97 protein-coding genes, 3 tRNA genes, 2 pseudogenes and 1 riboswitch are annotated in these 98,947 nt (G+C 58.5%); of the genes and pseudogenes, 41 read left to right on the top strand and 61 right to left on the bottom strand.

Annotated elements, in window-relative coordinates:
• From H8S45_RS16600 to H8S45_RS11480, 8 genes are all read left to right on the top strand, one after another.
• A partial coding sequence (locus H8S45_RS16600) for a 4-hydroxyphenylacetate 3-hydroxylase C-terminal domain-containing protein (RefSeq protein ID WP_186950113.1) occupies window positions 1-117 on the top strand: 117 nt, incomplete at its 5' end.
• 29 nt (window positions 118-146) lie between these two features.
• Window positions 147-1,463 carry an acetyl-CoA hydrolase/transferase family protein gene (locus tag H8S45_RS11510; protein ID WP_054328597.1) on the top strand — a complete coding sequence of 439 codons (1,317 nt, stop codon included), beginning with the start codon at window positions 147-149 and terminating at the stop codon, window positions 1,461-1,463.
• Between the two features lie 667 nt (window positions 1,464-2,130).
• A complete protein-coding gene (locus tag H8S45_RS11505; RefSeq protein WP_054328171.1) occupies window positions 2,131-2,508 on the top strand; it encodes a helix-turn-helix domain-containing protein in 378 nt (125 codons plus the stop codon).
• Between the two features lie 10 nt (window positions 2,509-2,518).
• Entirely contained in the window at window positions 2,519-3,070 is a 552-nt protein-coding gene (locus H8S45_RS11500; RefSeq protein WP_054328170.1) for an RNA polymerase sigma factor, read from the top strand.
• Entirely contained in the window at window positions 3,063-3,800 is a 738-nt protein-coding gene (locus H8S45_RS11495) for a DUF4367 domain-containing protein (protein WP_186950111.1), read from the top strand. The genes H8S45_RS11500 and H8S45_RS11495 overlap by 8 nt, the downstream gene beginning before the upstream one ends.
• A 55-nt stretch (window positions 3,801-3,855) precedes the next feature.
• Window positions 3,856-4,281, top strand: coding sequence for a hypothetical protein (locus H8S45_RS11490; RefSeq protein WP_147574274.1), 426 nt, complete (start codon window positions 3,856-3,858; stop codon window positions 4,279-4,281).
• A gap of 302 nt (window positions 4,282-4,583) precedes the next feature.
• Window positions 4,584-4,826, top strand: coding sequence for a helix-turn-helix transcriptional regulator (locus tag H8S45_RS16880; RefSeq protein ID WP_082397365.1), 243 nt, complete (start codon window positions 4,584-4,586; stop codon window positions 4,824-4,826).
• Complete coding sequence (locus tag H8S45_RS11480) at window positions 4,798-5,034, top strand: DUF6514 family protein (RefSeq protein ID WP_054328168.1); 237 nt, start codon at window positions 4,798-4,800, stop codon at window positions 5,032-5,034. Before H8S45_RS16880 ends, H8S45_RS11480 begins: the two co-directional genes overlap by 29 nt.
• A gap of 60 nt (window positions 5,035-5,094) precedes the next feature.
• On the opposite strand, the gene H8S45_RS11475 is transcribed toward H8S45_RS11480, so the two are convergent.
• The 4 genes from H8S45_RS11475 to H8S45_RS11460 form a co-directional block, all read right to left on the bottom strand.
• Window positions 5,095-6,723, bottom strand: coding sequence for an FAD-dependent oxidoreductase (locus H8S45_RS11475; RefSeq protein ID WP_054328167.1), 1,629 nt, complete (start codon window positions 6,721-6,723; stop codon window positions 5,095-5,097).
• Window positions 6,724-6,756: 33 nt separating this feature from the next.
• Window positions 6,757-7,320 (bottom strand): alkyl hydroperoxide reductase subunit C, encoded by a 564-nt coding sequence (gene ahpC / locus H8S45_RS11470; protein ID WP_054328166.1) that lies wholly within the window; start codon window positions 7,318-7,320, stop codon window positions 6,757-6,759.
• Window positions 7,321-7,400: 80 nt separating this feature from the next.
• Window positions 7,401-7,592, bottom strand: coding sequence for a hypothetical protein (locus tag H8S45_RS11465; RefSeq protein WP_186950109.1), 192 nt, complete (start codon window positions 7,590-7,592; stop codon window positions 7,401-7,403).
• A 6-nt stretch (window positions 7,593-7,598) separates the two neighbouring features.
• The gene (locus H8S45_RS11460) at window positions 7,599-8,672 is read right to left on the bottom strand and encodes a 6-phosphofructokinase (RefSeq protein WP_054328165.1); all 1,074 of its coding nucleotides are present in this window, start codon (window positions 8,670-8,672) and stop codon (window positions 7,599-7,601) included.
• A gap of 203 nt (window positions 8,673-8,875) precedes the next feature.
• Window positions 8,876-8,965, top strand: a riboswitch (ZMP/ZTP riboswitch).
• A gap of 73 nt (window positions 8,966-9,038) precedes the next feature.
• On the opposite strand from H8S45_RS11460, the gene pflB reads away from it, so the two are divergent.
• Window positions 9,039-11,267, top strand: a complete 2,229-nt coding sequence (pflB, locus tag H8S45_RS11455; protein ID WP_107631262.1) for a formate C-acetyltransferase — start codon at window positions 9,039-9,041, stop codon at window positions 11,265-11,267.
• Between the two features lie 123 nt (window positions 11,268-11,390).
• Window positions 11,391-12,089, top strand: a complete 699-nt coding sequence (pflA, locus tag H8S45_RS11450) for a pyruvate formate-lyase-activating protein (RefSeq protein ID WP_054328164.1) — start codon at window positions 11,391-11,393, stop codon at window positions 12,087-12,089.
• A 49-nt stretch (window positions 12,090-12,138) separates the two neighbouring features.
• On the opposite strand, the gene H8S45_RS11445 is transcribed toward pflA, so the two are convergent.
• Window positions 12,139-12,696: an inorganic diphosphatase gene (locus tag H8S45_RS11445; RefSeq protein ID WP_054328163.1), complete on the bottom strand. Its 558-nt coding sequence runs from the start codon at window positions 12,694-12,696 to the stop codon at window positions 12,139-12,141.
• Window positions 12,697-12,908: 212 nt separating this feature from the next.
• Between H8S45_RS11445 and ppk1 the strand changes: the two genes are divergently transcribed.
• The gene (ppk1, locus tag H8S45_RS11440; protein ID WP_159068123.1) at window positions 12,909-15,044 is read left to right on the top strand and encodes a polyphosphate kinase 1; all 2,136 of its coding nucleotides are present in this window, start codon (window positions 12,909-12,911) and stop codon (window positions 15,042-15,044) included.
• A gap of 86 nt (window positions 15,045-15,130) precedes the next feature.
• Here the strand turns inward: ppk1 and cysS are convergent, their stop codons facing one another.
• On the bottom strand, window positions 15,131-16,549 hold the full coding sequence (gene cysS / locus H8S45_RS11435) for a cysteine--tRNA ligase (RefSeq protein WP_107631265.1): 1,419 nt from the start codon (window positions 16,547-16,549) through the stop codon (window positions 15,131-15,133).
• Between the two features lie 628 nt (window positions 16,550-17,177).
• Window positions 17,178-20,636 carry a transcription-repair coupling factor gene (mfd, locus tag H8S45_RS11430; protein ID WP_186950107.1) on the bottom strand — a complete coding sequence of 1,153 codons (3,459 nt, stop codon included), beginning with the start codon at window positions 20,634-20,636 and terminating at the stop codon, window positions 17,178-17,180.
• A gap of 102 nt (window positions 20,637-20,738) precedes the next feature.
• On the opposite strand from mfd, the gene H8S45_RS11425 reads away from it, so the two are divergent.
• Window positions 20,739-21,329: a hypothetical protein gene (locus H8S45_RS11425; protein ID WP_147574272.1), complete on the top strand. Its 591-nt coding sequence runs from the start codon at window positions 20,739-20,741 to the stop codon at window positions 21,327-21,329.
• A 110-nt stretch (window positions 21,330-21,439) separates the two neighbouring features.
• Here H8S45_RS11425 and nifU read toward each other — a convergent pair whose 3' ends face one another.
• The 3 genes from nifU to H8S45_RS11410 form a co-directional block, all read right to left on the bottom strand.
• A complete protein-coding gene (gene nifU / locus H8S45_RS11420) occupies window positions 21,440-21,889 on the bottom strand; it encodes a Fe-S cluster assembly scaffold protein NifU (protein ID WP_054328161.1) in 450 nt (149 codons plus the stop codon).
• A 60-nt stretch (window positions 21,890-21,949) separates the two neighbouring features.
• Entirely contained in the window at window positions 21,950-23,182 is a 1,233-nt protein-coding gene (locus H8S45_RS11415; RefSeq protein WP_054328160.1) for a cysteine desulfurase family protein, read from the bottom strand.
• Between the two features lie 183 nt (window positions 23,183-23,365).
• Window positions 23,366-24,262 carry a putative ABC transporter permease gene (locus H8S45_RS11410; RefSeq protein ID WP_054328159.1) on the bottom strand — a complete coding sequence of 299 codons (897 nt, stop codon included), beginning with the start codon at window positions 24,260-24,262 and terminating at the stop codon, window positions 23,366-23,368.
• A gap of 130 nt (window positions 24,263-24,392) precedes the next feature.
• Here H8S45_RS11410 and H8S45_RS11405 point away from each other — a divergent pair, with 130 nt between their 5' ends.
• The 4 genes from H8S45_RS11405 (at window position 24,393) to H8S45_RS11390 (ending at window position 26,514) form a co-directional block, all read left to right on the top strand.
• Window positions 24,393-25,568, top strand: a complete 1,176-nt coding sequence (locus tag H8S45_RS11405) for an iron-containing alcohol dehydrogenase (RefSeq protein WP_054328158.1) — start codon at window positions 24,393-24,395, stop codon at window positions 25,566-25,568.
• A gap of 711 nt (window positions 25,569-26,279) precedes the next feature.
• Window positions 26,280-26,355, top strand: a tRNA-Asn gene (locus tag H8S45_RS11400).
• A 3-nt stretch (window positions 26,356-26,358) separates the two neighbouring features.
• Window positions 26,359-26,434: transfer RNA gene (locus H8S45_RS11395), tRNA-Trp, on the top strand.
• A 4-nt stretch (window positions 26,435-26,438) separates the two neighbouring features.
• Window positions 26,439-26,514: transfer RNA gene (locus H8S45_RS11390), tRNA-Thr, on the top strand.
• A 22-nt stretch (window positions 26,515-26,536) separates the two neighbouring features.
• Here the strand turns inward: H8S45_RS11390 and H8S45_RS11385 are convergent.
• Entirely contained in the window at window positions 26,537-26,818 is a 282-nt protein-coding gene (locus H8S45_RS11385; protein ID WP_054328156.1) for a hypothetical protein, read from the bottom strand.
• A 121-nt stretch (window positions 26,819-26,939) separates the two neighbouring features.
• On the opposite strand from H8S45_RS11385, the gene H8S45_RS11380 reads away from it, so the two are divergent.
• Both H8S45_RS11380 and H8S45_RS11375 read left to right on the top strand, forming a co-directional pair.
• Window positions 26,940-27,143, top strand: coding sequence for a type II toxin -antitoxin system TacA 1-like antitoxin (locus H8S45_RS11380; protein ID WP_054328155.1), 204 nt, complete (start codon window positions 26,940-26,942; stop codon window positions 27,141-27,143).
• Between the two features lie 37 nt (window positions 27,144-27,180).
• Entirely contained in the window at window positions 27,181-28,089 is a 909-nt protein-coding gene (locus H8S45_RS11375) for a DMT family transporter (RefSeq protein WP_054328154.1), read from the top strand.
• A gap of 93 nt (window positions 28,090-28,182) precedes the next feature.
• On the opposite strand, the gene H8S45_RS11370 is transcribed toward H8S45_RS11375, so the two are convergent.
• Window positions 28,183-28,404: a DUF4368 domain-containing protein gene (locus H8S45_RS11370; protein WP_243182446.1), complete on the bottom strand. Its 222-nt coding sequence runs from the start codon at window positions 28,402-28,404 to the stop codon at window positions 28,183-28,185.
• A 380-nt stretch (window positions 28,405-28,784) separates the two neighbouring features.
• On the opposite strand from H8S45_RS11370, the gene H8S45_RS11365 reads away from it, so the two are divergent.
• Window positions 28,785-29,300, top strand: coding sequence for an IS110 family transposase (locus H8S45_RS11365; RefSeq protein ID WP_107631271.1), 516 nt, complete (start codon window positions 28,785-28,787; stop codon window positions 29,298-29,300).
• Window positions 29,301-29,305: 5 nt separating this feature from the next.
• On the opposite strand, the gene H8S45_RS11360 is transcribed toward H8S45_RS11365, so the two are convergent.
• The 7 genes from H8S45_RS11360 to H8S45_RS11330 all read right to left on the bottom strand — a co-directional run bounded on the left by H8S45_RS11360 (window position 29,306) and on the right by H8S45_RS11330 (window position 34,188).
• Window positions 29,306-29,716: an eL24 family ribosomal protein gene (locus H8S45_RS11360; protein ID WP_054328151.1), complete on the bottom strand. Its 411-nt coding sequence runs from the start codon at window positions 29,714-29,716 to the stop codon at window positions 29,306-29,308.
• 41 nt (window positions 29,717-29,757) lie between these two features.
• Window positions 29,758-30,402 (bottom strand): L-fuculose-phosphate aldolase, encoded by a 645-nt coding sequence (locus H8S45_RS11355; RefSeq protein ID WP_054328150.1) that lies wholly within the window; start codon window positions 30,400-30,402, stop codon window positions 29,758-29,760.
• An 18-nt stretch (window positions 30,403-30,420) separates the two neighbouring features.
• Window positions 30,421-31,506, bottom strand: coding sequence for a 2-hydroxyacid dehydrogenase (locus H8S45_RS11350; RefSeq protein ID WP_107631272.1), 1,086 nt, complete (start codon window positions 31,504-31,506; stop codon window positions 30,421-30,423).
• A gap of 101 nt (window positions 31,507-31,607) precedes the next feature.
• Window positions 31,608-33,020, bottom strand: a complete 1,413-nt coding sequence (locus tag H8S45_RS11345; RefSeq protein ID WP_107631273.1) for a PTS galactitol transporter subunit IIC — start codon at window positions 33,018-33,020, stop codon at window positions 31,608-31,610.
• A gap of 88 nt (window positions 33,021-33,108) precedes the next feature.
• Window positions 33,109-33,405, bottom strand: coding sequence for a PTS sugar transporter subunit IIB (locus H8S45_RS11340; RefSeq protein ID WP_054328148.1), 297 nt, complete (start codon window positions 33,403-33,405; stop codon window positions 33,109-33,111).
• Between the two features lie 45 nt (window positions 33,406-33,450).
• Window positions 33,451-33,909: a PTS sugar transporter subunit IIA gene (locus H8S45_RS11335; protein WP_054328147.1), complete on the bottom strand. Its 459-nt coding sequence runs from the start codon at window positions 33,907-33,909 to the stop codon at window positions 33,451-33,453.
• A gap of 18 nt (window positions 33,910-33,927) precedes the next feature.
• Window positions 33,928-34,188 (bottom strand): HPr family phosphocarrier protein, encoded by a 261-nt coding sequence (locus H8S45_RS11330; protein WP_054328146.1) that lies wholly within the window; start codon window positions 34,186-34,188, stop codon window positions 33,928-33,930.
• 172 nt (window positions 34,189-34,360) lie between these two features.
• Here H8S45_RS11330 and H8S45_RS11325 point away from each other — a divergent pair, with 172 nt between their 5' ends.
• Window positions 34,361-35,317, top strand: a complete 957-nt coding sequence (locus H8S45_RS11325; protein ID WP_107631274.1) for a sugar-binding transcriptional regulator — start codon at window positions 34,361-34,363, stop codon at window positions 35,315-35,317.
• A gap of 63 nt (window positions 35,318-35,380) precedes the next feature.
• Here the strand turns inward: H8S45_RS11325 and H8S45_RS16875 are convergent.
• Both H8S45_RS16875 and H8S45_RS11320 read right to left on the bottom strand, forming a co-directional pair.
• Window positions 35,381-35,503, bottom strand: a pseudogene (locus H8S45_RS16875) (sorbitol dehydrogenase); the annotation flags it as partial.
• A 9-nt stretch (window positions 35,504-35,512) separates the two neighbouring features.
• Window positions 35,513-36,343: pseudogene (locus H8S45_RS11320) on the bottom strand (zinc-binding dehydrogenase); the annotation flags it as partial.
• A 400-nt stretch (window positions 36,344-36,743) separates the two neighbouring features.
• Between H8S45_RS11320 and H8S45_RS11315 the strand changes: the two are divergent.
• The 5 genes from H8S45_RS11315 (at window position 36,744) to H8S45_RS11295 (ending at window position 42,893) form a co-directional block, all read left to right on the top strand.
• Entirely contained in the window at window positions 36,744-37,646 is a 903-nt protein-coding gene (locus H8S45_RS11315) for a 1-deoxy-D-xylulose-5-phosphate synthase N-terminal domain-containing protein (protein WP_147574268.1), read from the top strand.
• 15 nt (window positions 37,647-37,661) lie between these two features.
• On the top strand, window positions 37,662-38,648 hold the full coding sequence (locus H8S45_RS11310) for a transketolase family protein (protein ID WP_054328143.1): 987 nt from the start codon (window positions 37,662-37,664) through the stop codon (window positions 38,646-38,648).
• A gap of 1 nt (window position 38,649) precedes the next feature.
• Window positions 38,650-39,315: an HAD family hydrolase gene (locus H8S45_RS11305; RefSeq protein ID WP_107631276.1), complete on the top strand. Its 666-nt coding sequence runs from the start codon at window positions 38,650-38,652 to the stop codon at window positions 39,313-39,315.
• 5 nt (window positions 39,316-39,320) lie between these two features.
• A complete protein-coding gene (locus H8S45_RS11300; protein WP_147574266.1) occupies window positions 39,321-40,013 on the top strand; it encodes a class II aldolase/adducin family protein in 693 nt (230 codons plus the stop codon).
• 387 nt (window positions 40,014-40,400) lie between these two features.
• Window positions 40,401-42,893, top strand: a complete 2,493-nt coding sequence (locus H8S45_RS11295) for a heavy metal translocating P-type ATPase (protein ID WP_186950105.1) — start codon at window positions 40,401-40,403, stop codon at window positions 42,891-42,893.
• A gap of 49 nt (window positions 42,894-42,942) precedes the next feature.
• On the opposite strand, the gene H8S45_RS11290 is transcribed toward H8S45_RS11295, so the two are convergent.
• From H8S45_RS11290 to H8S45_RS11275, 4 genes are all read right to left on the bottom strand, one after another.
• Complete coding sequence (locus H8S45_RS11290; RefSeq protein ID WP_186950116.1) at window positions 42,943-44,670, bottom strand: ABC transporter ATP-binding protein; 1,728 nt, start codon at window positions 44,668-44,670, stop codon at window positions 42,943-42,945.
• Between the two features lie 114 nt (window positions 44,671-44,784).
• Window positions 44,785-45,765 carry a diaminopimelate dehydrogenase gene (locus H8S45_RS11285; RefSeq protein ID WP_054327990.1) on the bottom strand — a complete coding sequence of 327 codons (981 nt, stop codon included), beginning with the start codon at window positions 45,763-45,765 and terminating at the stop codon, window positions 44,785-44,787.
• Window positions 45,766-45,885: 120 nt separating this feature from the next.
• On the bottom strand, window positions 45,886-46,683 hold the full coding sequence (locus tag H8S45_RS11280) for a tRNA 2-thiocytidine biosynthesis TtcA family protein (RefSeq protein WP_054327991.1): 798 nt from the start codon (window positions 46,681-46,683) through the stop codon (window positions 45,886-45,888).
• Entirely contained in the window at window positions 46,680-47,435 is a 756-nt protein-coding gene (locus H8S45_RS11275) for an SDR family NAD(P)-dependent oxidoreductase (RefSeq protein WP_054327992.1), read from the bottom strand. The genes H8S45_RS11280 and H8S45_RS11275 overlap by 4 nt, the downstream gene beginning before the upstream one ends.
• Window positions 47,436-47,592: 157 nt before the next feature.
• On the opposite strand from H8S45_RS11275, the gene rnr reads away from it, so the two are divergent.
• The 3 genes from rnr (at window position 47,593) to uraA (ending at window position 52,097) form a co-directional block, all read left to right on the top strand.
• The gene (gene rnr, locus H8S45_RS11270; protein WP_054327993.1) at window positions 47,593-49,836 is read left to right on the top strand and encodes a ribonuclease R; all 2,244 of its coding nucleotides are present in this window, start codon (window positions 47,593-47,595) and stop codon (window positions 49,834-49,836) included.
• A gap of 60 nt (window positions 49,837-49,896) precedes the next feature.
• The gene (locus H8S45_RS11265; protein WP_054327994.1) at window positions 49,897-50,739 is read left to right on the top strand and encodes a patatin-like phospholipase family protein; all 843 of its coding nucleotides are present in this window, start codon (window positions 49,897-49,899) and stop codon (window positions 50,737-50,739) included.
• A gap of 74 nt (window positions 50,740-50,813) precedes the next feature.
• The gene (gene uraA / locus H8S45_RS11260) at window positions 50,814-52,097 is read left to right on the top strand and encodes a uracil permease (protein WP_054327995.1); all 1,284 of its coding nucleotides are present in this window, start codon (window positions 50,814-50,816) and stop codon (window positions 52,095-52,097) included.
• A gap of 53 nt (window positions 52,098-52,150) precedes the next feature.
• Here uraA and H8S45_RS11255 read toward each other — a convergent pair whose 3' ends face one another.
• From H8S45_RS11255 to H8S45_RS11220, 8 genes are all read right to left on the bottom strand, one after another.
• Window positions 52,151-53,122 carry a transketolase family protein gene (locus H8S45_RS11255; RefSeq protein WP_054327996.1) on the bottom strand — a complete coding sequence of 324 codons (972 nt, stop codon included), beginning with the start codon at window positions 53,120-53,122 and terminating at the stop codon, window positions 52,151-52,153.
• A 12-nt stretch (window positions 53,123-53,134) separates the two neighbouring features.
• Window positions 53,135-54,052 (bottom strand): transketolase, encoded by a 918-nt coding sequence (locus H8S45_RS11250; RefSeq protein ID WP_242977873.1) that lies wholly within the window; start codon window positions 54,050-54,052, stop codon window positions 53,135-53,137.
• The gene (locus tag H8S45_RS11245; RefSeq protein WP_054327998.1) at window positions 54,006-54,908 is read right to left on the bottom strand and encodes a sugar phosphate isomerase/epimerase family protein; all 903 of its coding nucleotides are present in this window, start codon (window positions 54,906-54,908) and stop codon (window positions 54,006-54,008) included. The genes H8S45_RS11250 and H8S45_RS11245 overlap by 47 nt, the downstream gene beginning before the upstream one ends.
• Before the next feature lie 21 nt (window positions 54,909-54,929).
• On the bottom strand, window positions 54,930-56,231 hold the full coding sequence (locus H8S45_RS11240) for a TRAP transporter large permease (RefSeq protein ID WP_054327999.1): 1,302 nt from the start codon (window positions 56,229-56,231) through the stop codon (window positions 54,930-54,932).
• A gap of 16 nt (window positions 56,232-56,247) precedes the next feature.
• A complete protein-coding gene (locus H8S45_RS11235) occupies window positions 56,248-56,757 on the bottom strand; it encodes a TRAP transporter small permease (RefSeq protein ID WP_107631281.1) in 510 nt (169 codons plus the stop codon).
• Window positions 56,758-56,845: 88 nt separating this feature from the next.
• Window positions 56,846-57,895 (bottom strand): TRAP transporter substrate-binding protein DctP, encoded by a 1,050-nt coding sequence (dctP, locus tag H8S45_RS11230; RefSeq protein WP_054328001.1) that lies wholly within the window; start codon window positions 57,893-57,895, stop codon window positions 56,846-56,848.
• 45 nt (window positions 57,896-57,940) lie between these two features.
• Window positions 57,941-58,873: a ketose-bisphosphate aldolase gene (locus H8S45_RS11225; protein ID WP_256435209.1), complete on the bottom strand. Its 933-nt coding sequence runs from the start codon at window positions 58,871-58,873 to the stop codon at window positions 57,941-57,943.
• 18 nt (window positions 58,874-58,891) lie between these two features.
• Complete coding sequence (locus tag H8S45_RS11220) at window positions 58,892-59,860, bottom strand: carbohydrate kinase family protein (protein WP_054328002.1); 969 nt, start codon at window positions 59,858-59,860, stop codon at window positions 58,892-58,894.
• 337 nt (window positions 59,861-60,197) lie between these two features.
• On the opposite strand from H8S45_RS11220, the gene H8S45_RS11215 reads away from it, so the two are divergent.
• Window positions 60,198-60,959, top strand: a complete 762-nt coding sequence (locus H8S45_RS11215) for a DeoR/GlpR family DNA-binding transcription regulator (protein WP_054328003.1) — start codon at window positions 60,198-60,200, stop codon at window positions 60,957-60,959.
• Between the two features lie 57 nt (window positions 60,960-61,016).
• Here the strand turns inward: H8S45_RS11215 and H8S45_RS11210 are convergent, their stop codons facing one another.
• The gene (locus tag H8S45_RS11210) at window positions 61,017-61,928 is read right to left on the bottom strand and encodes a DMT family transporter (RefSeq protein WP_054328004.1); all 912 of its coding nucleotides are present in this window, start codon (window positions 61,926-61,928) and stop codon (window positions 61,017-61,019) included.
• 61 nt (window positions 61,929-61,989) lie between these two features.
• Window positions 61,990-63,018 carry a type I glyceraldehyde-3-phosphate dehydrogenase gene (gap, locus tag H8S45_RS11205; protein ID WP_054328005.1) on the bottom strand — a complete coding sequence of 343 codons (1,029 nt, stop codon included), beginning with the start codon at window positions 63,016-63,018 and terminating at the stop codon, window positions 61,990-61,992.
• A 255-nt stretch (window positions 63,019-63,273) separates the two neighbouring features.
• Here gap and H8S45_RS11200 point away from each other — a divergent pair, with 255 nt between their 5' ends.
• Window positions 63,274-64,356, top strand: coding sequence for an ATP-binding protein (locus H8S45_RS11200; protein ID WP_054328006.1), 1,083 nt, complete (start codon window positions 63,274-63,276; stop codon window positions 64,354-64,356).
• A gap of 67 nt (window positions 64,357-64,423) precedes the next feature.
• Here the strand turns inward: H8S45_RS11200 and H8S45_RS11195 are convergent, their stop codons facing one another.
• From H8S45_RS11195 to H8S45_RS11155, 9 genes are all read right to left on the bottom strand, one after another.
• Entirely contained in the window at window positions 64,424-65,167 is a 744-nt protein-coding gene (locus H8S45_RS11195; protein ID WP_147574263.1) for an S-layer homology domain-containing protein, read from the bottom strand.
• A 146-nt stretch (window positions 65,168-65,313) separates the two neighbouring features.
• Window positions 65,314-66,708: an aminopeptidase gene (locus H8S45_RS11190; RefSeq protein ID WP_147574262.1), complete on the bottom strand. Its 1,395-nt coding sequence runs from the start codon at window positions 66,706-66,708 to the stop codon at window positions 65,314-65,316.
• Window positions 66,705-67,301 (bottom strand): dephospho-CoA kinase, encoded by a 597-nt coding sequence (coaE, locus tag H8S45_RS11185; protein ID WP_054328008.1) that lies wholly within the window; start codon window positions 67,299-67,301, stop codon window positions 66,705-66,707. Before coaE ends, H8S45_RS11190 begins: the two co-directional genes overlap by 4 nt.
• 34 nt (window positions 67,302-67,335) lie before the next feature.
• A complete protein-coding gene (locus H8S45_RS11180; protein ID WP_054328009.1) occupies window positions 67,336-68,361 on the bottom strand; it encodes an L-threonylcarbamoyladenylate synthase in 1,026 nt (341 codons plus the stop codon).
• A 26-nt stretch (window positions 68,362-68,387) separates the two neighbouring features.
• Entirely contained in the window at window positions 68,388-68,696 is a 309-nt protein-coding gene (locus H8S45_RS11175) for a hypothetical protein (protein ID WP_054328010.1), read from the bottom strand.
• A gap of 65 nt (window positions 68,697-68,761) precedes the next feature.
• Window positions 68,762-68,971: a hypothetical protein gene (locus tag H8S45_RS11170; RefSeq protein WP_054328011.1), complete on the bottom strand. Its 210-nt coding sequence runs from the start codon at window positions 68,969-68,971 to the stop codon at window positions 68,762-68,764.
• 21 nt (window positions 68,972-68,992) lie between these two features.
• Window positions 68,993-70,057 carry a peptide chain release factor 1 gene (gene prfA / locus H8S45_RS11165; protein ID WP_186950103.1) on the bottom strand — a complete coding sequence of 355 codons (1,065 nt, stop codon included), beginning with the start codon at window positions 70,055-70,057 and terminating at the stop codon, window positions 68,993-68,995.
• 27 nt (window positions 70,058-70,084) lie between these two features.
• Window positions 70,085-70,864 (bottom strand): YdcF family protein, encoded by a 780-nt coding sequence (locus H8S45_RS11160; protein WP_186950100.1) that lies wholly within the window; start codon window positions 70,862-70,864, stop codon window positions 70,085-70,087.
• Window positions 70,861-72,789, bottom strand: coding sequence for an ABC-F family ATP-binding cassette domain-containing protein (locus tag H8S45_RS11155; RefSeq protein WP_186950098.1), 1,929 nt, complete (start codon window positions 72,787-72,789; stop codon window positions 70,861-70,863). The genes H8S45_RS11160 and H8S45_RS11155 overlap by 4 nt, the downstream gene beginning before the upstream one ends.
• Window positions 72,790-73,000: 211 nt before the next feature.
• On the opposite strand from H8S45_RS11155, the gene H8S45_RS11150 reads away from it, so the two are divergent.
• Window positions 73,001-73,498, top strand: a complete 498-nt coding sequence (locus H8S45_RS11150; RefSeq protein ID WP_107631291.1) for a helix-turn-helix domain-containing protein — start codon at window positions 73,001-73,003, stop codon at window positions 73,496-73,498.
• A gap of 58 nt (window positions 73,499-73,556) precedes the next feature.
• On the opposite strand, the gene H8S45_RS11145 is transcribed toward H8S45_RS11150, so the two are convergent.
• A complete protein-coding gene (locus H8S45_RS11145) occupies window positions 73,557-74,300 on the bottom strand; it encodes a hypothetical protein (protein ID WP_107631292.1) in 744 nt (247 codons plus the stop codon).
• 15 nt (window positions 74,301-74,315) lie between these two features.
• A complete protein-coding gene (locus H8S45_RS11140) occupies window positions 74,316-74,834 on the bottom strand; it encodes a peptidylprolyl isomerase (protein ID WP_054328039.1) in 519 nt (172 codons plus the stop codon).
• Between the two features lie 349 nt (window positions 74,835-75,183).
• Here H8S45_RS11140 and H8S45_RS11135 point away from each other — a divergent pair, with 349 nt between their 5' ends.
• The 5 genes from H8S45_RS11135 to H8S45_RS16595 all read left to right on the top strand — a co-directional run bounded on the left by H8S45_RS11135 (window position 75,184) and on the right by H8S45_RS16595 (window position 79,605).
• Window positions 75,184-75,873, top strand: a complete 690-nt coding sequence (locus tag H8S45_RS11135; RefSeq protein ID WP_054328017.1) for a ClpP family protease — start codon at window positions 75,184-75,186, stop codon at window positions 75,871-75,873.
• Window positions 75,874-76,980: 1,107 nt separating this feature from the next.
• A complete protein-coding gene (locus H8S45_RS11130) occupies window positions 76,981-78,117 on the top strand; it encodes an iron-containing alcohol dehydrogenase (protein WP_186950115.1) in 1,137 nt (378 codons plus the stop codon).
• A 25-nt stretch (window positions 78,118-78,142) separates the two neighbouring features.
• The gene (locus H8S45_RS11125) at window positions 78,143-79,051 is read left to right on the top strand and encodes an asparaginase (protein ID WP_186950096.1); all 909 of its coding nucleotides are present in this window, start codon (window positions 78,143-78,145) and stop codon (window positions 79,049-79,051) included.
• 110 nt (window positions 79,052-79,161) lie between these two features.
• Complete coding sequence (locus tag H8S45_RS11120; protein ID WP_054328020.1) at window positions 79,162-79,353, top strand: ferredoxin; 192 nt, start codon at window positions 79,162-79,164, stop codon at window positions 79,351-79,353.
• 123 nt (window positions 79,354-79,476) lie between these two features.
• On the top strand, window positions 79,477-79,605 hold the full coding sequence (locus tag H8S45_RS16595) for a hypothetical protein (RefSeq protein ID WP_256435208.1): 129 nt from the start codon (window positions 79,477-79,479) through the stop codon (window positions 79,603-79,605).
• Window positions 79,606-79,671: 66 nt separating this feature from the next.
• On the opposite strand, the gene H8S45_RS11115 is transcribed toward H8S45_RS16595, so the two are convergent.
• From H8S45_RS11115 to proC, 6 genes are all read right to left on the bottom strand, one after another.
• Window positions 79,672-80,325 carry a hypothetical protein gene (locus tag H8S45_RS11115; RefSeq protein WP_107631296.1) on the bottom strand — a complete coding sequence of 218 codons (654 nt, stop codon included), beginning with the start codon at window positions 80,323-80,325 and terminating at the stop codon, window positions 79,672-79,674.
• A 15-nt stretch (window positions 80,326-80,340) separates the two neighbouring features.
• Window positions 80,341-80,778 (bottom strand): ribonuclease HI, encoded by a 438-nt coding sequence (gene rnhA, locus H8S45_RS11110; RefSeq protein WP_054328040.1) that lies wholly within the window; start codon window positions 80,776-80,778, stop codon window positions 80,341-80,343.
• A 138-nt stretch (window positions 80,779-80,916) separates the two neighbouring features.
• Complete coding sequence (locus H8S45_RS11105) at window positions 80,917-81,516, bottom strand: zinc dependent phospholipase C family protein (RefSeq protein WP_054328022.1); 600 nt, start codon at window positions 81,514-81,516, stop codon at window positions 80,917-80,919.
• Window positions 81,517-81,717: 201 nt separating this feature from the next.
• Window positions 81,718-82,590, bottom strand: coding sequence for a radical SAM protein (locus H8S45_RS11100; protein WP_147574259.1), 873 nt, complete (start codon window positions 82,588-82,590; stop codon window positions 81,718-81,720).
• Between the two features lie 62 nt (window positions 82,591-82,652).
• On the bottom strand, window positions 82,653-82,982 hold the full coding sequence (locus H8S45_RS11095) for a hypothetical protein (RefSeq protein WP_054328024.1): 330 nt from the start codon (window positions 82,980-82,982) through the stop codon (window positions 82,653-82,655).
• Between the two features lie 84 nt (window positions 82,983-83,066).
• A complete protein-coding gene (proC, locus tag H8S45_RS11090) occupies window positions 83,067-83,876 on the bottom strand; it encodes a pyrroline-5-carboxylate reductase (RefSeq protein WP_107631299.1) in 810 nt (269 codons plus the stop codon).
• 136 nt (window positions 83,877-84,012) lie between these two features.
• Between proC and H8S45_RS11085 the strand changes: the two genes are divergently transcribed.
• Complete coding sequence (locus H8S45_RS11085) at window positions 84,013-84,906, top strand: FUSC family protein (RefSeq protein ID WP_159068127.1); 894 nt, start codon at window positions 84,013-84,015, stop codon at window positions 84,904-84,906.
• Between the two features lie 72 nt (window positions 84,907-84,978).
• Window positions 84,979-86,352, top strand: coding sequence for a sodium-dependent transporter (locus tag H8S45_RS11080; RefSeq protein ID WP_107631301.1), 1,374 nt, complete (start codon window positions 84,979-84,981; stop codon window positions 86,350-86,352).
• A 46-nt stretch (window positions 86,353-86,398) separates the two neighbouring features.
• Here the strand turns inward: H8S45_RS11080 and H8S45_RS11075 are convergent, their stop codons facing one another.
• From H8S45_RS11075 to H8S45_RS11040, 8 genes are all read right to left on the bottom strand, one after another.
• Window positions 86,399-87,037 (bottom strand): CatA-like O-acetyltransferase, encoded by a 639-nt coding sequence (locus H8S45_RS11075; RefSeq protein WP_054328028.1) that lies wholly within the window; start codon window positions 87,035-87,037, stop codon window positions 86,399-86,401.
• A gap of 115 nt (window positions 87,038-87,152) precedes the next feature.
• Window positions 87,153-88,262: an N-acetylglucosamine-6-phosphate deacetylase gene (gene nagA, locus H8S45_RS11070; RefSeq protein ID WP_054328029.1), complete on the bottom strand. Its 1,110-nt coding sequence runs from the start codon at window positions 88,260-88,262 to the stop codon at window positions 87,153-87,155.
• 18 nt (window positions 88,263-88,280) lie between these two features.
• Window positions 88,281-89,018 carry a glucosamine-6-phosphate deaminase gene (gene nagB / locus H8S45_RS11065; protein WP_107631303.1) on the bottom strand — a complete coding sequence of 246 codons (738 nt, stop codon included), beginning with the start codon at window positions 89,016-89,018 and terminating at the stop codon, window positions 88,281-88,283.
• 253 nt (window positions 89,019-89,271) lie between these two features.
• On the bottom strand, window positions 89,272-90,783 hold the full coding sequence (gene nagE / locus H8S45_RS11060; protein ID WP_054328030.1) for an N-acetylglucosamine-specific PTS transporter subunit IIBC: 1,512 nt from the start codon (window positions 90,781-90,783) through the stop codon (window positions 89,272-89,274).
• 128 nt (window positions 90,784-90,911) lie between these two features.
• On the bottom strand, window positions 90,912-91,169 hold the full coding sequence (locus H8S45_RS11055; protein WP_054328031.1) for an HPr family phosphocarrier protein: 258 nt from the start codon (window positions 91,167-91,169) through the stop codon (window positions 90,912-90,914).
• A gap of 52 nt (window positions 91,170-91,221) precedes the next feature.
• Window positions 91,222-91,716: a PTS sugar transporter subunit IIA gene (locus H8S45_RS11050; protein ID WP_054328032.1), complete on the bottom strand. Its 495-nt coding sequence runs from the start codon at window positions 91,714-91,716 to the stop codon at window positions 91,222-91,224.
• A 328-nt stretch (window positions 91,717-92,044) separates the two neighbouring features.
• Window positions 92,045-92,884 (bottom strand): BglG family transcription antiterminator LicT, encoded by an 840-nt coding sequence (gene licT / locus H8S45_RS11045; protein ID WP_054328033.1) that lies wholly within the window; start codon window positions 92,882-92,884, stop codon window positions 92,045-92,047.
• A gap of 10 nt (window positions 92,885-92,894) precedes the next feature.
• The gene (locus H8S45_RS11040) at window positions 92,895-93,650 is read right to left on the bottom strand and encodes a copper homeostasis protein CutC (protein ID WP_054328034.1); all 756 of its coding nucleotides are present in this window, start codon (window positions 93,648-93,650) and stop codon (window positions 92,895-92,897) included.
• A 214-nt stretch (window positions 93,651-93,864) separates the two neighbouring features.
• On the opposite strand from H8S45_RS11040, the gene trkA reads away from it, so the two are divergent.
• A complete protein-coding gene (gene trkA / locus H8S45_RS11035) occupies window positions 93,865-95,238 on the top strand; it encodes a Trk system potassium transporter TrkA (RefSeq protein ID WP_054328035.1) in 1,374 nt (457 codons plus the stop codon).
• A complete protein-coding gene (locus H8S45_RS11030; RefSeq protein WP_054328036.1) occupies window positions 95,235-96,680 on the top strand; it encodes a TrkH family potassium uptake protein in 1,446 nt (481 codons plus the stop codon). The genes trkA and H8S45_RS11030 overlap by 4 nt, the downstream gene beginning before the upstream one ends.
• A 68-nt stretch (window positions 96,681-96,748) precedes the next feature.
• On the opposite strand, the gene H8S45_RS11025 is transcribed toward H8S45_RS11030, so the two are convergent.
• Window positions 96,749-98,476, bottom strand: a complete 1,728-nt coding sequence (locus tag H8S45_RS11025) for a phospho-sugar mutase (RefSeq protein ID WP_107631305.1) — start codon at window positions 98,474-98,476, stop codon at window positions 96,749-96,751.
• Window positions 98,477-98,753: 277 nt separating this feature from the next.
• Here H8S45_RS11025 and H8S45_RS16040 point away from each other — a divergent pair.
• Window positions 98,754-98,947 (top strand): hypothetical protein (locus tag H8S45_RS16040; protein WP_207724494.1); only part of this gene is annotated, 194 nt, incomplete at its 3' end.

The raw sequence follows: 98,947 nt of genomic DNA, 5'->3' as shown, positions 1-98,947 counted from the left end.
CTGCCCGAGTCCATGCACGGCGCAGGCTCCCCGCAGGCCCAGCGCATCATGATCGCACGACAGTCCAACCTCGAAATGAAAAAAGAACTCGCCAAGAAGATTGCCCGTATCAAGTAATCGCAGGCATTGGAAAGGCGGAAAGATCAATGGATTGGAGAACCTATTATAAGGAGCATACGATGACGCCGGAGCAGGCAGTTTCGGTCATCAAGGATGGCGATCGGGTGGTGTTCGGCCACGCGGTCGGCGAACCGATCATTTTCCAGCGGACAATGGCGCGCTTGGCGGAACAGTTCCACCAGGTTGAGGTCGCGCATATGGTTTATCTCGGCTCGGGCGAGTACCTGCAGCCCGGCATGGAGCCGCATTTCCGCCACAACGCACTGTTTGTCGGCGGGCTGGCACGCAAGCCGATCGCGGAGCACCGCGCGGATTATACCCCTGTGTTCTTTTCCGATGTGCCGCGTCTGTTCCGCGACGGCACGCTGCCTGTCGATGTGTTCGCGTTTACCTGTTCCCCGCCGGATGAACGGGGCTATGTCAGCCTCGGTCTGTCCTGCGATTATGGCGCGCAGACGGTCAAATCCGCCAAAACCGTGATCGCAGAGGTCAACCCGAACATGCCGCGCACCTATGGCGAAACCTTTGTGCATGTGTCCGAAATCGATGGTTTCCTGTGCTCTTGGGAGCCGCTTCCCGAATCCAGGCCGGCGAAAATCAGCGACGCCGACCGGCAGATCGGCAAATATATCGCCGGCCTGGTGCAGGACGGGGACTGCCTGCAGCTTGGCATCGGCGCGCTGCCCGACGCTGTCTGCTCTTTTCTGGGGGAAAAGCACGACCTCGGCCTACACAGCGAAATGATCTCGGACGGCATCCTGCCGCTGCTGGAAAGCGGCGTGATCACCGGCAGACGCAAGCAGCGCGATACCGGCAAGATCACGGTGACATTCCTGATGGGGACGCGCCGGCTGTATGATTATGTGGATAACAACCCGCTTATACGGATGCTTCCGGTGGATATTTGCAATGATCCCGCGGTTATTTCACAAAACGACAACGTGGTTTCGATCAACTCCTGCGTGGAGGTAGACCTGCAGGGACAGGTCTGCGCCGAGGCCATCGGCCTGCGGCAGATCTCGGGCATCGGCGGACAGATGGACTTTGTGCGTGGCGCGAACCTTTCCAGAGGCGGACGGTCGATCATCGCCCTGCATTCCACAACCAACGACGGTTCAGCCTCCAAAATCGTACCCACGCTGACGACCGGCGCGCCGGTCACGACCAGCCGGTGCGATGTCAACTATATCGTGACGGAATACGGCGTGGCGCAGCTTCGCGGCCAGACGCTGCGGGAACGCGCCCGCCGTCTGATCACCATCGCACATCCCAGCTTCCGCGAACAGCTCGCCGCGGAATATGAGCAGCGCTTCGGGGAAAAGCTCCCGCTTTCTCCCGTCTGACTGTGCGCTTTCTCTTTTACGATACACTTCTTCACTTCTCTTTCTTCTCCGTCCAGACGGGGTATCCCTCCGTCTGGACAAACCACAGGCGCCCGCAGCGTTTTGCTGCGGGCGCCTGTGGTTATTTTTACCGTCTGGACACTTTCGGGTGGCCGCCCGAATAGTTGTCGGCACCGCAATCGGGAGAAGCGGCGGAATAGTGACCTCCTCATACGGCCTGGTTTCCAGCGCCGCGTAATCCCAGCTCGAGCGGCCGTTGGTCGCCACCGCAGCAACCGCCTTGCCTATGTCGATGCCACCGCCGCAGTCTGTTTTTCTTTTGCGCCGGCCGCGTTTTGCCGTATTGTCCCGTGCATGCCGGATGTGTAATTGCATTTATTGATTACCTATTAAAAATATGATATAATTGGACGAAAAAGCATGAATTATTCACTTAATTTACCAGAATAATACTATTTTATACAATTTCTTCATTTTCTTTTTTGTCATCCTAGAGGAAATTCCTCATATTTCCAATGCTACCACTTAAATTTGTATAAAATCCGTTTTTTTACAAGTCACACCATTAAATTACCGCTTATAATTGGACTATTTCCATAAAACGACTTCTATTATCAGAGTCTTTGGGGAATCTATGTTGTATCATCAATGCAAGAGGTGATTCTCCATGTACTCTCATTTTATCGGCCAGCGCATTACGCAGCTTCGGCTTGAGAAGGATATATCCGAATACCAGCTCTCTTTGGAGTTAGGCTTAAGCAAAAGCTATATTCAGGGGATCACTTCGGGTAAATCGCAGCCTTCGGTCAAGCAGCTGCTCAATATATGCGACTATTTCGGTATCACACCCGCTCAGTTTTTTGACACCGATCCGGCGGCCACCCTGCTGTTCCATGAAACAGTTAATACATTAAAAGGACTCAACGACAGCGATATCAAACTGATTTTAAATTTTGCCCAGCGCATACAGGAGCTTACCTCGGAAAAACTGCCCAGCCCCCCATCCGTGCCGGCTTCTAACTGCCCTATCATCCCACAGAAATGAGTATGCTGACATGATATCTTTTCTTTTCGCCAAAACCGAAGAAAATGACCCCGCATCACAAGCCTTGCTCATCCATCTTTATGCGGATCACTACGGTCTATGGGTGAGCAAACTCAATTCGTTTTCCGGCATTGACGATGCCAACGATATCATTCAGGATACCTTTGTAGCAATGCTTTCCAAAACTGAACTGCTGAAAACGCTTCCCGAAGCAAAGCAGATCGCTTACATAACCAAGTCACTTCTCAACCGTGCGCGGCGGGTATACTCCAACCGAAGCCGCTACAAGGTAACGGATGAAATCGAAACCGGTCTGGCGGACCGGTCGATCGATCCTGCGCTGCTGTTTGATAAAAAGGCAACCGCCGAAGCGTTCCGGCGCGCGTTGGAGCGCTTGAGCGACCGAGACCGCGAGCTGCTGCTCGATAAATACTTTGAGGACCTGCCCGACGCCGCGATTGCGGATCTGGTCGGGCTCAAGCCGGCGTCTATCAGAAGCGCTCTGACCAGAGCGCGCCGGGCTTTGAAAAAGGAACTGGAAAAGGAGCTCGAAGATGCGTAACGACTCTTTTGAATATAAAGGGACCGACAAGGAAGCAGAACTCCAGAACCATCTGGAGGAGGCTTATCTGCGTCTGATGATGCAAAAATATATGGAGCAGTATGGGGAAGAACTGCTTGAAGAAGAGAAAAACCTGCCGGACGGCGTACCCAAGCAGCCGACCGAGGCGCAGATTCAGCAGTTGAAGGACAAGCTGGCGCAGGCTGCCCAAAAGTCCGCGCCCCCGAAGCGGCGCCGTATTGCAAAGCGGCTCATTCCGGTGGCGGCGGTGCTGATCGCGCTGTTTTTGGCCACCTTGGCGAACGCCGGAGCGAGGTCGAAATTTTTTAATTTCTTTAATATTCATGGTAACGTTTCAACCGAGTATCGTTCACTAGAAGAAGATGAGCAAGAATATCTGTTTGAGTATCTTCCAAACGGCTTTAGTCAATGTCTTTATGAAGTATCTGATGATACTATTCGTATTTACTATATAAATATGTATGACAAAGAAGAGTATATTCTTCTTAATATTTCTCAAAATGGGCAGCTTATCTTATCTGATGCAGAAGAAGAGAGCCAAAGCTCTATAGCCGTCAAAATCAATAACCAAACTGGAGAGTTAAGTGAGAAAGACGGGTTATATAGTTTAGTATGGGTCGATCCATCTACTGCATCAACTTATTTATTGCAATCTGGAATTAGTAAAGATGAGCTGATTAAGGTTGCTCAGGGAATTTCAAAAAAATAGGTGCATTTTTTACTTTCCTGTATTTAATAATTGGAGGATAAATCAGGAGGGTAAAATGAAAAAGAAATTTCTATGTTTAATGGTAATCTTTTGCCTAATGTTCAGTTCAAATATTGCTTTTGCAGGTGATTTGTCATCTAAAGAAGATAGCGATGTTGAGTTACTGTATGAACAAGTAATGAATATGTCTGCAAAACTTAATATTTCTTCCCTTGGGCAAGCAACCTGCACCGGAACTGTCAGCGTCCGTCCAGGTTATAACGTTAGTCTTACTATCAATCTTCTAAAGTTTGAGAATAATTCTTGGACGACGATTAAATCATGGATACATACTGGTTCTGGAGTTGTTGGTGTCAACGAAAGTGAAACTTATTGGGTCGATCATGGTACATATATGACAGAGATTGTCGCTTATGTTACCGATTCCAGTGGCAAGTACATTGAATCTCCATCCGCAACATCTCTCATCCGAGAATACTAAAATATAAAAATAAAAAAACATCCTCCACCCATCCTGAAAGGCTTGCCTCCGCGCAAGCCTTTCTTTTTCCATAAATTGTATTAATTTAAAAATATTTGTATATTTTTCCTGCAACCGCATATAAATTCAATCGACAAATATCGCGCTTTAATTCAGGATTTCCGACACTATTTCCCTTTATTTTTCCGCTAATTATTGGATTAAAAGGAAATTTTCGTCATTTTCCACAACCTGAACTATAAGTTCGTTTCTGTTTCATTTTTCGTGGTTTATGTTTCCTCTAAAGAAGGAGGTAATAAACCATGTCTCTAAATTCTACAATTTCTCGCGAACTCTTCAAAGCGCGCACCCAGCACGGCTGGACGCAACAACAGGTCGCTGAGGCGGCCTCGATCTCGGTACGCTGGTACCAGCATATTGAAAAAGGGACGCATCTTCCCAGTACGCCTGTTATGCTCCGGCTGATCATCCTACTCGAAATTGATGTCACGTCATTTACTCAGGAGGTCGGTCTCAATGCCACAGCTTCAGTATTATCCTGTTAGAGAAACGCTCTTTTCCGCGGAGGCCGGAACACGGTATGTCTCCTTCGGCCTGCGCTGCTGCGCGCCGGAACAGGGCGTTCCGCAGCTTGCTTTTATCCCTGATGTCTCTTGCGACGAGATTTTTGTCCGCGGCCTGGCGGACAGGTTCACCAGGCATCAGCTATCACCCTGTCATTTTCTCGACGCGGTGCTGGATTCCCTTTGCTGAATCCAGACCAGCCGCATAAAACAGCGCCGAAGCGGCTCTACAGCCGTTCCGGCGCTTTGTTTATCCTTTTTGTTCGTTCCGTATTAGGTCCATCACCTGCGCCATGTTCTTTTTGCCGAATGAAACCTTGCCGTCATTGACGACCAGACACGGTACGCTCATTACATGGTATTGCTCCCGCAGCATGGGGAAATGGTTCAGGTCATATACCTCCGCGGAAACCAGCGGACTTTCCGCCGCAATGCGCTGCGCCGCCGTGACCAACTCCGGACACATCGTGCAGGACAGGGAAACCAGTATCTTCAACTCGACCGGCTTGTCCAGCGCTTCCACCGCCGCCTTTACCGCAGGCTCGATGGCCTGCCCCGGCCCTGCCGCGTTGTACAGCCCCAGAACGAACGAGGTAAACTCATGCCCGCCCGGCACGCCATGGAACGCAAGGCCGGTCGGCGCGCCGTCCGCGCGGCAGATGCGGACAAACGGCTGGTCCGCCGCTTCGGACTGTACCACTTCGACCGACAGCTTATCGGTCAGGCCGGCCAGTTCCTCCATATAGGCTTTCAGTTCCGCCGAAACCGGACGGTCGTCCAGATACAGACACAGCCGCAGCGGGGACGCCATCTTGTCAAACACCGTATGAAGCTGCGCCAGCATATCGGCTGAGAACAAGCCGTCCTCCGCCGCTTGCGTTGCCTGCACGGGCGATTCCGGCTCCATCTGCGGCTTTTGCGGGATCAGCCCTGTTTTTCGCTGCAGCTCGGCCGCGCAGCGCTCTATCTCGGTCGCCGCGAGCGCACCGTCACCGACCGCGGTCACAACCTGACGCAGGCTTTTCACGCAGACATCGCCCGCCGCATACACCCCGGGAAGCGTGGTGCGCTGGCACGCATCGGTCACAACATAGCCCTGTGCGTTCAGCTCCGCCTTGCCTTGCAGCAGCGCGGTATCCGGCTGGTAGCCCGCAAACACAAACACGCCGAACGTATCCCCCTCGGGCGGACGGTACTCGGTGACCTCGCCGGTCTGGCTGTTGCGGTAGCGTAGGTAACGCAACGCCGTATCGCCCGACACCTCCTCCACCTGGGTATGCGTCCGTACGGTGATCTTCTCGTGGCTGCGCGCCGCAGCCGCCGCAGACGGCGCGCACTTGAAATCGTCGCCCCGTATCAGGATGGTGACATGCCTGGCATACTTGGTCAGGAACACGCCCTCCTCCGCGGCCGCGAAGCCGCCGCCGACCACAAAAACATCCTTGCCGGTGAAAAACTCGCCGTCGCAGGTAGCGCAGTACGCCACGCCATGCCCGCGGAACGCCTCCTCGCCCTTAAAACCGACCATCCGCGGGTGCGCGCCGGTCGCCAGCAGGACACAGAAGCACCGCAGGTCGCCCCGGCTGGTGCGGACCGTTTTGATATCCCCGTCCAGTTTAAGCTCCGTGACCTCGGCCAGCAGGAATTCCGCGCCGAAGCGCTGCGCCTGCCTGCGCATTGTTTCGGTCAGGTCCGCGCCGCTGGCGCGCTCCACCCCGGGATAGTTGACCACCTCGGCCGTAATCGTGATCTGCCCGCCGAACCGTGCTTTCTCCACAACCAGTACACGGTAACGCGCACGCGCCAGATATAATGCCGCCGTCAATCCAGCCGGACCGCCGCCGACAACAACAGCGTCATACAAAACATCTTGGTTCATCCTATGCTCTCCCCGCTGTTTTCCGCGACGCCCTTACAACTGGCCGACCAGATCCAGGCTGGGTTTGAGCGTTTCCGCGCCCGGCTGCCACTTGGCCGGACACACCTCGTCGCCATGCTCGGCAACAAACTGGCTCGCCTGTACGCGGCGGAACAGCTCGTCTGCGTTACGGCCCACATTCCCCGCCGTTACCTCGTAAGCAACGATCCGGCCCTCCGGATTGACGATGAAGCTGCCGCGCTCCGCCAGGCCGTCCTTCTTGATATACACCTTAAAGTCCTTTGCCAGCGCGTGCGTCGGGTCCGCCAGCATCGGGTATTCGATCTTCTTGATACGGTCGGAGGTGTCGTGCCATGCCTTGTGGACAAAATGCGTGTCACAGGACACCGCATAGATCTCGCATCCGACGGCCTTGAACTCCGCGTACTTGTTGGCCAGGTCCTCCAGCTCGGTCGGACACACAAAGGTGAAGTCCGCGGGGTAGAAGAAAAACACGCTCCACTTGCCGAGGATATCCTTCTTGGTGACGGTATGAAACGCATTATTCTGATAGGACTGCACGGAAAAATCGCTGATTTCCTTATGAATCAAAGACATAAACAAAACTCCTTTTTATTTTTAGTTAGCAATAGCTAACTTATTTTTGATTATATATTTCATTTGATAGTTTGTCAAGTTTAGACAGGGATATCCTTATCATTCTGGAAAAATTCCAGCATTGGCCCTGTTTTACCTCGCGGAAGCTGTGAATTCTGTCCAAAAACGGATATTTTCCGCCGCTCCGCCCTGTTAGCATGTCCGGACGCTTTTGTTTTATCCGTTTTCGGCAAAAAAGCACCGGAGCTATGCTCCGGTGCTTTTTCATCCATTTCGGGTCAGTCCCCCATGGACAGCCCCAGATCGCGCGCCGCCTGCACGATATCGCTGTCCGGCGGGACGGTCTTGAGCTTGCCCGCCACCTCGGACAACGGCACGGGGACGATCTTATCGTCCTGCACCGCAACCATGTTGCCGAACTTCCCGTCGCGGATTAACTGGGCCGCCGCCACGCCCAGGCGGCTGGTCAGCAGGCGGTCCGCCGGACAGGGCGCGCCGCCGCGCTGGTAATGGCCGGGGATGGTCACACGGATCTCCTGGCCGGTCAGCTCCTTCAATTCCTCCGCGATCCGGTAGGAGATCGAGGGGTACGGCATGGCTTCCCGAGCGGCCTTGAACTCCTTTTTGCTCATTTTCGCCTCCTCCTGGCTGATCGCGCCCTCGGCGACCGCGAGGATGGAGAAACGCTTGCCGCTTTTTTCTCGCTTCTGGATGGCCTTGGCGATGGCCTTGGCGCTATACGGGATTTCCGGAATAATGATTACATCCGCGCCGGACGCAATTCCCGCGTACAGCGTCAGCCAGCCTGCCTTATGCCCCATGACCTCCACAATGAACACACGCGAATGCGAGAACGCGGTCGAATGGATGGAATCGATGACCGTTGTCGCGATATCGACCGCGGACTGGAAGCCAAACGTCATCTCCGTCCCCCACAGGTCATTATCGATCGTCTTGGGCAGCGTCACCACATGAACGCCATGCTCGGACAGCAGATTCGCGGTCTTGTGCGTGCCGTTGCCGCCCAGAATCACCAAACAGTCGAATTTGGCCTCCTTAATGGTTTTGAGCATTTTCTCGAGCTTGGTTTCCTCGTTCTCCTCCGCCTTGAGCATGGATTTGAACGGCTGGCGCGAGGTGCCAAGAATGGTGCCGCCCACCGTCAGGATATCCGAAAAATCGGATTCCTTCATCTCATGGTAATCTCCCTCGATCAGCCCGCGGTAGCCGTCCCGAATCCCGTACAGGGTCAGCTTGTCCCCAAATTCGTTATACAGCGTCTTCGCCACGCCGCGCAGCGCGGCGTTCAAGCCCTGGCAGTCGCCGCCGCTTGTCAGCATTCCGATTCTCATGGCAGTTCTTCCTCCCATTCGTTTTTATATCCTTATCATACGCCATTTTCCCCCGCTTGTGAAGAGCTTACCCAAGGTTTTACACAGTTTTACATTTGTTCGCTTTTTGACGGGACAGGCAGACTATGCTGTTTTTTTCACAAAATTTTTGTCAGTTTCGGCAGTTGCCTTTCCCTGCCCGCTATGATATCCTAAAGCCATGACAGATTCCCTGCGACTGACGGGCAAGGTGGAGCGTAAACCACCGGGAAGCAGGGGTTCCGCAATAAATGCCGACCGTCTGGGCAGTGTCGCAAGCAACAAGCGATGCTGCCCTTTTTTGCATGCAGAAAAGGGCAGCCGGACCAGGAAAAGGAGAAGCGATCAATGAACGCATGGCACAACTTCACCGGCGGCGATTGGCAGAAAGAGATCAACGTCCGCGACTTTATTCAGAAAAACTACACCCCCTATGACGGCGACGGCGCCTTCCTCGCACCCGCGACCGAACGCACCGTGCGGATGCGCGAAAAATTCGCGGCCCTGCTCGCGGCGGAACGCGAAAAGGGCGGCGTGCTGGATATCGATACCGAAACCGTTATCACGATTGACGCGTTCGGCCCGGGCTATCTGGATCGGGAAAACGAGGTCATCGTCGGCCTGCAGACCGACGAGCCGCTCAAGCGCGCCTGCAACCCGTTCGGCGGGATGCGCATGGTGCGCGACGCCTGCAAGGCCTATGGCTATGAGGTCTCCCCCAGGATTGAGGAAGAATTCAGGCATCACAAAACGCATAACGACGGCGTGTTCTCCGCCTATACGCGGGATGTGCGCGAGGCGCGGCACGTCGGCCTGCTGACCGGCCTGCCGGATGCGTACGGCCGCGGGCGCATCATCGGAGACTACCGCCGCGCCGCGCTGTACGGCGTGGACCGCCTGATCGTGGAAAAGCAGAAGGACAGGGACGCGCTGGGCGGGATCCCGACCACCGAACAGGAGATCCGCTGCGCAGAGGAGCTGTCCGACCAGATCAGGGCGCTCAAGGACATAGTCAAAATGGCCGCGTCCTACGGCTTTGATATCGCCCGTCCCGCCGAAAACGCGCGGGAGGCGGTTCAGTGGCTGTACTTCGCTTACTTGGCGGGCATCAAGGAGCAGAACGGCGCGGCGATGAGCCTGGGCCGCACCTCCACCTTTCTGGATATCTACTTCGAGCGCGACCTGCGCGCAGGCGTGCTGACCGAAGCCCAAGCGCAGGAGATCATGGACGATTTCGTACTGCACCTGCGCATGGCACGCCACCTGCGCACGCCGGAATACAACGAGCTGTTCGGCGGCGACCCGATGTGGATCACCGAGGCGGTCGGCGGCGTGGGTGAGGACGGCCGCCATATGGTCACCAAAAACAGCTACCGCATGCTGAACACGCTGTATAACCTCAACCCCGCGGCCGAGCCCAACCTGACCGTGCTGTGGAGCGAGCGGCTGCCCGAAAACTGGAAGCGGTTTACCGCCAAGGTGTCGATCGATACGGACGCGCTGCAGTACGAAAACGACGATGTGATGCGCCCCTTCTACGGCGACGACTACGCGATCGCCTGCTGTGTTTCCGCGATGCGCGTGGGCAAGGACATGCAGTTCTTCGGCGCGCGCGCCAATATCGCTAAGCTGATGCTGCTGGCGATCAATGGCGGTCGGGACGAAAATAAATTTGAGCAGGTCGGTCCGGAAATGCCGGTTTACGAGGGCGAATATCTGGATTATAATGAAGTTATGAGGCGGATGGATTTTTACCGCCCCTGGCTGGCCAAAACCTATGTTTCGGCCATGAACACCATCCACTATATGCACGACAAGTATGCCTATGAAAAAAGCCAGATGGCGCTGCACGACACCGAGGTGCGCCGCCTGATGGCGTTCGGCATCGCGGGCATGAGCTGCATGGCGGACTCCCTCTCGGCGATTCGCTATGCCAAGGTGCGCCCGATCCGCCATCCAGAGAACGGCGTCATCGTCGATTTTGAGATCGAGGGCGATTTTCCCCGCTTCGGCAACGACGACGATCGGGCCGACCAGATCGCGTGCGAGCAGGTGCGCAAATTCTACGAAGCCCTCTGCGCGTTCCCGCTGTATCGCGGCGCGGTGCATACGCTGTCCATTTTGACCATCACCTCCAACGTGATGTATGGCAAAAAAACCGGCAACACGCCGGACGGGCGCCGCAAGGGCGAGCCGCTGGCACCCGGCGCGAACCCGATGAGCGGGCGCGACGCCTCCGGCGCGCTGGCGTCGCTCAATTCGGTCGCCAAGCTCAGCTATGAATACTGCCGCGACGGAATCTCCAACACGTTTTCAATCACGCCGGACGCGCTCGGTAAGACCGAGGACACACGCATCGGCAACCTGGTCTCCATCCTGTCCGGCTACTTTGCGCAGAAGGCCCACCATCTCAATGTGAACGTCCTCCATCGGGAAACACTGCTGGCGGCCTACGAGCATCCGGAGCAGTACCCCAACCTGACCATCCGCGTTTCCGGCTATGCGGTCAATTTCTACAAGCTCAGCCGCGAGCAGCAGCGCGAGGTCATTTCCCGCACCTTCCACGAGGCGGTATAACGGCCGCGAACGGGCAGCTCATTCCGCCTGGATTCAGAGAATTCCCGCAGCGGCTTTCGCCGGTACTCCCCGCTTTTGCGGCGGGGCCATCCGTTCCTATCCCACCAGAAAGGTTGTGCAACGATGACCGGACGCATCCACTCCATCCAGTCGCTCGGCGCGGTAGACGGGCCGGGTATACGGTATGTCGTATTCCTGCAGGGCTGCCCGCTGCGCTGCGTCTACTGCCACAATCCGGATACCTGGGCGGCAGAAGGCGGCGACACGGTTGAAGCAGACGCGCTGGTTCAAAAGGCGTTGCGCTGCCGCGCTTACTGGGGCGATTCCGGCGGCGTGACGGTATCGGGCGGCGAGCCGTTGCTGCAGGCACCGTTTGTGGAAGAATTTTTCGCAAAGCTTCAGGCGCAGGGCGTACATACCGCGCTCGACACCTCCGGCGTCGGCAATCTTGCCGGGGCTGAACGTGTGTTGCGCCATACCGATCTGGTGCTGTGCGACCTGAAATTCCTCACCCAGGCGGACTATCTCCAATACTGCCGCGCCGACCTCACGCAGGTGGAACGCTTTTTGCAGCTCACCGCCATGAAGGGCGTCCCGCTCTGGATCCGGCATGTGGTCGTCCCCGGCCTGACGGACAGCCTGGAGCATCTGCGGCTGGTCAAGGCAAAGGCGGAAAGCTACCCCAATCTGGAAAAGCTGGAGTTCCTGCCGTTCCACAAACTCTGCCTGGAAAAATACGACCGGCTGGGGCTGGAATTCCCCTTGCGCGACACCCCCGCCATGAACGACGCCTGGCTCAAGCTGCTGCTTGACAAGCTGTAATAATAAAAGAGAGGGAACGGGCGTTCCCTCTCTTTTTTACACCGCGCTGTCAGCGCTCCTCTTTTTCCGGCCGGCGGCCGCAGAAATGCACCTCGTACCGGTCCATGCAGGCTTGGATCACCTCTATCGCGGTCTCCCGATTGAGCGCGTCCGACGTGGCCGTATGCTTATGCTCCAGGCCTTTATACACCTCAAAAAAGTGCGATATCTCGCTGCCGTAGTGCGGGGGAAGCTGGTCGATATCGTGATAAAAATTCCAGGTCGGGTCCTCATACGGGATCGCAATGATCTTATCGTCGATCTCGTCGTCGTCAATCATGCGGATCACGCCGATCGGATAGCATTCCACCTCAACCAGCGGGTCGAGCGATTCCGTACACAGCACCAGTACGTCGAGCGGATCCCCGTCGTCTGCATAGGTGCGCGGGATAAAGCCGTAGTTGGCCGGATAATGCGTGGAGGTATACAGGATGCGGTCGAGCCGCAGCAGACCGGTCTCCTTATCCAACTCATACTTTTTCTTGCTGCCGGCCGGAATCTCGATCACAGCCGTAAAGCGCCCCGGCGATATGTAGCGCTGGTTAATGTCGTGCCAAATATTTCTCATGCCACGTCTTCCTTTCTCTTTTTTTCAGTGTATCAAATCCTCTCCCTTTCCGCAAGTCTTACGCTGCCGAAAAACGCGCATTATTTTACGCGGTTTTTACAAAATACGCATTGTATGGGCGCGGAAATACGGTATAATAATAGTAAGATATTATAATGCAAGCCGTGTGCGCATTCCGCCGCGGCCCTGTGTGGGGAAAAGAGGGGTACAGCATGACACAGGCGATTTGGGAACAGGGTTATACACAAAACCGCGAGCTGTCGTGGCTGCAGTTCAACGCACGCGTGCTGGCCGAGGCGGAGGATGAGAGCGTCCCCCTGCTCGAACGGCTGAAGTTTCTTTCCATATTCACCAGCAATCTGGACGAATTTTTTATGATCCGCGTCGGCAGCCTGGACGACATGGCGGCAGTCGATAAAAACCACATTGACAACAAATCCGGCATGACCGCCCGCGAGCAGCTGCGCCGCATTTACACGGCGGTGGAGCCGCTGTACGAGCGGCGGGACGCCGCGTTTTCCGACGTTGAACGCCGGCTGCGCGGCGAGAGCCTGTGCCGTCTGCACATCAGCGAGCTGGACGCGGCGGGACAGAAGTACATCAAGCACTATTTCAAAAATGTGATGGCGCCCGTGCTGTCGCCGCAGATCGTGGATTCGCACCACCCTTTCCCGCATCTGGAGGGCAAGGTGCTGCACATCGCCGCTCTGTTGGCCCATAAGAAAAACGAGCGCCTCGGCCTGCTGCCCGTACCCGCCTCGCTGCCCGCGCTGGTGTTCCTGCCCGGCCAGCCCGGGCAGTACGTTCCGGTCGAGGATATCCTGCTCGAATACGCGGACCATGTGTTCGAGATGTACGACGTGCTGGAAAAAACCGTGTTCTGCGTCACCCGCAACGCGGACATCAATCCGGACGACGAAACGTTCGGCGCGGAGGAGGGGGACTTCCGCAAACGGATGGAAAAGCTCCTGCGCCAGCGCCGCCGTATGGCCGTGGTGCGCGTTGAACTCAACCGCCCGATCAGCGACCACTTCAAGGAATACTTCCGCACCCGCTTCGAGGTAACCGACGCGCAGATTTTTCTGTCGCGCCGGGCGCCGCTCAAAATGGCGTATGCGTTCAGCCTGGGCGAGCACCTGCCGGAAAAGCAGCGCGCTGCGCTTTCCGACCCGCCGTTCACGCCACAGCAGCCGGGCATGCTGCCCGCTGGGCAAAGCCTGCTCAAGGCGGCGCTCAAAAAGGACATCCTGCTTTCCTATCCTTATGAAACCATGGAGCCGTTCCTGCAGATGATCCGCGAGGCCGCAGGCGACCCGCACGTTGTCTCCATCCGCATCACGATCTACCGTCTCGCGCGCAAGGCCAAGCTGGTTGAATACCTGTGCGCGGCCGCAGAAAACGGCAAGGATGTGACCGTGCTGATCGAGCTGCGCGCCCGTTTCGACGAGCAGAACAACATCGACTGGTCCGAACGGCTGGAGGAGGCCGGCTGCAAGATTATCTACGGCTTTGAGGACTACAAGGTCCACTCCAAAATCTGCCTGATCACCCGCCAGGACCGCGCGGGCCTGCGCTATATCACCCAGGTCGGTACAGGCAATTACAACGAAAAAACCGCCGCGCAGTATACCGACGTGTCGCTCATCACCTCCAACGAGCATATCGGCATGGACGCGGGCGCGTTTTTCAACAACATGGCGCTTGGCAATCTGGAGGGGAAATACGAGCGTCTGCTCGTCGCGCCCAATAGCTTCAAGGACCATATCCTCGCGCTGATGGACGAGCAGATCGCCAAGGGCGGCGAGGGCTACATCCTGCTCAAGTTCAACTCCCTGACCGACATCGATGTGATCGAGAAGCTGCGGCAGGCGTCCTGCGCAGGCGTTCGGGTCGAAATGATCGTGCGGGGCATCTGCTGCCTGCTGCCCGGCGTCAAGGGCCATACGGAAAACGTTTCGGTCACCAGCATCGTCGGCCGTTTTCTCGAGCATTCCCGCATCTTTGTATTCGGCCGCGGCGCGGATGAAAAAATGTATATCTCCTCGGCCGATCTGATGACGCGCAATACCGAGCGCCGCGTCGAGATCGCCTGCCCGATCGACAGTCAGGAGGTCCGCGCGCGCCTGCATGATATCTTATACGCCATGCAGCATGACACCGTTAAGGCTCGCGTCCTGCAGCCGGACGGAACGTACTGCAAAAAGCCGGCCGTTCCCGATCCGGTGTGCGCGCAGGCGCTGCTCATGCAGCAGGCAATTTCCGAAGCGCACCAGCAGTCGGCCAATCCCGCGCCGCCGGCGCCCGGTTGGAAAAAATTCCTCCATCATTTGTTCGGCGGCGAGGACTGACCCCGCGCCCGCTCCCCCAAAGCAGCAAAAAGCGGTTCCTACCGGAACCGCTTTTTGCATTTTTCCCATTTTTCAGCCGTCCGCTCTCACGCGCGGCTCCACTGGGTACCCTGGCGGGTATCCTTGATGGTCACGCCCATAGCGGCCAGCTCGTCGCGGATGCGGTCTGCCTCGGCGAAGTTTTTTTCCTTCTTCGCCGCCGCGCGCTGGGCGATCAGCGTCTCGATCCTGTCCGCGTCCGGATCGGCGGCCGCGTCCTCGCGCTTCTGCACCAGGTTGAGCACGCCGGTCAGCTCCATAAACAGGCTGTGCGCCGCGGTCAGAAACGCCTTTGTCGCGTCCTGGTGCGCGCCCATCCAGGCGTTGATCTCGCGCGTCAGCTCGAACACAGCGGAGAGCGCGTCCGCGGTGTTCAGGTCGTCGTCCATCGCGTCAATGAATTTCTGCTTGTACGCCGCGAGGGTTTCCAGCTTGGCGGACTCCTCCGCGGTCATTGCGTCGCCCTCGGCCTTGCTGATGCGGAACTCCATATTATTGCGGGCTTCGTACAGGCGGGCGAGGGATGCCTTGTTCATCTCGAGCGACTCGGCCGAGTAGTTGAGCGGGGTGCGGTAGTGCGCGGACAGCATGAACATGCGGATAGTCTCATAGCCGAACTCCTTTGCCGCGTCGCGCACCATGAAGAAATTGCCCTTGGATTTGGACATCTTCTCGTTGTCGATGGTCAAAAAGCCGTTGTGCAGCCAGTAATGCGCAAACGCGCAGCCGTTGGCGCACTCAGACTGGGCGATCTCATTCTCGTGGTGCGGGAAGATGAGGTCAAGGCCGCCGGAGTGGATGTCGATGGTCGGGCCGAGGTATTTGTTGACCATAGCCGAGCACTCGATATGCCAGCCGGGACGTCCCTTGCTGCCCCACGGCGTGTCCCACGCCGGCTCGCCGGGCTTGGCGGCCTTCCAGACCGCGAAGTCCATCGGGTCCTCCTTCTGCTCGCCCACTGAGATGCGCGCGCCCGCCTGCAGCTCCTCCATCGGCTGATGGCACAGCTTGCCGTAGTCCGGATCGGATTTGGTGCGGAAGTACACATCGCCGTTCGGGGCAAGGTAGGCGTGGCCGGTATCGAGCAGCTTCTGCACAATGCCGATAATTGCGTCCATGGTTTCGGTCGCGCGGGGATGCACGGTCGCCTTGCCGATGCCGAGGCCCTCCGCGTCCGTGTAGTATTCCTTGATATAGCGGTCGGCAATCACGTCATAGGTCACGCCTTCCTCGTTGGCCTTGTTAATCACCTTGTCGTCGATATCGGTGAAATTCTGCACGAACTGCACCTTATAGCCGCGGTATTCAAAGTAGCGGCGCAGCAGGTCGAACACGATGAACGGGCGCGCGTTGCCGACGTGGAAATAGTTGTACACGGTCGGGCCGCAGGAATACATTTTGACCTCGCCCGGGGTGATCGGGACAAACTCCTCTTTCTGACGGGTCAGGGTGTTGAACAGTTTCATGGCTTTATCTCCTTTTCGGATTTGTTTACAATGGCTGGTTGATCTGTTTGGCGCAGTTCAGATACTCGGATAATCTGGTTTTTACGGACGGCAACAAAAACGCGCCGTCTCGGCGTGAACAGAGGCAGATGCCTGCTTTTGCAGGTGTACCAGCCTGCGGGCCGACATATCAGCGGGCGCAGGCGTACCGTACGGCGCTTTCTGCCAGAAAAGCGGGGCTTTTCCCTTATTTCCAGTACCTCCGCGGCAAAATAATCCTCCGCCTTACTGGTGTCCGGTCAAAAGCCAAGCAGCACCTCGCCCACCGCTGTCAAAAGATCATCCCACATGTGGTCTCCTTCTATCAACAAAGCCGCCCCTTTTATCCAAAGAGGCGGCTTTACGTCGCGGTTCCACTCCTGTTTTTCACTCGAAAGCGCGGTAACGGGCGCATTCCCGCGGGGCGCTTGACCCCGATGCTCGGCGGGCGCACTTCGCCGCGCGGCGCGCAAGACCCTTGCAGCCGGAGGGGCCTCTCTCTTGGGCGCGCCGGAAAACGGTTACTCTTCCCGCGTCGTCGCATACGTTGCGATCTGAATTTGATTTCAGTATACCATATACTGCCCGAAAGTCAAGCCGCCCATGCGCTTTATGCGGTAGCTGCGTATTTCGCCACCAGTGTCTGCGCCATGGCAAGCGGCTCCTCCCCGCGGTTCAGCCGCAGCGACAGGTACGGCGACGAGCCTGCGTTCAGCAGCAGACGGCCCCTGAAGTCGCTGTCCCCGCACAGTACGGACAGGCGCGCAAAGTCGGTTTCCGCAAAGGTGAGCAGCAGACGGCCGTCCTGCTGTTTGATCTCGGCAATACCCTGCCCGCTCGCCTGGCTGCGCAGCAGTGCGATATCAAGCAGCGCCACGGCCTCCGCGGGCGGCTCGCCGAAGCGGTCGATCAGTTCGTCGAGCATGTCGCTCTTCTGCTCCTCCGTGCGGATAAGCGCGATGCGGCGGTACAGGTCCACGCGCTGGCCCGCGTCCGGCACATAGGCGGCGGGCAGGTTCGCGGAGAGCAGCAGCTCGGCCGCACAGTCCACGCGCGGCTTGGGCATTTCGCCCTTTTCCTCCTGCACGGCCTCCTCGAGCAGCTTGAGATACAGGTCGTAGCCCACGCTCATCATATGACCGGACTGTTCGGGGCCGAGCACGTTGCCCGCGCCGCGGATCTCCAGGTCGCGCATGGCGATCTTAAATCCCGAACCGAACGCCGCGTACTCGCGGATGGCGGACAGGCGCTTCTGCGCGATCTCGGAAAGCGCCTTGCCGCGCCGGTAACACAGGTAGGCATAGGCGTGGCGCGACGAGCGGCCCACGCGCCCGCGTATCTGGTGCAGTTGGGCCAGCCCCAGGTTATCCGCGTTCTCGATAATCAGCGTATTTGCGTTTGGAATGTCGATACCGGTTTCGATGATAGTCGTGCAGACTAGGATATCGGTTTCGCCATCCGCCATGGCATTCATGGCAGCGGCGATCTCCTTCTGCGTCATTTTTCCATGCACCACGCCGATGCGCGCTTCCGGCAGGCGCTGCTGGAGCAGGTTCGCGCACCGCGCGATGGATTCCACATGGTTGTGCAGGTAGTATACCTGCCCGCCGCGCGCCAGCTCACGCCGGATCGCGTCGAGCAGCACACCGTCGTTCTGCTCCAAAACATAGGTCTGTACCGGATGGCGGTCGAGCGGCGGCTCCTCTATGGACGACATATCCCGAATGCCGGACAGAGCCATATTGAGCGTGCGCGGGATAGGCGTGGCCGACAGCGTCAGCACGTCCACGGTTTTGGAAAGCTCCTTGAGCGCCTCCTTATGGGAAACGCCGAAGCGCTGCTCCTCGTCCACGACGAGCAGCCCCAGGTCCTTGAATTTGATCCTCTTGTTGAACAGCTTGTGCGTGCCGATCACCACGTCCACCGAGCCGGCCTCCAGTTTTTGCAGCAGACGCGTCTGCTCCGAGCCAGTCTTGTAGCGGGTGAGCAGCTCGATCGTCAGCGGATGCCCCTGGAAGCGCTGCAGCGCGGTCAGGTAATGCTGGCGCGCCAGCACGGTTGTCGGCACAAGGATGGCGGCCTGCTTGCCCGCCAGCACGCACTTCATCACCGCGCGCAGCGCGACCTCGGTCTTGCCGAAGCCCACGTCGCCGCACAGCAGGCGGTCCATCGGCCGATCGGACTGCATATCCTCCTTGATTTCCGCGATACAGCGGAGCTGATCCTCGGTCTCCTCATAGGGAAACGCGTCCTCAAATTCCCGCTGCCATTCGTCGTCCGGCGGGAAAGCGAAGCCGCGGACCTTGGCGCGCTCGGCATAGAGCCGGATCAGCCCCTCGGCCAGCTCCTTGGCCGCGGCCTTGGCGCGCGCCTTGGCCTTGGACCAGTCCGCGCCGCCCAGCTTGTTCAGGCGCACGCGCTCGTTCTCCCCGCCGCCGATGTATTTGGAGATCAGATCGAGCGAGGTCGCCGGCACATACAGGAAATCCGTTCCGGCAAACGCAATCTTGATAAAATCACGCTCCGCGCCGTCCACAGTCATGCGCTCCATGCCGACGAACCGGCCGATGCCGTGGTGCTCATGCACCACCAGGTCGCCCGGCATCAGGTCGGTAAACGACTTGACCCTGTCGCGGTTGGATTTTTTGACCGGCGCCTTTTTGCGGCGCGCAAGCACCTGCCCCTCGGTCATCACGACCAGCCCGAGGTCTGGGTACTCAAAACCCGCGGACAGCGTCCCCTCCAGAACGCTGACGTGTCCCCCCTTGGGCAGCAGGTCGCTGACCGCCGCGCGGATGCCCGCGCCCGTCAGCGCGTCGCACATGTTGCGGCAGCGCAACCCGCTGCCACAGACCACCGCCACCGCGCGTCCCTGCTGGATATAGGCGCGGATATCCGCCGCCGCCATGTCCAGATTGCCGCCGTAGGCGTTCATCTGGTTGGCTACAAAGTTTTCCAGCTGCTGCGGCGCCAGTTCGGGAACGTTGTTCAGGAAGCTGTCCAACCGCAGCACCGTACGCGGCACGCGGCACAGGCTGGCAAAATCGAGCGCATATCCGTCCAGCCCGGGCGGCAGCTCGCCGCGCTCGAGCAGGGCGGTCACATCGTCCGCGATGCGGGCGTGGAAATCGCGCGCCGCGTCCCGCAGGCGCGGCGTGTCCTCAATGAGCACAAGCGCGTTTTCCGGCAGGTAATCGAACGCGGACGCGGGCTCCGGATAGACGAGCGGCAGGTACTTGTCCGCTGCGGGCAGTCCTCCGGTCTCGCGCAGGCGCTCCGCGTCGCGTTCCAGGTTGGCCGCCAGGTCGGGATGCTTTTTGCGGCGGGTGGAGAGCAGACCCAACACAGCCTTTGCCAGCCCCGCCGCGCCGCCCTTGGCCAGCGCGGGCAGTGTCTCCATGCACGGCAGACAGCGCAGAGCCTCCGCCGTGTCCAGCCGCCGTTGGCTACCCACGTCAAAGGTTGCGATTGAATCGACCTCGTCGTCCCAGAATTCCACGCGGTATGGGTGCTCCGCCTGCGGCGGGAATACATCCAGAATGCCGCCGCGCACTGAAAACTGCCCCGCGCCTTCGACCTGCGTACACCGCTCATAGCCCGCGCGGGTCAGCTCCTGCGCCAGACCGTCCAGCGGGGCCTCCTGCCCCGTGCGGATGGTCACCGACGCACTCCCGAGCGCGTCGGGCGGCAGCGTCCGCAGCGCCGCGGCCTGCACCGAGGCGACCGCAAACCGCGCCTCCGGCAGACCGTCCAGCGCCGCCAGCCGCTTCTGCTCATAGCCGCGCGACACGCCCGCCACATCAGCCATGACAAGGTCGCGCGCCGGCAGGACGGTCACCGGCTTTTCCGAAAACGCATGCAGGTCGGAGGCAAAGCGGTTGGCCGCGTTGTCGTCATCGGTCAGTACGAACACCGGCCGGCCGGTCTCCGCTCCCAATGCCGCCGCCAGATGCGCTTTGTGGATCGCCGACAGGCCGACTGCAAGCAGCGGTGTTTTTCCGGCAAGCAGGGCTTCTTTTAACTTTTTGTATTCTTTTAGATATGTTATACTTTTTGTAATTTCCGTCATCGTGTGCCACCCTTGCGGAACGATTTTTGTTTCTATCTGAGTCCCCGTATGCTATACTGAAAGTACCGCAATAAAAAGAAAGAGAATGGGAAAATGTATTTCATGAAGCATTTGCATCGCATCGCAGCGGGCCTCGCCGCCCTGCTGGCCGTTTCCCTGTCCGCCTGCGGCAGCCAGCCGGCAGATAATGCCGGCGCGGATACGGCGGACCACGCCGCCGCTCTGATGCCCTATGACGCGCCGAGCGGACGGTTCACACTGTCCGTACCCGAAATCGAGGGAGGCTGGACCGTAACCGACGGCGGTAACGACGAGCATCTGGTGCTGGACAACAGCGACCAGAGCTTCACCGTGATGGTGCAGGCCCTACCGCTTGACCAGTCGCTCGCGTTCTTTTCCAACCTGGACGAACTGGCCACATACCACCAGCAAACCACGCTCAGCACCTTCGGCGACGCGGCCGAGGCCGAGGTCGCGATCGGCGGCGGGCCGGACGCGCCCGAGATCGAAAACGTCAAATCCGCATCCTACACCGTCGAACTGAGCGGCGTGACCGCCAGGGCGCAGGTCAGCTATTTCCAAACCGACGGCGCCTACTACATCCTGACCATCACAGGGCTTGCGGACGTATACGACGCCAATATCGGCAAAATGCAGAGCGCCCTGTCTTCCTTCCATGAAAACGCGCTTTAACGCTTCCATCCCCTCAAGGCAGGCCTGCAGCCTGCCTTTTTTCTATATATCAAGCATGCCAAAAGGGCAGATTTTGCAATCTGCCCTCATTATATGCGTTTACGCGCGGCTTAATGCGCGTGGTGGTCGTGCTCGTGGTGGCACGCTTCGCAATCCAGGCTGCAGCCGAGGATCTCGGCCGGATCCTTGCCCATGCGCTTGTAATAATCCGCGATGGCCGAGCGAAGCGCCTCCTCCGCCAGCACCGAACAGTGCATCTTGACCGGCGGCAGGCCGTCCAGCGCCTCCGCGACCGCCTTGTTGGTCAGCTTGAGCGCCTCTTCGAGCGTCTTGCCCTTGACCATTTCGGTCGCCATCGAGCTGGTTGCGATCGCCGCGCCGCAGCCGAAGGTTTTGAACTTGACATCCTCGATCACGCCGTCGTCCGACACCTTGAGGTAAATCTTCATGATATCGCCGCACTTGGCGTTGCCGACCTCGCCAACACCGTTCGCATCTGCGATCTCGCCTACGTTGCGCGGGTTGGTGAAGTGGTCGAGTACCTTTTCACTGTACTGCATAATTACGACTCCCTTTATATCTCAAATCTATCAAAATGCTTGGTTTTCATCTTTTGGGGCTTATCCGTGCAGGTTGGAGGCCGCGGTCAGGTTGGGTCTGCCGTCTTCCCACACCGGACTCATGGCGCGCAGCGTGCCTACGACCTGGGTGACAGTCTCGATGATATAATCGACGTCCTCCTCGGTATTCTGCTCGCCCAGCGTCAGGCGCAGGGAACCATGCGCGATCTCATGCGGCAGGCCGATGGCCATAAGCACATGGGAGGGATCGAGCGAGCCGGTCGAGCAGGCCGAGCCGGTCGAGCCGCACACACCCGCAAGATCCAGGCGCAGGATCAGTCCCTCGCCCTCGATGGCCTCGAACACGAACGAAGCTGTGCCAGGCAGCCGGTTCACCGGATCGCCCGTGTAGTGCGTATAGGGAATTTTCATCACGCCCTCGACCAGACGGTCGGTGAGCTTTTTGACATAGCCCATTTTTTCATCCAGGCCCTCGACCGCTTCTTTCATGGCCGCCGCAAGGCCGATGCAGCCCGCGGTGTTCTCCGTGCCGGAAACCAGGCCGCGCTCCTGCCCGCCGCCGTATACCAGCGGCTCCAGCGCCACGCCCTTTTTGACATACAGCACGCCCACGCCGCGCGGGCCGCGGAACTTGTGCGCGGAAAGCGAGAGCATATCGATACCCATTTCCTGCACGTCGATGTGCATGTGGCCGACCGCCTGCACCGCGTCCGTATGGAACTTCGCGCCCGCTGCGTGCGCCAGCTCGGCAATCTCCCGAATGGGCTGGATGGTGCCGATCTCATTGTTCGCCGCCATGATGGTGACGAGCGCGGTATCCTCGCTCAGCTCGCGCTTGAGCTGCTCCAGATCGACGCGCCCCTGCTTGTCCACATCCAGATATGTGACGCGAAAGCCCTCCTTTTCCAGCGCCTCGCAGGTATACAGCACCGCGTGATGCTCGATCTTGGAGGTGACGATATGTTTGCGGCCCTTGGCGCCCGGCCCGTGCATAAAACCGCGGATAGCGAGGTTGTCTGCCTGCGAGCCCCCTGCGGTGAAAATAATCTCGCCCGGCGCATAGTCATTCGCTTCATTGACCGGCATGGCCGCGTTCAGGCACTTGCCGACCGTGGCGCGCGCCTCGTTAAGCGCTTCCTTTGCCGCGCGCCCGATGCGGTACAGCGAGGAAGGGTTGCCGTAATACTCGGTCAGCCACGGCTTCATCGCCTCGAACGCGGTTTCGGACAGCGGCGTGGTCGCCGCATTATCCGCATAGACAAATTTTTTCATCTTATATCAGCCTTTCTCTGCAAAAGGTTCGTTTTGCTGCATGCCCCCATTTGCCAGTAAATCGGTAGGTTCAGGGGGTACTATTAATATACACCTGAAACGCGCATTTTAGCAAGCAAAAAACTGACGAAACCAGACGCACAGCGACAGCGCTTTTGCATCATTTCGTGCATTTTGTGCAGTTTATCCCTTTTTATCCGAATCCAAATGCCGCTTCAGTCGCTGCAGCACGTCGTCGTACTGGGCCGACCGCGCGCTCGGATTGCCGCGCAGCATTCTCTTACGCGTGCGCTTCAGGCTTTCCGCGCGCTCGTTGAAACGCTGCTGGATCGCATCCAGCCGGTCCAATATCTGCTCCTTGGTATCCGACCATTGCTCGCGCGCGTCGTCCATTCTTTCGTTGAGCTGTGCGCGCGCATCGTCCATTTTCTCCGACCACTCGCCGCGCGCCTCGTCCACCCGATAGGATAGATTCGTCAGGCGCACCATCGCGGTCTGCGACAGCTCATGCCGCAGTGCCGCGCCCTGCTCGCGCAGTTCGTCGAGCTCCTCAAGCAGTCTGGCAAGATCGAGCGCCGTGCGGACGGATACCGCCACGTCGCCCGCGAACGCAATGGTCAGCAGCGCCACCAGCACCGCCAGCAGCACGGACGGGAGGCCCACCGCCAACACCTCGACCGGCGGATGGATAACCCGCGCCAGAAGCACCCCAAAAAATCCCCAGCACAAGGACGATTGCAGGCAGATCCGTCCCTGAAACTGGAATCGATGGGAAGAATAGTCCCAGTATTTTACCTTGAACAGTTTTTCCATGACTACGCCGACAATATACTCAAATATTGTTGCTACCAGCATGCTGACAGCAAAAAGCGCCGCCGGATGGTTATACAGCGGCAGCGAAACGTGCAGCAGAAGCGTAGCCCCAAAGCCATAAATCGGCAGCATCGGCCCACGGAGAAAGCCGCGGTTGACAAAGCGCCTTTGCTGCACGGAAACGACCGTGGACTCAAAGCACCAGCCCAAAAAGCAGTAAATATAAAATATCAGCATCCATTGCAGGAACGAATAATCGTAAACCATATTCAGCCTTTCTCCATCCGCCGCAGCCCTCATCCCATATGGTAATTATTCTATCTAACTTTTTGACTTTTGGCAAGCGCACAGGTATAATATAACTATCTTATAATAAGAAGGGCGGGCGAACCCCACTATGCTGAACTTCACCATCCATACCACAACCGAAGTCGTTTTCGGACGCGATATCGAAAAGGATATCGGCCCCAAGCTCAAGGAGATTGGCGCGCACCGCGTGCTCGTGCATTTCGGCGGGTCGAGCGCCCGCTCCTCCGGCCTGCTCGATCGGGTGGAGCACAGCCTTTTTGAAGCGGGCCTGTCGTTTGTCGAGTTGGGCGGCGTGGAGCCAAATCCTAAAATTTCGATGGTGCGCCGCGGTATTGAGCTGTGCCAGCGCGAGGGCATCGACTTCATCCTGGCGGTCGGCGGCGGCTCGGTCCTCGATTCCGCCAAGGGCATTGGCATGGGCGTCGCCACAGGCCGCGACCCCTGGGAGTTCGCTGCGACCGGCACCGCGCCCGATCAAACGCTTCCGGTCGGCTCGGTGCTGACGCTTTCGGCTTCCGGCTCGGAAACCAGCAACTCCTGCGTGCTTACCAACGAGGAGCTCAAGGAAAAGCGCGGCATCACCAGCCAGACCAACCGCCCCCGCATCAGTTTCCTCAATCCGGAAAACACGTTCACTGTATCCAAATTCCAGACCGGCTGCGGCATTGTGGACATCATGATGCACACGCTGGAGCGTTACCTGACCGCTGGCGGCGAAACCGACATCACCGACCGCATCGCCGAGGGGCTGCTCATCGCAACGCGCGACGCGGGCCGGCGCGCCATCGCCGACCCGAACGACTATGAGGCGCGCGCCACGCTCATGTGGGCGGGCAGCATATCGCACAATAACCTGACCGAATGCGGCCGCCTGCGCCTGTTCCCTGTCCACAAGCTCGAGCACGAGCTTTCCGCTTTCCGTGATGAAATCGCGCACGGCGCGGGCCTGTCCGTGCTGTTCCCCGCGTGGGCGCTGTATGTGATGGAGCATGACGTGCCGCGTTTCGCGCAGCTCGCGCACCGTGTCCTCGGGGTGGAAATGGATTTCTCCCATCCGGAACGCACCGCGCGCGACGGAATCCTGACCCTCAAGCGGTTTTTTGAGGAGATCGGCATGCCTGTGCATATGGCGCAGCTCGGCATCAAGCCGGAAAACTACGAAACGCTTGCCGACAACGCGATCAGGACTGCCGGCGGGCCGGTCAAAAGCTATGTGCCGCTGGATAAGCCGGCAATCCTGGAGATTTTCCGGCTGGCGGAATAACCTGTTTGGAAAGACCCCTCGGCAGCGGGGACAGTGCGCCGCCCTGCGCGGGGGTAAAAGGGGAGGACAACCCGCATGGGTTGTCCTCCCCTTTTGAATTCCCTGCTTTCCTTTTTTCACGGCTGCAAGGCTTTGGCGCTTCCACAGGGCCGGTTTACGGCATTTGCTCCCGCGCGCTCCGCGCGCAAGGTAGGTCGTGCGTTCCACCTGCCGCCCATTTGCTGTATCACGGTAAGCGCAATGGCTTCCACCCCAAGGGGGTGGTGGGTGGGGTGGGCGGCGGCTTCTCCCTCCCGCGCACTGTTACGCGCGCATGGACCGTTTCGGACAGGCGGTATCCGTTTTCCCGCTGTCCCGCTCTAACCTCCGCGCGAACAGAGCTCCCGCAACAGCCTCCGTATTTTTTTCGGAGCGGTCCTGGTCAGAAATAGGAACGGCGCAGCCGTTCCGGCCTCCGGCCTGCGCATCAGGGAAAAGGGGTGATTGGCAAGAGGGGAGAAACCGACGGTTTCTCCCCTCTTGTCCGCCCGCGCCGCGCAGGCGCAGCTTCCCCGCTTTCGCCAAAGCGGAAACCCACGCCCTCCCCCTCCGCTCCCCGATCGCTATTTATAAATTTCCTGTTTTTCTTATCTTTACCTATTGACAAACTGAAATAATGCGCGCTATAATATTTAGGCTAACTGTAATAGATGTACCAGCATCTTTGGACATTCCTCAATAGCTCAGTTGGTAGAGCATGCGGCTGTTAACCGCAGGGTCGTTGGTTCGAGTCCAACTTGAGGAGCCATACAGGGGTATAGCTCAGCTGGTAGAGCATCGGTCTCCAAAACCGAGTGCCGTGGGTTCGATCCCTACTGCCCCTGCCATTTTGCTGCTGTAGCTCAGTAGGTAGAGTGCATCCTTGGTAAGGATGAGGTCACCGGTTCAAATCCGGTCAGCAGCTCCAGTAGAGAAGCCCGTCGTTCGCGCTATGCGCCGGATGCCGGGCTTTTTTCGTACACCGTGCGCGGCGGCAGCCGAAAACACGCCAGCTCTTCCCGCAGACCTACCGACCAGACGAACCCCATCTCAAAGGCCTGCTGCTCCAACAGGTCGGCATAGTCCATGCACGCATCCCACAGCCGTTCGCCGCTTTCCCCTGCCTCCGTCATGCTGTGCAGGCGGTCAAAACGGCTCAGGAGCGCCTCCTTGCGGGGCTTTTCGCCCTGCTCGCTCCACAGATAGAAAATCTCTGCAAAGATACTTTTCATTTTCTCACCTCTTTTCCTCTGTATAGATAATACACTGAAATCAGTGTATTATCTATTATTAAATTTCACAAAAATAACACAAAATTTTGTACTGATTTCAGTACAACCATGAGGGATTACTATGCCAATCAGTGAAGCACGCCGCAGGGCAAACGAAAAGTACAACGCCAAAGCCTACGACCAGATCCAGTTCCGCGTCAAAAAAGGGCAGAAGCAGGTCATTCAGGCGCATGCGGAACGCCAGGGCGAAAGCATGGCCGCCTTTATTGCCCGCGCTATCCAGGAAACCATGGAGCGCGACCTGCAAAACAAGGGGAACCCATGACCCTTGTCCTACACCAAATCTCCTGGGAGGAAATCCTGTGAAGCTCCGCAATTCTCTTCTGTTATTCCTTACTGCTACCATCTGGGGCTTTGCGTTCGTTGCGCAACGCGTCGGTATGGATTATGTTGGCCCACTTACATTCCTGTTCGCGCGCAGCCTGATCGGCGGTATCGTGCTGTTGCCAGTGGTCGCCGTGCTGCACCGCTCGGGGCCGGGGCACGCGGGCGAAACGCCTGCCGACCGGTGCAGGGCGCGCAAAACACTGCTGCTCGGCGGTATCTGCTGCGGCACTGTACTTTGTGTGTCTGACCTTGCGCAGCAAGTTGGGTTACTCTATACGACCGTTGGTAAATCCGGCTTCCTTACAGCATGCTATATTCTGATCGTCCCGTTGATTAATCTGCTGTTCTTCCATCGAAGATGCAGGCGGTTAGTTTGGGGCGGGATAGCGCTTGCTATTGTGGGAATGTACTTCCTGTGCATGACCGATGGCTTGACCATCAATTTTGGGGATGCAATCAGCCTTGTCAGCGCGCTCTTGTTTTCCGTTCATATTCTGGTAATCGACTATTTCTCCCCGCGCACGGATGGGGTCAAAATGTCATGTGTCCAGTTTTTTGTATGCGCGGCGATCGCTGCCGTTGGCATGCTGCTGTTTGAACAGCCCAGCCTGGGCGCGCTCCTTGCTGCGTGGAAGCCCGTACTGTACGCGGGCGCGCTGTCCTCCGGCGTGGGCTATACGCTGCAGATCGTCGGACAGAAAGGGATGAACCCCACTGTCGCTTCGCTTATCATGAGCCTGGAATCCGTGATTTCGGTCATTGCCGGCTGGCTGATTCTGGGCCAGTCGCTATCCGGCCGCGAGATATTCGGCTGTGTGCTAATGTTCGCCGCCATCGTGCTGGCACAGCTCCCCAACGCGCCAAAGGAAAACGCCGTCAATTAGATGCTCCCTCATAAGGGTATCTACAATTGCATGGAATCCCTCTGCGGATATCGGTTCACGATGCCCGCAGGGGTGTTTCTATTTCTGTGCCTTTTATAGGTTTTCAGCTTGATCTCGAATAGCAGGGTTGCCAACCATGCCAATATCGGTGTAGTGAATTACTTCGGTTTGGCGTGCATGTATAGAATACTTTACGTCTTTTTCATGCACCACGATTTTCTGGATGAACAGACGCAGCAGCTCCGGCGTCAATTTCTGAATGTCGGTGTAACGCTTGTCCTTGGTGATGATGATTCCGATTTTATCATTTTCCATGTCCGGCATCACGCGCTGGAAATCCGTGCGATTGAAGTTGGCATCGGAATATCCGTCATCTACATAGAATTGCGGGTTTGGGAACAAACCAAGGATGGGGGGGGGGGAGTTTTAAGACCAAGAACAGTTCGGCCAGAAATTGAAATTTGATCTATACGGAAGTTTTTTCCGAAGCTACAATGAAGGGAGAATCGGTCTGACGACGCGATGCTTGCGCTATTCATGCTCATGGCCGCAAACTGTCAACCGTCGCTTTCGTTGCAGCGTTCGATTTTGCAGATCGAGGTAGCGGCGTGGCCGCATGCTCGAATAGCAACGCAAGCTGAATAGGGAACAAATTAGGATTGGTATTGATTTCATGTATTGCTGGAGGGAGCTATATGATGAATCAAACGATCACTACTGTTGGCATTGATGTGTCTAAGGGAAAACGTGCGGTCGCTGTCCGCAGGGCTGATAGGAAAATTGTCCTCCCTCCGGTTCAGATCGACCATACTGCCGATGGAGTCTCTCGACTAGTGGAACAGTTACGAGAAATCGGCGGCGATATGCGAATCGTCATGGAGCATACCAGAATGTATTGGCGACCTATAGCGCACATGCTTAGAGCAGCTGGGTACTTTGTCAGTGTTGTCAACGCGATCCGCATCCATAACTTCAGTGACAATTCCCTCCAAAAGATGAAAACCGATAAAACTGACACCCTTAAGATCGCAAATTATGGTCTTGCATTTTGGACAGATCTACGCAATTTCTCTGATGAAGATGAAACCATACAAATGTTGAAAATGCAATGCCTCCTGTATGAACGAACACAGAAAACCAGTGTTGAACTGCAGAACGGACTGATCTCACTGCTAGATCAGACGTTTCCTCCCCAGCGCTCCGTTGCATAGCGTGATTAAGCCCCCCAGACTGTCAGCACAAGCAGCACCACTGCCGAAACGCTCAGCAACAGGCCGATCAGTCGGGTGATCATCGTCACCCGACTGATGCTCATGCTGTGGAATGTTTCAAACGAACTGATCGGATAGGGGAAAGCCAGAAACGCCAGGCCGGCGACCAACTGGCCGATATACGCGCCGACCATGTGCAGCGGCCCGTCACCGCCAAAGAATGCGCTGATCATAAAGCCCAAACCGCCTGCGAATACCAGCAGGTACAGCGCGGTTTTGAACCGTCGGTCGAGCTGTACATAGCGCTCAGTACGCGCACGGCATTCTTCACAGCATACGCCGAACGACCTGGTATGCACTTTGGCCATCAGTTTGTTTTCCGGCAGGGCTTTACCGCAGTAAACACATTTTTCCATGTGATTTTCCTCCTGAACATGCGCGGCAAAGCCGCACGGCTTTACTTTTTCCGATAGTTCTGGAACGAGTTGAGCACAACGCCTATCTGCTCGTCAGTCAGCAGGTTGGGCTGCTGTCCCGCCGCACGCACGCGGTAATACAGCTCCGCGCAGAATTCAATCTGCTCGGCCACATCCAATGTGTAGCCGATGTTGCTGCCGCAGCACAGCAGGCCGTGGTTGCCGAGGATGCATGCGTAATTGTCGCCCATGGTTTCACAGGCGCACTGCGCCAGCTCATAGGTGCCGAACTGAACATAGGGCGTACACGGCACTTCGCGGCCGGAATAGGCAACCAGGTAGTGCAACGGTGGGATGGACCAACCCATGCAGGACAGCGCGGTGGCAAAGGTCGAATGGGTATGCACCACAGCATGGATGCCCGGACGCTTCTGATAGAAAATGCGGTGCATGTCCACTTCACTCGAGGGCTTGCGGTCGCCGTCTACCTTTTCGCCTTCCGGCGTCAGCACAACCACGTCCTCCGGCGCGGTTTTGAAATAATCCATACCGCTCGGGCTGATGGCAAACAGATTCTCCTTTTCATTATACACGCTCAGGTTGCCGAAAGTACCCACAGTCAATCCTCGCTCGATCATTTGTTTGCCGTATTCTACAACCAGTTCTCTTTCTTCCTTCAGCAGCATAGCATATTCTTCCTTTCATTAGTCCAGAGTGATCGAAGCGGCATTGACCACACGATCGTTGACGCCGCTTTGCAAAAAGCGGTCCGCTTCACGCATCAGCAGAAACGGCGCGCGCGGGATCGCGTCCACCGTCGTTCCCGCGATGTGCGGGGTCAGCAGCACATTGTCCATTTGTAGCAGCGGGGAGTCCGCGTCGAGCGGTTCGCTGTCGTATACGTCCAGTGCCGCACCTGCCATGTAGCCCTGCTGCAGCGCCTCAACCAGCGCGGGCTGATCGACCAGGCCGCCGCGCGCGGTGTTAATGAAGTACGCTGTCTTTTTCATGCGGGAGAAATACTGCATGCCAATCATATGCTCGTTTTCAGGTGTCAGGCGCAGATGCAGCGAAACAATATCGCCCTGCTCGAACAGCGCTTCGAGCGAATCAACCAGCTTGACCGCGCCCAGCCCCACCTGCGTGAGCTTTTCCGGGTTGGTATAAGCATCATAGGCGATGACCGGTACGCCGAGCGCGAGCAGACGGCGCGCTAGCGCCGCGCCCACGTTGCCGATACCGGCCAGCGCGACCGTGTGGCCGGACAGGGTCATAAGGAAATCCGAGTTATAGTAGTTTTTGCACCATTCCCCGCCGCGCATTTTCAGGTGGGATAGTGCGATGTCGCGCGTCAGGCACAGAATCATGCCCAGCGCGAAGTCTGCCACCGGTTCGGCGTTGCGGATGACATTGAGCACCGGGATATTGCGCGCGCTGGCGGCTGCCAAATCGATGTGCTCCAGACCGCCGCGGCAGGTCAGGATCAGCTTAAGGCTTTTGGCCTTTTCCAACAGCGCGGCTGGCACCGGGTTGAAATGCACCAGAAGGACGTCTGCATCCGCGATTGCTTCGTCCAGTCCATCGGCGTAAGGGACGGCCTCTGGGCCGCCGCGCTCAAGCCTGAGTTGCCGGGCGGTGAATTCCTGCTTGTCGGTCGACCCCCAACGCAGCTTCCGGATTTCGCCGCAGCAAAGCGCGCTCGCGCGGACGGCCTGCTCCATGGTTTCGGGCGAAACGAACGCGTCGCCCACAACAACGACCTTTTGCGGCCGCAAGGTGAAATCTTTCATTTGGTCTCCTTTTCCTAAATACGATAGCCGCCGCTGCAAAATGCAGCAGCGGCCGATTAGTTGATTATTGCGTTGCAAACCTTATACCAAAAGCAATGGACTTAATAAGCCGAATACTCTGCGGCAGAGCGCTCCAGATACTCGACAAAACGGGCTTTATTCTTGCGGAACAGGAAGTACATCACGAAGTATACAATTACAACCGCGCCGATGATGATCGGGTTCTTGCTCAGGAAGCAATAGAACAGGCCGGCAATCAGCGGATGGCAAAGGATACCGAAGCTGGTGATGTACACGCCTGCCTGCGGCAGCTGGAAGCCGGCTTCTACAGCTACCTGAGTGAAAGTCGGCGCCAGCTGAGAGGCGATGATCAGGCCCAGCGAGAACCAGATCGCACCGCTGACCACACTCTTGGCAATGTTGCCGTTGGATACGCAGATGAAAATTTCAACCATGTACGGCAGCGCGCACAGGTCGGCCATCGGCAGAATGATGTTGCCCGGCAGCACGAACGAGAGCAACAGCATGATTGGGATCAAGATGATGCCGGTAACCAACGTGTTCGGTTCGCCGTAACCGCAGGCGTCGTTAACGGACAGGTACCACTCGCGGCCCTTGCCGGCCTCGACAGCCTTGGCCTTATAGGCGTCGGACATCGTGGTGAATGCGTTAGCAAAGATACCTGCAACCTTGGGGAATACCGCCATGATCGCCGCAGTCGAAACCGCAGCCGAGCTGACCGTGCCCCAAGCTGCCAGTGCGCCTTCGCCGAACAGCATGTTGTAGTTACCGATCACGCCAATGATGGCGCCGACAATCAGGCCGATGAACATCGGCTCGCCCAGCAGGCCTAGCTTTTTCTGCAGGGTTTCAGCGTTAAGCTTGATCTTGTTGAAGCCGATCTTACCCAGCAGCCAGTTCATGATAACCGCAAACGGCAGGCTTTCCAGATGGTGCGGCGCCGTCATACAGCAGTTGTCATATTCATAATAGGTGGACCAGCGCTTGGCACAGGCTTCAGAGAACAGCAGGATATAGAGCAGCTGCATAATCATGCAGGCCATCGCAAGCATCATGTTCTCCGTCAGGGCATAAATCAGCGAGCCCCAAACCATGAACGAATAGTTGTTCCAAAGGTCGGATGCCATGAAAACGTCCGTCCACTTCGCCAAGAAAAGGACGATCTGCAGTACGATGGCTACACCGATAAACAGAACGCCGACTTTGGTGGAATACGCGATGACCGAAACCGATTGCCAGCCGGTATCCAGGCCGGGCAGGTTAACGCCGGCGTTGGTGACCATTTGATTGACAACCGGCGCGATAATCGCCGAATAGCTGTTAACTACAAAGTTGAAGCCGGTCAGACCGACTGCACACAGCAGCGCGGACTGAAAGGCTTTTTTTGCAGGCGCGCCCATGCACATACCAATGATGAACAGGATGATGGGCACGAACACCGTTGCGCCAAAGGTTGAGAACACATTGCTCAACGTCTGCAGAAATTCTGTCATTTACTTTTCCCCCTTTTTTGTCTGAACGGGACAATCGGAATTGCGGCGGCATAAGGTCTGTATCGGTTTGCTGGATGCAGGCCGGAAATCAGCCCTTGGCTTCCAGAATAGCCAGGCAGTCTTCGACCACCTTGTCTTCTGCCATGCCGGTCAGCATGCCGACAGCCTTCACCTTCGGGATGCCGAAGTCCTGACGGACCGGGCTGACGCAGGCGATCAGGTCAAACTGCTTGCCCGAGATTTCAGAAGCAATGCTGTTGGGGCTGGCTTCGGTCATGGAAGCGTCCCAGCCTTTTTCAGCCAGCTTTTCCTTGAGCTTGCCGGCTACCATTGCCGAGCTAACCGTGCCGGAACCGCACACGCAGAGAATCGTACAGCTTTTCATGATTACATTCCTCCTGTTGTAAACGGAAAATGAGATGGATGGGTTTTAACCGATATATTTCTGCGCGGCTGCAAACAGCTCGTCGTCTGTTTTTGCCGCGCGGAATTCCGCGACTACTTCCGGCTGCTGGAAGACGCCGAGCACTTTCTGCAGCAGCTCAACCTGCTCATCGGGGTCCTGAATGGCCATCATAAACAGCATTTCCGCCTCAACGAGCGTATCAGGATCGCCCATATGGGCGAAGGTGACCGGATGCGCCAGTTGCGCGATGCAGACACCGGGGCGATATACGTGCTGCGGGTCGGTATGCGGCATGGCCACGCCTATTTCCGCCAGCTGCAAGCCGGTGGGATAGGTTACCTCGCGCGCTAACACCGCATCGATATAGGTATCCTTGACAAAGCCTGCGTCAAAAAAGCGCTGACCGACCTGCCGGATCGCGTCCTCGGCATTCTTGGCCTCCACATTGCGCAGGATCAATTCACGAAAGGTTGCCTGTTCCATAGCGCTTGCCTCCCTTGATCATTCGTTCAGTCCGTCGAGAAAAGCGACGATCTTGTTGCCGACTTCCTGTTCGTTTTCGCCCTTTACTTCAATGGTGATGGGCGTGCCTTTTTTCAGTCCAGCGCTCAAAATACCGATAATATTTTTGGGGTTGATCGACCCTTTCTCGGTAATAAGGCGGATTTCTTCCGGAAATCCCTTGCAGAGCGCGGTAAGCTGCGCCGCGGGACGGGCGTGCAGGCCAGTCTGGTTCTTGATTGTAAATTCTTGGCTAAACATGATGCTTTTCCCTCCGATTACTGTCGAATTATATCCGTTTTGCTTGATTATTGTATTTTACTCTGTCTATGCTGTCAACGCAGAATAATTTGACATTTGCGTCAAAATCGCTTATACTATGTTCAAATGGTGAACAAAGTTTCACGTCATTGTTGGTGAGAGGAGCCTTTTTGTGAGCAATCGTGTTGATTTACTGGTGCATATTTCCGAACTTTATTATCAGCAGGAACTGAGCCAGCAGGAGATCAGTCAGATCATGGGAATTTCCCGCCCAACGGTTTCACGCCTGTTGGATGAAGCCAAGGAAACCGGCGTTGTCGAGGTGATTATCCACAGCCCGATCGTCAAGCATCCTAAGCTGTCCTATGCGCTGCGCACGGAGTTCGGTCTGCGTGACGCGATTGTGGTTTCCGGCAACTATGAGTTCGACAAGGCGCTTGCCCGTTGCGCAAAGTGCGCCGCCCATTTTCTCAACACGGTTTTGGAGAACAATATGTCGATCGGCATCTCGTGGGGCCGGGCGCTGGAAGCGCTGTGCAATGCGGTCGAGCCGAGCGAATATTATAATGTTAACGTGGTGCAGATGGTCGGCTGTCTGGGTACCGGTAATCCCCGTGTAGACGGGCTGGAGTTGGCGCTGCGCCTGTCGAAAAAGGTAGGCGGCACATATTCCAACATCTATGCGCCGGTTTATGTGGACAGCGAACTGGTTTATTCCTATCTGGTTGCTGAACCGCAGATCGAAACAACACTGAAAAAGGCGCTCTCGGTTGATATTGTAATCACCGGCATCGGCTCGCTGGACGATCCGAATGCTTCACTGTATCAATCCGGCTGCTATAGCCCGGAGGATCGCGAGGAGCTGATGCGCCGTGGCGCGGTATCCAGCCTGCTTGGCCGTATGTTTGATATCAACGGCAAGGAAGTGCAGCTGGATGGCCGCTTTGTGATTTCCGCCCCGCTGGAAGCGATGTATTATCCGACGTGGTCGATCGGCATCAATGCCGGTGCAGCCAAGGCAGAATGCACGCTGGCAGCGCTGCACGGAAAATATCTCAATACCCTGATCGTGGACGAACCACTTGCCCTCCGCATACTGGAACTGGAGGGCAAGCCGTTCGAAACATGAGGGGTGAAAAAATGCGAAGGCAGGGATGCAGGCATCCCTGCTTTTTTATGCTTATTTCAGCGAGCCGTCCAGCACGATAACGCCCTTGGCGCCTTCGCCGCGGATCATCTTGTCGAAGCCGTCGCGCCAGTTTTCCAGCGGATCGATCGAGGTGACGATCTTCTCCGGTACGACCGTACCGGCTGCGAGCAGTTCGAGCGACTTGACCCAGGAAGAGGGCTTCTGGCTGCGCGAACCGACGTAGGCAATTTCCTTGTGCAGGATCAGGTCGGTCCAGATGCTTTCGTGTGCTTCCGGGAACACGCCCATCTGTACGACCGTGCCCTTGCGGCGGACGATCTCAAGCGCCTTATTGGCCGCAGGTACAGCGCCCGAGCATTCGAAGCACTTGTCTGCGCCGACGCCGTTCGTCATTTCCATGACGATTGCTTTCAGATCCTCGGTCATCTGGTCGACACAGCGGTCCGCACCTGCGCTTTTTGCGATTTCGAAGCGCTCGGCATCGTGTGTCAGGCCGGCGACGATAACGGTTGCGCCCTGGCTCTTGGCGACTTGCATGACCATTTGGCCAATCGCACCCGCGCCAAATACAACGCAGACGTCGTTGGGCTGTACGTTGCCCTTTTCGATCGTCGCATGTACGCCGCAGGCAAGCGGTTCGGTCAGCGAAGCGGAAAGCAGGCTGACATTATCCGGCAGCACATGGACGCTTTCTTCACGGCTGACCAGATATTCCGCCATGGAACCATTGATCTGTGTACCGATGCCCTGCCGGTTGCCGCAAAGATTGTAGTCCTTGCTTGCGCACATCGGGCAGGTGCCGCAGGTTTTATAAGTGGTTTCGCTCGTCACGCGGTCGCCGACCTTGATGTTTTTGACATCGGGGCCGACTGCGGTGACAATACCGGAAAACTCATGCCCTAAAACCACTGGCGGTTTGGTGCTTGCATAAGTGCCTTTAAAGGCATGTAAATCGGTTCCGCAGATGCCGGAATACGCCAGCTTGATTTTGACCAGATCTCCCATCGCCTCCGGTTCCGGGATATCCATATATTGCATATGGTCGTATCCCGCTTCGGTTTTGACAACAGCTTTCATCATCGCATCCCCTCTTGCTTGAAAATATGTTCATATATAGAAATAATGTTCTTTCTTCGTTTGACAAATTATCATATCCAGTTGCATTTATTATAGCGTGATTGGCTGTATTGTCAAGCAAAAACCAGAAAAATATTGTTTAATTTGATCATTTCAACAAAAACCAAATGGGGTTTTTAGTCAATATATCCATTTTAATGCAGTTGACATTTGTTCATATTTATGAAATAATAAAAGCACAATAAACGGTGTATCGCTGCACCCAGCAGCAGTGGGTTGCATAATCCGACATTTGTTTTCACGCGCTTATCAGAAAGGAGTCAATATTATGGCGGAAAAAAAATATTCTACCGAAGAAGTCCAGAAAGTAGCCAACCAGATCCGCAAGCAGATTTTGGGCGTAGCCCTGCAGACCGGCGGCTGCTATCTGGCGCAGGCATGCTCCTCGGCAGAAATCATTGCTTCCCTTTATACTAAGGTGATGAACCTCGGTCCGTCCGTCGGTAACTGGGAGCCAATCCCGTTCCCCGGCGTTCCCGGCCCTGATAACATGGACTATCAGCGCGGTTCTGCGTATAACGGCGCCCCTGCGCCAGACAAGGATCGCTTCTTTGTTTCCTGCTGCCATTACGCATCGGTTATTTACAGTGCGCTGGCGGCGACCGGCCGTATCAGCCCGAACTGCATGGAGAAGTTCAATGTCGACGGCTGGAATATGGAAATGATCGGCGCAGAGCATTCTCCCGGTTTTGAAAACACCGCAGGCTCGCTCGGCCAGACAATTTCGATTGCAGGCGGCACTGCCCATGCCCGCAAGCGCCGCGGCGACACCGGCAAGTGCTATGTGCTGCTGGGTGATGGCGAGCTGCAGGAAGGCCAGACTTGGGAGTGTATCCAAGCGGCTGGTCACTATAAACTGGACAACTTTATCGTTGTTGTCGATGCCAACGACCAGCAGGTTGAAGGCAAGATCGCGGATCAGATGACCGAGGAACCGATCGTTGCTCGTTTCGAGTCCTTTGGCGCGACCTGCGTGGAATGCAACGGCCACGATATTGAAGCGTTCTGCAAGGCGTTTGAAACCCCGCATGAGGGCCGTCCGCTCGTTGTTATTGCACGCACCAGCGGCGCAACCGGCATTAAGCCGCTCGAGAAGCCCCGTTCGATGCATTTTATCCGCATCGGCAAGGACGAGCGCGATGAATTCCAGAAGATCTACGACGCGATGTAAGAGAGGGGTTCAACCATGAAAATTGAAGTCAATACCCACGAAAAAAATATGATCCGCTTTGCCGCGGAGCATTCGGAGGTCGTGGTTATGTCCGCCGACCTCGGTTCGTCCTGCGAGGTCAAGAAGTTCCGCCAGGTTTATCCGGACCGTTATCTGACCATGGGCATCGCCGAGCAGAATATGTGTTCCTGGGCGGCTGGTATGGCGCGAGAGGGCTACCGCCCCTTCCTGCACACCTTTGCCGTATTCCTTTACCGCCGCATTCTGGACCAGCTTGAGATGAGCGTGGCCTATCCGAACCTGCCGGTCGTATTTGTCGGCTTCGTTCCCGGCATCACCACTCCGGGCGGCGTTACCCACCAGTCGATCAATGACGTCGGTGTGCTGCGCACCGTGCCGAACATGACCATTTTCGATATCGGCGACGCAACCGAAATCGAAGGCGTGCTCGATCTGGCATATGAGTGCAACGGCCCTGTTTACATCCGCATGCTCCGCAAGGAAGTGCCGCGTCTGTTCCCTGCCAACGAGCCGATGCAGTTCAACCGTGCCCGCGTGCTGTCCGAAGGCGACGATATCGTGCTGCTGTCCTCGTCGATCTGCACCGAGGAAGCCATGCGCGCCACGGCAGCGCTCAAGGAAAAGGGCGTTTCTGTGCAGCATATGCATGTTTCTACCCTCAAGCCGTTCACCGACCCGACCATCGTCGAGGCGATCAACAAGAGCAAGTACGGCGTTATCACGATCGAAAACCATCTGGACATCGGCGGTCTCGGCACGGCAGTTGCGGACATAATCGCAGAAAACGGCCTGGGTAAACGTCTGGTCAAGATCGGCCTGCCGGGCTATCCGCACGGCGCGTCCAAGATGTACCTAATGAAAAAGTACGGTATCGATGCAATGCATCTGGTCGAAGCCGTCGAGGAGCTGACTGGAAAGAAACTCGGTATTCAGGAAGACGACCTTGAGAAGGTTCGTTTCGTCGATTTCCTGGAGGTATAACGTGCCCTATCGTGCCTGCGTGTGGGATATGGACGGCACACTGCTCAACACCCTGCCGACCATTCTGTATTACTGTAACCAGTCGCTGGCGCATTTCGGGCTGCACAGCATTGCGATGGAGGACTGCCGCGATCTGTGCAGGCTGCCGATCTCGCATTTTTATCATCGTCTGCTCAGATTGAGCGGCTGCCCGGAGCAGGATGTGGAACGGCTACAGCCCGCGATCCGCGATTATGACTGCGCCAGTTACCTGAAGGATTTTTCCCATCTGACCGAACCGTATGAAGGCATACGCGAAACCCTTGAAGCGCTGCGGGATATGGGGATCAAAAACGCCGTGCTGACCAATAAGCCGGATGCACTGGCCCACTCATTGACCAGGCAGTTCTTCGGCGGACTGATGGAAGCTTGCATCGGTCAGACACCGCAAACCATTTCTAAACCTGACCCGCGTTCGATGGACCGGGTGCTGGATACGTTGCATGTGCAGTGCAGTGAGATCCTGTATGTCGGCGATACGGATATAGACATGCAAACAGCGCACAACTCTGGCGCAGCCGCAGCCGCGGCCTGCTGGGGGTATCAGTCCATCGAGCAGCTCATGCCCTATTCGCCCGAGCATGTGATACATGCCCCGGGCGATCTGATCGAAATATTTAGGAGGTAACCGCTATGTTTTCCGAAATGAAAAAAGAAATCATTGATGCCGGCATCATGCTTGACCGCTATGAGTTGGTTTCACTGACCTGCGGCAACCTGAGTGTGCGAATGCCGTCAGGTGAGATCCTTGTCACTCCATCCGGTATGATGTACGAAAAAATGGTTGAGGACGACATGATCGTCATGGATCTCGACGGCAACATCATAGAAGGTACACGCAAGCCGTCATCAGACACACCTGCTATTCTACATATCTTCCGCGAACGCCCGGATATCAACGCTGTTATCCACACTCACCAGCCCTATGCAACTGCGGTTTCTCTTATCCCCGGCCTAACCGAGTTCCGTGTATGCATCACCGCGTTGGCAAACGCTGCGGGCGGTAACGTGCCTATCACCCCGTATTCGGCCGCCGGCTCGATCGATATGGGCATTGACACCGTTAAGTATGTCGGCGACGGTCATGCTGTTATCCTGTCCCAGCATGGCGTTATGACCGTCGGCAAGGATCTTAACCAAGCACTATATGCTGCGGTTTATCTGGAAGAAGCCGCCAAATGCTATCTGGCAGCGCGCGCAGCCTGTGTCAACGGCGAAACCAAGTTAATGAGCGATGCCCAGATTCAGCAGATGGTCGATGTGTTCAAATACTACGGTCAGGGAACAGCCACAATCCCGCAGGAGATGGTTCAGCGTTTGGGCTAAGCAACCGGAAAAAGCCGCCTGCGCGAGCGCTTTCCCCAAGCACACACTGCATGACGTTTATGATGTAACATCTAAAACCCCTTGATTGCATGATCAAGGGGTTTTAGAATAACCTCATTAGGAGAAATGCCCATTTTACACCATCGACTTATACGCATGAAAAGAATAGGCTTGCATCGGATGATTCCCGCAGCAGTCGAGATTGGATCTGCTTTTCAGTCTTATACTCTAAACGGTTTCAGTGTTGTCCCTATGGGACCGCACCTTTGACGGCGTTTTTTGTGCATCTTTTTTTCTTTCCCGCTATTGACAAATCACCGTTCTCGGACTAATATGAATACATGAACATATGAGCAATCATTCATATATAATTCAGGAGGCGAGATTATGGCGAGCGAAAGAACGCGCACTGCCTTACAAGTGCCGGACGAACATACAGCCGAACAGAGTCATCATCCGGAAACGTGCGGCTGCGGCCGCGATCATCAACACGAGCATCACCATCATCACGACGACGGTTGCGCCTGCGGCCACGAGCACGAGCATCACCACCATCACGACGACAGCTGCGCCTGCGGCCACGAGCACGAGCATCACCACCATCACGACGACAGCTGCGCCTGCGGCCACGAGCACGAGCATCACCACCATCACGACGACGGCTGCGCCTGCGGCCACGAGCACGAGCATCACCACCATCACGACGACGGCTGCGCCTGCGGACAGGAGCACAGCCACGGACAGGAGCACCGCCATCGCACGAGCGCGCACGGCATAAAACGGGTATACACCCTGCAAAACCTCGGCTGCGCGCACTGCGCCGCCGAGATGCAGCGCCAGATCAGCCAACTCGACGGCGTGGACGACTGCGTACTGGTCTACGAGACTAAGCAGCTCCGCGTGACCGGCAAAAATCCCGACGCTCTGCTGCCGCGCATCCGCGAAATCTGCCAATCCATCGAAAGCGAGACACAGGTTATCGCTTCAGAGGATGAGGCCGGCACCGGCCGCAGCCATCCGCTTGCCGGTATCCTGATCGGCGCGGGGCTGTTCCTCGCCGGTGAGCTGGCGCTCGGCGGCATGCCAAAAGTACTCGTCATGCTCGCAGCGTACCTGCTGCTCGGCTGGCGCGTGTTGCTGACCGCGGTCCGCAATATCGGCAGGGGCCGCGTGTTTGACGAAAATTTCCTCATGGCGCTTGCCACGGTCGGCGCGTGGGCGATCGGCTCGTTCGACGAGGCGGTCGGCGTTATGCTGTTTTACCGCGTGGGCGAATACTTTGAGGACCGTGCGGTCGAGCGCTCGCGGCGGCAGATCATGGCCGCGGTCGACCTGCGTCCGGAAACGGTCAACCTCGTCGAGGCGGACGGCGGTGTCCGCCCAATCCCTGCGGAGGACGCTGCGGTGGGCGATATCGTGCTGGTCCGCCCGGGCGACCGCGTACCGCTGGACGGAGAGGTCGTGGAGGGCGAGAGCCGCCTGGACACCTCGGCCGTGACCGGCGAGCCGGTGCCGGTGCGCGTCGCGGCTGGCGACCGCGCGATCTCCGGCTGTGTCAATACGGACGGTGCGATCAAGCTGCGCGTCACCCATGTGCTGGCGGAGAGCATGGTCCAGCGCATCCTGGACAGCGTGGAAAACGCGGCCGCGCGCAAGCCCAGGATCGACCGCTTTATCACCCGCTTCTCCCGCGTGTACACCCCGGCTGTCGTCGCCATCGCGCTGCTGACCGCCGTCGTACCCAGTCTGGCCACCGGCGACTGGAGCCAATGGGTGTACACCGCGCTCACCTTCCTTGTCATTTCCTGCCCCTGCGCACTGGTGCTCAGCGTGCCGCTGACCTATTTCGCGGGCATCGGCGCAGGCTCCAGACGCGGTATTCTGTTCAAAGGCGGCGCCTCGCTCGAAGCGCTGAACGATGTGAAGGCCGTTGTCATGGATAAGACCGGTACGATCACCAGGGGCAACTTTGTGGTGCAGCGCGTATGCCCGGCGGAGGGCGCGGACATCGACGAAAACGAGCTGCTTTGGCTCGCCGCTGCGTGCGAGGGCGCGTCCACCCACCCAATCGCAAAATCCATCCTCGCCGCCTATGAGACGTGCAAGGAAACAGCGGAAAGCGCCGGTCGGCCCAGCCTGATCTCGGTCGGCGCACCTGAAGGTATCCGCGAGCAGGCCGGTGAGGGCGTGGAAGCCGTGCTGTGCGGCAAGCCCGTGCTGTGCGGCAATGCCAAGCTACTACGGCGCCACGGCATCGGTCTGTCCGGCTACCACGGTACGCTGGGCAGCACCGAGGTCCTGCTGGCGATGGATGGCCGCTTTATCGGCCATATCGACATCGCGGACACGGTCAAGCCGGACGCGCGGCAGGCGGTCGCCCGCATGAAAGCGCAGGGCCTGACGACCGCGATGCTGACCGGCGACGGGCAGGACAGTGCGGACGCGGTCGCGCAGGCGGTCGGCATCGACGAGGTGCGCGCGCGCTTGCTGCCGGAGGATAAGCTTTCCGCCCTGACCGATATCCGCGAAAAGCGCGGCGCGGTGATGTTTGTGGGCGACGGCATCAACGACGCGCCCGTGCTGGCGGGCGCGGACGTGGGCGCGGCCATGGGCAGCGGCGCGGACGCGGCGATCGAAGCCGCGGACGTGGTGTTTATGAACGCCGACCTGTCCTCCATTCCAACCTCGGTAAAGATCGCGCGGCGGGCAAGCTTGATCTCCAGGGAAAATATCGTGTTTGCGCTGGCGGTCAAGCTGCTGGTCATGATACTCGGCCTGAAGGGAATCGCCTCTATGTGGCTGGCGGTGTTTGCCGACACCGGCGTCGCCATGCTGTGCGTGCTCAATGCCGTGCGCATGCTGTATATGAAAACTGAATAAACGTCTGCGGAACAGAAAAAGAGGAAACCGAGGCCGGTTTCCTCTTTTTTCAGTCTTCTGTGGCGAGTTGATACAGGTGCGCGTACGCGCCGCCCCGCGCGAGCAGCTCGGCATGCGTCCCCTGCTCGGCCACGCCGTCCTCGGTCAGCACGACGATCTTGTCCGCGTTGCGGATGGTGGACAGGCGGTGCGCGATGGTCAGCACCGTGCGCCCCTTGGCCAGCCGTTCGAGCGACTGCTGCACCAAGCGCTCGGATTCATTATCCAGCGCGCTGGTCGCTTCGTCCAGAATCAGGATGGGCGGATTCTTGAGGAACACGCGCGCGATCGAAATGCGCTGCTTCTGCCCGCCGGACAGCCGCACGCCGCGCTCGCCGACAAAGGTATCATAGCCGTCCTGCGTGGCGCTGATGAACTCGTGCGCGCCCGCCTGCTTGGCCGCCTCGACGACCTCCTCGCGCGTCGCGCCCGGCCGCCCGTAGGCGATATTGTCAAAGATCGTGCCTGAAAACAGATACACATCCTGCTGCACCACACCGATCTGTCCGCGCAGCGAATCCAGTTCGACCGTGCGCACGTCATGCCCGTCCACCGTGACGCGGCCGCCGGTCACATCGTAAAACCGCGGGATCAGGTTGCAAATCGTGGTCTTGCCGCCGCCCGACGGGCCGACCAGCGCCACGCTCTGCCCTGCCCGAATGTCCAGCTCCAGATGGTCGAGCACCGGCGTATTCGGGTCGTCCGCATAGGCGAAGCAGACGTCCTCAAAACGGATATTGCCCTGTACGCGCGGCAGCTTTTCCGCGTTTTCCGGACTCTCAATATCCGGCTCCACGTCCATGACCTCGAAAAACCGCTCGATGCCGGTCATGCCGCGCTGGAACTGCTCGGCGAACTCCACGATGCGGCGGATGGTCGCGAGCAGCGTCGCCACATACAGCAGGTAAGCCATAAAGTCCGCGGGGTCGATGCGGCGGTGTACCATGAACAGGCCGCCCGCGATGATGACCGCAATATACATCAATCCGTCAAACGCGCGGGTGGTTGCGGTGAACGCGCCCATCCAGCGGTAATTCTCCTTTTTGATCTCCAGCCAGTCGCGGTTGCCCTGCTCGAATTTCTCGATCTCGCGCGCCTCGCCGGTAAACGACTTGACCACGCGCACCCCCAGCAGGCTGTCCTCGACCTGCGCGTTGACCTCGCCCACCTGTCGGCGGTTTTTCGCAAACGTCCTGCGCATCGCCATATTGAACTTGCCCGCGATGATGGCCATGACCGGCACAATGGCGAAGATGATGATGGTCAGCGGCACGTTGACCGTACACAGGATGACGAACGACACCACGATCTTCAGCCCCGCGATGAAAAATTCCTCCGGACAGTGATGCGAGAACTCAGTCACGTCGAACAGGTCGCCCGTGATGCGCGCCATCAGCTGACCGACCTTGGTGTTTGCAAAATAGCCGAACGACAGCTTCTGCAGGTGGCCGAACAGGGCCGAGCGCATGTCGGTTTCGATGCGTGCGCCCATGACATGCCCGATGTTCGCCATAAAGTAGGAGGCGGCCACGTCGATCAGCCGCAGCACGATATACAGCGCCGCCACGCGCAGCACCAGTCCGCTCGTCAGCAGGGAAACATCGTCCATGCCGACCTGCGCGAGGCGGCGCATCATCATCGGCAGGCCGATCTCGCACAGCGTCGTCAGTGCGGCGCAGAACAGGTCGAGCAGCAGGACGCCCGCGTAGGGCTTGAAATAGGGGGCAAAGCGCCGCATCAGGGCGCCGGTCGATTGCTTCAACAGAGCACCGTTCCTTTCTCTTTTCCGGCGTGCAAAGCAAAAAGGAGCTGCAGGGCTGCAGATCCTTTTTGCCGGTTTGCTTTTTGTTTTTTACAGCATGCGCGCGCGCAGCTCCTCGCCCGTCCGCGCGGACAGGTAGGCGGGCGCAATATCAAACACGGTCTTGGCGCCGCTCATACCCTCCTGCGCCATGCGGTAGGCCGCTCGGGCGTAGGCAGTCAGCACCGCGCCCGTGAACTCCGGATTGGAGTCAAGCTGCAGACGATATTCGATGATATGCCTGTTGCCGGCGCCGGTTTCGCCGCTGCGGATGACGAAGCCTCCGTGCGGCAGGCCCGCATGCTCGCGCGCGAGCGTGTCCGCGTCGATGAAATGCACGGTCGTGTCGTAATCCGAGAAGTAGTTTGGCATCTCCTTGATCTCCCTCTCGATGCGGGCGCGGTCCGCTCCCTCCTCCGTGACGACATATACCTCGCGAGTATGCTTCTCGCGGGTGGTCAGCGCGGGGTTCCGGCCCGCGCGCACGGCCTCGAGCGCCGCCGGCACCGGCACGGTGTACTGGCGCGCGTCCTTTACGCCCGCGATGCGGCGCACCGCGTCCGAATGGCCCTGGCTCACGCCGCGACCCCAGAAGGTATAGTCCTGTCCCTCCGGTAGGATGCAGGAGGCGTACAGGCGGTTCAGCGAAAACATGCCCGGGTCCCAGCCGCAGGAGATAACGCCCACCTTGCCGGCTTTCTTCGCCGCCGCGTCAACGCTGGCGAAATGCTCCGGAATGCGGGCATGGGTGTCAAAGCTGTCGATCACGTTGAACAGGGCCGCGTATTTGGGGGTCTGCTCGGGCAGGTCGGTCGCGCTGCCGCCGCAAAGCACCAGCACGTCGATCTCGTCCTTCATGCCTTCTGCCGCATCCACATGCAGCACCTTTGCGCCCGCGTCCGCGATCCGGAGGGCTTGCGGGTCGCGGCGGGTGAACACCGCTTTCAGCTCCATATCCGGATTCTGGCGAACCGCGGCCTCCACACCGCGGCCCAGATTGCCATACCCCAAAATACCGATACGAATGGTCATAGTTCAGAAGTCTCCTTTACTGTGTGCCGAAAAAGCGTGTTTTTTCTGCTCCTATGATACCATGTCCGCCGGCGTCTGTCCAGTATTCCTATTGGTTTTCCTTGCTTTCCGGCGGGCGGCTCAAAGCCTGTCCAGAAAGCTGTGCCGCCCCGCCCCGTCCCGCCAGCCGAGCAGCTTCGCGGTATCCACGTTTTTGACCGCGTTGAGGATATTCGCCTCGACCTGTGGGTTTTCCGCGGCCAGCGACGCGATCAGCTTTTTGACCGCCGCACGGCGGGTATCGTTTGCGAGCGCTTTCGCCGGACAGTCACACGGGAGGAACGTCAGCCCGCAGTAATCCGCCCAGGCCTGCACGCTGCGCTCGCGCACCAGGCAAAGCGGCCGGATCAACTCCATCCCCGCGTAATTTTTCGCCCGCATGCGCGGCAGCATGGCCTGCACCTGACCGCCGTACAGCAAGCCCATGAGCACGGTTTCGATCGCGTCGTCATAGTGGTGGCCGAGTGCGATCTTGTTGCAGCCGCGCTTCCGCGCCTCGGCGTACAGGTAGCCGCGCCGCATTTTCGCGCACAGAAAGCAGGGATGCGCCGCCGCGTGGCGCGCCGCGACGCGCAGCACATTGGTGTCGAATATCTCAAGCGGAAGAGCAAGGCGCGCGGCGTTCTCCTCCAGCCGCGCGCGGCCGGCGGGCGCGTATCCTGGGTCCATGGCAAGGAACACCAGTTTAAAGTCCACCGTGCGCTGCAGATCCTGCAGCAGCAGGGCGAGCAGCATCGAGTCCTTGCCGCCGGAAATGCATGCCGCGATCCGATCGCCCGGCCGCACCATGCCGTATTCCCGGACCGCGGCCGCAAACGGCCGGCGCAGCAGGCGCACAAATTCGCGCTGCAGCGTCCTTTTGATCTCCTGCGCGGTCATCCGCCGTTTTTCCTGTGCTGGAAATGATAGGTGACGCGCGCGAGCAGGCAGTCGGGCGCGAAGTGGCGCGCCAGGGTCATGGCTTTCATCGCCGCGCCCGGCACAACGACGCCCCTGCCCGCGAACAGCCCGCCGACCGCCTCGCGCGCCACGCGTTGCGCGCTCAGGCCGCCGAGCGAAAACCGCACGCCCGCCACCTTGTTGAATTCGGTATCCACCGGCCCTGGGCAAAGCGCGCAGACCTTGACTGGACTGCCCGCGCGGCGCAGTTCCTCCCGTATGGCCTCGGTCAGCCGCAGGACATAGTTTTTGGTCGCATAGTAGGTCGCCATGAGCGGGCCGGGCAGAAAGCCGGCCGAGGACGCCACATTCAAGACGTACCCGCGCCCGCGCGCAGCAAAATCGCGCACCGCCAGCTTGGTCAGGATATGCACCGCGCGGATGTTCGTGTCGATCATGCGCAGTTCCTCCTCCAGGCTGGTCGAAGCGAATTCACCGAACAGGCCGAAGCCCGCGTTGTTGACGACCACCTCCAGCTCCTCCCCGCGCACCGCCTCGTACAGCAGGCGGCATTCCCTTTCATCCGCGATATCCGCCGCGATCACACGGCACGCGGTGGGCAGTTCGGCAGCGAGCTGCCGCAGGCGCTCCTCGCGCCGCGCGCACAGGATCAGGTCATACCCGCGCGCGGCGAGCAGGCGCGCGATCTCTCTCCCAATGCCGGAGGACGCGCCGGTAACAAGTGCTTTCATCATTTTTTCCTCCTTTGCCGGACTTATTTTCTCCCATCCTTAGTGTATCATGCCGCTGGAGGAACGTCAAACCATGCCTTACGTCAATTTTCCTTTTATTCGGACAGCAAAGATGGTATACTGATACCAGAAGAAAAGAGGAAGAGGAGGGCTATTTATGCAAGATCATGCGCTGGAAAGCAGGCTGCTTTCGCTGCTCACACAGCCCATGCGGTTGGATGAGCTGCGCCGCGCCCTGCCGGAAGCCGGCAAGCAGGAGGTAAAGGACGCGCTCGACCGCCTGACCGCGGACGGTGCGGTCATGAAAAACAAGAAAAACCGCTTCGCTGTTTCCGCGCATTACGGCTGCGTCACCGGCACCTACCTCGCCACCGAGCGTGCGTTCGCGTTCGTCACGCCGGATGTAGCCGAGGGCGAGCCCCGTCCGGACGACCTGTTCATCCCGCCCAACGCCTCGGGCGGCGCGTGGCACGGCGATCGGGTGCTGGTCAAGCTCTCCGAACGGAAAAACGGGCGCGGGCGGCGGGAGGCCGCAGTCGTGCGCGTCCTGCGCCGAGCGGACAGAGAACTGACCGGCGCGCTGGTGCAGCGTGGAAACGCCTTTTTCGTGCAGCCCACCTCAAAAAAATATCCCGAAATCACGATTGACCGGCACGACTTGGGCGACGCGCGGCCCGGCGACCGCGTGGCGGTATCGATCTCTTACTATGGGGACGAAAAATCCGCGCCGCAGGGCGTGGTGCAGGCCGATTTGGGCGAGGACGGGACAATGGAGGCCTCGATCGCGGCCATCCTGCATGAAAACGGCGTATTCAATGCCTTTCCGGACGAGGTGCTACGGCAGGCGGACGCCATCCCGCAGACGGTCGACCTGGCCGCCGCCGGAGAGCGGCTCGACCTGCGGGACAAGCTGATCTTCACCATCGACGGGGACGACGCCAAGGACTTTGACGATGCGGTATCGCTCGAGCCGCTCGAAAACGGGCATTACCTGCTCGGCGTACACATCGCGGATGTGTCGCACTATGTAACGCAGGGCAGCCCGCTCGACCAAGAAGCGTACCGGCGCGGCACCTCGGTCTATTATCCCGGCCATGTCGTACCGATGTTGCCGTTTGCGCTGTCGCACGGCATCTGTTCCCTCAACCCGGGCGTGGACCGGCTGACCTTTTCCGCGCTCCTGGAGGTGGACAGGGACGGACGGCGCTATCGGGCGAGCTTTGCAAAGTCCGTCATCCGCTCCCAAGCGCGCATGACCTATAACAAGGTCAACCGCATCCTCGCGGGCGACGCGGCGCTGCGGGAGGAATATGCGTTCCTCGTCCCCACTGCGGAGAAGATGAACGGCCTTGCACACGCGCTATATCAGCGCCGCATTGAGCGCGGCGCTTTGGAACTGGATATTCCGGAGGCGCAGATCACAGTGGACGAAACGGGCAATCCCGTGGACATCTGCTTCCGCGAACGGGGAGAAAGCGAAAAGCTGATCGAGGAATTCATGCTGCAGGCCAACGAGGCGGTCGCGGAATTCATGTGCAAGCGCGGCCAGCCCACCGTGTACCGCGTACACGAAAATCCGGATCCGGAAAAGCTGCGCGTATTCGCGCAGTTCGCGCGGCCGTTCGGCTACCGCATCGACCCCGGCAAGCCGGAGGATACGTTCCAGTTCCAGGCCGTGCTGCGCGGCGTGAAAAACGACCCCAGGCAGCGTATCCTGCCGACGCTGCTGCTGCGCTCGCTCGCCCGCGCGCGCTATGCGGACGATTGCATCGGCCACTACGGCCTCAAGGCGAAATTCTACCTGCATTTCACCTCGCCCATCCGGCGCTATCCCGACCTCGTCGCGCACCGGATGCTGCAAAAGGCGCTCGCCGGCGAAGCGTTCACCGCCGCCGACCAAAACGCGTGCGAGGAGGCCGCGGCGCAGTCCACCACCCGCGAGCAGGCCGCGGACAACTGCGAGCGCGATATCGACAAGCTGTTCATCGCGGCGTATATGAAGCCTTTCGTCGGCGAGGAATTTGACGCGGAGGTGTCCGGCGTGCAGGCGTTCGGCATCTTTGTCGCGCTGGAAAACGGCTGCGAGGGGCTGATCCGCATCGAACTGCTCACGGGCGATTACTACCAGTATGACGAGCAGCACATGGCACTGCAGGGCCGCCATACCGGCAAGCGCTTTACGATCGGCACGCCCCTGCGCGTGCGGCTGCTCGCCGCGAGCGAGGTGACTGGCCAGATCGACTTCGCGCCCGCCGAGGGGAGCCTCCCGACCGCCGATGTGCCTGCCGTTCCCCCTGCGCGGGAGCGCACGGACGAGCCGCGCGGGAACCGCGCCCAGCGGCGGCGCGGCGCACGCGGGGGCAAAAGCCGGAAAAAGCCACCCACGCGCAAACGCCGGTAGGCTCCGGCGTACCGGACGGGCGCGCCGCGCGCCCCTGTTATCTGAGAAAGGTTTGAAAAAATGCCCGCACTTGTTTTGGAGGGCGGCACGTTCCGCCCCATCTTTTCCTGCGGCGTGATGGACGCGCTGCTGGACCATGATCTTCTGTTCGACTATGTGATCGGCGTTTCCGCCGGCATCACCTACGCGGTTTCCTACCTGTCCCGCCAGCGCGGGCGCAATCTGGAGGTCCTGCGCCGGTACCGGAACGACAAGCGCTATCTGGGCGCGCGCAACCTGCTGCGCGACCATTCGGTATTCGGCGTGGATTTCGTATTCTCCACCATCCCAAACGAGCTGATCCCGTTCGATTGGGAGGCGTTCCACACCTACCGCGGGCGCGCGCTGGTCGGCGTAACCAACGCCCGCACCGGACAGGCGGAATATCTGGACGGGATGCGGCTTGACCGCCCCAGCACCATGCTGCGCGCAACCTGCGCCATCCCGATCTATTTCCCGCCCATATCCATCGGCAGCGAAACCTATTACGACGGCGGCCTGGCCGACCCAATCCCGATCCTGAAAAGCCTGCGCGACGGCAACCACAAAAACCTGATCGTGCTGACACAGCCGGACGCTTACCGCAAGGAGCTGACGTGCGGCACGCGGTTCGCCGCGCGCGCCCTGCACCATCGCTACCCCCGGCTGGCCGCAACCATGCTGTCCCGCCCCAAGCGGTACAATCAAACGGTGTGCTTCTGCCACAGGCTTGCGGCGGCCCAGCCGGAAAACACCGTGCTGCTCCAGCCCGCCGAACGGCTTGAGAGCTTTGAAAAGGATGTAAAAAAGCTTGAATGGGGCTATGAAATGGGGTATAATATGGCCTGCTCGCGCATGGAGGATATCCGGCGCCTGTTTGACTGAGGAACGCCGCCGCGCGTTTTTCATACAGCGCCGCACGACGCGGCGCAAAAGAAATGAGAGGGGATAAAAGAAAAATGCAGACAAACAGAATCATCCAGGTAGAGGACAAGGTGCCGCCCCGTCTGCTGGTGCCGCTGTCCATCCAGCATATGTTCGCCATGTTCGGCGCGTCCGTGCTGGTGCCGTTTATGTTCGACATCAATCCAGCGATCGTACTGTTCATGAACGGTATCGGCACGCTGCTGTTCATCTTCATCACCAAGGGCAAAGCGCCCGCCTACTTAGGCTCGTCGTTCGCGTTCATCGCTCCGGCGACGCTGGTCATCCAGAACTGGGGCTACCCTTATGCGCTCGGCGGCTTCGTGGTGGTCGGCCTGTGCGGCTGCGTCCTGGCGGCAGTCATTTACAAATGCGGCACCAAATGGATAGACGTGGTGCTGCCGCCTGCCGCCATGGGTCCGGTCGTCGCGCTGATCGGCCTCGAGCTGGCCGGAAGCGCCGCCTCCACTGGCGAGATCGTGGGGGACGGCGTGACCACCGCCTCGGTCATTACCTTCTGCGTCACGCTGGGCGTGGCGGTGCTGGGCAGCGTGCTGTTCCGCAAATTCCTGTCCGTTATCCCGATCCTGATCGCGATCCTCTGCGGCTATGCCGCCGGCCTTGTCACCGAGTATTTTGCCGGAGAGCGCGTGATCTTGGACGGCATTATCGCCGCTTTCCACCAGCCGTTATTCCAGCTTCCGAATTTCCAGGCGCCCAAGTTCGACCTGGAAGCTATCCTCATCATCCTGCCGGTGATCTTGGTCATTGCCAACGAGCACATCGGCCATCAGCTCGTCACCAGCAAGGTGGTCGGGCGTGACCTGCTGCGGGACCCCGGCCTGCACCGCTCGCTGTTCGCGGATAACTTCTCGACCATGCTGTCCGGCTTCATCGGCTCGGTGCCGACCACGACCTACGGCGAAAACATTGGCGTAATGGCGATCACCAGGGTCTACTCGGTGCGCGTAATCGGCGGCGCGGCTGTGCTTTCCATCATCTGCTCGTTCGTCGGCCCGCTCGCGGCGCTCATCCAGACCATCCCCGGTCCGGTCATCGGCGGCATCTCATTCCTGCTGTACGGCATGATCGGCACCTCCGGCCTGCGCATCCTGGTGGATAACCATGTGGATTACGGAAAAAACCGCAACATGGTGCTTACCTCGGTCATTTTTGTCACCGGCCTGTCGGGCGTAACGCTGTCGCTTGGCAACGTCGCCCTGTCCGGCATGACGCTGGCCGCCATCGTCGGCATGCTGATGAGCCTGCTGTTCTATGTGTTTGACAAGTGCAGGATCTCCAACGACCTGCAGGAATAATCTATAGTGAAAAAGAGTCCCGCTGCTCCCTGGGGGAGCAGCGGGACTCTTTTTTACTGCCGTTTCCTGCCGACTGCACGCGCCGCTTTTCTGACGATCTCCCGGGCGTTCAGCCGGTATTCCTCCTGCAGAAACCCGATCGCCCCGACTTGTCCAAAACGATCCTGTACGCCGACCATTTCAACTGGTATCGGACAATGCTCTGCAAGCACGCGCGCCACAGCCGCGCCCAGCCCAACCGTACAGTTATGATTTTCCGCTGTTACAATGCATCCGGTTTTCGCAGCCGACTGGAGCAGCAGCTCTACGTCGAGCGGTTTCCAGGTAAACATATCGATCACACGCGCCGATATCCCCCGTTCTGACAGAATCTCCTGCGCTTTAAGGGCCTCGTCCACCAAGAGTCCCGATGCAACAATCGTTACATCGTTTCCCTCGCGCAGAAGCACGCCTTTGCCGATCTCAAAATCCGCGCCATCCTCGTATATGCGCGCGGAATTTTTGCGCACCATGCGCAGATAGCTGACACCATACCACGCATACAGCTTTTTCAGTAGGTTAATAAACATCACATAATCAGACGGATCGAGGACTATTGCATCCGGCACTGCCAGATACAGAGCGCAATCCTCAAACGGCATGTGCGTGCCGCCATTATACGCCGCACAGATACCGGGGTCCGAACCGATCAGCTTGACATTCAGCTTCGCATAGGCCGCGGACAGGAACGCCTGATCAAACGCCCGCCGTGAGATAAAGGGTCCAAAAGAATGCACAAACGGTATCTTCCCTGCCGCCGACAGACCCGCCGCGATGCCGACTGCATTCGCTTCCGCAATTCCAGCGTTAATCACCTGCGCCGGATAAACCTTTGCGATCTCCGACGCTTTGCTGCAGCCAGCAAGATCACAGTCGATATGGACAACGGAGGAATCCTGCGCGATCAGCTCGACCATCGTCTGTGCATATCCGTCCCCGCCCATCCGCTCATCTATTTCATGTTTTCCCGCGATTCGATACTGCATACTGCCTCCTTTTCAAGCCTGCGCTGTCAGACGTTCCAGTTCACGCTGTGCAAATGCAAGCGTCTCATGCCACTGTTCCGCTGAAAAGCTGGAAAAATGCGCGCCAGTCTGCTCCGCCAGGGGCAATCCTTTCCCCTTGACTGTATTCAATATAATGCAGGCTGGCTTTCCGACGTTATGGTACGCGCGGTCTACTGCTTCATACACCTGCTCTACATCGTTTCCATCCCGTACCTCGGCCACATCCCAACCGCAGGCACGAAATTTTGCACCGATGCCTTCCCCATGACTCATTACTTCGCTGCACAGGCCATCCAATTGTCTTTTATTGTTATCCACCAGACATATCAGCCGGTCCAGTCCGTAATGCGCCGCAAATTGCGCACTCTCCCATACCTGGCCCTCGTCACACTCGCCATCTCCCAGTATGACAAACACATGATTGTCCCGTCCGTCAAGCCGGTTCGCGTAAGCAATGCCGACCGCCGCCGAGATACCCTGCCCGAGAGAGCCGGTCGTCATGTCTACCCCTGGGGTCTTGAGGCGGTCTGTGTGAGAGGGGAAATCCGTATGCGGCTGGTTCAATGTGTAGATATTCTCCAGAGGAAAAAAACCTTTCAATCCTAAAGCCGCGTATACTGCCGGCCCCGCATGCCCCTTGGACATAACGCACCAGTCGCGCTCCTCCCATCCCGGGTTCTGGGGATCGATTTTCATGATGCCGCCGTACAGCACAGCCAATGCCTCTGTAACCGACATAGTGCCTCCCGTGTGGCCAAAGCCCAGCGTTGCGAGTGCGCGTATGGTTTCTACCCGTATCTGTTGTGCAAAAACCTGAAGCTCCCTGATCTTATCCTCCTGCTGCATGAAACGCTCCTTTCCGTTATTCTTCCAGTATGCCACGCAGGAACCGACCGCCAGTCTGTGCATCGCACACCAGCTGCTGCAGCGTAGCGCCATGGCTCAAATCACGCCACACGCGGGTGCGTTTGGCATTAAAAGCCGTAGTCAGCACAAACGGCTCCATCACGACCGCACCAGCATAGCCGGCTTGACGCAGCGCCCGCCCAATCGCTCTCCAGTCCAGATTGGACGCGCCGACCCCCGGCACTCGCCGGTTGGATTCCCCCGCATGGAAGTGTCCCAGCCGGCCACTGACACCCGCGAAACAGATCGCGGCACAGGTATTATCCTCCTCAATATTCATGTGGTAAGTATCCAAATGCACCTTGGCGCGCGGGCTTCCCACCGCCTCGGCGAATGCCACTGCCTCCTGTGCCGTATTAAACAGAAATTGCTCGAACCGATTGACCACCTCAAAGCAGTAATCAATCCCTTCCCGCTCAGCGGCACGCAGGATCGGCTGCAGACTTTGGACCGCATATCCGCAGGCGCGCACTTTCTCTTCCTGCGCATCCCCCTCTGGCTGCGGCGCCCGCAGCCAGGCGGAGTAGTTGACCCCCGACCACAGAGTCATTTCCAGCTCGCTCATGCGTTCCAACACCCGGATACAGTATTCAATGCCCTTTCGGCGCGCCGCTTCGTCGCCGGAAGCAATGTCATTCGTTGCATCCAGGCCGCCGTTCAGCGTAAACCGTACGCCGCAGTCCTTGGCACGACGCAACAGCTTCTGACATGCTTCCGGCGTCATCCGCAGCAGACAAGCCGGATTGACTTCCAGTATCTCCAGTTCTGCCTGCGCGGTTAACTCCAGAATACGGTTTAAATCATCGGATGCTTCGGTTCCCCACCAATATCCCATGTGCAGTCCTATCTGATTTTTCATATTGATTCCCTCTTTGCCGCGCTATGAAGCGCCCAGCAGATTCGGCACCAGCATGACAATCCCCGGAATAAAGGTAAGTACCAGCAGTACGCCTACCAACGCCCCCATATAAGGCAGTGACTCCCGAATGTAATCCTCAATGCGACAATTGCAGATGCCGCAAGTTGTAAACATCTGACTGCCGAACGGTGGAGAAAAGCCCGCAATTGTCAGGTTGATACACATAACGATGCCGAAATGGATCAGATTGATACCCATAGACTGTGCGACCGGTACAAGCAGCGGTGCAAGCAGAATCATCGCCGCGCCGCCATCGAAAAAGCATCCAATGGCCAGCAGCAGGATGTTGACAATCAGTAAAAACAGGTATGGCGAATGGATACCATTGATGATCGCCTCAGAGATCATCATAGGGATGCGTTCCCAAGTCAGGTAAGCGGACAGCGCCTGCGCGCCCGCCAGAATGAACATGACACCGGCCGTTGCTGTCAGCGACTCCATGATGATTGCTTTGATATGCGCAAACTTTAGCTCTTTATAGATAAACGCGCCAACCAGGATTGCGTAAAGGATGGAGATAGCGCCCGCCTCGGTCGGCGTAAAAGCGCCAAAACGCAGGCCCATTACGATGCCGAACGGTACCATCAGCGCCCAAACTGCATCCAGCAGTGCGCGGCCAAATTCTCGGGGTGTGACACGCTCCGTACGCGAAGGGCGGTAATTCCGCTTTTTGGAGATTGCATAGTTTAGTATCATCAGCGTCGCCATGATGCAAAGACCCGGCAGGTAGCCCGCATAAAACATGCTTGCAACCGACACGTTGGACGCCGTAGAATACAGGATTAATACAATGCCTGGAGGAATGATCGGCGTAATACAGGCAGACGCCGCGGTAACGACGCAGGAATAGGCCTTTGAATAACCCATGCGTTCCATTTCAGGCACCAGCATCTTGCTTTCCATTGCCGTATCTGCAATTGCCGACCCAGATAGGCCTCCCATCAGAGTGGAAAGCACGATATTGACATGCCCCAGCCCACCAACCAGATGGCCAACCAGCATATCTGCAAGCACCATCAGCCGGTGTGTGATGCCGGAATAGTTAAAGATAACACCCGCACAGGTGAAAAACGGGATAGCGAGAAACACGAATGACGAATTTGCTGCCACCATTTTCTGGCACATCAGTAAAACGTTCATTGCATTTGGGCTGAAAACAAAATACAGGGCGGTAGCAATCAACATCGCAAATGCCACCGGTACGCGCATAAAAAACAGCACAAACAAAATTACAATCGGCAGCCATGTCCACAGTTGTTCCAAAACAGCTCCTCCTTTCCTACGACCGTTCTTCCAGAGCCGCCACTTCGGTTTCCTGCCCCCGAATGGTCTGAACCAGGAATTTCAGCGAATAACCCGCAAGACAAACCGCCGCCAACGGGATCGGAATATCAAAGAAAAAATAAGGGATATGCAGCGAGGGGCTTTTCCGCGTCCATGCAGACATCGCAAACTGCCAGCCCCAGACAACAAGCGCAACACAGATCGCCGTGATCAGCGCATAGTTCAAGATCAGCACCACACGGCGTGCTTTTTCCGGCAGAGCGTTTACCAATACGTCAATTGCCGTCAAACCCTGGTACCGGTAGACCACTACAACACCAAAGAAAACCGCCCAGTTGAACAGCATGTAGGTCACTTCTTCTGCCCAGTTGAATGAGGTGGCAAACAGAAAACGGCTGATAACATTTAAAGAAATCAGAACCACCATGCCCACCAATGAAACACCGCCAATGACCGATGCGACCCAGTTAACGGTATTCTCCAGCTTTGCTCCTTTCCGTTTCATACAATCATTATCCTCCCGTTTCTTTTTGTTGCGCTTTCAGATACGGCAAGGGCAGCGCCGGCTTGACAGCGCTGCCCTGTAACTGCCGTCATTTATTGCCGCGCGCTTCCTCCAGTACAGCTGTCAGTTCATCGTATACCCCCGGCGTCCAATCTGGGAACTTATCCGGAATGCTCTTTGCCGCCTCGATAAACTCAGTCTTGTCAATTGAGGATACCTGCACACCGGCATCGATCAATTTCTGCTTATATTCATCCTGTACGCCGCCAGACAACTCCAAGAATTCCTGCATATATTTCTGAGCGGTTTCATCCATCGCCGCTTTTGCCGCGTCTGACAACGTGCTATAAACTTCACTGGACATGACGATCGCTGTATAGCCCACCAAATGCTCGGTCTCGATGACATGCGACAGTACTTCATTCCACTTATTCGAATACATGACAGAGTACACACCCTCAGCCGCATCCGCCACGCCCTGGCTGAGCGCCTGGTAAGTTTCGCTCATGGCGATATTTGTCGGATTGCCGCCCAGCATTTCTGCCACAGCATTCCACATCGTCGTGGAAGCGCAGCGGATCTTGAGCCCGTTGACATCCGCACGGGAGGTGATATCTTTTTTCGTCAGCAGATTACGAGTCCCCTCATAATTCAGCGCGATCAAATGCAGCCCTTGAGCTTCCAACTCGGTACACATATCCTGGAATACCTCAGAATTCCATATCGCCATAATCTCCTCCGGCTTCTGGATCAGATACGGGGACATAATCGCCGCCATATCCGGTACATAGTTTGCCAGCCATGCCAGGTCGCAGTCCGCAACCACGCGTTCACCCAGCGCAGCCTGTTCGATCACGTCCGCTGTCGGACCCAGGCTCTCCGTGGTATATATCTCGCCGACGATCTCTCCATTTGAAGCAGCCTCCAGATCGTCAAAAAACCGGCCATACCACTCATACTGGGGATCGGTATTGGATTTGACCAGGTTGAATTTCAACGTGGTGGCTTCCGCCGCAGCACTCTGTCCGCCGCCCGGGTTTTCACCGCCCGGGTTTGCATTGCTGTCCGTTCCTCCTCCGCATGCGGCCAGGGAAAAAGCCATTATTGCTGCCAGCATTCCTGCGATCAGTTTTTTCATTCCTTTTTCTCCTCTCTTCTGCTGTAAAATTAATAGTTGGATGCTTTAATAGCGCTCTGCGCTTAAAAATACATTTTTCATTTTATGGGATACGCGTTCAGCCAAGTGATCCCTGCCGGCACCTATGTATTTCCGGTAATCAATTTGTTCCGGCGCTTCATGCAGATATTTTCTGATCGCACCTGTCATAGCAAGCCTGAGATCGGTGTCCACATTGATCTTGCAGACCGCAAGCCGAGACGCCTGTGCCAGCATTTCCTCAGGAATACCGATTGCTCCGCTGATGTCACCTCCCATTGCATTAATCTCCGCGATATCCTCCTGGTTAACTGACGATGCCCCGTGCAGTACGATCGGCAGACGCGGCATCAGCCGGCTGACCTGCTCCAGAATATCAAACCGCAGCATCGGCTTTTGTCCCGGTTTAAATTTGTAAGCCCCGTGGCTGGTACCGATGGCGATTGCGAGGGAATCCACCCCTGTCCGTTCGGCAAAGTCGCGCGCCTGCTCCGGATCGGTATAGAGTGACTGTTCCGCGCTCCTGCCATCCTCAACACCGGCCAGCGTTCCCAGCTCGCCTTCCACCGTGATGTCATACCGGTGCGCATATTCGCAGACGCTTCGCGTCAGCGCCACATTTTCCTCATAGGGAAGGTGGGAACCGTCGATCATGACTGAAGTAAAGCCAGCTTGAATGAACTCCTTGCAGGTCTCCAGATCTTCGCCGTGATCCAGATGCAGGGCGACCGGCACATCCGCCAGCCGCGCCGCGTTTTCCGCGATGCCGACGATATAGCCTAAATCCGCATATTGGCCCGTAAAGGATGATGCCTGTAGGATGACTGGCGACCGCTGTTCTTTCGCCGCCTTTGCAACCCCCTGGATCACCTCCATATTGTTGACATTGAATGCGCCGACCGCATAGTGGTGATCATAGGCATGCAGCAACATGTTTTTGGTATTGACAAGCGCTCTCAACTCTGTACTCTCCTTTCTCTACTGTGCAATATTTTCTACCAGGTGCCGGTTTTTCCGGATATATTGCCGGACACTTTCCACGTCCGGTACGCCGCCGACCGCACCGGGCGCCTGTATGGTATAGGAGGCGGCAGCCGATGCGAACAACGCGCTCTCATATAGATCGAGCGACAGAAGCTGTGCGGCTTCAAATCCCGCAACGAAGGAATCTCCTGCCCCCGTAGTGGAAGCGATCGATTCCACTGGAAACGCTGGCAGGAAAAACTCTTCCTTGAAATCCGTCATATAGCAGCCCTTCTCTCCCAGCTTAACGCCAAATACTGATAATCCGAACGGCTTGAGCACGTTCCGCATGGCTCGGACATCGGTCTCACCTGTGATCTGCACCGCTTCCTGGTAGCTCGGCAAAAAGATATCTGTATGGCGCAGGGTAGGCGCAATGCGTGGGAGCCATTCCCCTTTCCGGTTCCAAACCGTATCGACTACAGTTCTCACTCCATACTGTCTTGCTTTCTGAAACAGCGGCACGATCCCTCCGTCGTCCAGATTCTTCAGCCGGTAATGGCCGTTCAGGCTGAGCAGGCGTGCCTGCCGCAGCCACTCCTCCGGCACCTGCTCCGCGTAAAGCGTATCGAATATCTCCGTATTGGTCAGAAAATGCCGTTCCCCGTTCGGTTCAATCAAAGCGATACTGGTGCCAGTTGTTTGCCCGCCCCGTACTGCCAGCGAACGGATATCGATATGCCGTTCGTCCAGCCAGCGCCGAAGGAACGCGCCATTTGGATCATCCCCTACGACAGAGACAAGCGCGGTTTCCATACCGAGCGCCGCCGCGTTACAGGCTACATTGCAGGCATCCCCACCTGGCAGCATCTGTATCGTGTCTACCGGCGTTGCGTCCAAAGACAGCGCCTTTTCGGTCACCGGTTTGACGATGATATCGCACATTAACAGGCCAATACAGATAATATCCATTTCATCACTCATTTCCCGCTTCATAATATCGATTTTTATAGATTGGATCAAATTTTATCAAAAATATTTTTATAAATTGATCGATAATAAATCATCTCTCTCTTGTTTAACATTAACTTAACACATGCGATAATATTTGTCAATATTTCGATCAATATTTGACATATTTAAAAATATACAAACTTAACCTTTCCTTTTTGTATATTTAAATGATAATATTCATCTTTTTAATGATAATATTTGTTTCATTATTATTTATTCTCTTATTGACGAAAGTGGAAAGATAAGGTATCATAAAGGTAAATAACAAGGTCATCTTCCCTAAAAATCACGAAAGGAGATGTCTTAAATGGCCGTTCGCACTTCTCGTCTCGACCAAATGGAGGAATATATCCGTAAGCACGATTTTGTTCCTCTCGACGATTTATGTGTAGCATTCCAGCGTTCTAAAATTACGATCCGCCGCGATCTCTCCATGCTGGAGGAAAAGGGAGTGATAGAAAAGGTGTATGGGGGCGCGCGCCCCAGGCACCGCGATATCGGACGTCCCGTTGCGTCATTTACCGAGCGAAACATCTGTTTGACCGATCAGAAGCAATATATCGGTAAACTGGCCGCACAGCATGTCAACGACGGGGATACGCTTTACATCGATTCTGGTACTACCACACTGACCATGCTCCCTTATCTTGCTGAACGTTCGGTCACGATTTTGAGCAACAATTTATATGTGATCATGGAATGTATGAACTATCCCCAGATTAATGTAATCTCTTTCGGCGGCCGTCTGAACGTAAAAACCGCATCTTTAACCGTAGACGACCCCGCTGAGCTAAGTCGCTTCAATATCACAAAGGCTTTTATGGGTACAACCGGCATCAGCTTGCGAAGTGGTGTGACCGATACCTTTGTTGGGGAGAGTACGCTCAAAAGCACGATCACCAAGAACAGCCAGACACGGTATTTGTTGGCAGATCATACCAAATTCGAACTGGTGGCGGTTTCCACCTATGCACGCTTAAGCGATTTCGATTTTCTGGTCACCGACCTTGCACCATCACAGGAGTATCTGCAGTACTGCAAGGAGCACCAGCTCACCTGCTGTTATTAAACAAAAGCGTCCCCTGGCTTCCCTAAGGAAACCAGGGGACGCTTACTGCCATACACCCTATTCCTCCTGCTTATCCCGTGCAAGCAGGAAAATGGTGGACAAAATCAGTGCAAAGCCGATCAGGTCGGTCGGGCTGAAATCCGCTTTCATCCAGAGAACGGCAAGCACCGTCGCGGACACCGGCTCGATCGAGGAAAACAGGCTGCCCTTCTCGGGTCCGACCAATCGGATCCCCTCCAGATGCAGCGTGAACGCCGCGACCGAGCCGACCAGAACAACGACCGCGAGCGCGCTGACCGCCCCGGCGTCCAGCGTCACAGGCATCCGCCACGGGCGGAACAGGAAGGACAGCGCCGTGCCGCCGAGCAGCATGCCCCATGCTGTTACAAGCGCCGCACCGTATTTATGCAGCAGCGGCACCGGCTGCACCGCATAGATCGACATGGCTACCGCGCTCAGCAGCCCCCAGAACAGCGCACGGCTGGACAGGACCATCTCCCCCGGATGCCCGTGCGTCGCCAGCAGGAAGGTTCCGCCCACGGCCAGCAGGATGGACAGCACCTCAATGCCCCGTGGCGGGCGGCGGCTGCGGACCGATAGGTACACCAGGATCAGGACCGGCGAAAGATACTCCAGCACGGTGGCGGTCCCCGCGTTGGAGTATGTGATTGCGGAAAAATATGTATACTGGCACATGCTCATGCCCAGCACGCCAAACACCAGGATGCCGGCGGTGTCCTGCTTCCAGATGCGGAACACCTGCTTTTCGCCCCGCAGCAAGCATAGCAGCAGCAGGATCGCGCCGGCCGACAACAGGCGCACCGAAACCAGCCATCCGGTCGGTACGCCCTTTGCCTGCAGCAGGAACTGGCCGCAGGCGCCGGAAAGCCCCCAAAAGATACCGCCCGTCAGCGTCAGCAGCACGCCGCGCAGCATTTTATCCCGCTTCACACAGTTTTCCCCTTTCACAAAAAGACCTCTTGTGCAGATCACAAGAGGTCTTTTGGTTTTACGTTGCTACAGGACTGACTTACTTGTTGTCAACCTCAGCCATGTGCTCGATGAGCATCAGCAGCTTGTTGGAGTAGCCCCACTCGTTGTCGTACCAGGAAACAACCTTGACGAAGGTGTCGGTCAGCGCGATGCCAGCCTTCTTGTCGAAGATGGAGGTGCGCTCGTCGCCCAGGAAGTCGGAAGAAACAACGTCCTCGTCGGTGTAACCCAGAACGCCCTTCAGGCCGCCCTCGGAAAGCGGCTTCTCAGAAGCAGCCTTCATCGCCGCGCAGATCTCGTCGTAGGTGGCCGGCTTAGCCAGATTGCAGGTCAGGTCAACAACGGACACGTCCAAGGTCGGAACACGCATGGACATACCGGTCAGCTTGCCGTTCAGCTTCGGGTAAACCTTGCCTACCGCCTTGGCAGCGCCAGTGGAGGACGGGATGATGTTGCCGGAAGCCGCACGGCCGCCGCGCCAGTCCTTCTTGGAGGGGCCGTCAACGGTCTTCTGGGTGCCGGTGGTGGAGTGAACGGTGGTCATCAGGCCCTCGGTGATGCCGAACGCCTCGTCCAGAACCTTGGCGATCGGCGCCAGGCAGTTGGTGGTGCAGGAAGCGTTGGAAACAAAGGTCATATCCTTGGTGTAGGTGTCCTGGTTAACGCCCATAACGAACATCGGGGTGTCGTCCTTGGACGGGGCGGACATGATGACCTTCTTCGCGCCGCCGTCGATGTGCGCCTGCGCCTTTTCCTTGGTCAGGAAAACGCCGGTGGACTCGACAACGTAATCAACGCCGTCCTTACCCCACGGGATGTTCTTGGGATCCATCTCAGCGTGGAAAAGAACCTTCTTGCCATCCACGGTGATGGAGTTGTCGTCATACTCAATGGTACCGTCATAGCGGCCGTGCATGGTGTCGTACTTGAGCATGTACGCCATGTAGTCCGGCGTCATGAACGGATCGTTTACCGCTACGAATTCGATATTCGGGTTCTTCAGACCAGCGCGGAAAACCATACGGCCGATACGGCCAAAGCCATTGATACCTACTTTAATAGCCATTTGCAGTGTTCCTCCTCAATTTTGACAATTATCTTCTTGTCGATGGCTTTATTATACACTATCTGGACGATATGCCGCAAGGTGTAATATTTGTGAAATTTTTGTCATTATATTCTGGGTTTTTGTACATTTTTCTTTGCAAAGCGGTCCCGTCTGGTGGTATAATAGAAGCATCATACAAAATATAGTATTGCAGTCCGTAAGCAGCCTTATACCCACAAAGAAACAGAAAGATCAGCGATTCGGAGGATAGAGATGGCGGATACATTTTTCTCTCAGCTTGACAGCGCGGCTCTGCGCGCCCTGCTGAACCGTACCGCGCTGCACGACGCAGCATTGCTCACAGTAGGACCGACGCTATATATTGAGGCCTGCAACGACGCCGCGGCGCGCCTGACCGGCCTGCACCCGCTCGAACGCATCGACCAGCTCTTGAGCGGCGCCTCCGCCGGCGCGCTGCGCGACTGCATCGTGCAGCAGGCACCGCGCACCGTTTATGAGGAGCTGGACGGCGCCGAATACCGCCTGGAACTGCTGCCGCACCGCGGCGGCGCGCTGCTCGCGTTCCTGCACGACAACCGCTCCTCTTACGACGGGAGCCTGCGCGTACTGCACGCAAAAAGCGCGCAGTATCTCGGCACGCTTTTCGCCTGCGCAGAACAGGTGCAGGATCCCGCTCTCGCGGCCGAGCTGCGCAAGCAATGCCTGCGTATGCACCGCATACTAACCCATTCCGATTTCCTGCACGACCCGCCTCTCACCGAGCAGCTCCGCCTATACCGCACCGACCTCGTGGCTCTCTGCCAGACGGCCGCGGCCAATGCGGTGCTGTACGGCCCGTCGCACGGCACCAAAAACATCACCGTACACGCGCCCGATTTCTGCGACGCGCTGATCGAGCCGCAGCTGATCCAAAAGGCTCTATACAACCTTCTGTCCAACGCGCTGCACGCGTCCCCCGCGGGCGGCGATATCGTCCTTACCCTGACCGACGACAGCAGCTTTGCGACCATCACGGTTGCGGATCGCGGCCCCGGCCTGGATGCGGAGCTGTTTGAAGCGCTCCTGACTGGCTGGGAGCGGCAGGTTTCGCTGGACGATTACCTTTCCCTGGCGCGCTGCGGCGCGCCGCTCGGCCTCGGTCTGCCCCTGATCCAGCGCATCGCGCAGGCCCACGGCGGCAGCCTGCTCCTGTCCCCGCGGGAGGGCGGCGGAAGCGAGCTGCACATGAGCATCGCCCACCTGCCGGCCGCGCTTGCGGATAACAACCTGCGCGCGCCGATGATTTTGGAGGAGGGCTACTCGCTCGAAGAGATCGAGTTTTCCATCTTTGACTGACTGCCTCGGCACAGGCAAAAAACCGCCGTATCCACCCGGATACAGCGGTTTTTCTTTTGGGGTTGTCTTACCGGCCGGCATCCGAGGCGATGTTTCTCAAAACCTGCGCCAGTTCCGCGCGAAGCACATTGCCCTGCGGAGCGAACGAACCGTCCGTGTTGCCGTTCATCAGCCCATTCTTCAGGCAGAACGCAACGCTGTCCGCCGCCCAATCCGAGATCTGCGAAGCGTCGGTGAACTCCTGCACGGCCATGCCGTCGCCCGGCACAGTTTCGGTCAGGCCGTTCTCCTCCAGCAGGCCGAGGTAGCGCGTCAGCATCGCCGCGAACTCCTCGCGGGAAACCGTTTTCCCAGGGCGCAGGCGTTTCTCGTCGTCGCCGGTGAGGATGCCTGCGTCAAAGCAGAAAGTCATCGCCAGATAGTAGTCCTGACCGATATCCGCGTAGTCGGCCATCTCGCGGATGCCCATGCCCGCGGCGCCCGCTGTCAGCTTTTCGTCCCTGTTTTTGGCATCACGGTAGAGCGCGTCCGCAACCGCCTGACGGCTGACCGCGTGCAGCGGCCAGAAGCCCGCGTCCACCGGCGCGGCAAGATCCATCAGTCCCTGCTCCAGCACATAGTGGACCGCCGGCGCATACCACGCGGTATCGGCCACGTCGGCCGGCAGGGCAGTCTCCAGCCCATCCACCACCGTATTGGCGCCCGTATCCTCCGCCACGTCGGACGCGGTGTCCGCCGCCAGTGCGGTGGCCGACATGGACAGCACCGTCGCGCCGGTCAAAAAAAACGAAAGCACCTGTTTGAATGTCATTTTTATAAATCCTCCTTTTGGAAGCTGTTATTTTCCTTAGCTGCTCCCTATTATAACACGGCGTCCCGCGCCCGCCTGCAAAATGTAACAGAGGTGTAATAAAGACGGCGGCCGGTATCCGGCCGCCGTCTTGTGCGTTTTCCGTCTCAGTCCTTATAGAACGCCCCGAAGCCCTTGTAGGCCATATACAGGTCGAGCTTGGCGATCACCTCGAACGGCGCGTGCATGGAAAGCACGGGTACGCCCGCGTCCACCGTATCGATGTTGCGGTTGGCCAGGTACATCGCCACTGTGCCGCCGCCGCCCTGATCGACCTTACCGAGCTGGCCTGTCTGCCAGACCACGCCCGCCTTGTCAAAAATGCAGCGGATGCGCGCCATCAGCTCGGCGGTCGCGTCCGACGTGCCGGACTTGCCGCGCGCGCCCGTATATTTGACCAGCGCAAAGCCGCAGTTGGCGCGGGCATCGTTGCGCTTTTCAGACACCTCAGGGAAGTTGGGGTCAAAGGCGTTGCATACGTCTGCGGACAGGCACACCGAGTTTTCATAGCATTCCTCCACCAGCGCGCCCTGCGCGCGGCACAGGTCGGCCATGAAAGTATCGAACGCGCGCGACTGCATGCCGGTTACACCGTCCGAGCCGGTTTCCTCCTTGTCCACCAGCAGGCAGACGCAGGTGTGCGCGGGCGTGGTTTTGAGATCGAGCAGCGCGGTCGCTGCGGTGTAGGAGCACACGCGGTCGTCGTGGCCGTAAGCGCCGACAAACGAACGGTCAAAGCCAATGTCGCATGCGGGGAAAGCAGGCACGCAGCACAGCTCGGCGGAGAGGAAGTCCGCTTCCACCATGCCGTACTGCTTATTCAGGTATTCCATGACCGCAAGTTTGATCTTCTCGCCGCATTTCTCGTCCACGGTCTCGCTCGGCACCGAGCCGACCAGCACGTTCAGGCCCTCGCCTTTAACAACCTCGGTCGCCTTTTTGGTCATCTGCTCAGAGGCCAGATGGGGCAGCAGATCGGTGATGACGAACCTGGGGTCCTCCGGCTTGTCGCCGATGCGCACCTCGACTGTTTTCATTTGCCCGTTGTGGCAAACGCACACCACGCCGCGCAGCTCGAGCGGAATGGCGGTCCACTGGTACTTTTTGATGCCGCCGTAATAGTGGGTCTTGAAAAAGGCCATGCCGCCGTCCTCGTACAGCGGCACAGTGCGGATATCCACACGCGGCGCGTCCAGATGGGCAGCGGTCAGACGCACGCCCTCCTTGAGGCTCTTTTTGCCGATCACGGCCAGCGTGATCCCTTTGTGACGGTTGACCTGGTAGAGCTTGTCGCCAGGCTTGACGGTATCATCCCGCGTCCATGCGCGGAAACCCTTGGCCTCCGCCAGACGAACCATTTCCTTGACCGCGTCGCGCTCGGTCTTGGCTTCGTCCAGAAATTTCTTGTAGTCCCCGGCATAGGACTGGATGTTCTTTTTGTCGCTGCCGGTCAGCCGGTCGAAGCCGGTTTTCTTGTCATAAAAAAGCTGTTCAGAGGTCATTTTCGTTCTCCTTTGCTCAAAATGGTATATAAAGCATCGGTTTCCCGCCAGAGCGCGGCGAGGTCGCCGTTGTTTTCCAAGATATGGTCGCAGCGGGCGCGGTAAAAGCCATCGTCCGGCTGGGCAAGGATGCGCGCGCGCGCGGCCTGCTCGGAAATGCCGTCGCGGGCCATCACGCGCCGCACACGCGTTTCGGTATCCGCCAGCACGCCGACCGTCTTTTCGCACAGATCGTCCGCGCCCGCCTCAAACAGGGTCGGCGCGTCGTACAACACGATCGGGCAGGCGGCCTGCGCCTGTATGGCCGCGCGCGACGCGGCGCGGATATAGGGGTTCGTGATACGGTTCAGCTCGCGCAGCCGGTCGGGATCGGAAAATACGAGCCGCGCCAGCTTCGGGCGGTCGAGCGCGCCGGTTCCATCCAGCACGCCGCCGAACGCCGCGTCCAGCGCCGCGAGCATCTCGCGGTTTTCCGCACACAGGCGGCGGTAGACCGCGTCCGCGTCCACCCAGCCCGCGCCCTGTTCGCGCATCCGCGCGGCGACCGTGCCTTTGCCCGTGCCGCTGCCGCCGGTCAAGCCTATGATTTTCATTATCCCACACCCCCTGGCTGGATATGCACCCCACTCAAAGCTCGATCACCGCGAAACCCGCCGCCTTTTTAATGCGGTTTGCTACCGCCAACCCCAGCCCCTCGTCAGACGGACACTGCGCCCAGATCTGCCGGACGTCGGTTTCGTCGAACGCCCGCAAGCGGTCGAACACCTCGCGCGCCTGCGCCGCGAGGTCGGCTTGGGAGCCGAAGCACTCCACCACGCAGGTAGGGAAGCACTCCCTGTATTCATCAAAGCACAGCACACCAGTGGGGCCGCTGATATGCTCTTTAATATACTGCGCCGTGTGTTGTGGGTCGCCCCGCACAACCGTTACCGGCGCTTTCGGGGCATAGTGGCGGTATTTCATGCCGGGCGCGGACACCCTGACCTCATCCCCTATCTTCTCATACAGCGCGCGGTCGACCTCGACCTCGCCCAGCACGGCGCGGAGCTGTTCGAGCGTCACGCCGCCCGGCCGCAGCAGGCGCGGCTTGTCCAGCGCGAGGGTGACGACCGTGGATTCCACGCCCACGCCGCACGGCCCGCCATCCAAAATCGCAGCGATCTTGCCGTCCAAATCGCACAGGACGTGTGCCGCCGTAGTGGTCGAGGGGCGGCCGGAGGTGTTTGCGGAGGGGGCGGCCAGCGGCACGCCCGCCGCACGGATGAGCGCGCGCGCCAGCGGGTGCGACGGAAGACGGATACCCACCGTGTCCAGCCCGCACGATACCTCGTTTGGAATGCAGCTCCCTTTGGGTACGATCATGGTCAGCGGCCCGGGCCAGAACGCTTCGGCCAGCGCCACTGCCTGCGGCGGCACCGCGGGACACAAATCGGAAATCTGATTAAAATCCGCGATGTGGACGATCAGCGGATTATCTTGCGGCCGTCCCTTGGCGCGGAAGATTTTCGCCACCGCTTCCCCATTCAGGGCGTTTGCCGCCAGCCCGTACACGGTTTCCGTGGGCATCCCCACCACTTCACCCCGCCGAATCAGGTCTGCGGCGATCCTTATGGCATCTTTATCAAATTGTGGGGAAAGTATGCTTGTTTTCATCAATTACACTTCCATCAGTGGGAAATTTAATGCTCCAGTGTGCGGTCCGTTCCTGTGACGCGACCATTTTGCAGGTAAATATCCAGGGTGGACTCGTCAAACGGCATGTCAATGATGTAGGCCAGCAGCTCCGGCGAGTCGGTATAGTCCGGCGCGGTCTTCGCCCAGTTTTCCGCGGTAAAATCGCGCGGCACGCCGAGGCCAAGGCCGAAAAAGCCGTTCGCCTGCCAAACGCCCCCGCCCAGCAGCAGCACGCCCGCGAACAGCAGGATACTCCCCGCCAGAAACACCAGGATGCCGAGCAGCGTCAGCCCAAGGCCGGAATACAGCGCCAAGTCCCATAGCGATCTCTCCTGCCCTCATTATAGCAGCGGCAAAGCGGAGATTTGTAACCGCGCTGTTAAATCGCGAAAAACGGCAGCGCCAGCAGGCCGACGGGCGCGTCAATCACGCCCGTATAGATGCCGACCGCGATCAGCAGCGCACCGGCCGCCAGAAAGATCAGCTTGCGGGTCAGCTTCAGGAGCAGCAGCACAATGTTGATCAGCACCAGCGCGCCGCCCACCACCAGCCATGGCGCGGACTGCCAAAGGGCAGAAATTTCGTTCATTGGGATTCTCCTTTCCAGGGATCATGCTTCGCCCTGCGCCTTGAGCTTTTCAGCCGTGTCGGCGGCGATCAGGGCGTCGAGTATCTCGTCCATATCCCCGTTCAGGAATTGGTCGAGCTTGTAGAGCGTCAGCTTGATGCGGTGGTCGGACACACGGTTTTCCGGAAAGTTATAGGTGCGGATGCGCTCCGAACGGTCGCCCGTGCCGACCTGGCTTCTGCGGTCCGCGGCGATCGCGGCCTTCTGCTTTTCCTCCTCGGCTTCGTACAGACGGGCGCGCAGCACGCGCAGCGCCTTATCCTTGTTCTTGTGCTGGCTGCGCTCGTCCTGACATTCGACCACCGTGTTCGTCGGGATATGGGTCACGCGGATGGCCGAGGATGTTTTATTGATATGCTGGCCGCCTGCGCCGGATGACCGGAACGTGTCGATGCGCAGGTCCTTGGGGTCGATGTAAAAATCCACCTCCTCGGCCTCGGGCAGCACGGCCACCGTGGTGGTCGAAGTGTGTACGCGGCCCTGCGACTCGGTTTCCGGCACGCGCTGGACGCGGTGTACGCCGCTCTCAAATTTCAGGCGGGAATACACCTTATCGCCCGCCACGCGGAACACGATCTCCTTATAGCCGCCCAGCTCGGTTTCGGACGCGCTCATCACCTCGGTCTGCCAGCCGCGCTTATCCGCGTACATGGTGTACATGCGGTACAGGTCGGCGGCGAACAGAGCGCTTTCCTCGCCGCCCGCGCCGCCGCGGATCTCGACAAAAATGTTCTTGTCGTCATTCGGGTCCTTGGGCAGGAGCAGGAGCTTCAGCTCGTCCTCCAGCCGCGCGATATCAGCCTTGGCCTGCTGCAGCTCCTCCTGCGCCAGTTCCTTCATATCCGGATCGGACAGCATATCCAGCGCGTCCTCCTGCGCCCGCCGTGCCTTTTGGCAGGCGCGGAACGTCTGGATGATCGGTTCCAGCTCGTTGCGCTCCTTGAGGAGCTTGGCCGCGCGGCTGGGGTCGTCATACAGGCCCGGCTCGGCGAGACGGGCCTCCAGCTCGTCCATGCGCTGCGCAAGAGCGTTCAGTTTGTCAAACATAACAGGTTCCTTTCCGATTCCGCCGCCTTACGCGGCCGGTATATCCTTTCCCGTGCCGCCCTGCCACCTGCCGGTGAGCATCAGCCCCAGGATGGAGCAATACTCCCGACAATGCACCGCCACGCGCTGCGCCGGATAAGGCGTCGGCGCAGGGATGCCGGCCGCGTCCAACCCACCGCGCACCATCAGCACGCGGGCGCGTGCAAGGTGGTAATCGCTCGTCACCACCGCGGTCCTGTGTCCGTCCCCGATCAGGGCACGGGCGTTTTCAATGTTCTGTATCGTATTGTTGGATTCGTCCTCGAGCAGCAGACGGTCCGCGTTCATGCCTCTGGCGGTCAGGTAATCATACATCGCCTCCGCCTCCGGACACGGCTCGTTGCTCCCCTGCCCGCCGCACAGGATGGCGGTAGCCTCGGGGTGCGTCTGCAGGAAATCATACGCCGTATCCAGCCGTGCGGCCAGCGCCGCGGACGGACGGCCGTCCTCATACACCCGCGCGCCCAGCACCAGCAGGTAATCCGCGTCTCCGGCTTCCGGATCGGCGCGCATCCCGTGCAGGATGACGCCCTGCACCGCGACGAACGATACTACGAACAAGCCGAACAGCACACGTCCCACAACGGACAGCACGCGGCATACCCTGTGCCGCTCCCGCAGGCGCAGCATCAGCCATTCGCCCGCGCAGCCGGCGGCCAGCGTAAGGAAAAACACGCCGCCGAACCGCGAGGGCGCCCAGGGTAGCTGCACCACGCCGCCCGCAGCGAACACCGCCGCCAGCGCGAGCCAGATCTTCCGTTCGCTCATTGCTGCAGCTCCTCCAGCTCGGCGGCCACGGCCTCCCATTCGTCCATTTTCGCGGCGAGCGACTCGTCGCATTGCTCCTTTTTGGTCATCAGTTCGAGTAGCCGCGCCGAGTCCGAGGACGCGTCGATCATCTGCTGCTCCAACTCGGCCGACTGCAGCTCGAGCTGGGAAATTTCACGTTCGAGCGCGCTGAGCTGCTTTTGCAGGTTTTTGGTGCCGCCGGTGCGCTTGGGTTTTTCCGGCGGACGGGGTACGTCGTCCAGCGTCGGCGCATCGGGCTTTTTCCGCCTGGGGGCCGGCGGGGAGGCAGGCGCCTCGGGCAGCTCGCCCCGTTCACGGAATTTCAAAAAGTCGGAATACGAGCCGATGAAGTCGGTCAGCCGCCCGTTTTCCAGATACAGCACGCGGGTGGCGAACCGCTCGACGAAGTACCGGTCGTGCGAGACGAACAGCAGCGTGCCGTCGAACGCCTCCACCGCCTCTTCGATCCACTCGCGGCTGGCAAGGTCGAGGTGGTTGGTCGGCTCGTCCAGAATGAGGAAATTCAGGGGGTCGTACATCAGCTCGCACAGGCGCAGGCGGCTTTTTTCGCCGCCGGACAGCATATCGACCGTTTTCATCTGCGTTTCGCCCGTGAACTGGAACGAGCCCAGCCGGTTGCGCGCGACCTGCATGGACACGTTCTTGTCATAGATCAGCGTGTCGATCAGGTTGCGGTGCGGGTTGGCGAAATGCACCTGCTGTGGCAGATAGGCAGGCTTCAGGCCCACGCCCTTGCGGATCGTACCCTCGTCCGGCGTTTCCTCCCCCAGCAGGATCCTGAGCAGGGTGGTCTTGCCCGCGCCGTTTGCGCCCAGCAGGGCGACTTTCTCGCGGTTGCGGATGTTGAAGCTGATACCGTGTAATATTTCACGCCCTTCATAACTCTTTGTAATATCCCGAACCTTTAACACTTCTTCGGTCTCGTAGTTCGGGTCGCCGAAGGTGACGGTCAGCTTTTTGTCCTTTTTCGGGCGGTCGGTTACGGTCATGCGCGCGATGCGCTTTTCGATTGAGGCGGCGCGCTTGGCCAAATGCTCGGTGCCGTGCTCGTGCATGATGCGGGCGACCGCTTCCAGCCGTTTTTTCTCGGCCAGCTCGTGCTCGTGATGCTTGAGCTGTTCCTCGCGGCGGCGTTCGCGCTCGACCGCGTAATAGGAGTAGTTGCCGTTGTAGAACTCGCAGGTGCAGTCGTGAATCTCGATCACACGGTCGCAGCACTGGTCAATGAACCAGCGGTCGTGCGAAATAATCATCACCGTGCCGCGATAGGACTCGAGGTAACTGCCCAGCCAATCGACCGCGTCCATGTCCAGATGGTTGGTCGGCTCGTCCAGCAGCAGAATGTCGGTCTGCTCCAGGATGATGCGCGCCAGGTTGATGCGCGTCTTTTCGCCGCCCGAGAGCAACGCGAACGGCTGCGCGCGCATGGCTGCGGGGATTTCCAGGCCGTTGCACACACGGTCGATCTCAAAATCACGGTTGTAGCCGCCGAGGAGCTCCAGACGGGTTTCAAGCTGGGCGTAGCGTTTGAGCAGCGAGGCGTCTTCCGGCTTGCGGGCCATCTCATCGGTCAGCGCGTCCATCGCGGCGGCGACCTCGTCGGATTCGCGGAAAGCCAGGCGCAGCACATCCTCGACCGTGGATTCCGGCGGGAAATCCGGCATCTGGTCGATCACGCCCGCGTTCTTGCCCGCGCCAAGCGAAACATGCCCCCCGTCATAGGGCAGGCGGCCGGTGAGGATGTTAAGCAGGGTGGTCTTGCCCGCGCCGTTCGCGCCCAGAATGGCGACCTTTTCCCCTGGCTGGATATCAAAGGAAATATCCTGTAGGATGAGGCGGTCGCCGTAATATTTGGTGAGATTTTGTACGGAAATGTCAGCCACAGCCGCGGCTCCTTTCAAATATCGGGATAAATGGATATATACCGTTTTATTATAACACAAAAGATAGATAAGGGAAAGCCTCTCCCCCGCATTTTACCGCTCAACAACGCATCGACGCACCGTAGAACGCCGCTAATACTGCCTCAACTTTGCGTCGGTTGCACCAGGCTGTCTGATACGGTATACTTTTCCCCAAAAGGAGGATATAGCAATGGATGCAATAAAAACAGGCGTTTTTATCGCCGCGGTACGTCGGGAGCGGAACATGACACAGGCAGAGCTGGCGGCCAGGCTGCATGTGACTGATAAAGCGGTCAGCAAGTGGGAACGGGGCGCGGGCCTGCCGGATATCAGCCTCATCGAACCGCTTGCGGCGGCGCTGGACGTCAGCGTGCTGGAGCTGATGCAGGGACGGCGAATCCCCGCCGAGACTGTCCGCCACACCGAGGCCGCAGAGGTGCTGACTGACATCCTCGGGATGGCAAAGCACACACGGGCAGACAAGCGCAGCCATCTCAAGCAGGCAGACCGATTTCTGTCCAGACTGCTCGAAGCCATTGGCCTGCTGTTCCTGCTGTGCTCGGTATATTGCAGGACACAGCTCCAAACGCCGATACCGCTTTGGCTCACCATCAGCGCCCTAGTCCTTGCGGCAGCCGTCCTGCTTGCCAAATGCGTCTTACATCGGGCGGTGGGAAATCAGACATAATAAAAACGAAACAAACCCCCGGAACAGCTTTTCCGGGGGTTTTATCAACAAACAGGGATCAAAACCGCATTAGCGGGATCTGGTGCGGCTCCGCCTCGCCCGCCGGCAGCAGCATGGACGTAATATCCGGCCGCGCCGTTTCAATAAAGTTGACGCCGCTGCGGATCAGCCCTGCCAGCGTGCGCTCGTCATTTGTCGGCAGGCTCATGGTGAACAGCCCCGCCCTCCGGCAGGCCGAGAGCAGCGCCGGCGTCAGGTCGCCCGCCGCCGCGCGCAGGCCGAACAGGCCGGTCGTCTGCGCCGCGCGCACCAGCGCGTCTATATTGTCCGGCAGCGCGGGCAGCTCGCCCATGATGTGCAGGTCAGGGTTAGCGACTGCGATGCGCGCCGCCTCCACCAGGCCCAGGCCGACAAAGATCGTATTGTCCAGCCATTCGGAATGGCGCAGGGTGATGCGGAGCTGCGGCAGAAGCGTCTGGTTATGTACCGTGATCGCGATTTTTGCCCGGCAGGTGCGCGCCAGCTCGATCGCCTGTCCGGCGGGGACAAGCTGCGGTGCCGCCTGGTGCAGCTCCGCGTAGCTGTAATCCGTGATGCTCAACCGCGTTCCGTCGTTCGCCACGCAGTACCCGTCTGACGACAGCACCGCGATACCGTCCGCGGTCATATCAACCGACAGACAGCAGCCTTTTGCGCCCTCCTCATTCCCTGCCAGGATGGACTCCAGCCCATCCGGCTCGGTATCCATACAGCCGACCGCGGAAAGGACGAAAATCTCTTTGTTGGTATAATACAATACCATTCCCCTTCTTTCCGTTTACAGGGTTTCAGGCGCCTCGTACGCCACGCCCAGCGTATCGACGGTCACCTTGCGCATGCGCTGCTCCTGGCGCGGACGGTCGTGCCAGTCGCGCGGGGCGTTCACGATCCCGTCGACCACATCCATGCCCTCGGTCACCATGCCGAAAGAGGCGTACTGGCCGTCCAGATGCGGCGAATCCTCGGTCATGATGAAGAACTGGCTGCCCGCGGAATCCGGCACCGCGGTGCGCGCCATGGACAGCACGCCGCGCGTGTGGTTCAGGTCGTTCTGGAAGCCGTTGGCGGTGAATTCGCCGCGGATTTCATAGCCCGGGCCGCCCATTCCGGTGCCTTCCGGATCGCCGCCCTGGATCATAAAGCCCGGAATAACGCGATGGAAGATCGTTCCGTCATAAAAGCCCTTCTGGATCAGCGAAATAAAATTGCGCACCGTATTCGGCGCGACCTCGGGATATAGCTCCGCGCGGATGATACCGCCCTGTTCCATTTCAATCGTAACGATAGGATTGCTCATTACCATACTCACTCCATTATTACCGCGAATTTGCGGATATTCATTTATATTGTAGCAAATTTCCACGCAAACAGCAAGACATGTTTCCATAATGAAACTCTGTGCCGCAGCACGCCCTTTCCGGCGGACGAAATCCACTTTATACACAAAGCTTTCCACCATGCATTGGGGATAACTCTGTGTACAAAGTGGATAACTTCCGGTATTTACTTGTAAAAGCTGCCTGTTCTACCGGATCCGCTGTTTACAGTCTGTAATATTTCCCTGCTCCGCGCGGGCCGCGCATGAAAACCACCACCGCGAAGCATACTCTACCGTAGGGATTTTTATATCAAAAAGGAGGAGCGATATGGCGGAGGAACACCCATCCATCCAGGCGCCGGAAGAAAATAATATTATGGAGACCGGCTCGATCACGGCTAAAACCTCGCGCGGCACGGTCCACTGCATCACGATCGTAGGCCAGATCGAAGGGCATATGGAGCTGCCCGCGCAGAACAAAACCACAAAATACGAGCATCTGATCCCGCAGATCACTGCGGTAGAGCAGGCGGAGGAGATCGACGGCATGCTGATCCTGCTCAACACCGTGGGCGGCGATGTGGAAGCCGGCCTGGCGATCGCCGAACTGATCGCGGGCATGACCAAGCCGACGGTCTCGCTTGTGCTGGGCGGCGGCCATTCGATCGGCGTACCGCTCGCCGTGGCTGCGAAAAAGAGCTTTATTGCTGCCTCCGCCGCCATGACCATCCATCCGGTGCGCATGAACGGCACCATTATCGCCGTGCCGCAGGCCTTTGAATACCTCGCCAAGATTCAGGAGCGCATCGTGGATTTCATCACCACGCACTCGCGCATTTCCGCCGAACGGCTGCAACAGCTCATGCGCGAGACCGGACAGCTCACTGCGGACGTAGGTACGGTCATCTCCGGCAAGCAGGCGGTCACGCTCGGCCTGATCGACGAGGTGGGTACCCTGTCCGGCGCGCTCGACGCGCTTTACCAGATGATTGGCCAAGCAAGGGAAACGCATCCGTAACGCCCGCGTTTCGGAAAAAGCGAACAAGAAAGGCCTCGTCCCTATCGAACGAGGCCTTTTACTTCCAGATCTCCATAGATTCTCTTTTCTCAGCAGGATATTTCCCGCTGTCCTTTTTTATTTTTTGCTGTCCGCTTTTTCATCCTACGTTCACGGGAACCGCCCGGCTGCGGTTCTTCGGGTAATGAACACATTTCGGTTTGTTACCTTAACTACATTCAGGAACTCTATATCAAGTCAGATTTTGAAATGCGTCTCTTCCTGGCGGGCAATCGTTCGATTCTATTCCTGTATGCCCGAACCATTTTCAGCAGGCTTTGATATGATCTCTGTCCTGTGCTCTGGTCCGCTTTTGCCGCATCATACTCATCAGTATGCCCATCGGCCTTTTTTCTTGGATGCGCACTATTTTTGGCGATTACAGGTATCGTACTGATCAATTTTCATATTCGCCAACGCATTGCTTCAGGGTTCTTTCATGCATGAACCTTACTTTCCTGCTGCCTCGATCCGCTTACATCGTCAGTATGCTTTCACGGATATATTTTCACGAGGATAGCTTCCTCACAGGTGCCGTTCCTTACTATCAGAAGCCGATCGCGCTTTTCAGGCGGTTCGTTTTTTTGATTTGGAACTCGCTCTTTTTATAAATAGCTATCACCTTGATCGTTTCGGTCACAGCGCCGCGGCGAGTCCCGCGAACTGGTAGGATGTTTCTTCTGATACCATTGGACTCACCCCTTTCTCCGGTATCATTTGGCTTTGTACGCCAACCCTTCAGAATAAGAATGGGTTCTCGCCCTTTGTAAAGCCCCTGCTTTACGTCCCTTGGTGTTTGCCCTTTTCTTTTCTGTGACATTATAATATCATCAACCTTGCACAACGTCAAGCATTATTTTATGTTTTTTCATGGTTATATTAAACAAAACATTCTTGTCCTTTTCAGCGTTTTCCCTCTTCCCACGCTTCCGCTGATTTGCTATAATTGTATTGTTGGGTGCGTTTCGGCCCCAGCCGGAAAACGTACAGCAAGCAGCATTCGCATGGGGGTCGTTGGACCCCCTTTTTTTGAGGGAGGTTTTCTCGTTGGATATTTTCAGCTTCTATATGCCCACCCGCCTGTTTTTCGGCAACGGCGCCGTGCGCAAGCTCGCCAAAGCGCGCCTGCCGGAGGGCTGCGGCCTGATTATCACCGGCGGCACGTCGACCACACGGCTCGGCTATGTCGACCGTGTGGCCGACGTGCTGCGGCAGGCCGGACACGAAACGGCTGTTTACAACAAGGTACAGCCCAACCCGACCATCGAAGGGGTGCGAGAGTGCGCGGCGCTTTGCCGCGCGGCGCACATCTCATTCATCGTCGGCCTGGGCGGCGGCTCCTCGATCGACACGGCCAAGGCGGCCGCTGTCATGGCCACCAACGACGGCGACTGGTGGGACTATGTCCACGGCGGCACGGGCGGCGGCAAGCGCATCGCCAACGCCGGTTTGCCGGTGGTCGCCATCCCGACCACTGCGGGCACAGGCACCGAGGCAGATCCGTTCACGGTCATCACCAACGGCGAGGAAAAGATCGGCGGGGGCGGCGAAAAGTGCTTCCCCGCCATCTCGGTCGTGGACCCAGACTTTATGATGACCGTACCGCCGCACCTGACCGCCTATCAGGGCTTTGACGCGTTCTTCCACGCGGCCGAGGGCTATATCGCCCGCACCGCCAGCCCGATGAGCGACATGTTCGCGCTCCGCGCGGTCGAGCTGATCGGCCGGTCGCTCGCGACCGCCGTGCATGACGGCGGCGACCGTGAGGCCCGCGCCGAGGTCGCGCTCGCCAACACGCTGGCCGGCTTTGTCGAAACGCTGTCGAGCTGCACGGGCGAGCATGCGATCGAACACGCCCTGAGCGCGTTCCATCCCGCGCTGCCGCACGGCGCGGGCCTGATTATGATTTCGCGCGCCTATTGGAGCCGGTTCGCCGAGGTTTCCGGCGAACGGATGGCCGCGCTGGCGCGCGCGCTCGGGCGCACGGGCGCTACTGGCGCGGCGGATTTCCTGGCGGCGCTGTCTGGCCTGCAGAAGCGCTGCGGCGTCCACCAGCTCCGCCTGTCCGGCTACGGCGTCCGGCCGGAGGATTTCGGGAAGATCGCGGACAACGCGGCCGCCACCATGGGCGGTCTGTTCCGCGCCGACCCGCGTCCGCTCAGCCGCGAGGAGATCATTGGCATCCTTGCGGACAGCTACCAGTGAACCGCGGATGCGGGGAGGGCAATCAATGAAAAAGGTGCTTTTGATCGCCACCGGCGGCACAATCGCGTGCCGTGAAACGGCAAACGGGCTGTCCCCGACCCTGACCGGCGGGGCGCTTGTCCGCCTGCTGCCCGCGCTGGAGACGGTCTGCGCGGTCACGGTGTGCGAGCTGATGCGGCTGGACTCCACCGACCTGACCGCCGCGGACCGTATGCAAATGGCGCGGGCGGTCTGGGAAAACCGAGGCCGGTACGACGGCTTTGTCATTGCCCACGGCACGGACACGCTTTCCTATACCGCCGCGCTGCTGCACCATGTGCTGCGGAACATCGACCGCCCCGTGGTGCTGACCGGCTCGATGCTGCCCATGGGCGCGCCGGGTTCGGACGCGCCCCGCAACCTGCTCGACGCATGCCGCGTCGCGGCGGCGGACTGCGTCGGCGTGCTGGCGGTGCTGCACGGAAAGATCATCCACGGCCCACACGCCGCAAAGCGCCATTCGCTCGAAGCGGACGCATTCACTTCGGTCGGCGCGCCGCTCGCGGGCGTAATCGACAGAGCTGGGTGCGTGCGGCTGGCGCACCCGCCGAAGCGCGACGGCACGCCGCGCTTCGTGCGGGACATCGACACGGACGTTCTGCTCGTCAAGCTGACGCCCGATCTCCCGCCCTCGTTTTTCAACGTCCTGCACAGGTATCCCCGGGTGGTGGTCGAGGCGTTCGGAGCGGGCGGCATCCCCCGCCGGCTGGAGGACGCGGTGCGGTCGCTGCTCCGAAGTGGCACGCGCGTCTATCTCATCAGTCAGTGCGCTGAGGGCGGCGTGGACCTGCACAAATACGAGGTCGGCCGGCGGGCCGAGGCCATGGGCGTCATCCCGCTCGGCAGTCGGACGACCGAGGACGCGCTGGCCGCCATCCAGTGCCGCGAGCTGTGACGCGCGTCTGTTTGATTTTTCCAGCTTTCCCGTTTTCTCCCCGCAAGACATACCACTCATAACGCCGCTCCTTTCTGCGCATACTGTGTGCGAGAAAGGAGTGTTTGTTTATGCAGGTCACGATCGACCGCGGCGGCTGCATTTCCTGCGGCCTGTGCGAAGCAACCTGTCCCGATGTGTTCCGCATCGCCGGAGATGGTCTGGCAGAGGTCTATCACCAGCCCGACACCGCGGCGCAGGAAGCGGACTCTCAGGAAGCCGCAGGCGGCTGTCCGGTCTCTGTTATTCACACCGAGGGCTGATTTTTGTATTAATTGCACAATTCTTTCTTATCTAATTTGTATAATTCATACAATCAGCCTCTTGTTTTTCCCCCAGAAAAAAGGTATGATATAAGCAAATCTTAAAAGAAAGAAGGCCGCAATATGAACAAGTTTGTAAAGGCACTTAGCAACATGAGCGAAGCATCTATGCAGAACAACGGTTATGTCCGTAACCTGCTGCGCACCTATGGCGGCAAGGTTTCGAACAGAGCCAACACCCCGAAGGACTAAGCCCCCATCGGGATCATGCCATAGAACGAAAAGACGTCCGGAGGCGCTCGCCTTCGGACGTCTTTTCTATATTTTGCGGATATTTTCCCGATAATAGGCTTCAAACAGGCTCATCATCAGGCCCTTGCGCCGCCCCTCACCCCTGTGCCGCAGGTAGCGCCAGCAGGACCGCGCGGTCAGCAGCCCGCCGACGGCGCAGACGATCATATCCTGCATCGTGTCGCCCACGCCGGTGGACGCGACCTGCTGCGGGTCCGCGCCGGAAAAGGAAACCGCGTATTCCCATATCTCCCACAAGACCGCGCTCAGCACCGCGAACATCCAGGTATACAGCGAGGCGTTGAACGCATCCGCCCGATCGAGCGCGTGGCCTGGCTTTTTCGCAAAATACACCACCATGCCCAACACGGCGAACAGAAAGCCCGACAAAAAGTGCAACAGCTTATCCCAGCAGGGAATCCACTCATACCCGCCGAACAGGCTCGCAAACGGCACCGCCGCCAGCACGAACCAGTCGAACACGATCTCAAGCAGGTACACCGGCCGCAGCCGGCAGACCCGATAAAGCGCAAACGGCACAGCGGGCAGGGCGAGCGCCGCAGCGGCAAGCAGGGCGTTGTATGCCGTCAGGTCCCGCCGCAGGCCGTATACCGCGGCGCACAGCGTGAACATATAGTAAAACAGCAGGGTGCCTCCCCGCAGACCGCGCAGCCTGTCCATCCGACCGGCCTCCCATCACTTGTATTTCTGGTACTGACTTACCGCCAGCTCGTCGCAGCGGTTGTTATAGGGGTTATCCGCGTGTCCTTTCACCCAATGGAACCGGACCTCATGCTTTTCGAGAAGAGCGAGCAGCCGTCCCCACAGCTCCGGATTTTTGGCCGGTTTTTTATCTCCCTTGATCCACCCTTTCGAGCGCCAGCTTTTCGCCCAGCCCTTTGTGATGCCATCTACCACATATTTGCTGTCCGAGTACAGGTCGACCGAGCAGGGCTCGGAAAGCGCTTCCAGCGCGGTGATCACGCCGAGCAGCTCCATGCGGTTGTTGGTAGTCGATGGCTCGGAGCCGGACAGCTCCTTCTCATGCGCCCCGTACCGCAAAATGGCACCCCAGCCGCCCGGCCCTGGATTGCCGGAGCAGGCCCCGTCCGTATAAATCGTCACGTTTTTCATAGTATCTCCCATTGTTTTTTCTTTATTATAGCACGGACCGCCGGAAAAAAGAAGTGCGACCGACGCACGCCGCAAAAACAAGCGCCGTCCGGCTCTCCGGACGGCGCTTGCCGCAACAGCGTGTAAAAAGTGTCTGTATCAGGCGATGACCGTTGCGGGTACATCCACCTGCTCGTAAACGATGCTGATGATCGAAAGCACAACCATTGCGGTTGCCCGGCAGATATGTATCAGGTCGTCGTCAATCCCATGATGGCGGCCGGCCGCGCGGTATTCGTCATGCATGGCGCCGATGCGGTTGATCAAAGCGTCCACCGAGGCCGGCGGGATAATCGGGCTTGCCCACTGCTCGAATTTCGCTTCGGTCATCCGGCGGCGGATCACGAGCGCAACGCGCTTTTCGTATACATAATGCGCCAGCAGGTTGCGGTCGTAGATATCGTCGTTATGCGGATAGGTGAAAAAATCGGTCATAAAGTGGCATATCTCGCCCAGATCAATCGAAAGCTCATGTCCATTCACCGGACCGATGGTGTATTTTTCGGTAAACGCGCGGATTTTTTCCATCACCTCGTCCATCATGATCGACGGGTTATGGCGCTTGGTCAGGTAGGTCCCTGTCAAATCCGGCTTCAGGTTTCCATAAACGAAGCCGCTCTGGTCAAAGGTAACGCCGCAGGTCTGCTCGACATAATCGAGCAGCAGGTGTGCAACACGAATGTGGGATACGGAATCCATTAGCAATCCTCCAGCCGGAATACGCTTTTCTTAACAAGTTCTTAACAGCACGGCCGCTCAACAGCCTTTCATTTCCCCAAATCATCAATAGTATAGCACATCTCCGCGCCGTTGTCTCGTTTTTTTCTAAATTGTAACGAAATCAACATCTTAATTTCGCGTTTTTCTCTGTTTTTCACAATACAGGCAAAATTATTTTAGCTATCTCGCACGAAATGCTTCGTTGCGGAATTGCACCTCGCCCGCCAATGCCTGCCGCAGGCGTTGACACATCGCCTCCCGATCGCGGTTGAGCGTACCGGCAAGGTTGACATAATTGGAGGCGTGGTTGGCGCGGAACACGCTGCCCTCGGCGTCGATATGCTCCAGAAGCGTGAGCGTCTCCCGCGCGATCTCGACCGGCTGCATCAGATAAAACCGCCCTGCCCGCCAATCCCGCATCAGGGGCGTTTCCAGCTCAAACAGCAGGGTCAGCAGGCCGATATACTCCGGCTTCATGCGCGACAGGGCCAGCGCGGTCCCGATCGCGTGCTCCTCGCTCAGCTCCAGCGAGCCAAGGCCCGCGATGCAGGTGACCGACAACTTCATGCCCGCCTTTTTCACCATCAGGCCCGCGCGCACGATATCGTCCACCGTTTCTCCCTTATTGACGCGGCGCAGCACCTCGTCCGAGCCGGATTCCAGCCCCATATAGACCATTTCCAGGCCAAGCCCGTGCAGCTGGTCCAGCTCCTCCTGCGTTTTGACCAGGATGGACGCGGGCGAGCCGTAGCTTGTCACCCGCTCGCACTCGGGAAACAGGCGGCGGATATACCGCAGGAGCTCGGCCATATGCTCCGCACGGCACATCAGCGCGTCGCCATCCGCAAGGAAAATGCGGTCCACGCGGCGGTACATGCGCCGCGCCTCATCGAAATCCGCTTTCACATCCTCCAGCCGCCGCACGCGGAAGCGCTTTTCCTTATACATATCGCAAAACGTGCATTGATTATGGCTGCAGCCGACCGTCGCCTGTATGATCAGACTATATGCCTCTGACGGCGGGCGGAACACACGTCCCTCGTATTCGATCACGTCCCTCGCTCCTTTCTCCCGGCAATAAGGAACGGGCGGAGGGTGGCTCCGCCCGCTTTGCCTTATTCCTCGTCTTCTTCGGCCTGATCTTCCTCCGCTGGCTCCTCCGGCTCGGCAGCCGCAGGCGCTTCCGCTTCCTCCGGCACCTCTTCGTCGAACGTGTCCTGATAGGAGGCGTCCGCCGCCGCGCACTCCTCCGCGCAGGCGCAGGAGGCGCAGTCGGATTCAGCGCGCATCATTTCCTCCAGCTCGTCCATTGCCTTGAGCTCCGCCTCATGATAAACTTCTTCCTCGCGCTTTTTCTGAAGCAGAACGAGCGCCGCCGTCGCGCCGGCCGCACAGGCCAGACTGGTCAGCAGCAGCCCGGTTTTTACTTTCGTCGATTTTTTCACGGTATCCACTTCCTCTCAAAGTGATGCGGAATATTTGTCTTTACTTTACCATATGGTCTACCTAAAGTCAATGGCGAAGGGTGGCTATTTGCCCAGTTCGTATGCGCGGGCAATGCAGTTATCGCACGCTTCCGCCAAAATATCGTACAGACCGCGCGATTCGAGCACCTTCATCGCCTCGACCGTGGTGCCGCCGGGCGAGCAGACCGCGCCAATCAGCTCGGCGGGCGTCCGGTCCCCCCGCAGCAGCATTTTGGCGGAGCCGATCATGGTCTGGCAGAACATCCGGAGCGCGTCCGCCTCCGGCACGCCGTGCTGTACGGCGCTGCGCACCATCGCGTCCGCGAAGGCGTAAATATAGGCGGGCGCCGAGCCTGCATAAGGAATGACCTCGTTGAGCATGCTTTCCTCATCGAACACCGCGGTCGCGCCCATGGTATCGAACAGGGCGCGCACGGCGTCAAGCTGCTCCTGTGTCGCGGCCGCGTTTTTCACAAGCTGCGCCGCCCCCTCGCCCAGCATGAGCGGCGTGTTCGGCATCACGCGGACAACCGGCGTATCCGCGCCGAGCGCGCGCTCGATCTTCGCAAACGTTATGCCCGCCGCGATCGAAACCACCAGCGGCTTTTCACACCGGCACCCTGACAGGACCGGCAGGATCTCATCAAAATTCTGCGGCTTGACCCCCAGCACGACCGTATCACACGCCGTATACACTTCGGTATAATCCCCCGTGACCGCAAAGCCCTTTTCCCTGTTTTTCTCGCGTTTTTCCGCGCTGCGGTTGAACAAAAGCGCCTGCGCGGGCGGGAACAACCCCGCGCGCACCGCGCCCTCCACGATTGCGGTACCCATGTTGCCCGCGCCCAGCACACCGAAACGGTAGGTTTTCATCCGAACACACTCCTTATTTTATGGCTGCCTGTAGGATTTATTATAGCACAGCGCGCTTTTGTGTGCAAACGCCTTGTGAAACGGTCTGTTTCATGGTACAATACTTTTATTATTCTATTCCGGAGGCGACGCCATCGTGGGACATTTGCTGCCGCATATCGGGCTACGGACGGTCAAGACCGGCCTGGCGGTTGCGCTGGCCCTGTTTTTTGCCGATCTGCGCTCCTCGCCCGCGGCGATCTTCGCAGCCATTGGCGCAATCGTCGCCATGAACCGCACGGTGGGCGACGCGTTCCAGTCCTGCCGCACACAGTTTTTCGGCATCCTGTTGGGCGCGGGCTTCGGCGCGGTGTTTGTCAACCTGTTCGAGGGGTTCCGCTATATCGGCGTCGGGTTGGGGTTGATCGCCCTGATCCTGCTCTGTGTGGAGCTCAAGCTGCAGTTTGCGGTGCCGCTGGCGTGCATCGTGTTCGTGTCCATCTGCCTGTCCCCGGCGGACGAAGCCTTTTTTTACGGCGCCAACCGCCTGCTGGACACCTCGATCGGCTTGGCCACCGCCCTTGTGGTCAACATTGCGCTCAAGCCGTACAACAACCGCGCGCGTATCACGGAGCAGTTCACCCATTTCCTGCAGTCCGTACCCGCTTATGTGGAGGCGCGTGTCATCTGCGGGCGGTATCCGGACCTTTCCCCGCTCAGCCGCCAGCTGGGGCGCATCGCGGAGGAGCTTTCCATCTTTGAAAAGCAGAACGTGTTCCGCTTGCCGGACCACCGCACGCAGGCGGTCTATCTGCGCGGCTGCGAGCAGCTCGCCAACGCCCTGCTGCAGGAGCTGACCGCGCTGTGCGCCATGGATGAAAAGGGTCGCCTGTCTCCGGAAAACGCGGAAAAGCTGTCCGCGCTCGGCCTGCATGTGCCGGATACGCTGCCCGCGCCGCCGCAAAGCGACGCGGATGTGGTGGGCAATTACCACCTGTCCGGCCTGCTTCAGGCCTACCACTACCTGAGCGAATTCAACCTCATGGAATGAGCCGTCCCAGGGTCGGGCATCCGGCATGGGGCAACAGAGAAAGAAATGTAGTAAGGGAGTTTAAAACAACACATGGAAAAGAAAAAGAGAAGCAGTTTTTCCAGCCGCATCGGCTTTGTGCTCGCCGCGGCCGGCTCGGCGGTGGGGCTGGGCAACATCTGGCGCTTCCCCTATCTTGCGGCAAAGTATGGCGGCGGCATCTTTCTGCTGGTCTACCTAATCCTGGCGGTCACGTTCGGCTTTGCGCTGATGATCACCGAAATCGCGATCGGCCGCCGCACCGGCCTGTCCTGCATCGGCGCGTACAAGGCGCTGGACAAGCGGTTCTCCGGCCTCGGCTGGCTCGCCTCGCTCGTGCCGGTTATCATCACGCCGTACTACTGCGTCATCGGCGGCTGGGTCATCAAGTATTTTGCCGATTATCTGTCCGGAAGCGGCAGCCTGCTGGCTGAAAGCGCCTACTTTGACCGCTTTATCGGCTTTGCCGGCGAGGGGCTGTTCGCCACCCCGCTGCCCTGGTTCCTCCTTTATGTGCTGCTGACCGCGGTGGTCGTGCTGCTCGGCGTGGAGAAGGGCATTGAGAAGGTGTCCAAGTTCATGATGCCCGTGCTGGTCATCCTGTCTATCATCGTGGCTGTGTTCTCGCTGACCATGGAGGGCGCACTGGAAGGCCTCAAGTTCTATATCGTACCGGATTTCAGCAACTTTTCCGGCAAAACCGTGCTGGCGGCCATGGGGCAGATGTTCTATTCCATGTCGCTGGCCATGGGCATTATGATTACCTACGGCTCCTATATGCCGAAAGAGTCCAACTTAGAGCGCTCGGTCGGCCAGATCGAGATCTTCGACACCGCGATCGCCTTTATCGCGGGTCTGATGATCGTACCGGCGGTGGTGGCGTTCAACGGCGGCGACCCATCCGGCATCAACGCCGGCCCCGGCCTGATGTTCGGAACGCTGCCGCAGGTATTTGAACGCATGTGGATGGGCCATCTGATTGGCGGCGTGTTCTTTCTGCTGGTGCTGTTCGCGGCGCTGACCTCGTCCATTTCCCTGATGGAGACCGTCGTCTCCATCGTGTGCGACAAGCTGCACTGGAAGCGCCGGCCGGCCACGGTCGCCGTGACCCTGTTCGTACTGCTGCTCGGCCTGCCCTCCTGCCTGGGGTACGGCCCGCTGGCTTCGGTCCAGATCCTCGGCATGGCGTTCCTCGACTTTTTCGACTTTATCTCCAACTCGGTACTCATGCCGATCGTGGCGTTCTTCACCTGCCTGCTGGTCGGCTGGGTGGTCGGCACCAAAACCGTGTCCGACGAGGTGGAAAAGAACTTCCCGTTCCACCGCAAGCGCCTGTTTGAGATCATGGTCCGCTGGGTCGCCCCTATCCTGGTGGTCTGCATCCTGGTTGGGCAGCTGCTCGATGTGACGGGCATCATGAAGCTGTAAAGCAAAAAACCAGGCTTCCTGCTAATGCAGGAAGCCTGGTTTTTTGCTATCCCAGCCACTCCGCCGGACAGCGCAGCAGCTCTTCCAAGTAACAAAAGAACAAATGACAGTGATACCCGTCCGCCGCCGCGTGATGGATCTGCAGCGTAAACGGCAGTACGGTTTCGCCGCCGGACGCGGTCAGCCTGCCCCATACAATGAACGGGCGCAGGAAGATGCGGTCGTCTTTCATCCGGAAAGAAACCTCAGTATAGGAAAACCACGGCACGCAGGAAAGCAGCACGGTGTTTTCCCGCGGCGCCGTACGCAGCCCTTGCATATGGAAACGCCGGATATCCTGCACCATCGCGGCATAAAAATCAGGGAATCGGTGCGTATATGCCGTACACAGGCTGTCCATCCGCCCCGTCTCCTCGGACAGCACGGTGTATTCCGGATGCACGGTGTCAAAGCGTCCCAGCCGCCCCGCGCTGTCATAGCCGAGCCGGAACTCTGGCCGGCTGTTCACGGCCGCCGCCACCGCCCAGGTAAACGCCGGAAAAAAGCGCAGGCCGCTTTCCTTTGTGTACCGGCGGAACGCGGTGACGCAAAGCTCCCGCGTCAGGCTGTAAACGCAGCCCGCCTGCATGAAATGCGTAAAGGTATCCCGCTGCTCCCAGCCTTGCAGGTCGATTGGATGGAACATATTTCCGCCCCCTTTTCCCCCATTATAGCACAGCCGCGCCCCCTGCGGCAAAAAAAGCAGGCCGGACCTGTAGGGTCCGGCCCGCTTCGGCAGGGAGGTGATATTGTCTGTTTTGTCAGATCAGCTGGCCGCGCAGGAGCAGTGTGTGGACGTTCAACTCGTCGTCCAGCAGCAAAACATTCGCGAGCTTGCCCGGCTCGAGCGAGCCATAATCGTGCTGCACGCCGATCGCGCGGGCCGGATTGGTCGAGGCAGAACGGATGGCCTGCCCCAGTGGTATGCCCATTTTGACCGCGCTGCGCACACAGTCGAGCAGGTTGGTGGCCGAGCCGGCGATCGTACCGTCATGCAGCGTCGCGCGGTTGCCGCGCACGGTGACCGCCTGCCCACCGAGCGAGTACTCGCCGTCCTCCAGGCCGGTGGCCATCATGCTGTCCGAAATCAGCATAACGCGGTTCCAGAACATTTTGAACGTCGCGCGCACCACGGCCGGATGGATATGCACCCCGTCCGCGATCAGCTCGACCGCGACCTCGTCGTTATCGGCCGCGGCGCCGATAACGCCGGGCGCGCGGTGCGACAGGGGCGGCATTGCGTTATACAGGTGAGTGACCTGCCGCGCGCCGCGGCGAAACGCCTCGCACGCGGTATCGTAATCCGCCTCGGTGTGGGCGATGGACAGGCGCACCTCGCCCGCCAGCGCCTCGATGGTTTCCATCGCGCCCGGCAGCTCGGGCGCGAGGTCGCACAGCTTGAACAGCCCGTTCGCCTTTTTCTGCAGGCGGCGGAACATATCCGCGTCCGGCGCGTGCAGGTAGGCCGCGTTCTGGGCGCCCTTTTTGGCCTCCGAAATGAACGGCCCCTCCATATTGATGCCCACTAAAGCGGCGTTCCTGCTCTCCGTGCGGTAGCTCGCGGCAGCCTCCGCGATCACGGAAAGCTTATCCTCCGGATAGGTCATGGTCGCCGGACAGATAGCTGCGACGCCGTTCTGCGCCTGGTATCTGGCGATCGCGGAGATCGCCTCATGCGTCCCGTCGCAGAAGTCATAGCCCACGCAGCCGTGGAAATGCAGGTCCACCAGACCCGGCACCGCGTACAGACCGCCCATATCGACCGCCTCCGCCGTTGGCTCGGCGGCGGATATCCGGTCGCCCGAAATGGTCAGGCTGCCCGTGCGGAACGAGCCGTCCGGCTGGTATACCTTCAGATTTTTAAACTCCATACTTTCCCTTCTTTTCCTTTACAGCAGATCCCCGCACTTGGACAGCGCCGCTTCGTCCGCAACCACGGATACGTCGGTGTGGAGCTGCAGGATAGTCGCCGGCACGCGCGGCGTAACCGGCCCAAAAAACGCCTGGCGCACGATATCCGCCTTATTCTCTCCGGAAACGACGATCACTATACGGCGCGCGAGCATGATGGTCTGCACGCCCATGGTATACGCCTGACGCGGCACATCGTCCGCGGAGGCGAAAAAGCGCTTGTTTGCCTCGATGGTGGACTCGGTCAGGTCGACGCAGTGCGTACCCTTGGAAAAGAACTCATCCGGCTCGTTAAAGCCGATATGTCCGTTCAGGCCCATGCCCAGCAGCTGCAGGTCGATCCCGCCGGCCGCTCGGATCGCCGCGTCGTAACGCGCGCACTCGCGCTCCGCATCGAGCTGAGCGCCATCCGGCAGGTTGATGCGCTCCGCCGGCACATTGATGGCGTCGAAAAAGTTTTTGTGCATAAAATAGTGGTAACTCTGGTCATGATCCGCGGTCAGGCCGCGGTATTCGTCCAGATTGAACGTGGTACAGGCGCCGAAATCCACGTCGCCCTTATTATACCACTTGATCAACTGCTCGTAAATTCCAATCGGGGAAGAGCCGGTCGCCAGGCCGAGTACCGAATCCGGCTTGAGGATGACCTGCGCCGAAATAATGTTGGCCGCCTTACGGCTCATATCGTTATAGTCCTTTGCGCGAATGATTTTCATATCCAGCACCTCTCCAACAAATAATAGATTATTTTATTATATCACAGCGGCGCGTTCCCATTAAGCGGTGCGCCGCCGGTCGCTGGGCTGATTTCACGGCCGCAGCACAGGGACAGGCACTGCCCGCCCGCAGAACGAATGCACACTGCCCATCCCTGCACGGGATGGCCCTGCCTGCGCTTGGAAAGCAGGGAGGCGGGCTGTCCGCCCGCCTCCCCGTTGCGCGGAGCGCAAATCCATGGGTTTTCTGTTTTTACAGCATCTTGTGCATCTCGTCGGCTACGAATTGCACCTTGGTACCCACAATGACCTGTACCGAGGTCTTGGACGGACGCATGACGCCCGCCACCCCCGCGGATTTGATCTTCTTTTCATCCACCAGCGTGTAGTCCTTGATTTCAACGCGCAGGCGGGTGATGCAGTTATCCAGCGAGGTGATGTTGTCCTTGCCGCCGAGTCCCTCCAGCACGGTGGCAGCGATGGCGGTAAAGTCATTGTTCGCCAGGGTCGCGCCCGCGTCCTGCGCGGCGGTATCGTCGTCGTCATCCTCACGGCCCGGGGTCTTGAGGTTGAACTTGCTGATTGCGATGCGGAACACGATATAGAACACAACGAACGCCGCGATGCCCAGCGGGATAATCAGCAGGGTCTTGGCCGCCGCCGGCAGAGAAGCGGAGAATACCAGGTCGGTCAGGCCCGCGGAGAACGAGAAGCCCGCGCGGAAGCCGAGCGCCACGGTGACGAACGCGAAAATGCCGTACAGCAGCGCATAAACAACGTACAGGGCGGGAGCCAGGAACATGAACGCGAACTCAAACGGCTCGGTAACGCCGCAGATGAACGCACAGAGCGCTGCGGAGCCGACCAGACCGATCGCGATCTTCTTCTTGTTACTCTTGGCGCAGTGAACCATTGCCAGGGCCGCGCCCGGGATACCGAACATCATGCAGGGGAAGAAGCCGGACATATACATGCCGAGGCTCCAGGTGATCGGCGCATTGGTCAGGCTCATATCGCCGGTGACCTTGCCGGCCCAGAAGTTCTGCAGGTCGCCCAGGCCGATGGTATCGAACCAGAACACGTTGTTGAGCGCGTGGTGCAGGCCGGTGGGAATAAGAAGGCGGTTAAAGAATGCGTACAGGCCAGCGCCAACTGCATCCAGGCTGACGATCGCCTCGCCCAAGGCAACCAGTGCGCCGAATACGATCGGCCATACGAACAGCAGGATTGCCGCAACCACAATGGATACGACAGCGGTTACAATAGCGACGCAGCGCTTGCCCGAGAAGAACGACAGCCAATCAGGCAGTTTGGTATCCTTGAACCGGTTATAGCAGGCCGCGCCAAGCAGGCCGGCAATGATGCCGATGAACGGGTTCTCAATCTTGCCGAACGCCAGCATCGCATCCTCGTTGTTCGCGATCGACGGCATGATGACCGTAACGACCGCGGTGTTCAGCAGCTTGGTGATCATCAGCCAGGATACCAGACCGGCAAGACCCGCCGTACCGTCCTTATCCTTGGCCATACCGACCGCAACGCCGATGGCGAACAGCCAGTGCATGTTGTCAATGAGCGCGCCGCCCGCCTTAATCAGGAAGAAGCCGATCGTGTATGCCGCGCCGCTGGCGACATAACCATTGACCTCGCCCGCCATGGCAGCGGGAGCGAGCGCGTAGCCAATCCCCATCAGGATGCCGCAGATCGGTAGGCACGATACCGGCAGCATCAGGGCTTTGCCCAGTCTCTGCAAATACTTTAACATAGGATTTTCCCCTCCTCATTTCTTTCAGGCCTTTCTTTATCCGGCCCTATGTAGTGCCGCGCGCCTTACCGAGCCGAACGGCAAGGCGCGCATTATTCCACTGCCCCTCGGGGCAAAATGAAAACCTCTTACAGGTTTGCCTTGAGGAACGCCTCGATCGCTTCCGCGGCCGCATCCTCGTCCGGCCCCTCGATCGTGACCTTGAGCGGATCCCCCTTCTTGGCGCCCATGCTCATCACACCCATAATGCGCTTTGCGTCAACCTCTTTCTTCGGGGAGGCAACCATGATTTTGGACTGGAACTTCGCAGCCTCTTTCACCAGCATGCCGGCCGGACGCGCGTGGATGCCGAGCTCGTCGGTAATCGTGTATTCAATGGTTTTCATAGGGATGACTTCCTTTCCTGAATAATATTTGAATTTTTGAGGGTAAACTGGTTTATTTTGCCTGCAGCGTCAGCAGCACGTCTCCGGCCGCGACCGGTCCAGTCTTTTCCGTCTTTACAGCGGCGAATCGGTCCGTGTTGCAGATAATGACAGGCGTGACCGTTTCATAGCCCGCGGCCTTGACCGCCTCGGGGTCGAATTCGATCAGCAGATCGCCTTTTTTGACCCTGTCGCCCGCCTTGCAGCACGCCTTGTAGTGCTGGCCGTTGAGCTGGACCGTGTCAATGCCGACGTGGATCAGCACCTCGGCCCCGTCCGCCGTGGTCATGCTCACCGCATGGCCGGTGTCGAACATCACGTCGATCGTGCCGTCCGCGGGCGCCGTTACGCGGCCTTCGGCCGGCAGGATGGCCGCGCCCTGCCCGAGGATGCCCTGCGCAAACGTCGGGTCAGGTACCTCCTCCAGTGGGACGACCGTTCCCGCCATCGGCGCGGCGATCGAGATGCCGGCGGAACCGCCGAACAATCCCTTGAGTTTCCCAAACATACAATCACACCCTTTTTCGACGAGTATGTCCTCCTGATGCAAAAAGTATCCAAAAACGAAAAAGAACCAAATTTCGCCGCAGTAACACAGTCTTACCTAAAAGACAAACTACGAGAAATTTGGTTTTGCCCGCCGGAGCGGTAACAATCCAATCATTCAGAGGACATTGTTTACTTGTTGAGTGTATTGTAACAAATTGTTCACAATTTTGCAAGCCCGATTTGCACGGCAAACTATCCGAAAATGTCATCCTTTTTTTGTGAGTTCATACCAATAAAATCGGTTTCACCAACAAAAAAGGAGGCCTTTCTTTGGCCTCCCGCTTGCTTTAGCCAGCATTTTTATCCATCACGCGCGCGATATGTATGGTGAGGTAAAGCAGCTCGTTCTGTCCGGAGGCGAAGCCCTTTTCCCGCTTGACGTAGGCGCACACCTTTTGCGCGCAGGCAAACGCGCGGGGGTATTTATACCGCACGACGCCGAGCAGGTCCGCGTCCTCATCCCCGTACTGCTGGCCGCTCACGATGCGCCGCGCGAAAAACTTCAGGTGCGTCACAAAGCGGTAATAGTCGATCGAATCGCAGTCCGGCTCAAAGCCGTAAGCGCTCCGCACGATGCGGAACACCTCCTGCATGAGATAGGTCATATCGTACACGTCGCGGATCTCGCCGCCCACCTGCGCGTTGACAAAGTGCATGGCGATAAAGCCCGCCTCGTCCTCGGTGAATTCTACGCCCGTTTCCTCACGGACGATCTCATTGGCCTTGCTGCCCACCTGGTATTCATCCTTGTAGAACTGCCGGATATCCCACAGCAGGGGATTGGGCAGGCGGATGCCCTCCTTATACCGGTGGATAGCGGCCGAGATATGGTCGGGCAGGGTGACATAAATACTGTCCGACAGCTCTTTCCCCAGCGCGATCTTGGCATGGTTGATAATGCGCTCGCTCATCAGGAAGTGCGGAAGCGGGATGCTGGTGATGAGCTGCTGAAACCGGTCTGAAAGCTGGTCCGAGTGCAGCGTGAAGCGTTTTTCCACCTGCGCGGCCGGCGCCTCGTCCCCCGCGCGCCGGCCAAAGCCCAGCCCGCGCCCCATCAGCACGGTTTCCGCGCCGTTTTCGTCCAGCGCCACAACCACGTTATTGTTCAGTACCTTTTCAATCCGCATGGCTTTCCCCCTATTCTGCGCCGCAAAGCGCGTCCAACGCGCATCGCGCGGCGCGGACAGCCGCCTCATCGCACCGCCAGACCTCGAATTCGCTGATGCCGGGCAGCCCCATCGGCACCCCCTCGCGCCGGTAGGTCATGCGGCTGTTTTCCGTCCGCTTGGCGGACAGGTGGAACGCGTCCGCCCCTGTCATCGGCTGCAGCGCGCGGATCACGTCCGCGTTCACGCCCGCGCCGACCAGGATCTGCGGCCGGCCGCCGCTCCTCCCGACCAGCTCGCGCAGCAGCGCCGCGCCCTCGGTGCAGCTTGCCTGCCGGCCGGAAGTCAGGATGGTGTCCACGCCCAGACGCCGCGCTGCCGCGAGCGCCTCAAACGGGTCGCGGCACACGTCGAACGCGCGGTGCAGCGTGATCCCGCAGCCGCCCGCCAGCGCGATCAGCTCCGCCATACGCGGCTCGTCCAGCGTTCCGTCCGCCCGCAGCACGCCGATCACGACCCCATCCGCCCCCAGCGCGGCAAAGCGCCTGACCTGCCGCCGCAGCAGCTCGAACTCCTCCTCCGAATACAGGAAATCCCCGAACCGCGGCCGCAGCAGCACGCGGATCGGGATATCCACCCGCCTGCGCACCATGCGGAATAGGTCCTCATCCGGCGAGGTGCCGCCGATCACCAGGTTCGCGCACAGCTCGAGCCGCATCGCGCCGCCGCGCGCCGCGCTGACCGCAGATTCGACCGAATCCACGCATACCTCCAGCACCCGTGCCATGTCCCATCCCTCCCTTTATCAGGGCGCTTCCCGCCCGATTGCGCCGCGCCCCGTCCGGCGCAGCTATTTGCTTTCAGTATACCATGCGCCGCAGCCGCGGTCAACGCCGCCGCGGCGCGCAATATCTTCGGAAAGATATTGTCTTTTTGCCGGTAAAACGGTATAATCGCTATGGGCATTAAGAAAATATTAAGATTCGTATCGGAGGCGCATTATGCGTATCATTATTGTAGGCTGTGGCAAGGTCGGCTCAGCTTTGGCCGAGCACCTTTCCAGCGAGGGGCATGACCTGACGCTCATCGACCTGTCCGAGCGACGGCTGGAGGACCTGACCACCTCGCTTGACGTGGCCTCAGTCAAAGGCAGCGGCACCAGCTACCATGTGCTGCAAAGCGCCGGCATCGAGGACTGCGACCTGTTGATCGCCGTAACCGCACATGACGAGATCAACCTGCTCTCCTGCCTGATCGCGCGCAAGGCATCGGGCTGCCATACCATCGCGCGCGTGCGCGATCCGGAATATGTTTCCGAGGTCGGCTTTATCCGCGATGAACTTGGCCTGTCCATGGTCATCAATCCGGAGTTATCCACGGCGCGGGTCGTTTCCCGCCTGATCCGTTTCCCCTCCGCAATCGGCGTGAGCACGTTTGCCAAGGGGCGTATCGAGCTGCTGGACATCCGCCTCCCGTCCGGCTCCCGTCTGGCGGGCATGCCGGTCTGCGAGATCAACGTCTCGCTGCATACCCATGTGCTGCTGTGCATGGTTCGGCGGGCGGGTACCACCTTTATCCCCAAGGGCGACTTTATCCTGCAGGCGGGCGACGATATCACGATCATTATTCCCCCAAACGAGCAGGTCTATTTCTTTGAAAAGATCGGCGTGCCGCACAGCCATATCGGCTCGGCCATGCTGGTGGGTGGCGGAAAAATATCGTTTTTCCTGGCCGGCATACTGCTCAACTCGGGCATTTCGGTCAAGATCATCGAAAACCGGCTCGACCGCTGCGAGATGCTGTCCGAGCTGCTGCCCGGCGCGACCATCATCCACGGCGACGGCACCGACCGCGACCTGCTCGACGAGGAGGGGCTGGCCACCTGCGGCGCCTTTATCGCCCTGACCGGCATGGACGAGGAAAACATCCTGCTCGCGCTGCATGCGGGCCGCCATTCCAAGGCCAAGCTGTTCACTAAGATCAACCGCGTCAATTTCGAGGAGGTCATCGAAAGCCTGCCCATCGGCGCCATCATCCGCCCTAAGCAGACGACCGCCGACCTCATCAGCCAGTACACCCGCGCGATGCAGAATTCCATGGGCTCCAATGTGGAAACGCTGCACGAGCTGCGCGGCGCGGAGGCGCTCGAATTCCGCGTAGCCGCGCACGACCTGACCGGCGTGCCGCTGCAGGACATGCCCATCCGGCCGGACGTGCTGCTGTGCTGCATCAACCGCCGCGGCAAGCGGATCATCCCGCGCGGCCAGGACATACTGCAGGAGGGGGACACAGTCATCGTCGTTTCCACCCGCGAGGGCATGAACGACCTGCAGGATATCTTTCTGCCCCGTGAAACGGAGGAACAGAGGCCATGAATCACGCTATGGTGTGCTACCTGGTCGGCTGGATGTTGAGTGTGGAGGGCGGCATCCTGCTGCTGCCCATGCTGACAGCAGTTATCTACCAGGAACCGATCGCGTTCGCCTATTTGGCCGTGTCCGCGCTCTGTCTGGTCTTTTCTTGCCTGTTTACCCGCTGCAAGCCCAAGAACACCCGCTTTTACGCGCGGGAGGGCTTTGTCACCGTATCGCTGTGCTGGATCGTACTCGCGCTGACCGGCGCGCTCCCGTTCTGGCTCAGCGGCGAGATCCCCTCCTATGTGGACGCGCTTTTTGAAAGCATCTCCGGCTTCACCACAACCGGCGCGACCATCCTTGGCGATGTGGAGGCGCTGTCGCACGCCTCGCTTCTTTGGCGCAGCCTGACCCACTGGGTCGGCGGCATGGGCGTGCTTGTGTTCATGCTGGCCGTGCTCCCGCTCGCAGGCGGGCAGACGATCTACCTGATGCGAGCGGAAAGCCCCGGTCCGTCGGTAAACAAGCTGTCGCCCCACCTGCGCGACACCGCGTTCATCCTGTACGCGATCTACCTGGGTATGACCGTTCTGGAAATCGTGCTGCTGCTGCTCGGCGGCATGCCGCTGTTCGATGCCGTCAATACTGCTCTGGCAACGGCCGGCACGGGCGGCTTCGGCATCTGGAACAACTCCATGGCGCATTACAGCGGCTATTACCTGCAGGCCGTGGTCACGCTGTTTATGATCCTGTTCGGCGTAAATTTCAACATCTATTTCCTGATCCTGACGCGCCGCTGGAAGCAGGCGCTCCGGATCGAGGAGCTGCGCGTTTACCTTGGCGTAATTGCCGCCTCCGCCCTGCTGATCGCGTGCAACGTCCGTCATCTGTTCGGCGGCTTTTTTGACAGCCTGCACCACGCGCTGTTCCAGGTCGCCTCCATCATCACGACCACCGGCTTCGCCACGGTGGACTTCAACCAGTGGCCCGCGTTCAGCAAGTGCATCCTGGTGCTGCTCATGTTCATCGGCGCCTGCGCCGGCTCCACCGGCGGCGGCATCAAATGCTCGCGTGTCCTGCTGATGTGCAAAAGCATCAAAAAGGAGATGCAGTTCCTGATCCATCCGCGCTCGGTGCGCGTCAATAAGATGGACGGCCGGCGCGTGCAGCATGAGGTTATGCGCTCGGTCAATGTATTCCTGATCGCCTATCTGATCATTTTTATCCTGTCCACTCTCGCGCTGTGCCTTTCCAGCCAAGACCTTGTCACAAATTTTACCGCGGTCGCGGCCACGCTCAACAACGTCGGCCCTGGCCTGGAGCTGGTCGGTCCGTCTTCCAATTTCGGCTTTTTCGACCCGCTCAGCAAGATCGTGCTGATGTTCAACATGCTGGCGGGACGCTTGGAGCTGTTCCCCATGCTGCTGCTGTTCGCGCCGGATACCTGGCGCAGAAACCGCTGACGCGGCGCCGTACAAACGCGAAAAACCCCCGAAGCCTACTTCGGGGGTTTTTCAGCGGATCCCGCTGTTCAGCGGACGATCTCCTTTGCCGCAGCGGAGAGTGCCTCCACCTTTTCGGCGGCCGCCGCCTTGCTGTCGCCCTTGGCCATGATATAGACCTTGACCTTAGGTTCGGTGCCGGACGGACGGATGATAAATGTCGTTCCGCCCTCCAGTTCGTAATACATGACGTTCTGGCCTTTCAGCTCCATCTGCTCCGCGCTGCCGTCCGCCATGCGGGTGCGGATGCCGGACATATAATCGCGGGTGTACTCCACCTGATGCGTGCCGATCCTGCCGAGCGGCTTTTCGCGCAACTCTGCCATCAGTTCTTTCATGCGCGTCAAGCCGGAAACGCCGGGCATGGTGATGGAAACCGTCTTTTCGCAGTAATAGCCGTATTTTTCGTACATTTCCTCCATCGCGTCGTACAGGGTCTTGCCCTGCGTGCGGTAATAGGCCGCCATCTCCGCGATCAGCATGGAGGCGGTCACGGCGTCCTTGTCGCGCGCGTAGTCGCCCGCGAGATAGCCGTAGGACTCCTCAAACGCAAAGAGGTACTTGTGCGAGCCGGTCTTTTCAAACTGCTTGATCTTTTCGGCCAGGAATTTGAAGCCCGTGAACGTATCAAAGCACGCCACGCCGTTCTTTTCCGCCGCTGCGCGTGCCATCTCAGTCGTCACGATCGACTTGAGCACCGCCGGATGCGCGGGCATGGTGTTCGTCAGCTTGCGGGCGGTGATGATGTAATCGATCAGCAGCACGCCCACCTGGTTGCCCGAAAGGGTGACATAATCGCCGGTCTTGTCCTTGAGCACAATGCCGGTGCGGTCGGCGTCCGGATCCGTGCCGATAATGAGGTCGACATCGTTCCGCCGCGCCAGCTCGATCGCCAGGTTGAAGCCTTCCTTGTATTCCGGATTGGGGTTTTTAACCGTCGGGAAGTCCCCGTCGATCTTCATCTGCTCCGGCTCGCAGATGATATGCTTATAGCCCAGCCGGCGCAGGATCTCCGGCACCAGGCGGTAGCCCGCGCCGTGGAACGGGGTGTAGACCAGCTTAAACTCATCCGCGACCTGCTTTACACAGTCCGGATTGACTGCGACCTTGAGCACCTCGTTGAGATATGCCTCGTCCGTTTCCCTGCCCAGAATGCGGATCATGCCGCTTTCCACAAATGCGCCGTAGTCGCCCGTGCGCACGCCGCTGAAAATATCGGTCGCCGCCATTTCCTTGGCGACCACGTCGGCCTCCGCGGGGGGCAGCTGCGCGCCATCCTCCCAATACACCTTATAACCGTTGTATTCCTTAGGATTGTGGGATGCGGTGATATTGATGCCCGCGATGCAGCCGTAATGGCGGATCGCAAAAGAAAGCTCTGGGGTCGGACGAAGCTCGTCGAACAGCAGGGTCTTGATGCCGCTCGCCGCAAGGATGCAGGCCGACTGTTTGGCAAATTCAGGCGAAAAATGGCGGCTGTCGTACGCGATCGCAACACCGCGGTCCATGGCGGCTTTTCCGTTGGATACGATCAGGTTGGCCAAGCCCTGAGCGGCCTGTCCCACGGTAAAACGGTTCATGCGGTTGAGGCCTACGCCAAGCACGCCGCGCAGGCCGGCTGTTCCAAAGGACAGCGGGGCAAAAAAGCGGCTTTCGATCTCTTCCTTATTTTCCTGAACGGACTGAAGCTCCGCGCGCTCGTTCTCAGTAAGCGCCGGATTCTCCAGCCAACGTTTGTATTCTGCAATATAGTCCATTGGTATCACCTCATCCTGTAATTTGGCCAAAGCCACTATATAAATTATACAATATCTATCTGTCAATGCAAGGGCTTTTGTGCGAATTCGTGAAAAGCACCTGATACTCCGGCACTTATATACAAATATAAATATGCATTTTTGTGTATATTGTTTCATTGCAGTAAGGTTTTACAAACAAAACAAAAATCAGGGAAAAATTTATTTGGCATCTATGGTTATTCATTGCCTTTCCTGCATATAAGGAAAATATGCTTCAATTTTCCATTTTTATAAAATGTTTATTTTAGAGGGTATTTTTGACCGCATTCCGGCAATTTCCTCTATATTATGTGCAGTATCGCGCCATCAGAAAAAGGTTCTCGCACTGGTACTGGCGTTCGCATGCGCGTTCACCATGTTTGCCGGTGCGGCGTTCACGGACGAGGCGGACATTAAGGCCACCGACGCCGTGAACATGCTGACGGCGCT

It is taken from the genome of Agathobaculum faecis, from assembly GCF_014287995.1.
Classification (GTDB): Bacteria; Bacillota; Clostridia; order Oscillospirales; family Butyricicoccaceae; genus Agathobaculum; species Agathobaculum ammoniilyticum.
Note: the sequence above shows the minus strand (reverse complement) of the source record. Positions and strands in the feature narration are given on the sequence as shown.

What these genes read in the sequence shown, in the direction of transcription:
- H8S45_RS11510 (WP_054328597.1), top strand. Translation starts at nt 147, where the DNA reads ATGGATTGGAGAACCTATTATAAGGAGCATACGATGACGCCGGAGCAG.
- H8S45_RS11505 (WP_054328171.1), top strand. Translation starts at nt 2,131, where the DNA reads ATGTACTCTCATTTTATCGGCCAGCGCATTACGCAGCTTCGGCTTGAG.
- H8S45_RS11500 (WP_054328170.1), top strand. Translation starts at nt 2,519, where the DNA reads ATGATATCTTTTCTTTTCGCCAAAACCGAAGAAAATGACCCCGCATCA.
- H8S45_RS11495 (WP_186950111.1), top strand. Translation starts at nt 3,063, where the DNA reads ATGCGTAACGACTCTTTTGAATATAAAGGGACCGACAAGGAAGCAGAA.
- H8S45_RS11490 (WP_147574274.1), top strand. Translation starts at nt 3,856, where the DNA reads ATGAAAAAGAAATTTCTATGTTTAATGGTAATCTTTTGCCTAATGTTC.
- H8S45_RS16880 (WP_082397365.1), top strand. Translation starts at nt 4,584, where the DNA reads ATGTCTCTAAATTCTACAATTTCTCGCGAACTCTTCAAAGCGCGCACC.
- H8S45_RS11480 (WP_054328168.1), top strand. Translation starts at nt 4,798, where the DNA reads ATGCCACAGCTTCAGTATTATCCTGTTAGAGAAACGCTCTTTTCCGCG.
- H8S45_RS11475 (WP_054328167.1), bottom strand. Translation starts at nt 6,723, where the DNA reads ATGAACCAAGATGTTTTGTATGACGCTGTTGTTGTCGGCGGCGGTCCG.
- ahpC (WP_054328166.1), bottom strand. Translation starts at nt 7,320, where the DNA reads ATGTCTTTGATTCATAAGGAAATCAGCGATTTTTCCGTGCAGTCCTAT.
- H8S45_RS11465 (WP_186950109.1), bottom strand. Translation starts at nt 7,592, where the DNA reads ATGGATGAAAAAGCACCGGAGCATAGCTCCGGTGCTTTTTTGCCGAAA.
- H8S45_RS11460 (WP_054328165.1), bottom strand. Translation starts at nt 8,672, where the DNA reads ATGAGAATCGGAATGCTGACAAGCGGCGGCGACTGCCAGGGCTTGAAC.
- pflB (WP_107631262.1), top strand. Translation starts at nt 9,039, where the DNA reads ATGAACGCATGGCACAACTTCACCGGCGGCGATTGGCAGAAAGAGATC.
- pflA (WP_054328164.1), top strand. Translation starts at nt 11,391, where the DNA reads ATGACCGGACGCATCCACTCCATCCAGTCGCTCGGCGCGGTAGACGGG.
- H8S45_RS11445 (WP_054328163.1), bottom strand. Translation starts at nt 12,696, where the DNA reads ATGAGAAATATTTGGCACGACATTAACCAGCGCTACATATCGCCGGGG.
- ppk1 (WP_159068123.1), top strand. Translation starts at nt 12,909, where the DNA reads ATGACACAGGCGATTTGGGAACAGGGTTATACACAAAACCGCGAGCTG.
- cysS (WP_107631265.1), bottom strand. Translation starts at nt 16,549, where the DNA reads ATGAAACTGTTCAACACCCTGACCCGTCAGAAAGAGGAGTTTGTCCCG.
- mfd (WP_186950107.1), bottom strand. Translation starts at nt 20,636, where the DNA reads ATGACGGAAATTACAAAAAGTATAACATATCTAAAAGAATACAAAAAG.
- H8S45_RS11425 (WP_147574272.1), top strand. Translation starts at nt 20,739, where the DNA reads ATGAAGCATTTGCATCGCATCGCAGCGGGCCTCGCCGCCCTGCTGGCC.
- nifU (WP_054328161.1), bottom strand. Translation starts at nt 21,889, where the DNA reads ATGCAGTACAGTGAAAAGGTACTCGACCACTTCACCAACCCGCGCAAC.
- H8S45_RS11415 (WP_054328160.1), bottom strand. Translation starts at nt 23,182, where the DNA reads ATGAAAAAATTTGTCTATGCGGATAATGCGGCGACCACGCCGCTGTCC.
- H8S45_RS11410 (WP_054328159.1), bottom strand. Translation starts at nt 24,262, where the DNA reads ATGGTTTACGATTATTCGTTCCTGCAATGGATGCTGATATTTTATATT.
- H8S45_RS11405 (WP_054328158.1), top strand. Translation starts at nt 24,393, where the DNA reads ATGCTGAACTTCACCATCCATACCACAACCGAAGTCGTTTTCGGACGC.
- H8S45_RS11385 (WP_054328156.1), bottom strand. Translation starts at nt 26,818, where the DNA reads ATGAAAAGTATCTTTGCAGAGATTTTCTATCTGTGGAGCGAGCAGGGC.
- H8S45_RS11380 (WP_054328155.1), top strand. Translation starts at nt 26,940, where the DNA reads ATGCCAATCAGTGAAGCACGCCGCAGGGCAAACGAAAAGTACAACGCC.
- H8S45_RS11370 (WP_243182446.1), bottom strand. Translation starts at nt 28,404, where the DNA reads ATGGAAAATGATAAAATCGGAATCATCATCACCAAGGACAAGCGTTAC.
- H8S45_RS11365 (WP_107631271.1), top strand. Translation starts at nt 28,785, where the DNA reads ATGATGAATCAAACGATCACTACTGTTGGCATTGATGTGTCTAAGGGA.
- H8S45_RS11360 (WP_054328151.1), bottom strand. Translation starts at nt 29,716, where the DNA reads ATGGAAAAATGTGTTTACTGCGGTAAAGCCCTGCCGGAAAACAAACTG.
- H8S45_RS11355 (WP_054328150.1), bottom strand. Translation starts at nt 30,402, where the DNA reads ATGCTGCTGAAGGAAGAAAGAGAACTGGTTGTAGAATACGGCAAACAA.
- H8S45_RS11350 (WP_107631272.1), bottom strand. Translation starts at nt 31,506, where the DNA reads ATGAAAGATTTCACCTTGCGGCCGCAAAAGGTCGTTGTTGTGGGCGAC.
- H8S45_RS11345 (WP_107631273.1), bottom strand. Translation starts at nt 33,020, where the DNA reads ATGACAGAATTTCTGCAGACGTTGAGCAATGTGTTCTCAACCTTTGGC.
- H8S45_RS11340 (WP_054328148.1), bottom strand. Translation starts at nt 33,405, where the DNA reads ATGAAAAGCTGTACGATTCTCTGCGTGTGCGGTTCCGGCACGGTTAGC.
- H8S45_RS11335 (WP_054328147.1), bottom strand. Translation starts at nt 33,909, where the DNA reads ATGGAACAGGCAACCTTTCGTGAATTGATCCTGCGCAATGTGGAGGCC.
- H8S45_RS11330 (WP_054328146.1), bottom strand. Translation starts at nt 34,188, where the DNA reads ATGTTTAGCCAAGAATTTACAATCAAGAACCAGACTGGCCTGCACGCC.
- H8S45_RS11315 (WP_147574268.1), top strand. Translation starts at nt 36,744, where the DNA reads ATGGCGGAAAAAAAATATTCTACCGAAGAAGTCCAGAAAGTAGCCAAC.
- H8S45_RS11310 (WP_054328143.1), top strand. Translation starts at nt 37,662, where the DNA reads ATGAAAATTGAAGTCAATACCCACGAAAAAAATATGATCCGCTTTGCC.
- H8S45_RS11300 (WP_147574266.1), top strand. Translation starts at nt 39,321, where the DNA reads ATGTTTTCCGAAATGAAAAAAGAAATCATTGATGCCGGCATCATGCTT.
- H8S45_RS11295 (WP_186950105.1), top strand. Translation starts at nt 40,401, where the DNA reads ATGGCGAGCGAAAGAACGCGCACTGCCTTACAAGTGCCGGACGAACAT.
- H8S45_RS11290 (WP_186950116.1), bottom strand. Translation starts at nt 44,670, where the DNA reads ATGCGGCGCTTTGCCCCCTATTTCAAGCCCTACGCGGGCGTCCTGCTG.
- H8S45_RS11285 (WP_054327990.1), bottom strand. Translation starts at nt 45,765, where the DNA reads ATGACCATTCGTATCGGTATTTTGGGGTATGGCAATCTGGGCCGCGGT.
- H8S45_RS11280 (WP_054327991.1), bottom strand. Translation starts at nt 46,683, where the DNA reads ATGACCGCGCAGGAGATCAAAAGGACGCTGCAGCGCGAATTTGTGCGC.
- H8S45_RS11275 (WP_054327992.1), bottom strand. Translation starts at nt 47,435, where the DNA reads ATGAAAGCACTTGTTACCGGCGCGTCCTCCGGCATTGGGAGAGAGATC.
- rnr (WP_054327993.1), top strand. Translation starts at nt 47,593, where the DNA reads ATGCAAGATCATGCGCTGGAAAGCAGGCTGCTTTCGCTGCTCACACAG.
- H8S45_RS11265 (WP_054327994.1), top strand. Translation starts at nt 49,897, where the DNA reads ATGCCCGCACTTGTTTTGGAGGGCGGCACGTTCCGCCCCATCTTTTCC.
- uraA (WP_054327995.1), top strand. Translation starts at nt 50,814, where the DNA reads ATGCAGACAAACAGAATCATCCAGGTAGAGGACAAGGTGCCGCCCCGT.
- H8S45_RS11255 (WP_054327996.1), bottom strand. Translation starts at nt 53,122, where the DNA reads ATGCAGTATCGAATCGCGGGAAAACATGAAATAGATGAGCGGATGGGC.
- H8S45_RS11250 (WP_242977873.1), bottom strand. Translation starts at nt 54,052, where the DNA reads ATGCACAGACTGGCGGTCGGTTCCTGCGTGGCATACTGGAAGAATAAC.
- H8S45_RS11245 (WP_054327998.1), bottom strand. Translation starts at nt 54,908, where the DNA reads ATGAAAAATCAGATAGGACTGCACATGGGATATTGGTGGGGAACCGAA.
- H8S45_RS11235 (WP_107631281.1), bottom strand. Translation starts at nt 56,757, where the DNA reads ATGAAACGGAAAGGAGCAAAGCTGGAGAATACCGTTAACTGGGTCGCA.
- dctP (WP_054328001.1), bottom strand. Translation starts at nt 57,895, where the DNA reads ATGAAAAAACTGATCGCAGGAATGCTGGCAGCAATAATGGCTTTTTCC.
- H8S45_RS11220 (WP_054328002.1), bottom strand. Translation starts at nt 59,860, where the DNA reads ATGAGTGATGAAATGGATATTATCTGTATTGGCCTGTTAATGTGCGAT.
- H8S45_RS11215 (WP_054328003.1), top strand. Translation starts at nt 60,198, where the DNA reads ATGGCCGTTCGCACTTCTCGTCTCGACCAAATGGAGGAATATATCCGT.
- gap (WP_054328005.1), bottom strand. Translation starts at nt 63,018, where the DNA reads ATGGCTATTAAAGTAGGTATCAATGGCTTTGGCCGTATCGGCCGTATG.
- H8S45_RS11200 (WP_054328006.1), top strand. Translation starts at nt 63,274, where the DNA reads ATGGCGGATACATTTTTCTCTCAGCTTGACAGCGCGGCTCTGCGCGCC.
- H8S45_RS11195 (WP_147574263.1), bottom strand. Translation starts at nt 65,167, where the DNA reads ATGACATTCAAACAGGTGCTTTCGTTTTTTTTGACCGGCGCGACGGTG.
- H8S45_RS11190 (WP_147574262.1), bottom strand. Translation starts at nt 66,708, where the DNA reads ATGACCTCTGAACAGCTTTTTTATGACAAGAAAACCGGCTTCGACCGG.
- coaE (WP_054328008.1), bottom strand. Translation starts at nt 67,301, where the DNA reads ATGAAAATCATAGGCTTGACCGGCGGCAGCGGCACGGGCAAAGGCACG.
- H8S45_RS11180 (WP_054328009.1), bottom strand. Translation starts at nt 68,361, where the DNA reads ATGAAAACAAGCATACTTTCCCCACAATTTGATAAAGATGCCATAAGG.
- H8S45_RS11170 (WP_054328011.1), bottom strand. Translation starts at nt 68,971, where the DNA reads ATGAACGAAATTTCTGCCCTTTGGCAGTCCGCGCCATGGCTGGTGGTG.
- prfA (WP_186950103.1), bottom strand. Translation starts at nt 70,057, where the DNA reads ATGTTTGACAAACTGAACGCTCTTGCGCAGCGCATGGACGAGCTGGAG.
- H8S45_RS11160 (WP_186950100.1), bottom strand. Translation starts at nt 70,864, where the DNA reads ATGAGCGAACGGAAGATCTGGCTCGCGCTGGCGGCGGTGTTCGCTGCG.
- H8S45_RS11150 (WP_107631291.1), top strand. Translation starts at nt 73,001, where the DNA reads ATGGATGCAATAAAAACAGGCGTTTTTATCGCCGCGGTACGTCGGGAG.
- H8S45_RS11145 (WP_107631292.1), bottom strand. Translation starts at nt 74,300, where the DNA reads ATGGTATTGTATTATACCAACAAAGAGATTTTCGTCCTTTCCGCGGTC.
- H8S45_RS11140 (WP_054328039.1), bottom strand. Translation starts at nt 74,834, where the DNA reads ATGAGCAATCCTATCGTTACGATTGAAATGGAACAGGGCGGTATCATC.
- H8S45_RS11135 (WP_054328017.1), top strand. Translation starts at nt 75,184, where the DNA reads ATGGCGGAGGAACACCCATCCATCCAGGCGCCGGAAGAAAATAATATT.
- H8S45_RS11130 (WP_186950115.1), top strand. Translation starts at nt 76,981, where the DNA reads ATGCCCACCCGCCTGTTTTTCGGCAACGGCGCCGTGCGCAAGCTCGCC.
- H8S45_RS11125 (WP_186950096.1), top strand. Translation starts at nt 78,143, where the DNA reads ATGAAAAAGGTGCTTTTGATCGCCACCGGCGGCACAATCGCGTGCCGT.
- H8S45_RS11120 (WP_054328020.1), top strand. Translation starts at nt 79,162, where the DNA reads ATGCAGGTCACGATCGACCGCGGCGGCTGCATTTCCTGCGGCCTGTGC.
- H8S45_RS16595 (WP_256435208.1), top strand. Translation starts at nt 79,477, where the DNA reads ATGAACAAGTTTGTAAAGGCACTTAGCAACATGAGCGAAGCATCTATG.
- H8S45_RS11115 (WP_107631296.1), bottom strand. Translation starts at nt 80,325, where the DNA reads ATGGACAGGCTGCGCGGTCTGCGGGGAGGCACCCTGCTGTTTTACTAT.
- rnhA (WP_054328040.1), bottom strand. Translation starts at nt 80,778, where the DNA reads ATGAAAAACGTGACGATTTATACGGACGGGGCCTGCTCCGGCAATCCA.
- H8S45_RS11105 (WP_054328022.1), bottom strand. Translation starts at nt 81,516, where the DNA reads ATGGATTCCGTATCCCACATTCGTGTTGCACACCTGCTGCTCGATTAT.
- proC (WP_107631299.1), bottom strand. Translation starts at nt 83,876, where the DNA reads ATGAAAACCTACCGTTTCGGTGTGCTGGGCGCGGGCAACATGGGTACC.
- H8S45_RS11080 (WP_107631301.1), top strand. Translation starts at nt 84,979, where the DNA reads ATGGAAAAGAAAAAGAGAAGCAGTTTTTCCAGCCGCATCGGCTTTGTG.
- H8S45_RS11075 (WP_054328028.1), bottom strand. Translation starts at nt 87,037, where the DNA reads ATGTTCCATCCAATCGACCTGCAAGGCTGGGAGCAGCGGGATACCTTT.
- nagA (WP_054328029.1), bottom strand. Translation starts at nt 88,262, where the DNA reads ATGGAGTTTAAAAATCTGAAGGTATACCAGCCGGACGGCTCGTTCCGC.
- nagB (WP_107631303.1), bottom strand. Translation starts at nt 89,018, where the DNA reads ATGAAAATCATTCGCGCAAAGGACTATAACGATATGAGCCGTAAGGCG.
- nagE (WP_054328030.1), bottom strand. Translation starts at nt 90,783, where the DNA reads ATGTTAAAGTATTTGCAGAGACTGGGCAAAGCCCTGATGCTGCCGGTA.
- H8S45_RS11055 (WP_054328031.1), bottom strand. Translation starts at nt 91,169, where the DNA reads ATGAAAACCATTGAATACACGATTACCGACGAGCTCGGCATCCACGCG.
- H8S45_RS11050 (WP_054328032.1), bottom strand. Translation starts at nt 91,716, where the DNA reads ATGTTTGGGAAACTCAAGGGATTGTTCGGCGGTTCCGCCGGCATCTCG.
- licT (WP_054328033.1), bottom strand. Translation starts at nt 92,884, where the DNA reads ATGCGGATTGAAAAGGTACTGAACAATAACGTGGTTGTGGCGCTGGAC.
- H8S45_RS11040 (WP_054328034.1), bottom strand. Translation starts at nt 93,650, where the DNA reads ATGGCACGGGTGCTGGAGGTATGCGTGGATTCGGTCGAATCTGCGGTC.
- trkA (WP_054328035.1), top strand. Translation starts at nt 93,865, where the DNA reads ATGCGTATCATTATTGTAGGCTGTGGCAAGGTCGGCTCAGCTTTGGCC.
- H8S45_RS11030 (WP_054328036.1), top strand. Translation starts at nt 95,235, where the DNA reads ATGAATCACGCTATGGTGTGCTACCTGGTCGGCTGGATGTTGAGTGTG.
- H8S45_RS11025 (WP_107631305.1), bottom strand. Translation starts at nt 98,476, where the DNA reads ATGGACTATATTGCAGAATACAAACGTTGGCTGGAGAATCCGGCGCTT.